We start from the raw sequence: 115,343 nt of genomic DNA on the forward strand, positions 1-115,343 counted from the left end.
AAATTCTTAAAGCAAGAGGAGTTCTAGTAACCATGAGGAAACGTAAAGTACAATGGCTGGCAGCGGCTTGTGTTTTTTGTTTAGCACAACCAGTATGGGCCGCTACGGAGTCAACCACGGTATATCAAGATCAATTGGATAGCGTTGATCAATCCTATCTTGGAGAAATCTCTAAAGCATCTACACCTGAAAATAGTAATATCCGTGTTGTACGTCGTGGTGAAAAGGTAAAGTCTGATCAACCTACAGAACAATTGCCGACTCGTATTGATGCAGATAAAATGTCCTATACTGGGTCCACTGGTGATGTATATGCACAAGGTGATGTAGTAGTGACTCAAGGTAATCAAACCTTGATGGCACCACGTATAGAAGGTAATACAAAAACTACAGAATACCGTACTGTTGGTGGGTATCGCTTTTTGGAAAATGGCGGTAAAACAAAGGATATTACAGGTCAAAATATGACATATCGGACTAGTGACCGTCATTTTACAGCTGACCAAGCGTTTGGTTGGAATGATCCTTACTATGTGAAGGGGCAAAATGCTACATTTGATGGTGAAACTGGTCATATGGATAAAGGCATGGTTACCACAAAACATGCGATGGCCTTTAAACATACACCAGATTATCGTGTAGAAGGTCAAGATATCAAGGTGTATCCTGGCGATAAAGTCATTATTAAAAAACCGTCTTTCTACATTAAAAACTTTAAGGTTTTATCTTTACCTTCTTATACAGCATCCTTGCGCCATGATAAAGAAGGAAAATTCAGTATATTCTCATTAGTTCCAAAGCCTACATATAGTAGTGATGATGGACTTGGCTTGCATGGTAGTACTGATTATCCAATTGGTAAGCATGGTGAAGCTTATATCGATTATCGCTGGTATTCAAAATCAGGCTTTAAACCAAAAGTTGGTTATAGACACTACTTGCCTTGGGCTACTGCGTCAATTGGGTACAGTAAAGAATCTAATGAATATAATGATGAAACGGTATGGGTTGAAAAGATTGGTGAGGCACGTTTAGATACTCATACGTATCATGTGGGTAAATCACCAGTAACTGTACGCGGTGGCGTTAATGCCGGTTATTGGAAAGAAGGTTCTGTAAAAGGTTCCCATAAGGAATACTATACAGAAATATCTCATGATCCAATTAAGCTTGGTAAAAATGCTGATTTACGCTTCTTGGGCGGTTACCAACGCGACTACTATGGTTACGATGGCACGATTCGTAGCATGCCTTACTGGGGCGCTAGATTCCGCTCTAAAGTGGGAAATCGTGCTAATGTATGGGTTAGCTATAATCAACGTAATATTTCTTATAATAACTCTCCATATCGATTTGATACTACAGAGCTTCCTAAAGAGCTCATCTATGGCGGTAACTATAAATTGACTCGCTTAGATGATGTGTCTGTAAGTGTTAAAACAAATATGATGAGTGGTCAGATAGACTCTGTATATTATACATGGCATCGTGATTTACATTCCTTTGACTTGTACTTAACTTATAAGGATGCACATAGAAGCAATAATGATCAATGGAAAATCAAATTTGTTGGCAAAGACTTTTAATTAGGAGATAACTATGCAACGTATTAGAAAAGCCGTTATTCCAGCAGCTGGCTTTGGTACACGCTTCTTACCAGCTACTAAAGCACAACCAAAGGAAATGCTTCCTATCGTGGATACACCTGCTATCCAATATATTGTAAAAGAAGCATTAGATTCTGGTATTGAAGAGATCCTAATCATTACAGGCCGTAATAAACGCGCTATTGAAGATCATTTTGATAGCAGTGTGGAACTAGAATTGCTTTTACAAAGCCAAGGTAAAAATAAACAATTGGCTATGATTAAAGACTTAGCAGATATTAAAGTTCACTTTATTCGTCAAAAAGCTCCTCGTGGTCTTGGCGATGCTGTACTATGTGCAAAAGCCTTTATTGGTGATGAACCATTTGCTGTGTTGCTTGGTGATGATATTGTATATAATCCTGAAAATCCATGCCTTAAACAGTTAATTGAGTGTTACGATGAACATCCTGGTATTATCTTAGGGGCTCAATTTGTACCTGAGGATAAAGTTAGCTCTTATGGCATTGTATCCGGTGAAGCATTAGCGGATAATTTATATCGCGTTCATAATTTGGTGGAAAAACCAAAAAAAGAAGATGCACCATCTAGACTTGCAGTATTAGGTCGTTATATTTTAACGCCAGATATTTTCAATATTTTGGAAAATACAAAGCCAGGCGTAGGTAATGAAGTTCAATTGACTGATGCTCTAGCTGCATCCAAAACTGATACGTATGCTTTAGCGTATGAAGGTATTCGTTATGATACAGGCGATAAATTAGGTTATTTGAAAGCTACTGTTGAGTATGCCCTTCGTAATGAAGAGTTAGGTGAAAATTTCAAAGCTTATTTGAAAGAACTAGATCTTAAATAGTAAATCTATATATTAAAAGAGCCTGTGGATGTTACCATAGGTTCTTTTAATTGGTAGCGATATTTTTGTATTATTGTTAACAAAACTAAGGTGATTTTGTTGACTAATAAAATAATGTTGATTATAATCAATTTATTGAATAAATAAAGGACTGTGATTATATGAGATCGCTCTTTACAACATTGTGTAATAATGATTTTGGATTACCAGGGCATAGTGTTATTAAGCATATGCATTATGATGCTTCGGGTAGTGATCAATCTATCTGTGGTATTTTATATCAAGTTGCTAAAACTACTACGGTTGGTATTCTAGATAAATCAGGCTTTTTAATAGTTGATTTACGACCGGTACCGAAACATTTTCGTATCCGTTCTACAATTCATCAAGAGAAAAACGACCGTACTATATCTTTTTCTAAGGACGATATCATACGATTTGTAAATGATATTAACGATACTAATGAGATTCATCGAGAAGCACCCTATGTGGTACCGGGTTGTATGATTCTAGAAAATTTATGGAATTATTGGAATATTAGTAAATCTGCGCAGCAGATGGCTATTTATTTTCATGCACCCGTTATTGCAGATGATCAGGTAACTTTGGTGGAAAATTCTGAAGATGCTCAAGTAGAAGGGTATATAGGTGATACATTAGCTTTTTCGGCTACTTTTTTTGGTGAAAATGAAGATTTAACATCTTTAAAACAAAGATGTATTAGTTAGAGGTAATTATGGAAGCAAGACGTTTAACAAAAATGGCTTTATTAACAGCCTTATTATGTATTTCAGCATATATTTCTTTCCCATTGCCATTTAGTCCGGCCATGGTAACTGCATTGACTTTGGTGGCTACATTAACAGGTCTATTATTGCAACCAAAGGATGCATTTATTGTATTTATCATTTACGTTTTACTTGGTGCTGTAGGTTTACCAGTATTCGTTGGTGGCACAGCAGGTCTTGGCAAATTATTAGGACCAACAGGGGGCTTTATCTTCTCTTGGCCAATAGCTTATACATTATTAAGCGTATTCAAAGGTTCTAAGAAGAGCTTTTTCTCTTATGCATGGCGTTCTCTTGTAATTACTATTCCTGTAGTATATCTATTTGGCGTTGCAGGCTTTATGATTGTAACAAAAACTGAACTTTGGGCGGCATTGCCTGTAGTAATGTTCCCATTCATTCCTGGGGATATTGTAAAATGTCTCGTTGCTTCTTGGTTAGCAACTAAAATTAAAATTTAGAATGTAATAATGAAAAGAGGCATTCCTTGGGATGCCTCTTTTCTGCATTTTCTTATAGGAGCTAATATGTCAGTATATATTCATGGTGGGCTTAGAATCCCTATAGGCGTATTACATGGACAATATAGAAATATGAGACCTGAAATGTTAGGAGCTCAACTCATTAATGAATTAATCAATCGTTATGATATTTCACAAGTGGATGGGATCTTTTGTGGTAATGCAGTTGGTACAGGTGGGAATATTGGTCGCCTTATGGGGCTCATGACTAATTTACCGAATTCTGTTCCTGGGATTACCGTAGATATGCAATGTGCATCAGCCTTGATGAGTATTGAGATGGCCTATACACATATTGCATCAGGTGTTATGGATTCGGCTATTGCTGGTGGTATTGAAAGTTCTTCATTACAGCCCGATAGGATGTATGCAGCTGGTGATAATCGTGAAGGCCTATATAAGGTTGCTCAGTTTAGCCCTAACGATTGTTCTCCTCTAGCTATGTTAGAAGGGGCAGAGAGGACGATTCAAAAGCATAATGTACTCAAGGAAGATTTATATCCATACATTATTGGCAGTCACCAACGGGCCATTGAGGCCTTAGATAATCCATATTTGCAATCTTATATTATGCCTATTACCATCGATGGAAAAGCATGTGTAGATGAATGTATTCGCCCTAAGATGAATGAGAAACTATTATCACGTATGAAGCCTTTATTAGGACCTAATTCCATTACAAATGCAGGCAATGCTTGTTTAACTCATGATGGCGCGGCTTTTGTATACGTATCTAATGAAAAAGGGCCCTTTAGAATTCATAGTATTATGCCTTGGGCGGGAAATCCTCAGTTTAGTCCAGAAGGAGCTTTAGAAAGCACAGAAGCGATTTTAAAACGCACTGGTCTAACGATGGATGATATTGATGTAGTAGAGTGGAACGAAGCCTTTGCTATCATTGATGTGCTCTTCAATAAGGCCTATCCCAAGTATTTAGAAAAATATAATAAATTGGGTGGTGCCTTAGCGTATGGACATCCTTATGGCTGTTCTGGTGCTATATTAGCTCTTCATTGTATGGCTGCTTTAGAATCTTGTAATGGTCGCTATGGTTTGTGTGCTATTGCCGGTGCAGGCGGTACAGGAACTGCTTTGATTATGGAACGTATGTAAAATGACAATTATTGAACGGTTACGACAATATAAAGAATTAGAGCCTCATAAGATTGCTCTCATTATAGATGATACAAAGTATACATATAGTGAACTATATGATGCTATTCTATCAATCGATATTGATGATACTAGTCATATAGTAAATCTCACTGAAGTTAAAGAATCAGCAAAAAATAAAGTTCTTTTAATTCAGAGTCAATCCTTTTTAGAACAACTTGTACAATGGTTAGGTGCATTGTATAGATGTTACATTCCTATGGTATGCCATAATGAAATGGATACTGAGTATATAGACGAATTAGCTCATATTATAGCTGATGAAGGCGTGTTACCATTAACTGATTTTGGTGTACTTACATCAGGTACTACGGGGCGTCCTAAACCGTTGTGGAGAAAAGAGGAATCGTGGCGAGAGTTTTTGGATATTCAAAATAATATCTTTCATATAAATGAAGATACAAAAATCTTTTTGCAAGGCAGCTTTAGTTTTACTGGTGTTAGTAATATGGTTGTTGCTGTCTTATGGGCAGGGGGGACTATTGTTACTACCAGTTCCTTGCGTCCTACTCGATGGATTGAGCTGCTTGAAAGATATGAAGTAGATCATATCTATGCTCTTCCTACAAAACTTAGATTGCTCGTAAGGCATTGTAAATGTAAATTATCTGCGATTAACTATATTATTGCTGGCTCACAAGTGCTTGATTGTCATTTGATGGAGCAGTTGCAACAGCTATGTCCTAATATGGAGTTTATTCTGTATTATGGTGCTTCTGAGCTTAACTATATAACCTATTGTACAGGTAAAGAGTGGCTAGACCGACAAGGCACTGTGGGCAGGCCATTCCCAACGGTCCGAATTAAAGCAGATGATGGGGTTATATATGTAACTACAAAATATCATATTGAAGGTATTTCCGATACATATACCGTTAATGATTGTGGTTATATAGATACAGAGGGGTATCTTATGTTTACTGGGCGACAAGGCGATGTGGTAAACAAGGGGGGCTATAAAATATCTATTCCCTCCATGGAAACTTATTTGCAATCTATAGATGGTGTCTCAGAAGTAGCTATTATCGATATCATAGATGATGTAAAAGGGGAAGATTTTGTAGCGTATATGGTGTTGGAGGATAATGTTCTAGTAGCCGATGTTATGGAAACAATTCGGCATCATAGACCTTCCATAGAATGGCCAAAATCTATCTACTCTATTCCTATGTTACCTCTTACAGAATGCTCAAAAGTTGATAAAAGAAAGCTAAAAGAGTGGTATAATAAAGGGTAATCGTTTTTACTGTTATAAGGAGGCATCATGCAGATTAATAAGGCGGCGCTAGAGATTTTCGATTTTACGTCTTCTTTAGCTGTATACTCTGAACATGAATTAAAGGTTGGCGATCAAGCTATTCATGATTATATTGCAAATCATGTAGTTAAGGCGTTCAAAGACCCCGGTGCTAGAACAGGTACCTTGCATGATGCAAGTCCATTTGGTAAACAATTAGTCGATTATAAAAATGGAGACCTCAAGTTTATAGAGTTATCTAAGAATTTAGGTGAAAGCTTGTTTACCTATATGAAACAAGCGACGGACTCCGTTGTTATCGATACGATTATTTGTGAAGCTGTTACGGATGCATCTTATATCTGCATTCTTCTGTGCCAAGCTCATGATGCTTTTACTCATCAACTATTTAGTGAAGATGATGGCAGTTTAGCTACAGAACTTGTTTCTCATAAGGCTGTGTTGCCTATGCCTTCACAAAAGTTACGCGCCTTTGCATCGATTAATTTGCATGATTTTAGCGTTCGAATTTTTGAACCAAAAGGTGAATTTGATGGTGAAGTATCCTATATCTTAGCAGATAAGGTATTGCAATTAGGCACTAACCAATCTTCTAGAGATACGGTGAAAAAGGTGAAAGCTATCGTAGATAAGGTGGCTCAAGCCCATGAGTCAGATGGTGTCGTTGAATTGACGATTGCAAAGTCTATGATTGCGAAAAATGCAGAAGTATCTGATACAGTAGATCCTGTTCGCATTGTGGAAGAGGTATTTAAAGCCAATCCTGTTCAACAAGAGGCGGCTAAGAAAGAATTAGCTGATGCGGATATGATGAGGCCTCTACCTGTTAATCGAGAGTTTGCTACGAAGGTTGGCGAACATCATAAGATTAAAACCGATACGGGCATTGAAATTTCTTTTCCTGTAGAGTATATGAAAAATCGCGAGTTCATTGAAATCAAAACTAATGATGATGGAACCTTGCGTATTGAACTAAAAAATATTAATAAAATCGTAAATAAATAGTAATGAAAAATATATTTATCGATAGAAATATATTATGGTATGATTAAATTTATTTGTTATGCTAGTATATGGAGGTTATAGTGGGTAAAGAGAAACATAAAAAAACAAATGCATTACGTATTTTAGATACTCATAAGATACCTTATAGTATTAGCGAATATGAGTGGTCTGAAGAGCGTGCTGCAGGCCTTCATGTAGTAGAAGCTTTAGGACTCGATGAAAAACAAGTCTTTAAAACACTAGTTGGTAAGGGCGATAAAACAGGGTTTGTAGTATTCTGTATTCCAGTGGCTGAAGAGCTAGATATGAAACAAGCGGCTCGTGTCAGTCATAATAAGTCTGTAGAACTGGTTCATGTTAAGGACTTACTAGGTATTACCGGATACTTACGGGGCGGATGTTCTCCAGTGGGGATGAAAAAATCGTTTCCTACCTATTTTGATGCCACAATGGAACCTCAAGAGTTTGTATATGTAAGCGCTGGTCTACGAGGCATGCAGATGAAGGTAAATCCAAAGGATTTGGCCTCTGTTGTAAATGCTGAATTTGTAGTACTTACAATGGATCATTAAGAGGTACGTATGGCAAAGAAGTTTTATGCAGTTCGTCAAGGCCGTGTACCAGGAGTTTATACTACCTGGGCTGACTGTGAGAAACAGGTAAAGGGTTTTGGCGGTGCTATCTACAAATCTTTCTCTACAGAAGCAGAAGCACGTGCCTTTGTAGATGATTCAGGATTATCCTTGAGTGATTTTATGAGTGCTAAACGGAGCGAACCTAAATCGCCACAAGCAGTTAAGTCTAAATCTATGAATTCTAGACCTATAGGATTTAGTTCTAAAGTTCAAAATAAGGTATCTCCAAATGTGGTGAAACCAGATTTTACTAAGGCCGACCATATTATTGCTTATATTGATGGTAGTTATAATAAAGGTACCAATACAGTTGGTGCTGGTGGCGTTATCTTCTTGAATGGGTCTAAGAAGACTTTTTCATTTCCTTCTAATGATGAACGATATACATCATTTTGGAATGTAGCTGGTGAGCTACTAGCTGCTATGTATGTTATGAAATATGCCGTTGATCATGGTATTCCAGAATGTTCCCTATATTATGATTATATGGGGATTGAAATGTGGGCTACTAAACGATGGAAACGCAATAATGCACTGACTCAATATTATGCTGCGTTTTATGACTCTATAAAAGACCGTGTGCGCGTACACTTTCACAAGGTGGCTGCTCATACGGGCGATACATATAATGAAATGGCTGATGTACTAGCCAAACAAGGTGCGGGAATTTAACTTTCTCAGAAAGGAGGGTGTTATGAATATATGTGTTACAGGCGGAGCCGGTTTCATTGGTTCCCATCTAGTTGATCGATTAATTGAATTGGGGCACAATGTGCTCGTTATAGATAATTTATCTACAGGTATGCGTTCTTTTGTACATGATTCTGCTCAATTTATTGAGATGGATGTACGAGATCCAAAATTATTATCTGTATTTGAAGAGTTTAAGCCTTCTATTGTATTTCATGAGGCTGCTCAGACTATGGTTCAATCCTCTATGGAGAATCCAAGTTATGACTGTGATGTTAATTTGTTAGGGCTTATTAATGTACTTGATGCCTGTCGTAAGGTGAAAGTTGAACAATTCTTAATGCCTTCTTCGGCTGCTGTGTATGGGGACTTAGCAGTATTGCCATTGACAGAAGAACTAAGTGGTATGCCATCATCCTTCTATGGTTTGACTAAGCTTACTGCAGAAGGGTATTTACGTATCTATCGTGAAGCTTTCGGGTTAAATACAGTATGCTTTAGATATGCCAATGTATATGGTCCACGTCAAGGTGATGGTGGTGAAGGTGGCGTTATTAGTATTTTCAATCGTTTAATCGTTGAAGGTAAGCCTTTAACCGTATATGGTGATGGCGAACAAACAAGAGACTTCATTTATGTAGAAGATGTGGTAGAAGCTAATATTAAGGCTATGGGCAATACTAGCTGTACAGGTATTTATAACGTGTCTACCAATACGGGAACATCTGTTAATGAGTTGATTACGCGATTTAGATCTATTAGTGGTGCTGATTTTATGGTTCATTATGAAGACGAACGCATAGGGGATATCAAACATTCACGTTTAAGTAATGCAAAGGCAGAACGTGATTTTGGATTTGTAGCTTCCACAACATTAGATGAGGGCTTACAAAAAACATTAGAATATTTTAAAGCTCATCATAAGTAAGGTATATAAGGTTTGGGGACATGAGTGATACACAATTCTGGGTTACTGTAGGGGTATGGAATCTAATTGTATTTAGCATGTATGGATATGATAAGCTATGTGCTATTAAGGGGTATAATCGGATTTCAGAGTTCACACTATTATTTTTAGCATTTGCCTTTGGCGGCCTTGGTGCGCTATTGGGCATGGTTATTTGGCGTCATAAGACTTTAAAGCTCAAGTTTAAACTAGCTATCCCTATTGCATTGTTATGGTCTGTTTATGCAGTGGGGTTTGGTTATGGTTTGTGGGTGAATTGATTGCATAAACTAATATTTTATTCATTGTTTTATGGTATAATGAGTAGAATATTGTACATAAAATGTCAGTGAAGGAGATATTTGATGTTGCGATTACAATCGGGGTTCGAGTTAGATTACGCTAACATATATAATGAAAGTTGCATACAAGAACGAGACGTAAAAAACTTTGAGCGTGCTATACAAAATGTTTGGCGCCACACCAATATTTTACGCTCTACAGGCTTTGAAGAAGGCCATGTTTCCAAGGACGGCTTGCCTGAACCGGTATTGTTTTACCAACTTCCTTATATTTCTGAAGATGGTATTAATACACCTGCAATGCTAAAACGTCTTTATGAATTGAGGGACTATGCTCGCCATAATATTGATACAGTTGTATCTGTAGGTATTGGTGGTTCTTATTTGGGTAGTAAGGTTATTTTTGATGTTCAATGTGGTGCATTTTGGAATAATCTTAGTACGGAAGAACGCAACGGATATCCACGGATGTATTTTGCTGGATTTAACGTAGATGGTGATTATTTATCAGGCCTTATTCGTACCTTAGAGTATCAAGCTCAGAAAAAAGGACCCAACTATAAGGTGATGCTCGTTATCACCTCTAAGTCTGGTTCTACTATCGAACCAATGGCTAATTTCATGATTTTGGAAAAAGCATTACAAGATCTGAATATAAATTATGAAGTAGTAGCTGTTACCGATACGTCTGATGATGAACATCCTACAGTTCTACGTTCTATGGCACTAGAAAATCATTGGAAAACCTATAGTATTCCTTATGGTGTAGGTGGCCGTTTCTCTGTGTTTACAGAGGTTGGTTTTGTAACAGCGGCTCTTGTGGGCTTTGATATTGAGGGGTTCTTAGCTGGTGCAGCTTCAATGGATGCTGCTTGCCAAGAAGAGGATATTTTCAAAAATCCTGCTTTATTAAGTGCATTGCTAAAATATATTGCGTCCGAACGTTATGGTCGTATTATTGAGGTGTTTATGCCTTATGGGGAAGCTCTTCATTCCTTATCTGATTGGTATGTACAGCTATTGTCCGAATCGTTAGGTAAGATGAGTAATACATGCTTACCTTATGGTCGTACACCAGTTGCGGCAGTAGGAACTATGGATATGCATGCTCAAGTACAAGAGCATCAAGAAGGTCGCCTTAATAAGGTCGTTCAATTTATTAAGGTTAAAGAGTGGCAACATAATCTCGTAGTGCCTAATACACATAGTCAATATGAACGATTGCAAGCACTTGGTAATGTAGGCATTTGTGATATTCTCAATATTGCATTAGATGCTAATAGAGAGGCTTTATCTAGTGACAATCGCTTTAATATGACGATAACTGTACCAACATTAAATGCATTCCATTTAGGGGAAATCATGTTTATGCATTGTTGGGCTGTTTACTTTGAATCTATTTTTGCTGGTGTAGACGCTTTCGATCAACCAGGTGTTGAAGTTTATAAACGTCTCATCGGTCCAAAATTGGCTCATGTAAAGGATGGAGAGAATTCATAAGGGGGAACTATGAATATTTTAGTAACAGGTGGGGCTGGTTATATTGGGAGCCACACAGTACGTGCCTTACAACAATCGGGTTATACACCTATTATTGTAGATAATTTATCGCGCGGTCATGTAGAATCAATTCCTGAAGGGGTACAGTTCTACAATATGGATATAGCAGATCTTAAGTTGATAGATATTATGAAAGACCATAATATCATTGGTGTTATGCATTTTGCAGCCCATTCTCAAGTTGGGGAATCCATGGTAAATCCAGCCATTTATTATGAAAATAATGTAGTTGGTTCTTATCACCTCATTGAGTCTGCTCGTACTGCAGGTGTGAAACATTTTGTATTTTCCAGTACGGCTGCTGTTTATGGGGAACCAGAGATAGTGCCAATTCGTGAAGATGCGCCATTGCATCCAACTAATGTATATGGTCGTACTAAACTGATGATTGAAGAAATGCTATCTGATTATAGTGCTATTTATGGTTCTACGTATGTTGCATTGCGTTATTTTAATGCGGCTGGCGCAGATCCGTCTGGTACAATTGGGGAAGATCATCATCCAGAAACTCATTTGATTCCGCTTGTGCTAGATGCAGCTCGTGGTAAAAGAGAGCACATAACTGTTTTTGGTACTGATTATAATACAGCTGATGGTACATGTGTACGCGATTATATTCATGTTAATGATTTGGCTACAGCTCATGTGTTAGCAATGGATTATTTGCGTAACGGTGGTGAATCTCAAGTGTTTAATCTTGGTAGTGGCAATGGCTTCTCCGTTAAGGAAATTATTGAAACTGCTAAAGAGGTAACTGGTATCGATATTCCAGTTCAATATGGTGACCGTCGTGCTGGCGACCCAGGTACATTGATTGCTTCCTCTGAAAAAATTAAAGAATTACTTGGTTGGGATCCTAAATTCAGTAATGTAGCTGATGTTATAAAAGATGCTTGGAAATGGCATACATCTCATCCTGATGGTTTTAAAAGCAAATAAAACAAGAACAAATCCTTTTGATTTGTCAATATAATGAATGACTCTATTAGTCACCTAGGTGACTGGTAGAGTCATTTTTTTGTAGGAATTTAAAAGGACCTCCTAGAATATGTCAGCAGGAGGTGGAATATGAACTTACAAGATTATATACAACGCATTAAATTATGGATTGATAAACAGTATTTTATTATTCGTCACTATAAAATTATTATTTCTATTTTTCTTGTAATTATAGTTGGCGTATTAATCGTTGGTGCTTTATATCCTCACGAAGAAGAACGTGTTCATGTACAACCTAAGCATGTTAATAGTGAGGAAAATAATCAGACCCGATTAAGTTCAAAAGAATCATCAGACGGAGTTTCACATAATAGACAGAAACATCATAACAGTGATGCTATAGAAACGAGAAAAGATGACGATCTAAAAACTAAAAGTGAGGGCCGTTTGTTATATGATGTGAGCAGCGTGGAACGCGGGCATCCTTGGAGAGAGGTTTTTAAAGATTTACCAGATAATGATGTACATGGTAGACATGAAGATACTAAGGATGTAGATGAAGTGGCTGATAGCATTAATGATATGCAAGGGTTTAATAATAGTAAGTACTCAGGCAGGGATACATATAAAGGACGGACTAATAGGTATAAAACCAGGAGAACACAGAATAAGAATAAACACACAGGGGATAAAACCATTAGTGATAGCAGTGATGATTTTACTAATAATCAAATTAATTCAAAGTCTCATAGTAGGTTAAATTCTTCGAGTATGGAACAGCCTGTTGAACTTGTTGGTATTGTTGAGGGCAATGAGATTATTGCTATTTTACGAAAAGGTACAGAGGAGCAAATGGTTACTGTTGGGATGGTTTGGCATGGCGTTACTGTCTCTAATATAAGTGCAAGTGGTGTAGAAATCGTTGAAGGAGGTTCATCACGGTGGTTAAAAATCAATTAGGTAAGGATTGCTTACGTAGTAGAGTGACCATAGTAAGAAAAAAACTATTCAAAGCTAGCATACTACTAAAAATAATTATAATAGTGGTTATGTTTCTATATGCATCATTAGGGGAATCTTCTATAGTATTAGCGAGTAATACAGGGCCAGCAGTAACTACTAATCTAGAAAGCGATAGGGACTCACTAGATAGAGAAATTAGTAATGGTAAATCAAATAATAATAATGACATAGAAAAGGATAACGTAATTAATGAAAAGGGCGAGCTGAGAAAATCAAAAGAATCAATTACGATATCCGTTCGTAATGCTTCTCTAAAAGAAACAGTATTAGGGATTTGTCGGAGTTATCGTATATCTGTTATGGGTGTAGAATCTTTAACAGGTAACATTACGGCTACTGTGCAAGGTGAAACACCAGAGGATCTTATAAAAGAATTAGGAAGGCTATATCATTTTTCCGTTTCAAAACAATATAATACGATTCTTATTGAGCCAGATGACAAAGCACTTGAAAATAGAGAATTATATGTTATAACACCGGAGCATTTGCCAGCAGAGTCTTTAAAAAATATAATGGGCACTGTTGTGAAACATGATAAAATGGCGGTACTTTCAGAACAAAATGAAGTGATTATGCATTTGACCAGTGGAGAGAAACGGCGTGTAGAAACACTGGTTAAAGCAATAGATAAGGAGCCTAAGCAAGTACAATTAGAAGCGACCGTCATTGCTATGGAACAATCTTATGCAAAGGAGCAAGGCATTCGGTGGTCGTGGCTTAGCTTGACAGGACATGGTGAAGATAAAACTAATTCTTACGGGGCCGTTACCTTTGGTAAAACACCCGGTGGTGAAGCCTATAAATTTTTTGTGAAACCCGAGTTGAGTCTTATGGAAAGTTCCGGTAAAGCCGCGCTAATTGCTAAGCCATCTATTATGGCCTTAAATGGTGAAACAGCACATATCTTGATCGGTGAACGTATCCCTGTTATAGAAGAGTCCGAAGTGAATGGCGAACGTAAGCGTTCTACACGTTATGAAGAGGTGGGGATTAAGTTAAACTACACGCCTATTATTACTGGGGATGGCGGTGTAGATGCAAAAATTCACGCTGAAGTAAGTACACCTATCATGGTATCCGAAATGAAAGCTTATAAAATTAGTACGCGGCAAGCACATACAAGAGTGCGGTTACAACCTGGAGAGGTACTCGTTATAGGTGGACTTATGGATAATCGCGATCAACATCAAATTCAAAAAGTACCTATTTTAGGAGATATTCCTTTACTAGGTAAATTATTCCGACATAGTAGAAAAACAAAAGATTCTATAGAGATGCTAATATTAGTTCGGGCAATTGTGGTATAATAAAGGGTAATGATTAGGAGGTTATGAATGGAACGCATTCGAATGATAGGCCTTGGAAAATCATTTGGGGTGCGCCAAGTATTTTCCAATGTGTCTTTTGAGATAAAAGAAGGTGAGCGACTAGCCTTGGTAGGACCTAATGGGGCTGGGAAATCCACCTTGTTAAAATGCATATTAGGCTATGAAGAATTAGATGAAGGCAATGTAGTTAAGTCTCCTGTAGCCAGTATTGGTTACTTACAACAAGATGTAAATCTAGGAGATGATAGTTTAGCTACAGAAATTGAAAAAGCTTGGGCCGATGTCCATGTATTAGAGGAGCAACTAAAAGAACTTACCACGCGTTTGGAGTCTGAAGAAGCTAGTGAATCGGATCTGCAGCGATTGGATTATTTGCAAAATCGTTTAGAATGGCTAGGTGGCTATGATTATGAGCAAAAGACTAAACGTATCATTTATGGACTTGGTTTTACCGATGAGGATTTAGATAAGCCAGCTAGTGCTTTTTCTGGTGGTCAAAAGACTCGCATTAATTTAGCTAAAGCCTTGGTACGCCGTCCAGACTTTTTGTTCTTAGACGAACCTACTAACCATTTAGATATGGACATGTTAGAGTGGCTAGAGGGTTATTTATCTGCCTATCCTGGCGGTATTCTCATTGTCAGCCATGACCGCTATTTCTTAGATCGTATTGTCACTGGTGTTGTAGAACTAGATAACCATAAGGCTACAACCTATCGTGGTAATTATAGCCGCTATATTCAACAACGGGATGAACGTTTGAAAGCAGATATGGTGGCTTATGAGAAACAACAGGAGTACATCAAGAAGACCGAGGCCTATATAGATAAATACCGTGCAGGTATAAAATCTAAAATGGCTCGTGGTCGGCAGTCTCAACTTAACCGTTTAGAACGACTTGATGCACCGGTAACCTCACATCATTTACAATTTTCTTTCCCTCCTGCAGCGATGAGTGCTGATAAGGTTCTTGTGTTAGATCATTTATCAGTAGGGTATGGTGAAAGTCCTATCATTGATGATATATCACTTGTAGTTCGACGAGGGGAATCAGTAGCTCTTATTGGTCCTAATGGAGCAGGCAAATCGACACTCGTAAAAACTATTGTAGGTGAATTATTTCCTGAGAATGGTCACGTAGATATCGGTAATCGCGTACAAGTGGGATACTTCTCACAAGAGCATGAAGAACTACATGATTCTTGGCAGGTAGTAGAAGAGGTTATGAATCACTTTAACTATACTGAAGAGAAGGCCCGTAATGTATTAGGTTCATTCCTATTTAAAGGGGATGATGTATTTAAGCTTGTAGGTGACTTATCTGGTGGTGAGAGAGCGCGTTTAGCATTATTAAAATTATTCCTTCAAGGTGATAATTTCCTTATCTTAGACGAACCGACGAACCATTTAGATATTCCAACGCGCGAAATTGTGGAACAAGCCTTGCAACAATTTGAAGGTACATGTTTTATTATTTCCCATGACAGATATTTCTTAGATCAAGTTTCTACAAAAACTATTGTTTTAGATGATGGAAAAATTACTGAATATCTTGGTAATTACTCGTACTATAAAGAAAAGCTGAAAGAACAAGAAGATTTATTAGCATTAGCTAATGAGCAGAACTCAGAGAGTGATAAAGTTGAAAATAAAGTTGTTTCACTTGATGAACCAGTACTTTCAACATCAGAACCGACAGAGGAACCTCAGAAGAAACCGAATGCATATATGGTGGAAAAACAATTAGCTGAGGTAGAATCTGAAATTGCTCGTTTAGAAGCAACTATGAAGATGTATGAAGTGCAATTGGCTAATCCTGTAGTACAGCAAGATTTAGATGAAATGTCCAAAATTTCCATACAAATTGAATCTACACAAAGTGAGTTAGATACATTGTATGAGAAATGGGAGCGATTATCTGAATAACTTATAATAGTATATATTATTATAGAGTTATTTTAATTGACAAAAAATTAAAAACTCTAATAATATAGATATAGATTTAAAGTTTTATGTTTCAAAGGAAGGGTGTAGCATGAATAAATCCATGTTAAAAAAAGCAGCCATTTTTGGTCTTGCTGGTGTAATGGCAGTTGCTGCTGGTTGTGGCAGTAATAAAGATGCAGGTAATGCAAATAGCAATGAGGCTAAAATTGCATTGTTAACAACAACAACTGGTGGTGCAGCAGCATATGGTGAGTCCATTAAAGCTGGTGCAGAATTGGCAGTAAGCGAAATTAACGCTGATGCAAATGCTGTAAAAATCAACTTATTAGTAGAAGATACTAAAGGTGATAAAAACGAAGCAATTAATGCAATGAATAAAGTAATTTCTAAGGATAAAGTTGTAGCTGTTATCGGCCCAATGTTATCTGGTGAAATGATGGCAGCTGGTCCTGTAGCAAACAAAAGCAAAATCGTAGCTCTTGGTACATCTACAACAGCTGAAGGTATTACAGATATCGGCGATTACATTTTCCGTAATGCTGTACCTGAATCCTTGGCAGTAGATACTGCAATTAAAGAAGCACATAAAACTTTAGGCTTCAAAACTGCAGCTATTATGTACTCCAACAACAATGATCAAATGGTATCTGTAAATAATACAGCTCGTAAAGCATTGGAATCTGAAGGCGTACAAATTGTTGATACTGAAACATTTGCAGATAAAGATACTGATTTCTCTGCACAATTAACTAAGATTCAACAAGCAAAACCTGATGTTATCGTAGTTGCTTCTCTTTACCAAGAAGGCGCATTGATCATGAAAAAAATGCGTGAAATGGGTATGAATCAACCTGTAATTGGTTCCAATGGCTTTAACAGCCCTGAATTCATTAAAATTGCAGGTGCTGCAGCTGATGGTGTTATCGTAGGTACACCTTGGTTCCCTAACAAAGACGATCAAAAGGTAAAAGACTTCCGTAAAGCTTACAAAGATAAATACGGTAAAGAACCAGACCAATTCGCAGCTCAAGCTTATGATGCAGTATACCTCTATGAAGCAGCTTTGAAAAAAGCAGGTTCTACTACAGATCGTGAAAAATTCCGCGAAGCTTTGAAAAATATTGCTGACTTCGTTGGTGTAACTGGTCAATTCAAGTTCAACGAAAAACGCGATCCTTCCATGGAAGTTCAAGTTTTACAAATTAAAAACGGTCAATTTGACGCATTAAAAAAATAAAAGTTGAGGTAATATAGTGTTTTTACAACAATTAGTTAACGGGTTAACCCTCGGTAGCTTATATGCTGTACTCGCTATTGGCTTAACACTTGTGTTTGGCGTTTTAAATATCATCAACATGGCACACGGAGGCATCTTTATGATAGGTGCCTTCGTTGGTCTTTTTATGGTAACTGTTTTTGACGTTAACATTTTTGTAGCCCTTATCGTAGCTATGGCTATCGGTGCTATCCTCGGTTATCTTTTAGAATTTGTGGCGCTTCGTCCACTCCGCAAGAAAAAGGTGTCTCACTTGGCACCACTTATTAGTACCATTGGTGTTTCTATTTTCCTTGAAAGTTTGGCATTATTGCTTTGGGGGCCTCAAACAAGATCTTTCCCACCAGATTATATTGGTGGCCTAATCGACTTTGGAGCTTTCAAAATTTCCATGGTACAAATTATTGGCTTAGGCGTTTCTGTTGTGTTAATGTTAATTCTTAATGTAGTTATTAAGAAAACTAAAATTGGTAAGGCTATCCGCGCTGTATCCATGAGCACTGAAACGGCAGCTTTGTTGGGTATTAATCCAACCATGATTATATCTGTTACTGTTATGATTGCATCTGCCTTAGGTGCTGCTGCAGGCGTATTAGTAGGTTTGTCCTTTAATGCTATTGAGCCTACAATGGGCGTTATCATCGGCTTTAAAGGCCTTGCAGTGCTTATCTTAGGTGGCCTTGGTAATATTACAGGCGCTATGGTTGGCGGCTTCATTTTAGGCGTAGCAGAAATCTTCTCTGTTGCCTATGGCGCATCTACATTCCGTGATGCTGTGGCCTTTGGCCTCATCATCCTATTATTATTCTGGCGCCCACAAGGCTTGTTTGGTTCTAAAGATAAAGGGGGGAGACCATAATGGATTTATTGAACCCGTATTATCTACAGATCGTGATGTTCTTCATCATCAATGCCATCATGGGTATCTCTATTTACTTTACACTTGCAAGTGGTCAGCTTTCTTTAGGGGCTGCTGGCTTTATGAGCGTTGGTGCATACGTAGGCGCTATCCTTTCTTTGAAGGCTGATTTGCCTATCGTTGTAGGCATTATCATTGGTGGCCTAGTTGCCAGTCTTGTAGCCGTTATTATCGGTTTACCAACAACACGTCTTCGCGGTTTATATCTTGCCATTGCTACTCTTGGTTTTGGCGAGGTGGTGCGTGTTATTTTCTTGAACTTGGATATTACTAATGGTGCATTAGGCCTTTCTGGTATTCCATCCATTCCTCAAGAATTAACAAACTTAGCCTATGAACTTGATATCGATGGTTTGATGGGTATTGATGCTGTTGCATGGGGCAACTTAATGGCTATCATTATCCTATTGGCAATCTTAGTATTGATTATTGCCTTCTGTGTACGCATTAATAATAGCCGCGTTGGTCGTGCCTTTGCAGCGATTAAGGCTGATGATCATGCAGCAGAATTAATGGGGATTAACGTTGTATACTACAAGATGATGGCCTTTATTATTGGTGCTTTCATCGCTGGTATTGGCGGTGGTTTGTATGCTCATATTACAAACTTTATCAATCCTACAGACTTTAGCTACCATAAGGTAGTACAAATCTTATTATTCCCTGTATTTGGTGGTTCTAATGTTGTATGGGGTTCCGTATTAGGCTCCTTTATTCTTACATTATTGCCAGAAGTATTGCGCTTCTTATCCGATTATCGGGACATCATCTACGGTGCATTGCTTGTTATCTTGATGGCAGTTCGCCCAGATGGTATTTTAACAGAATCTATGGTAGATAAAATTAGCCGTAAATTAGGCTTTAAAAAAGCTCCATATATTCCTGAATCACAAGTATTAACAGAACGTTTTGAAGCGTATAAACGTAAACAACAAGAAGAAAAACAAGGATAGGAGGGAACTGAATGCTATTAGAATTAAATGACGTAAGTAAAAGCTTTGGTGGCGTTGCAGCTCTCACCGGTATATCCTTTGGCGTAAAACAAGGCGAAGTATTTGGTGTTATTGGTCCAAACGGTGCTGGTAAGACTACACTCTTTAACTTGATTACAGGTGTATTCCCTGTAAGTTCTGGTGAAATCGTATTTGATGGTATGTCTGTTGTAGGCATTAAACCACATAGAACAGTTGAAATGGGTATAGCTCGTACATTCCAAAATATTCGTCTCTTTGGCAATATGACAGCTTTGGAAACCGTTTTAACAGGTATGCATTGCCGAACAGGTTCTGGTTTCATTGCTAGTTTCTTAAGAACTAAACGCCAACGCATTGAAGAAGAACGTTGTCGTGGCATTGCTTATGAGTTCTTAAAGCTAGTAGGTCTTGAAGAAGATGCTGAAGAGGTAGCTACATCTTTGCCATATGGTAAACAACGTCGCCTTGAAATTGCACGTGCTTTGGCAACGCATCCTCAATTAATTTTGCTCGATGAGCCAGCAGCAGGTATGAACGATAGTGAAACAGAAGCATTGCGCCAATTAATTGGTAAGATTCGCGATCTTGGTATTACTGTTGTCGTAATTGAACATGCTATGGAATTGATGATGAATATTTGTGACCGTTTGGTAGTATTCAACTTTGGTAAAAAGATTGCTGAAGGTACACCTCAAGAAATTCAAAACAATGAGGCTGTAATTGAAGCTTACTTAGGTAAAGAGGAGGCGTAATATGTTAAAGCTAGAAAACATCGTGGCTGGTTATGGACATATTACAGCCTTAAAAGATATTAGTTTAGAAGTGCCTCAAGGCTCTATTGTATCCTTGATTGGTGCCAATGGTGCCGGTAAATCTACAACTATGAAAACCATCATGGGGCTTGTAAAACCAACATCTGGTAAAGTATTATTTGAAGGCCAAGATATTACTGGCCAAAAAACACATCAAATTGTACATGGTGGTATTTCCTTAGTTCCTGAAGGTCGTCAAATTCTTCAAGATATGAGCGTTTATGAAAACCTAGAAATGGGTGCTTATATCCGTAACGATAATGAGATTGAAGCAGATATTAAAAAAGTATTTAAACGCTTCCCAATCCTTGACGAACGTAGTTACCAATTAGGTGGTACTCTATCTGGTGGTCAACAGCAAATGTTAGCTATTGGTCGTGCACTTATGGCACGTCCAAAGCTCTTACTATTGGATGAACCATCAATGGGTCTTGCACCATTAGTAGTAAATGAAATCTTTGAAACTATCAAAGAAATTAGTGCTGAAGGAACTACTGTTCTTTTGGTAGAACAAAATGTACGACAAGCATTGAAAATTGCTGATTACGCGTATGTATTGGAAACAGGTAAAATGGTATTATCTGGTCCAGCTGATGAAGTACGTCATGATCCTCGCGTTATGGAAGCATATTTAGGCGGTCGTGTTGAATAATTAATACCTTAAGTCAGTAGTACTTATCTAAAATTTTAAATAAGGTGTATATACTAGAAAGCTAGTATATACACCTTATTTTTTTGTTTCATCAATAAATTTGATGAGATTTTGATGATTTTGTGAAGCGATGGTGAATTGAGTTTATATATATTTAATTTATTTATCGAAAATAAATGAAAAAATCGGGTGAAATGTGAGTGAAGTGAGTAAAAAAATACCCATGAATAGATGGTGAAATCCTTATATTTACGGGATTCCTTCTTAAAGTTTTGATGAAGTTAGCTCAGAATGGTCTGCGTTTATGGAAGAAAATTTAAAATAATGATAAAATGACTTAACCGATTTTTTAGGATTAATAATCTTAGAAAATAAGTGATGTATTGAGTGGGTTGTATGTAAATCAAAGAGGTAAAGTATGAATAAAAAACAGTATATGATGATGGCAGCATTCTTATGTGCCACAACAACATCTATGGCTGCACCTGTTAATGTAACAACAGAACAGTCCTACAATGCTAAAGCATTACAAACAGAAGGTCATGTACCACTAGAAACGAGTGCATCTGTTGTGAGCTCAGATAAAGAGTATCGTCTACGTCAAGGGGATGAACTAACCATTCAAGTTGTACAACAAGCGGATCTTGGTACACGTAATGGGAACGACATTATGTACACTGTCCGTCCTGATGGATATGTATCATTCCCTATGGTGGGACCAGTAAAAGCAGATGGATTAACCGTCGATGAGTTTACGGCTCAATTACAGCAAGGTCTATCTCGTTACATTATTAATCCAGATATTACTGTAAATGTTACGAAACTTGGTGGTGTTCGTGTGTATGTATTCGGTGAGATTAATAAACCTGGTGCCTATACATTGACTAAGTCTAGTACCGTTATCGATGCTATTGGTGCTGCTGGTAGCTTTAACTGGGATACAGCTAAAAAGAAAATTTACTTGATTCATCAAGATAATCCTGAAAAACCAATTCCTATAAATTTAAATCGTATGTTACAAACTGGAGATATGTCCGAAAACTATATTATGCGTGAAGGGGATGTTCTTTACTTGACTAAAAATAGCCGCATCAACTTTGCTCGTGATATTGCTCCAATCTTGACCGGCGCATACATGGTATCTCGAATCGGCAAAAATTAAGGATAGGGTTTATCTCACATATAAGGGGGCGTTCTTTTGCGTTCATATTTATTACCAGCCATACTGTTTATTGCCGATATTGCGACGATTGTTGTTGTTGCATTTATCAGTTTATTTATTAGATTTGACGGTTATATAGAACCTCGATATATTGATCAAATGGTAGATGCATTGCCATTATTATTAGTTTCATATATGTTGATGTTCTTGGTTATGCACCTATATACGCGCATATGGCGTTATGCAGGGATGAGAGAGGTTTTAGCTGTTTTTGTAGCTACAACTATTGGTACAGCAATCTTTTATTCCTCCATGTTTGCTTTTGGCAAATCTTTACCACGTTCTATCTATTTTATTACATGGTTTTTAACTACCGGTACCGTTGGTATGGGACGTATGTTACTTCATTATGTGGCACTTCATTATAGTAATGGGGACGATGGTGAAAGTGGCCAAGTAAATACACTCATTATAGGTGCTGGTGATGCCGGTGCAACGATAGCTCGTGAAATCGAACGTTATCATAAGCGGTCTCGAAGAATCATTGGGTTTGTTGATGATGATATGTTTAAACATAACCGTCTTATGAATGGCTTTAGAATTTTAGGGAATCGTGAAGATATTCCAATGCTTGTAGCAAGATATAAGGTTGAAGAAATTATCATTGCCATGCCATCTGTAAAGCGCGATGTCATTCGTGAGATTATGGAAATCTGCTCTCCTCTTAAATGTAAGATTAATACATTGCCGGGGATGTACCAGTTACTAGATGACGAAGTCCTTGTATCCCATCTTCATCCTGTTTCTATCGAGGACTTATTAGAGCGTGATGAAATTCATCTCGATACATCTAAGGTGGAACCATATCTTAAGGATAAAGTAGTTCTTGTTACTGGTGCAGGTGGTTCTATTGGTTCTGAAATCTGTCGTCAAGTACTGCGGGTAAAACCTAAAAAACTATTGTTACTAGGACATGGTGAAAATAGTATTTATCTTATTCACCAAGAGTTGCGATCCATTGTACCTGAAGGGACTTTGGTTCCCATTATTGCTGATATTCGAGATAAAAATCAGTTAGACCAAATTTTTACTGACTATGAACCAGATGTAGTATTCCATGCTGCAGCTCATAAACATGTACCACTTATGGAAATCCAACCAATTGCAGCGGTGCTAAATAATATTTATGGTACTCGTAATGTAGCAGATGTAGCAGGGGCACATGGTGTTGAACGTTTTGTTATGATTTCCACAGACAAGGCGGTAAATCCAACAAGTGTCATGGGTGCTACGAAGCGAGTGGCAGAAAAGGTTGTACTTGGTATGAATCATAAGTACGATACAAAGTTTATTACCGTTCGCTTTGGTAATGTTCTTGGTAGTCGAGGTTCTGTTATTCCATTATTCCGTAAACAAATTGAAGCTGGCGGCCCTGTAACTGTTACAGATCCCGAAATGACTCGTTACTTTATGACTATTCCAGAAGCAAGCCAACTTGTTTTACAAGCTGGTGCTATGGGGAATGGTGGTGAAGTGTTCTTATTAGATATGGGTGAACCAGTGAAAATTGTTGATTTAGCAAAGAATATGATTCGTCTTTCTGGATATGAGCCTGATAAAGATATTCGTATTGAATTTACTGGCTTACGTCCAGGTGAAAAGCTATATGAAGAATTATTAACTGCTGAAGAAGGCACTAACACAACTACACATAAGAAGATTTTTGAAGCTGCATTAGAAGATGTAGACCAAGAATGGTTAAGTGGTGAAATCGAGCGCTTTGAAACGTGTAAATCTGATTTGGATGTAATCAATGTATTACAAGATATCGTCCCAACATATCATCCAAATCATAATGTATAACAATTTAATTATAATCATTTATTCAAAACTGTAATCTACGTGAGAGGGAGATATACAGTACATATTCCTAAAAGGGAGAGACCCTGTTGTTTGTAAACTTTCACAGAAAGGGGTATATGGGTGGAACAAATTATTGATTTAAAAGAGGTCGGTAGAGTCCTCGTTAAACGGCGCCGTAAAATTATCAATGTAACGGTTGCTTGTATTGTATTAGGTGGTGCATATAACCTGTTAGCACCATCTACCTATCAATCTACATCTATGTTGCGCATTAAACAATCTCAAGGTTTAAGTAACTCTGTATTATCAAGTGCTAATGGTTATTCTGATTCTATGGCACGTCAATTGATGAATACAGATGCAGAAATTTTAAAGAGTCGTAATGTTGTAGAACCTGTTATTTCCGCTATTGAAGATCCAGAGGGAACAGGTAAAGCACCTACATACGAAGAGTTTGTTAAAACGCGTATCGAAACAAAACCATATAAAGAAACTGAATTATTACAAGTTAGTGTAACTGGTAAAAGTCCAGAACAAGCACAAGAGGCTAATCAATTATTAATTGATACATTCTTAAAGCGCTTAGCAGACATTTCACATGTTGAGCAACGGACGACACGTGAGTTCTTGCAAAAACGCGTAGTAACTGCAAAAGAAGAATTGGAGCAAGCAGAAAAGAAATTGCAACAATTCCAAGTGGATAATAAGGTTTACTCCACCGCAGATCAAATGAAGGGATTAACGGATAAGATTACCCTTATCGATCGTGAGAAAGCTCAAAATCAACTTGATTTAGAAACAGCGCAAGCAGCGTTGGGCAGTATTAATGAGCAATTAGGTTCTGCTGGTAAAAGTATTGCTGATAGTGCTACTGTTCAGGCTTATAAAGGTCAACTAGCCGATTTAGAATCTCGTAGGGCTTCCTATGTTGGCAAATATACTGATGAGCATCCTGCGATGAAAGAACTTAACCAACAAATTGAAGAAGCAAAAAGCGGCTTAAATGCTGAGATTAATGCTATTGCAACCCAACAAGCACCATCTAGCAATTCTGCTCAACAAGGTTTGTTGGCCGATAAATTCAGAAATGAAGCGGCTTTAGCCGTAGCACAAGGTAAAGAGTCTACATTGGCTGAACTTGATAAAGAAAACGAAGAGGCTATGAAAAACCTACCAGAAAAAGAACGTGGTTATATTCAAGCCAAACGTGATGTAGATGTAGCACAAGATATTTACGAAATGCTATCAAAACGCTTAGAAGAAGCCAAGGTAGCAGAAGTAATGGTGCCAAATGAAGTGCAAATCGTAGATGCTCCTACATTGCCAGAAAAAGCTATTGCTCCTCGTAAAGTACTTATTTTATTAGGCTCTGCAATTTTAGGAATTATTCTTGGTTGCCTTTACACATTGGGTCAGTTCTTCTGTAATCGCAAGGTTCAATCCGTACAAGAAATCAATGAGATTCTTGGTATTGAAAACTTAGGTGTCATTCCAAATCATGAAGAAAAGGAATATGAAGAACCTAGTAATCGTATCGTAGCATTGTGGCGCAAAGTGAGAGGTTAATATGATAAGACTAATTTCTAATGAACGTGGTGATACACTGCTAGTAGAGGCATATCGTACATTGCGCAGCAATTTACAATACGTATGCAATCAACATAAAAGTAAGATAATTTGTATTACAGCTGCTACTAGTGGAGAAGGTACCTCTGAGGTGGCGGCCAATACGGCAATAGCTCTATCAAAGAATAATAATAAAGTTCTTTTAGTAGATGGTAATTTACGTAATCCAGTACAGCATGTAGCATTCAATGTACAAAATAAAGGTCTTACAAATGCAGTTATCATGGATGAAGATTTGACGATTCATCGTAATATAATTCCTCATTTGGATGTGCTTACTGCGGGCGAGATAGTTGAGCATCCTTCTGAAGTAGTAGATTCTAGTAAGTTATCTACAATTTGGGAATATATTCGCGATGAATACGATGTGGTTATCATTGATACACCGTCTGTATTAGATGTTACGGATGCTATTGTATTAGCGGAAAAATCCGATGGCGTTATGCTTGTTGTTAAAAATGAAGTAGCTAGTCCTAAAGATCTAATAGAAGCAAAAAAACGACTGACTCAGGTTGGTATTCCTCTACTAGGATCCATCGTAATTGATGCGTAATAGTAATTAATATAAATTTGATTTGATAAATCAAGCGTATCCATAAGGTACAGAAAGTCATGAGGTGATTGTATATGAAAATTAATTTTTCCCCTCCCGATATTACAGAGTTAGAAATCAATGAAGTTGTAGAAGCCTTAAAAAGTGGTTGGATTACAACTGGTCCGCGCACAAAAGAATTAGAGAAAAAGATTGCGGTACAGTTAGGTACACCTAAAGCTGTTTGTTTAAACTCTGCTACCGCGGCGCTTGAGATGTCTCTTCGTGTATTAGGTATTGGCCCCGGCGATGAAGTAATTACTAGTGCTTATTCCTATACAGCTAGTGCAAGTCCTGTTGTTCATGTGGGAGCTACACTAGTTCTTGTTGATACCCAAAAAGATTCATTTGAAATGGATTACGATGCAGTGGCTCGTGCTATTACGCCAAAAACAAAAGCTATTATCCCCGTAGATATTGCTGGTGTCCCTTGTGACTACGATCGTTTGCGTTCCATTGTAGAAGAAAAGAAATCTCTCTTTACACCATCTAATGATATTCAAAAAGCATTGGCACATATTCCTATTGTAGCGGACTGTGCACATTCCTTTGGGGCCTCATATAAAGGTACACCAACAGGTAATGTAGCTGATTTCAGCAGTTTTTCCTTCCATGCAGTAAAGAATTTTACAACTGCTGAAGGTGGCTGTGCTACATGGAGACACATAGATGGTATTGATGATGAAGCTATTTATAAGCAATTCCAATTGTTATCTTTGCATGGTCAAGATAAGGATGCTCTTGCTAAAACAAAAGCAGGCGCTTGGGAATATGATATTAAAGGTACCTATTATAAATGTAATATGACTGATATTATGGCAGCTATTGGGCTCGCTCAATTTGAACGGTACCCAAAACTGTTAGCACGTCGTAAAGAAATCATCGGTGCTTATGATGCGGCGTTTAAGGATTTACCGGTTACATTATTACATCACTATACGGATGATCATCAAAGCAGTGGACATTTATATTTAGTACGACTAGATGGTCGAGATGCTGAATATCGCAACAAGGTAATTGAAGCTATGGCTGAAGCTGGCATTGCAACGAATGTACATTACAAACCAATTCCGATGCATACGGCTTACAAGAATTTAGGATTCACTATTGATGATTATCCAAATGCTTATAATCAGTTTAAAAATGAAATCACATTACCTCTTCATACATTGCTAACAGATGAAGAAGTTAAATATATCATTGAAACATTTAAAAGGATTATTACCGAATGCTAGTAAAAAACTTTCACGATCTCCCAAAAGAGCTGCAGTGTGAAGCTGTACGTCCTTATTTTGAATTGTTAAATCAAAAGCGTGGGAGCCTTTTATGTAAAAGTATTTTTGACCGCCTTATGGCCGCAGGAATGCTCATTATATTGAGCCCTGTATTCCTTGTGTTAGCCATTATGATTAAACGGGATAGCGAAGGAGAGGTTTTCTTTCGTCAAACACGGGTTACACAGTATGGCCGTACCTTTGGCATCTATAAATTCCGCACAATGGTAAAAAATGCAGAATCATTAGGTGCTCAAGTGACATCACAAAATGATATGCGCGTTACTAAGGTCGGAAATATGCTTCGTAGTTGTCGTCTTGATGAATTGCCTCAGCTTATCAATATTCTTTTAGGCGATATGAGCTTTGTCGGCACAAGACCAGAAGTGCCTCGCTATGTGGCGGCTTATACCGATGAAATGAAGGCAACCCTATTATTGCCAGCTGGTGTAACTAGTGTGGCAAGCATTGCTTATAAAGATGAAGATCAACTTTTACAAAATGCTCAAAATGTTGATGAAGTCTATATTAATGAGGTATTACCAGGCAAGATGGCTTGGAATTTAAAGAGTATTAAAGAATTTTCTTTTCTACAAGATATTAAAACGATGGTTGATACAGTATTAGCTGTATTACGTTGAAAGAGGTCCCTATGAGTACATCTATGACAAAGGAAATACAAGAAAAAGAGCTTACTATGTTGCTGTACTTTAAAGAGTTTTGTGACAAACATAATTTGCGCTTTTATCTCTGTGGCGGTGGCCTCATTGGGGCGATACGTCATAATGGCTTTATCCCTTGGGATGACGATTTAGATTTATTTATGCCCCGTCCAGATTACGAAAAATTAGCTGAATTATGGCCTAAGTATGCAGATACAGAACGGTATACATATTGTCGAACTGATCGAAATCATATTTATCATGATGCAGGTGCTTCTATTCGAGATAACAACACGACATTTATTAATCGTCATAGTATGCACGAAGATATTTGTCACGGTTTAGCTCTTGAAATCATGCCTATTGATGGATGTGCACCAGGAAAAATTAGTCGTACACTGCAATTGATGTGGGCCATGACCTTTGCACTTTTTAATGCTCAACGATTGCCTGATAATAAAGGACCGATGTATCGTGCATTAGCAGGATGTATTTACAAGGTATTTTCTAGTCAGTCGTTACGTTATCATATTTGGCGTTTTGCGGAAAAGCAAATGACTAAATACGATTTCAATACGAGTAAGGAGTGTACTGAATTAATTGGTAGTTTGAAGGGTATGAAGCTGCGTCATCCTCGAGAAGACTTCGAATCTGTTGTATATAAGGATTTTGAAGGTCATCAAATACCAGTTATGAAAGGGTATGAAAGATATTTACGTCTCATTTGGGGCGATTATATGCAACTACCACCAGTAGAACAGCGCGTAGCTAAACATGATGCTGTATTTGCTGATTTGCATACACCTTACAAGGAGTATAGAGGCATACATTATGCCAAAAACGAAGCTTAACCTTAAGGAGGGCCTATGAAACGAATAGCAGTAATCTTTGCGGGTGGCGTAGGTGCTCGTATGAATAACAGCAAGACGCCAAAACAGTTTCTTGAATGGAACGGTAGACCTATTTTGATTCAAACTTTAGATGTATTTGAAGAAACGGACTTAATTGATGGCATTGTTCTAGCCTGCAAAGCAGAGTGGATTGATCACACCAAGAACCTCATCAAAGAGGCTGGGTTACAAAAGGTTCTATCCATTGTTCCAGGTGGAGAAAGTGCTTTAGATTCTCAATATAATGGATTGGCAGAAGCGAAGTGTTTATTTCCTAATGAAGATGTTACTGTATTGATTCACGATGGTGTTAGACCGCTTGTAGATAAGGAAACAATAGAGAGAAATATCGAATCTGTAGAAACAAAGGGGTCTGCTATCACTGTTACACCTGCTATTGAAACCGTTATGGTTACGGATAATGGTTCTATCAATCGTATTTTAAATCGCAGTGAATGTCTTATGGCAAAAGCACCTCAAAGCTTTAAACTAGACGATATTCTATCGGTTCATGATCGAGCAAAAGTAGAAGGTATCCATGATTTTATCGATTCTGCGTCCATGATGATGCATTATGGTTACACATTGTATCCAGTATTAGGGGAGACAGAAAATATAAAAATTACGACACCATCTGATTATTATATGTTCACAGGTATTATAAAGAACCGTGAATTAGGAGGATTACAAGATGAGTAATTCCGTTATTAAACGCGAGTTAGCAGCTTTACTACAAGATAAAGAGCACTTTGATTTCCTCCGCCATCAGCGTATTCTCGTGACAGGCGCGACGGGACTCATTGGCTCTATGTTTATAAAACTGCTTATACTTGCCAATGAGACATATAATCTGGATATAAAGGTAATAGGCCATGTTCGTAGTCATGACAAAGCACAGGCTATTCTAGGTGATTATTTAGATAATGATTCTATTACACTTATCGATGGTTCTTTAGAATCTATTGATGTGCCTTGTGACTATATTTTACATGGTGCAGCACCAACACAATCTAAGTTCTTTATGGAGCATCCTGTAGAAACGATTCGTACTTCGATTCATGGTACGGAAGCTATGCTTGAACTAGGCCGTCATAAAACGGTAAAGAAACTTGTATACCTATCGAGCATGGAACAGTATGGTGTTCCTTATGAATCGGGACAGGTGATGACTGAAGAGCGATTAGGATATTTAGATCACTTAAATGTGCGTAGCTCTTATTCTGAAAGTAAAAGATTATGTGAGTGTTATTGTAAATCGTATGCCGTAGAATTTGGCGTTCCAGCTGTTATAGCTAGATTGGCTCAAACTTTTGGACCTGGTGTTCCTGTTTCAGATAATCGCGTATTTATGCAATTCACTAAGAGTGCTCTAAAAAATGAAAATATTGTACTTCATACAAAGGGTGATTCTATGTCTAATTATTGCTATATTACTGATGCATTAACGGGCATTTTAACCCTTATGAAGGATGGAGAAGCTGGTGAAGCATACAATGTCTGTCATGATGAGGAAACTCGCTCCATAGCTAGCATTGCTCATTTAGTAGCGACCCATGTAAGTCATGATAAGAGTGAAGTCATTTTTGATATTCCAGAAGATGTACAAGGCTTAGGCTATGCGCCGACAGTGCACATGTTCTTAAGTTCAAAAAAATTAAAGTCCTTAGGATGGCAGCCTAAGGTAACAATGGCGCAGGCTTATGTAAGACTTGCAGAATATATCCAAGAGGAAAGCCTATGAAAAAGGAAATAATCATTGTTACTATCTCCCTTGGTAATGATGGAGCTGAACGAATTTTAACAGAGTTAGCTCGTCAATGGGTGCATGATGGTCATCATATTACGGTCATCCAAACTAGTCCCAATTGTTATGGTAATGAATATGCCTTAGAAAATGGGATAGAGCAAATTGAAATTCATACCACAAGTTCTAATAAAGTGATTCGCTTTATGCAGGAAATAAAAGAGCTAATTAAGATTTTAAAGACTAGACCGAATGCTACATGTTTATCATTCTTGTCTGCATCTAGCTTTATATTGGCTATTAGTTCCTGGTTTGTAAAGAATCGCATTGTCTTTTCAGAACGAAATAATCCGCGTAAGGTACCTATCGGTTGGCATCAACAAGCGCTGCGTAATTTTGCTTTTCGCTTTGCTGATGCCTTAGTATTCCAAACGGAAGATGCACGTTCATATTTTCCTGAATCTGTACAAAAGCGTGGTGTTATCATTCCGAATCCTATTAATGGTAAATTGCCACCACCAATTGAGGGAGAACGGGAAAAGACGATCGTTACAGCATGTCGCTTGCATCCGCAAAAGAATTTGCCTATGATGATCAATGCATTTAGTATGCTATCAGATGAGTTTCCAGAGTATAAACTCGTTATTTATGGGCAAGGCGTTTTAGAGGATGAACTACGAGCTCAAATAAAATCTCTTAATTTAGAGGATAGAATTTTATTGCCTGGCTTTGCTAGTAATATTTTAGAGAAGGTCGCACCTTGTTCTATGTATGTTTCATCATCTGATTTTGAAGGTATTTCAAACTCTATGCTTGAAGCGCTAGGCATGGGCTTGCCTACAGTTGTTACAGACTGTCCAGTAGGTGGGGCTCGTATGGTCATAACAAGTGGAGAGAATGGTATCTTGGTGCCTGTAGGAGATATACAGGCTATGTATGAAGCCATGCGTAGCGTTCTAAAAGATCCTGCACTAGCAGCTAAACTTTCACAAGAAGCCATTAAGGTGCGTGACAAATTCCCACTATGCAAAATTGCTAAACGTTGGTTAGATGTTTTATGAGTTGTAAGGAGGAGAACCATTGAAGTTAAATATTACGGCTATTGCTGACCGCATGATATGGTTCATAACTCTAATTTTTTTAGTGTTGTCGTTGACCATTTCCTTTGCCCTTGGCGATGCGAATTATGGTGCCTATGTATTATTTGTATGCCTATTTGGACTTATTATTTGTTATCTCATTCGAGAGCGGGGAGTTATTAAATTTAGGCTTACCTGGATGCATGGTTATATGCTCCTCTTCATTGGAGCCTGTTATCTGAGTACTATTAATGCTATAGAGCCATCTGTAGCACTCAGTCGAAGCTTTGATATCGTCAAAATATTCTTTATGCTTATCATTTTATACATGTGTTATCAAGATAAAACATCAGTGGACACATTATTAAAAATTGGTATGTGGACTGGTTATATAGTTTGTTTTTACACGGTATATTTCTATGGCTTAGATTACTTTATTATGGTTTTGTCATCTTCTGCACGAATTGCAAATGATGCATTAAATGCGAATACTGTAGGTTTATTAGGTGCCAATGCTATCGTTATGACATTGTATTACATGTTATACGATCGACCTCGTTGGTGGAATATTATAGCCTTACCTACATTGGGGATTCTAGCAGCTACTGGTAGTCGTAAAGCGTTAGTATTTGTTGTTGTTGGTACAGTATTACTATTTGTATTTAAAAGTTTACGTAGTGCCAATGTAGTAAATTCTATTGCTAAGATTATTGGCTCATTGTTAGCTCTTACTATCATTGGTATTGCAGTTCTACAATTACCTATGTTTTCAGAGGTTCTGGATCGTATGTCGAGTATGGTGGATGCTTTCTCCGGTACTGGTGGTGATTCATCTACCATTATTCGTTTAGCCTTGGTTGATATAGGGTGGGATTTATTTTATCAATCGCCCATCACTGGGGTGGGGGTAAATAATCCATCTGTACTTACCTATTTTTTATATGGTAAAGAGAATTATTATTTACATAATAATTATATTGAACTATTAGCAGGTACAGGGGTAATCGGCTTATTGGCGTATTACTCAATGTATATATACATTGCCTATAACTTAATTCGTTATCGGAACTTTCATAGTAATGAATATGTAATGGTACTGATTTTGTTCCTTTCTCAAATCGTTATGGATATGGGCATGGTTTCTTATGAAAGTAAGAGTACATATTTTTATATGATGATGTTTTATTTAGAGGTGCAATTGCTCCGGAAAGGACGTAAAAATGAAGCTCAGCAAGTTGTGTAAAGTTGGCATGTCCTTTTTAACAAAACCTTACTATCGCACGAGAGTATTGATCAAATTAGGTTATTATGACTCTTTAACTGATGAAGAGTTTTTAAAGAAGGTATTTCCTAAATACATGGGATATCCTTTAGATCTTGAGAACCCCAAAACTTTCAGCGAAAAGTTACAATGGCTAAAGGTTAATTACAGAGAGCCTATACAAACGGTCATGGTAGATAAGCATGAGGCTAAAGATTTTATAGCTCACCGTGTAGGTGATCAATATATAATTCCCACCCTTGCTGTTTGGGACTCCGTAGAGGATATTGACTTTGATGCGTTACCTAATCAATTTGTGTTGAAGTGTACACATGATAGTGGGGGCATCGTTATTTGTAAAGATAAGTCATCCCTTGATCGGGAAGCAGCCAAAGCTAAATTAAGAACATCCCTAAAACGGGACTATTCACGTATTGCTAGGGAGTGGCCTTATAAGGAGGTTCCTCGTCGGATTATCGCAGAGGAATACTTATCTGAATTAGGTAGCAATGAAATCTTAGATTATAAGATGTATTGTTTCCACGGTGAACCAAAGATGACTGTAGTTTGTTCCGAACGTTTTTCTAAAACTGGAACGCGCATGAACTTCTATGATATCGATTGGAAACCTATGGGAATTCATTTTGGTCATTATCCGCCATTGCCAACAGAGTTCCCGAGACCTGAAACATATGATGAGATGTTAAGACTTGCTACGGAACTTAGTAAAGACTGCCCGTTTTTACGTGTTGATTTCTATGAAATAAAGGGACGACTTTATATTGGAGAGTTAACGTTCTTCCCTGGTGCGGGATTAGAACAGTTTCGTCCTATATCAAAAGATTATGAATTGGGAGAGTGGTTACACCTTGAGACTGTACATCGGAGCTGATTTTGTCCCTACGGATATAAACAGAGAATTATTTGAAACTGGTAATGTAGAAGCTTTAGTTGGTAAAGAATTATTAGGACTCTTTAAGCAATCTGATTTAAATGTGTTTAATCTAGAGGTTCCCTTAACTGATGCATCTACACCGATTGATAAATTTGGTAATAATTTAAAGTCTCCTACGAAAACAATATACGGTTATAAGGCTTTAGAACCTATATTTTTAACATTGTCTAATAATCACTCCTTAGATCATGGTGTAGAAGGATTAACTACTACACTGGAGTTATTAAAAAAGCATGATATTAAAAATGCAGGTGCTGGTGCTAGTGTAAAAGCAGCTAAAAAGCCATTTATCTTTGAAAAAGAAGGTATACGTATAGGATTTTACCTATGTGCAGAACATGAGTTTACAGTTGCTTCTTGTCATACAATGGGGGCTAATCCATTTGATGTATTAGAGAGCTTCGATGATGTAGAAGCTTTAAAGAAAACTTGTGATTATGTTATCGTCCTATATCACGGTGGGAAGGAGTTTTATCGCTATCCATCGCCAATGTTACAAAGATATTGTAGAAAATTTGTTGATAAAGGGGCAGACCTTGTAATTTGCCAACATAGTCATTGTATAGGTTCTCGTGAGGACTATGGTAAGGGGACTATTATTTATGGCCAAGGTAACTTTATCTTTAACTCCGAATCCTATATACATCATAAGGAGTTTGTAAAAGATTCCTTATTGATCAGTGTGGAGGCTACAAAGGATACCTTTATTGTATCTGAAGTGCCAATTCGTGGTACCGAAAGAGGCACTCGTTTGGCTACTGAATCAGAAGCCCTTGAAACATTGACGGAATATAAAAAGCGAAGTGAAAATATTAGAGATGCTCATTTTGTAGCTCAAGCATATAAGGATTTTGCTGATACTCATGTAAAGCGATATTTGCGTGAATTTTTAGGTAGATCTTTTATTATCCGCGCAATAAATGGATTATTTGGACGAAAATTAATGCAACTTATTTTAGGAAAAACAAGTTATTTAGCAATTCAAAATTACTTGGAATGTGAAGCTCACCATGAATTATTCTTGCGGGGCATTAAGAATATCAATAAAAAATAATGGATACAAAAATAGTAGCTGCTGCTAAATGGTCTGTCATAACAGAGGTTTTAGCAAAGCTTATTACACCACTAACAAATATAATATTGGCCCATATGCTAGCACCTACGGCATTTGGGATATTGGCAACAATTATGATGGTTATATCCTTTGCAGAAATGCTAGCTGATGCGGGATTCCAAAAGTTTCTTGTACAGCATGAGTTTCAAAGTGATAAAGAGAAACAGGAGGCTACAGATGTAGCTTTTATTGCTAACTTAGTTCTTTCTCTACTCTTATGGGGAGCTATTATAGTCGGTCGTGATGAACTGGCTGTATTAGTTGGAAATGATGGATTAGGCATACCGTTGGCCATAATGGGGGCCATGATTCCGCTCTCTGCTTTCAGTAGTGTACAAATGGCCTTGTATAGACGGGACTTTAATTTTAAGTTTCTTCTTAACATTCGGCTCATCACAATTCTGACTCCTATATTGATATCCATACCTATGGCGCTCATGGGATATGACTATTGGTCTTTAATCGCTGGTATGTTAGGGGCTCAGTTATTTACGGCTTTGGCTTTATTGAAGAGTAGGAAAAATCAAATCCATCTCTTCTTTAGTTCTCGAGTCTTTATGAATATGTTTAGTTATAGTGCATGGTCATTGGCTGAAGCATTTTCTATTTGGCTTACCGCATGGGTGGATACCTTCATTATTAGTCGCTTTTTAGATGCCTATTATTTAGGGATATACAAAATGCCTATGGCTATTGTTACAACTGTTATGGCCATGGCTACTTCATCTTTAGCGCCTGTATTATTTGCCGCTTTAAGTCGAGTTCAACAGGATGAACAGGCATTCTCAAATACATTCTTTACCTTCCAACGCTATATGGCTCTTTTTTTAGTACCTATAGGGATAGGCTTGTTTGTATTCCAAGACTTTGTTGTTGATCTCTTATTGGGACCACAATGGAAGTTAGCAGGTATTGTATTGGGATCTTGGGCCTTGAGTTCCGCTATTATGACAGTAACAGCGAATTTGATTTCTGAAGTATTCCGTGCAAAAGGAGTTCCTAATTTATCATTCTGGACTCAAATATTACATTTAGTTGTATTAATACCAGTCATTTATATTTGTATTCAGTATGACTTTAGTACATTTGTCTATGCTCGCTCAATAGTACGCATGGAAATGTTAATGGTTGCCATGATTTTCTTAGCATTATTTATACATATGAGTGCTCTTCGGGTAATTACTAATATAGGTGTATATCTAATTACCGCATCTATTGTTGGTGCTCTTGCATATAGTATTTTACATTTATATGATGCGGTGTGGTGGACTATAGCTTGTATGATTTTATGCGTTGTATTGTATGTAGTTATCTTATATCTCATACCATCTGAGCGCACTATTATCACTTCTGGCGTTGATAAAGTATTAAGTAAAGTAAGACGCTCATAATTGACAGAACTATGAAAGGAGTACATATGCTTTCAAAAAATGTAGACTTAAACAATACGGTGATCCTTGTAACGGGAGCCGCTGGATTTGTAGGGGCTAATCTCGTTATGTCCCTGTTATCTGAAGCAGAAGGAACTCAAATTATCGGCATAGATTCTGTTAATGATTACTATGACGTGGCTTTAAAGGATTATCGTTTGCAACAAATTGACGAGATGAGCAAAGATAATAAAAATACGTGGATCTTTAAAAAAGGTAATATTGCAGATAAGGCCTTTGTTGAAGAAATCTTCTCTACCTATAAACCACGTGTTGTTGTTAACTTAGCAGCACAGGCGGGTGTACGTTATTCTATTACAAATCCCGATGCGTATATCGAGTCTAATATTATTGGTTTCTACAATATATTAGAGGCTTGTCGTCATTCTTATGATAATGGTGAAAGCGGAGTAGAGCATTTAGTTTACGCATCATCTTCTTCTGTATATGGTGCGAATAAACAAATTCCATACTCTACAGAGCATAAAGTAGATAACCCTGTTTCTCTGTATGCAGCTACTAAAAAATCGAATGAATTATTGGCTTATTCGTATGCCAAGTTATATAACATCCCTAGTACGGGGCTTCGTTTTTTCACTGTGTACGGTCCTGCAGGTCGTCCAGATATGGCATACTTTGGCTTTACTAATACGTTGCGGAGCGGTGGTACTATAAAAATCTTTAACTATGGTAACTGTAAACGTGACTTTACCTATATCGATGATATAGTAGAGGGCGTATCTAAGGTTATGTGTGCGGCTCCAGAACGTCGCAACGGTGCCGATGGTTTACCAGTTCCTCCGTATGCTATTTATAATATTGGCAATAGTCATCCTGAAAATCTTCTAGATTTTGTGCGTATTCTTTCAGAGGAATTAGTTGCTGCTGGCGTATTACCAGAGGATTATAATTTTGAAGACCATAAAGAATTAGTGGCGATGCAACCAGGCGATGTACCTGTTACCTATGCAGATACAAGTGCTCTAGAAGAAGATTTTGGATTCAAGCCAAATACATCTTTACGGGAAGGGTTACGGAAATTTGCTATATGGTATAAAGAGTTTTACATGACGGAGGGCAAATAAATGAAGATTGCAATTGCTGGTACAGGCTATGTAGGCCTTTCAAACGGTGTTTTATTAGCACAACATAATGAAGTGGTGGCCCTCGATATTATCCCTGAAAAGGTTGAAATGCTAAATCGCAAAGAGTCGCCTATTGTAGATGCGGAATTGCAGGAGTATTTAGCTACTAAGAAGTTAAACTTTAAAGCTACATTAGATCCTGTAGAAGCTTTTAAAGGTGCTGAGTATGTTATTATTTCAACGCCTACTAATTACGATCCTCAAAAGAACTTCTTTGATACCTCTTCTGTAGAACAAGTTATTAAAACCGTATTAGATATTAATCCAGATGCTATTATGATTATTAAGTCAACTGTGCCCGTTGGGTATACAGTTCAAATGCGTAAGGAATTTAACACAGAGAATTTGATTTTCTCTCCAGAGTTCTTACGTGAAGGTAAAGCTTTATATGATAATTTACATCCTTCCCGTATTGTGGTAGGGGAAGATTCTGAACGGGCCCGTTGTTTTGGTCAACTCTTAGCTGATGGTGCCATTAAAGAAAATGTGCCTCAATTGTATACAGATTCTACAGAAGCAGAAGCTATTAAATTGTTTGCCAATACCTATTTAGCATTACGTGTGGCCTACTTTAATGAGTTAGATTCTTATGCTGAGGTTCGTGGCCTTAATACAAGCCAAATTATTAATGGCGTTTGTTTAGATCCTCGCATTGGAGACTTCTATAATAATCCATCCTTTGGTTATGGTGGGTATTGCTTACCAAAAGATACTAAGCAGTTATTAGCTAACTATAATGATGTTCCACAAAATTTAATCTCTGCTATTGTAGATGCTAATAGAACTCGTAAAGACCATGTTGCAGATGTTATTATAGGGAAAAATCCAAAAATTGTTGGCATTTATCGCTTGACGATGAAAATGAATTCTGATAATTTTAGAGCATCTGCAATTCAAGGTGTAATGAAGCGTATCAAGGCAAAAGGGATTGCCGTCGTTGTTTATGAACCGACTCTTGATGCAGAAGATTTCTTTAATTCACCTGTTATCCGTAACTTTGAAGACTTTAAACGTGTTAGTGACGTTATAGTGGCTAATCGTTGGGATAAGAGTTTAGAAGATGTGAAGGATAAAGTTTATACAAGAGATATTTTTGACCGCGATTAAGATAGATATGTATTATGGCGTTTAGGAGTGTAATATGAAACGTTGGATACTATATATTCTATTAGGTCTAATTGTATTTTTTATATGGGATAATTCGATGCAAAATGGCGGATCTTCAGATGGATTTAGCTTGCTCTTTGCAGAGACCTTTGCTCCTATAGTAAATAAGTTAGGCTTTCATGGAAATATATGGACCTTGAATAGGATTGTTCGAAAGTTAGCCCATCTCACAGAGTTTACAATCCTTGGTGGTGTTTTATATACGATTCTACGTCGATATATTACATACGGTACCGTAATAAAGACCATAGGTTTAGGCATGTTGATAGCTGGTCTTGATGAATTTATACAATTGTTCTCACCAGGGCGTAGCTCTCAGATTTCTGATATTTTGATTGATACTGTTGGTGTTGTTATTGGTATTCTAGTAGTGAAGCTAGTCCATTACATCAGGTATAAACGAAGTACATTTAAAAATTAATTTGTTAATAATATACAAATATGTAAAAATACCTCATAATCTTAGCGATTATGAGGTATTTTTAATGAAGATAGCATGAAAATATAAAAAATATATTAAATGAACATATTATAATTTATCTATTTTTATATAAAAACCACTGTACAAGCCACTTTTCCCTTGATATAATCATGAATAGAAAATGAAAAATAAATGAGATAAACATGAACTTTATAAAGAGAACGATTTCTGTAAGGGATTATCGTAAGTAGAAGGGAAAGAATATGAATCGCGTGGTTGACTTACATGGTTGCATTTTGCCAGCTGTGTTAGGGCCTCAAGGGCCACAAACAATGGCAGAATCAGTAAAAATGATAAAATCCTTGGCTGAACAAGGTATTACAGATATTTTTAGTACACCTGATGTAACCGTATCTATAGATATGAATACATGGGATGAGATGGAAACAACATTGAATGATGTGAAGCTTGCTGTAGGGGAACAACAAGTGGATGTAACTATTCATGGTGGTGCTCGCGTTTTGCTTTGTGATGAAATGATTGAATATATTGCATCTCATCGCAATCAATATCTATTGGGGAATAGCCATTTTATGTTAGTGTCCATTCCTGAGAATAGCAAAGTTCATCACATTAATGCATGGTTGCTAGCTTTGCTTAATATGGGGATTATTCCTATCATTAGTGAAGTAGAGACACATCGTCAATTGTTTACGAAACCAGAGCAATTGTTGGAATGGGTAGATAAAGGGATACTAATTCAATGTAATATGGCTTCCTTTAATCATAGCAATGCTAATTATCATAGAGCTATTGAATTATATCGCAATGGTCTAATTCACTTCTTTGGTACTGGTTACTGTAATCAAAGTGATGTGCAAGCACATCAAGGATACGTAGAAGCTATTTCTCAATTAGATAGTACGTACAAAAAAGATTTGTTGCCGAATATTCATCTCAATGAGCGCGATCTTTTAGCTGATCGCACATTCTATCCATCAGTGCCTTCTAGTTGGGTAGGTCAAAAGTCCAATTTCTTGACACGTCTATTTGGTTTTACATTATAATTTATATAGGTTCTTTTATTCATGCTGTATTGGCATGGCTAAAAGAGCCTATTTTTACTTTATATTGTATTTGTTCTTGAAAACAACCACCATATATAGTATACTGAGTTAGCGGTAAAAAATAGAGAGTTTAGTCATAATTCTTTACATTTTTACATATAAATTTATAAAAAGTATGGTTTTCCATACTTTTTTCTATGTCTTAACATATATTTCAGCGGTAACAAAATGGGGAGGTTGCCAATATGTTGCAGGTCATTAAACGGGATGGTACAAAGGTACCATTTGATAAGAATAAGATTGCTTTGGCTATAGAAAAAGCTGAGCATAGTAGTACAGGGTTGTACGAAGAGGGGTTGGCACAGCGTATTGCTGATGAAATTGAAGAATATGCTACAAAGCTCCAAAAAGACATGACAATTTATGCTATTGAAGATCAAGTGTATTATAAGTTGATTGAGTATCATAATCCTGCAACGGCACGTGCCTATGAAGGTTACAAAGCTGTTCAAGCTTTTAAACGTCGTCAAAATACCACTGATGATGATGTAATCGGTTTATTAGATCGCAGTAATGTCAGCGTTCTCGATGAAAACTCTAATAAGGATGCTGCTATTGTATCTACACAACGTGATTTAATTGCTGGTGAAGTATCTAAGGATATCGCTCGCCGTAAATTAATTCCTACAGATATTTTAGAAGCCCATGATAGTGGTGCTATTCACTTCCATGATATGGATTACATTATCCAGCCTATGTTTAACTGTTGCTTGATCAATTTGGAAGATATGCTAACAAATGGTACGGTTATCAATGGTAAGAAAATTGATACACCTAAATCCTTCCAAGTTGCATGTACAGTAACAACGCAAATTATTGCCCAAGTTGCATCTGGTCAATACGGCGGTCAAAGTATCAATGGTATCGATCGCATTTTGGCGCCATTCGTACGTAAATCTTACGAAAAAATCCTCAACAATGTTATTGAAGAACAAGTTGAGATTTACGGGATGGAACCAAATATGGAAAAAGCCCGTGAAATTGCGTGGAAACGTACGCGTAAAGAGGTTAAGGATGGTATCCAAACTATCCAATATCAAATCAATACATTGATGACTACAAATGGTCAATCTCCATTTGTTACATTGTTCATGTATTTTAAACCTGATTATGAATACGCTAAAGAGGCTGCTCTTATTACAGAAGAGATTTTGCGCCAACGTATTAAGGGTGTAAAAAATGAAGCTGATGTATATATTACGCCAGCATTCCCTAAATTGATTTATGTTCTTGATGAACATAATGTAACGCCTGATAGTCCATATTACTATTTAACTGAACTTGCTGCACAATGTACTGCTAAACGCATGTATCCAGATTATATTTCCGCTAAGAAGATGAAGGAAAACTATGAGGGTAATGTATTTAGCCCAATGGGATGTCGTTCTTTCTTATCTCCTTGGAAGGATGAAAAGGGGAACTATAAGTTTGATGGGCGCTTTAATATGGGCGTTGTAAGTTTGAACTTACCTCAAATTGGTATCTTAGCTCGCGGTAGTGAAGAAAGATTCTTTGAAATTTTAGATAAACGTCTTGAATTAGCGGAAAAAGCATTACTGTTACGTTACAACTTATTAAAGGATGTAGTGAGTGATGTATCGCCAATTCATTGGCAACACGGTGCTATTGCGCGCCTAAAAAAAGGAGAGAAAATCGCTCGTTTCCTTACTGGTGGTTATGCAACAATTTCTCTTGGCTACATCGGTATTTATGAAGCAACTCGATTGATTACCGGTGAGTCTAATACAGGTGAAAAAGGTCGTGTATTCGCCATGAAAATTATGGATCGTTTAAATGATGCCATCAATCTATGGCATGATAAACATAATCTTGGCTTTGGTTTATATGGTACACCTGCTGAAAGCTTAACAAATCGATTCTCTTCTCTAGATCGTGCTCGCTTTGGTGTAATTGAAGATATTACTGATAAAGGATATTACACTAATAGTTATCACGTAAATGTTCGTGAAGAAATCAATGTATTTGATAAGTTTAATTTTGAATCTGAATTCCAAAAGAAATCGACCGGCGGTTGTATTTCCTATGCGGAAATTCCGAATATGACTAACAATATCCCAGCTGTTTTGACTATGATTCAATATATTTATGATCATATTTCTTATGCTGAGTTTAATACCAAGTCCGACTACTGTCACGAATGTGGTTTTGATGGTGAAATTAAGGTCAATGAACATAATGAATGGGAATGTCCTCGTTGCCACAACACAAACCGAGATAAATTAACTGTAATTCGTCGTACTTGTGGTTATTTAGGTGAAAACTTCTGGAATGAAGGTCGTACGAAAGAAATCAAAGATCGTGTAATGCACATTTAAAATTATTAGAATTATAGTTGCTATAAATACATGGTAAAAGCTGTGCTTAAGGCACAGCTTTTACTGCGTTTGTAAGAAATAGAAATATATCTATATAGTGTTAGTCAAAGTTGATTACCACTACTATGGAGGTAATTATGAGATATGGGCAAATAAGACAATATGATATTGCCAATGGGGAAGGTATTCGTACATCTATATTCGTAACCGGTTGTACACATTGTTGTTATAACTGTTTTAATGAAGAATACCAGGATTTTAATGCCGGTAAGGAGTGGACTCAATCTGAAACTGATTTAGTTGTATCCTATGTGAAAACTCCAACATGCTCAGGTTTAACCTTGTTAGGTGGGGAACCGTTCCAAAATGTACAAGGTTTATTGCCGGTGGTGCGGGCAGTCCGTGCGGCGGCGCCAGACAAGAAAATTTGGGCCTATTCAGGTTATACTATAGATGATATCTTAGAAGATAAGTTGAGAAGCGCTTTATTACATGAAATTGATATTCTCGTAGACGGTCGCTTTGTAGATGAACTAAAAGATCCAGCATTGCGATTTAGAGGGTCATCTAATCAACGTATTATAGATGTTAAGAAAACATTAGAAACAGGCGAAGTCGTATTAGCAATGGAGTAAGTATGGCATTTGATAAACGTTTAATAGGCCTCATAATTATCGTTGGATTTATAGCGGGATTAGTAGGGGCTTCTTATACACATTTATTACATGGGATTCAGCACTTTGTATATCATTATTCTTCTGCTGATCATATGAGTTTTGGTACTGCTGTAGCTCGTGTATCTCCCGTAGAGCGATTGATACCACTGATTATTTGCGGTCTTATAGGCGGTGTCGGTTGGGTACTTATTCATCGATATGGTAAAGGTGTTGTAGATATTAAAACGGCTGTATCTGGTAAGATGGATATGAATCCTATTACTACTGTTTTACATGCAACTTTACAAATTATTACCGTAGGTATTGGTTCACCATTAGGACGAGAAGTCGCACCACGTGAAGCCAGTGCAGGGATTACAACTTTTTTAGTTAAACATTTTGATATTAAACAAGAAGATCGCCAACTATTGATTGCTTGTGCAGCAGGTGCTGGCTTGGCAGCGGTTTATAATTCACCGTTATCGGCAGCGATTTTTACGTTGGAAACATTGCTTCTTACATGGAATATACGCGCTATGAGTGCTGCTCTTATATGCTGTGGATTAGCAACCTTTGTAACGAGACAGGCAGGTGTAGGGGATGTTATTCAATATACAATGGCTCAACCTAGCTTGGGTAGTCATTATGTTGAATTCTCCATTGCCTTGGGTGCTATTGTTGCCTTAGGTGTAGTTTTATTTAATATTACACAAAGTAAGTTACCGGCTATTCATCGTAGCAGTCCTGTTATGATTCCCATTTCTATCGTAGCATTTACACTTATCGGTGTATTAGCTATGTATTTCCCTGAAATTCTTGGGAATGGTAAGGCTGGCAATGAATTAACCTTTACCAATGAAATTACATGGACTTATGCATTAGGTTTATTTGGTTCTAAGTGGGTAGCTGTATTACTCGCATTAGCAGCAGGTGCGTATGGTGGCCGTATTACTCCATCTATGATGTTGGGAAGTACGCTAGCTATAGTATTTGGTACCATTTGGTCTATTGCTGTTGCCCCTATATCATTAGGTATGGCAGCATTCATCGGTGCCGTAGCATTCCTTGGCCTTGCTCAAAAGATGCCAATGACATCTTGTGTATTTATGCTTGAGCTTTCAAGATTTTCTGTAGAAATGTTGTTCCCTATAGCGTTAACTATGGGTACAGCGCTTATGGTAGAGCAGATTATTCAGTCAAAACTAAAGAGTGATAAATAGTAATCTAAACACATGGATGCTTCCCTGTATTTTACAGGGGGCATCCATTTTGTTATTGTCTTTAGACTGGTTCGCGACATAGTCGCGAATCATAAAACCACCCGCTATGCGGGTGCGGTAACCTTAAAGTATAAATTTAGAAATAGACACTTTTGGTCCGAGGGATATTATGTTAGTACAGTAGGTCTAAATGAGGCAACAGTAAGAAAATATATACGTGAGCAAGAGTTACATGACCAAATGAAGGATAAGTTAAGTGTAAAAGAGTATGAGGACCCTTTTAAGGGTAGCAAGTAATACATATCCCCTTTGAGGGGAAGGTTACGAGTCAATGGCTATGCGGCTTGAACGTAGTGAAAGCCAGCGCCTTTAGACGCTGGCCTAGTACTACGGGCTTATAGCCCGTGAGCAAACCACCCGTTTTACGGGTGGTTCTGATATATCGAAAAATTGATAATTTTAACGCATAATTATGTGAAAATAAAATGAAAAAAATTTACTTTTACAGTAAAATGTGGTATTTTAGTTATATGATTTTAAGAAAATCGATATAGTCTAAGTGATTATCGATTGGTTACTGTAATTTTTATGTAAGTGGATATAGTTAGTTTGATTTAAAGGGGTAAGATTGATGAATCGAGTGTTTAAAGTAATTTGGAATCGTACAAAGGGGTGTTACGTAGTCGTAGCGGAAACGGCAAAGAACATGACGAAACGGTCTTCTTTGTCGGTTGTATTTTCTAAAATGGTAGGTGCTACTGCGCTTGCCGTTATGTTGACGGGCGTTATGATGCCGACTGATGCTTTGGGGGCACCGATTAAAAATGGTATCGGAGCGCAGGCCTCAAATAATGGTGGTATCGCTATTGGTGATATAGCTAATGCACTTGGTGATTATAGTGTAGCCATCGGTAACGGTGCAAAAGCAGCCGGTGAAAGTACTGTAGGCACGAATATCCCGACAAGTACAGTGGCTATAGGTCAAGGGGCACAAGCTTTGGAAAACGGGGATATCGTTATCGGTCGTTCCGCAAAGAGTATTGTTTCTACGCACCATGGTAATCCTGGATCCGGCGCTGTAGTTATGGGGGCGGATGCTGCTTCCTACGGTGCTCGTGGTGATGTGGCTATCGGTGCATCTGCGGAAACAAATGTAAAAATTAAGAATGATGGCGGTACTGTTAACCCTAAATATGCGCAAGGTGTAGCTATCGGCAGCACTGCAAAAACTTATGGTACACAGTCTCTTGCTCTCGGTGCAGATACAAGAGCTATTGGTAATTCATCTGTTGCCATCGGCGGTGATGATATCGATATGGCTCGTACTGAATTGGAAACAGCTGTGCCTCAATTGGCTGCAGGAAACGGTATTAAAAAGAGCTTTAACAAGGAAATTGAAGATAAATTCGCCGGCACTCTTGGTTCGGCATCTATTAATGTAAAAGGTAAATATGCAAATACGGCGGCTATCGGTGATGCAACTACGGCTATCGGTACATTGAGCGAAGCCTATGGTACAGGCTCTACAGCAATCGGTATCAACTCTTTGACTAAAGGTGTAGCCAGCACCGGTATCGGTATCATGACACGTAGTTGGGGAACAAATTCTCTTGCTCTTGGTACGCAGGTTGGTGCTTACGGTGATCGTTCATCCTCTATCGGTGATACGAACCAGGTCGGTTTAGATATGAAAGACGGTTCTAAATCCGGGAAAGAGTCTGCTGCTGTTGGTTCCAAGAATACGATTTACGGTAATCAGGCGTATGCTATCGGTGCAGGAAATACCATCGGTTCCGCTACTGTTATGACCACGACGGAAGCAAATGGTAGTGGTGCAGGTGCCGATCAGGATACAATTACAACTGTTACAGACGGTACTGTTAAAGGTAATATGTCCGGTGCATTCGGCTATAAGAACAGTATTACGGCCGATAATTCTTATGTAGTGGGCAGTAACTCCAATGTTTCCGCTGATGGGGCTATGGTTCTCGGGAACAATGCTTCCGTGACGGCGAAAAATGCTGTGGCTCTCGGTAATAATACAAAGGTAGATAATGAAAGCGCTGTAGCTCTGGGGACCGGTTCTGAAACGGCAGCAGCTGTAGCGACACCTTCCGCAACCATTAACGGAGCTGTACATAACTTTGCTGGTATTAATCCGTCATCTACCGTAAGTGTTGGCAAGGCAGGCATGGAACGGACAGTTACTAATGTAGCGGCAGGTCGTATTTCCGCTATTTCTACGGATGCTATCAACGGCAGTCAATTGCATGCAGTTACTTCGGAGATGGATAAGGGCGTGGTATATGCCGGTGATGTGAAAGCTGCATCGGCTACAGCTAATCAATTTACTCGTAAATTTGGTGAACAGACAAATGTTGTTGGTGGCGTGACTGATCCGACAAAACTATCCGATAATAATATCGGCGTTGTATCCAACGGAATAGATACATTAAATGTAAAATTGGCGAAAACGTTAACCGGTCTAGAAAGCGTTACTGCCGGCAGTACGACTATCAACAATAACGGCTTGACTGTAGGCGGTAAGACTTATGTAACGCCGAACGGTATTGATGCGAACAATCAGAAGATTACCAACGTGGCGGATGGTAGTAATTCTAATGATGCAGTTAACTATGGTCAGTTACAAAAAGCTATCAACGGTACTGCGAAGGCATCCACTGTGAAAGCAAAGGATGCGAATATAACCGTAACGGAAGGTACGAATGCGAATGGCGGTAAGGAATTTACTGTCGGTTTAGGCAATAAAATCAATGTTGGTACTGCCCACCCTGTAACTGTAGATGGTGATACAGGTCATGTAACAGGTCTCACGAATACGGATTGGAATGTGGATAATCCAGTGGCTGTATCCGGTCGTGGTGCTACGGAAGATCAGTTGAAGAAGGTTAACGACAAAGTTAATACGAATAGATCCGACATCGACAAAAATAAACAGGATATTGCGAGTAACAAACAGAACATCACTAAAAATGCCGGAGATATCGTCAATAATACGCAGAATATCAATAAGAATAAACAGGATATCTCCGATATCAATAAAACTCTTGAAAAAGGCTTGAATTTTGCCGGTGATACCGGTGCCGTAAGCAACAGAAAATTAGGTGATACCGTAACTATCAAAGGCGGTGCTGATGCAGCTAAATTATCCGACAATAATATCGGTGTTGTATCCGACGGTAACGGTACATTAAATGTAAAATTGGCGAAAGAATTACAGGGGTTAACGTCTACAACTTTCACAAACGGTGGTAATAACACTGTTATTAACGGTGACGGTATGACAATCAATCCTGCCGGCGGTAATAAGGTGAGCCTCACAAAGGATGGCCTCGATAACGGAGGTAATAAGATTACGAATGTAGCCGATGGTACGGATCCTAAAGATGCGGTTAATAAATCCCAATTGGATAAGGCGATAACGGCTGCGAGTACAACGGTGACAGCCGGTAAAAATATTATCGTTACACCTAGCACCAATGCGGATGGGTCGAAAAACTATGAAGTGGGCCTTAAGGATCAGGTGACAATGGGCACAGATCTGACAAAACAAGTGGCTATAGACGGCAATGCCGGTACAATCAAAGCCGGCGATAAGGTTGAAATCGATGGTAATAAAGGTACTATTAAAGCGGGCAATGTAACGATTGACGGCGAAAACGGTACCATTAAGGCCGGCGACAAGGTAACGATCGACGGCAAAGACGGCAAGATTGCGGCAGGGAAAGTTGCTGTTGACGGTAAGGACGGCTATGTGACAGGTCTGGAAAACAAAGATTGGGACCCTGATAATATCTCAAGCGGTCGTGCTGCTACAGAAGACCAGTTGCAGAAATCTCACAAGACCTTGGATAATAAAATTACCAACTTGGGCGATGAAATCACGAAGAAAGGTATGGATTTTGCCGGTAATACAGGCGAATTCCATCGTGATTTAGGTCAAAAGGTTACCATTAAAGGTGAAGGTACAGAAAATGATGATAAATATTCCGGTGAGAATATTAAGACCGTAGCTGAAAATGGTAATGTTACGATCAAGATGGCGAAGGATCTAAAGACTGACAGCTTAACTACCGATAAGGTGAAAGTCGGTAAAAACGGCAAAGACGGCGTATCCATTACAGGACCTAACGGTGCTGACGGTACGGACGGCAAGGTAGGCATTGCTGGCAAAGACGGTAAAGATGCTGTATCCATGTCCGGTAAAGACGGTGTCGGTCACATCGGTTTAAGCGGTAAGGACGGCCGCAATGCGGATATTACCGTTGATAAAGGCGATCCTGACCTTAACGGAAACGAAATCACTCGTATTAAATACCGGGATGAAAACGGTAAGACACATCAGGTGGCAACCAAAGATGACGGTATGAAGTACGGTGGTGATACCGGTACGGTTATCAAGAAACAGCTTAACGAACAGGTGAATGTAGTCGGCGGCATTACCGATGCCAATAAGTTGACCTCAGAAGATAATTTGGGTGTCGTATCCGACGGCAACAATAACCTTAAGGTTCGTATGGCGAAGGACTTGAAAGGTCTAGAAACCGTAACGACTAAGGACGCTGACGGTAATACAACCGTTATGAACAGTGGCGGCGTGACAATCACTCCGGCCGGCGGCAATCAGGTGAGCCTCACAAAAGACGGTCTCGATAACGGCGGCAATACGATCAGTAATGTCGGTCCTGGCGTAAACGGTACCGATGCGGTTAATGTAAATCAATTGAAAAATGCTACTGGCGGCTTGTCAAATGCCATTAATGCGGTAGCGGGCGAAACGCAACGTGTGGGCGCTCATGCGGCGGCACTTTCAGCATTGAAACCTATTCAGTATGATCCGTTGGAACCGACTCAGGTGATGGCCGGCATCGGCAACTATCGTGGTGAAACGGCGGCGGCTCTAGGCATTGCACATTACACGGCGGAAGATACCATGTTCCATGTAGGGATGTCCGTAGGTAGCCACCATAACATGGTGAATGCCGGTGTAACTCGTAAATTCGGCACTTCCGATGCGAAGAAAGCTGTTCCTGAACGTTATAAGGGCGGTCCTATCAGCTCTATTTATGTGTTGCAAGATGAAGTAACAGCGTTGAAAGCTGAAAATGCACGCATGCAAGAAAGCCTCCATGAGTTGTCTTCTGTTAAGGATGATAATGCACGTATGCAAAAACGTATTGATGAATTATCCTCTGTGAAGGAAGATAATGAACAAATGAAGGCTCAAATTGCATTGTTGATGCAACAAGCAGGTCTTACAAAATAATCGAATCTGAATATTCGAGTTCTTCATGGCTCATGTAAGGATTGTGAAAGCCGCCCTTCGGAGGGCGGCTCATCATAAGGAGGATGTATGAAATTCAAAAAAATTATGCCTGTATTGGCGCTTGCTTGTGTATGTGCAGTTGGTCAGGCGGATGCGGCTCGGGATACTTTGATGATGCCAGAACAACCAGCTGAACCATTAAACGTGATTGAAGCAGAAGTGGCTATTCCTGTACCTAGCGAAGAAGTTCGTGAAGTAGTGAATGCTTTCACACAATTCCAATTGGATCAAAAAGATAAATATATCATGGACGACTCTCGTATTATGAAGGGCCAAGAACGGTACCGTAATAATGCATTGTATTATATGAACGTTCGTCGTAGCTGGTACATTGTGAGTCATCGTTATAAGAAAGACAGCTATGCACGCATGGCGTTAGATCGTTTGTACAATGATTATAAAGACTTCTTTATGAATCATGTGACTGTGTCTGACGATGAAAAGATGGACTATGCACAACAAATCATAGATATCTTGGAGCGCAATACGGCCAATGTACATGATGATGAATTACGTTTCTACATGAATGAAATGGTTATCTTTAGCTTGAAAGAAGCTATGAAAGACGGCAACAATCGCGTGAAACCAGCCGAATAAGAAGATATTCCTAAGATGATGGAAGAACATCGTAGGGTGGATCTTCGACAAGCGATTTATGCACCAACAATTCAATAAAATTTAGACCACATAAATTATGAAAGCCGAGGCAGTGATTGCCTCGGCTTTTGTTATTGTCTTTAGACTGGTTCGCGACGTAGTCGCGAATCATAAAACCACCCGTTTTACGGGTGGTTCTGATTATTTGTGCAAATTTTATTGTATATGTGATTATACGATTTTGGCGTTTTTATCGTATTCCTCGCCACCTGCATCAGGAAGCATACCGTACTCAATAGTCCACAAGTGTTTATATTTTAAAGCTTGATTGTGAATGCGTTCAATTTGAGTTTCATCTGTGCGAACAACACGAGCTGGAATACCGACCACTAATGAGTTAGGAGGGATTACAGTATTTTCTTTTACTACTGCACCAGCTGCAATAATAGATCCAGATCCGACATGACAACCACTGAGTACAATGGCACCCATGCCAACTAAAACATTATCTTCGATTGTACTGGCATGAACGATTGCACCGTGGCCGATTGTTACATAATCGCCGAGGATGCATGCTTTATCGTCATCTACATGTAACACAGAGTTATCTTGTACATTCGAGTAACGACCTACTACAATCTTGTTTACGTCACCACGAATGGCACAATTTTGCCAAATAGATGCATATTCTTTAAGCTCTACATCACCAGCAAGTTCAGCACCGGGCATGACGCAACTTTTAGGATCTAATTTTGGATATTTTCCATGAAATGGTAACATATGACACTCCTAATTGATTAAACAATTTCAAGAAGGCGTTGAGCCTTACGAATAGACATAATAGCTTCGTTCATTACTGTTTGAACAATTGTATGAGCTGGTTCGATAGCTACAAGACGATTCAAGGCTTGACCAACTTGTACGGCTCCGTTTACTACATCGCCATCAATAGCGGCGCGTTTATTAGTACCTTGAGACATTTTTGTACGCTCTTCAGGTGTAGTAACACCATCAGTTTCTGCAGCTAGGTAACGAGTCGTGAATTCGTTTTTTAAGCTACGGACACCACCGTGACCAGAGAGAAGACCAGTTACAACAGAATCGGTATCTGTTGCTTTGATAATTGCTTCTTTCATATTTTGATGTGCTTGGCATTCTTCTGCTAATAAGAAGCGAGAACCCATTTGTACACCTTGTGCACCCATTAATAAAGCTGCGGCAAGACCACGACCATCAACGATAGAGCCTGCTACAACAACTGGAATACTGATTTCTGGCAAAATATTTTCCATTAAAGACATTGTTGTTTGGCTACCAATATGACCACCAGCTTCCATACCTTCTACAATCATAGCATCAGCACCAGCTTCTTCAATACGTTTAGCCAATTTAAGGGAAGGTACTACAGGGATAACCTTGATACCAGCCTCTTGGAGCGGTTTGATATATGGTACAGGGTTACCAGCACCGAGAGTTACAAATGCAGGTTTTTCTTCGATAATCACATTTACTAACTCATCTTTATTAGGAGCCATTAACATAAGGTTAACACCGAAAGGTTTATCTGTTAATTCTTTACATGCACGAATTTCATTACGAGTCCATTCAGCATCGCGGCCACCAAGGGCGATAACACCTGTTGCACCAGCATTAGCAACGGCAGCAACTAATTTGTGTTCAGATACCCAAGCCATAGCACCTTGGATAATAGGGTATTCAATTTGTAAAAGTTCCGTTAAAGCTGTTCTCATAAATCCTCCTATGATAACAATATAAATGACAATTTCTCTAATCGATAGCTCATAGTAACATAGCAAAATTCTTGTTATGTGTTTATTTCATAGAGAAGTAAGTGTTCATAAGTACATACTTATATAATAAGCTATTAGTTTATTTGTTTTAGAATATAATATAACTATATTCTCTTATATATAATAGTATAATATATAAATTATGTACACCTTGGGGAGTTGATTTAGTTAATACACCAATAATAATTGGTATAATAATAACTGTTTTTAGTATTGAAATAGTGTAGTGATGGAGGAGCGTGTTAGTTTATATTTAGGTCTAAATTCATCTAAATGATAATACATTTCAAATTGATGTGTAACACAAATCCGCATACTATATATGCTTTTTAAATATTAGGAAAAATGAGAAATTAAGAAAATGAGTATTGAAAAGTTTCGATATCTTTGATATACTACATTACAGATAGAGTATCTGAATTATAAAAGATAAACATTAAACAATAATTTTCAAGTGAAGGAGGAAATACTCATGGAAAAATACGTATGCGTAGTATGTGGTTGGGTTTATGACGAAGCTGTTGAAGGCGTAAAATTCGAAGATCAACCAGCTGATTATGTTTGCCCAATTTGCGGTGTTGGTAAAGACCAATTCGAAAAAATGTAATTGACTTACCAAAAAGACTATCTTGAGTCCGCTTAAGATAGTCTTTTTTATTTGACAAAGCACTATGTCATGTTTATAATATTATGAGTCGAGGTAAGATTATGAAACTGCAAGTAGAGCAAGCAAAAGAACATATAGGAAAGAAATTTCCTTATAGCTATACGATACCAACCTCTGAGCTTGGTGACGTAACTGCTTTTCCTTGGAGCCGTCATGATATAACCATTAATGGTGAGTTTTGGTTTGATGGTCAAAATTACATCGTTCAAGGTTCGATAGAGTCTAAAGGTGATTACGAGTGTTCTCGTTGTTTAATTGCAACAGAGCATGATCGTAAGGATTCCTTTGAGGAAATCTTTAGTGATTCTAGAGACGCTGCTGAAGATGTGATTCCTTTCGATGGAGAGGAAATTGACTTAACCGAACTAATTAGGGATACATTAATCATCAATGAGCCCTCTCAAGTGTTATGTCAGGATGATTGCAAAGGATTGTGCGTTCATTGCGGAGCAAATTTAAATGTTTCACCTTGTTCTTGTGAATCCTTTGTGGTGGATCCTCGATTTGCAGAGTTACGTGCTTTGCTTGATGAGAAAGATGATAGATTGTCCTAATGATTGTACTAAGGAGGTGCAGATAATGGCAGTACCTAAGCGTAGATTGTCTAAATGCCGTCGCGATCGCCGTCGTGCTAATTGGAAATTAGAAGCTCCTGGTTATGTAGCATGCCCACAATGCCACGAACCTAAGATGCCTCATCGTGTTTGCCCTACATGTGGTCACTATAAAGGTGAGCAAGTAGTAGCTAATGCTTAATATGTGAGCGGAAAAAAGACGCCTACTGTAGTAGTAGGCGTCTTTTTTGTATGCTTTTGTATACTTTTAGTAATATATATAACTTAATATACTTCATATGCATTAGTCAGTGCCACTATTTTATAGTAATATAAAGCTGTAGAATAGTGGCATTTTTTATACTTTTATAAACAAAACGATACTTAAATATAAAATAATATCTATATTTAGTATATATGAGGAAAATCTGTTACTATATGTATGAAAAGCCTTGCCAATAGGGGAATTATTGTATATACTTAGGATGTAATATTAATACTAGGTCATAAAAGGTGGTCCCATGAGTCGGTTGAAGAAGCAAGAGCGCCAAAAGCAGTTACAAGAAAAACTGAATATTACGCCATTTCTTACTGATGAAGAATTGGCAACACACTTTAATGTAAGTGTGCCAACTATTCGTCTTGATCGACTAGAGTTGGGGATTCCTGAATTGCGTGAACGCATACGCGTCATGGCTACAGGTCAATCACAAGAAACGGTAGAACATGTACCGTACGAAGTGGTTGGTGAACTGATTGATGTCACGGAAGGGCAACAAGCATTATCAATGTTGCGTACTACTGCAGACATGGAAGATCGATTTGGATATGTAGAGCCACAGTATTTATATGCTCAAGCGAATTCCCTCGCAAAGGTAGTCATGGGGACTACTGTTTGTTCTGCGGAGGTTGGAAATATAAAATATAAAAACCCAGTTGGAGCTGGTACTAATCTGGTGGCAAAAGCAGAAATTGTGCGTCGCCGTGGTAATAAGTTCTTTATTTGGGTCATTATAAGAGATAAAATAAAAGAAGTATTTCGCGCAAAATTTATTATGGAATCCGTAGAGAATAGGGTGTAGATTATGAAAATTGCAATAGACGCCATGGGTGGCGACTTTGCTCCATTGGAGACTGTACTAGGATCCATTGAAGCCGTACGAGCAAATGAACACATTGAAGTGGTGCTCGTCGGCGATGAGCAGCAAATTTTTAATATATTAGAAGCTAATAATGAAGCTAAGAATCCACGCATTTCTGTACATCATGCCAGTCAAGTTATCGGTATGGATGAGCATCCAGGACAAGCATTGCGTAAGAAAAAGGACGCATCTGTTGTGGTAGCAACATCTTTAGTTCGTGATAATGTCTGCGATGCCGTGATTGCTCCTGGTAGCACAGGTGCTGCTGTAGCAGCTGCATTGTTTGGTCTCGGTCGTATTAAAGGGGTTGATCGTCCAGTTATTGCAACTCCGATGCCAACAGTTAGTGGTATTACTGTTATGTTAGATTCTGGTGCTAACTCAAATTGTAAACCAAAACATCTTGTACAAGGTGCATTGATGGGTTCTGAATATGCAAAACTTTTATTAGGTAAAGAAGAACCTACAGTAGGGTTATTAAATATTGGCGAAGAAGCCACTAAGGGGAACGATGTCGTTCTAGCCACATATCCAATTTTGGAACGTATGAAAACTATTAATTTCAAAGGTAATATTGAAGGCCGTGATATTCCAAAAGGGGTCGTAGATGTTGTTGTTTGCGATGGTTTTGTCGGTAATGTGGTACTTAAATTTGCAGAAGGCTTGGTAACAGGTCTTACACAATTAGTAAAGGATAGCATTATGGCAGGTAGTATTTTTGCTAAAATTGGTGCTATGCTTGTAAAGCCAGCTTTAAAAAAGATGGCAAAACGCTTAGATCACACGGAAAATGGTGGTGCTCCACTCTTAGGGGTTAACGGGGTGTTTATGATTGCCCATGGTAGCTCCAAAGCTAAAGAGATTAAAACTGCTATTGAAATTGCTAGTGATTTAGTAGAGCGTAAAATTATTCAACACATAAGAGAAACAATGGATATTGAAGGAGCCTTGAAGTATGACTATGATGAGTAAACCGGTAGGAATCATTGGTACTGGGAGCTTCCTTCCTGACAATGTAGTAACAAACTTTGATCTAGAAAAAATGGTTGATACTAATGACCAATGGATTAGAGAACGTACTGGTATCGAAGAACGACGCATTGCACCGGAAGGTATGAATACATCCTATATGGCGACTGAGGCAGCAAAAAAAGCCATGCAAATGGCTAAGGTTAGTGCCGAAGATATAGATATGATTATCTTTGCTACCTTAACACCGGATATGATTATTCCTTCAGCCGCTTGTGTATTACAAGCGAATTTAGGAGCTAAGAATGCAGCGGCCTATGATTTACAAGCCGCATGCTCTGGCTTTGTATATGGATTGATTACTGCAGCTAGCTATATTAGCTCCGGTTTATACAAAAAGGTACTCGTTGTGGGTGCTGAAATTCTCTCCCGTCGAGTAAATTGGAATGATCGTGGTACATGTATCCTCTTTGGTGATGGCGCTGGTGCCGCAGTAGTATCTGAGGTCCCTGAAGGCTATGGCATTAAAGGTGTTGATATGGGGGCCGATGGTACTGGTGGTCCATCTCTTTGCATTCCTGCAGGTGGTACAGCTGTAGTTGCCAATGACCAACGCGTTGAAGAAGGTTTAACATTTATTCATATGGATGGCCCTGAAGTATATAAATTTGCTGTTAAAACGATGGGACGTACTGTTTTAAAATCTTTAGAACGAGCTGGGATGGAACTTAATGAGTTGGATTTCTTTATTCCCCATCAAGCAAATATTCGTATTATTGATTCGGCTGCAAAACGCTTACATATGCCGATGGAAAAAGTATTTGTTAATTTACATAAGTATGGTAATACATCTGCCGCGTCTGTAGCGATAGCTTTGGACGAAGCTAATCGTGAAGGGCGTTTCAAACGTGGCGATAATGTTGCGTTTGCAGGATTTGGTGCAGGCCTTACATGGGCTAGCCTTGTCTTGAAATGGTATTAAGGAGGACACATCAAGATGATTAAGACTGACATTTGTGATTTATTGCAGATTGAGTACCCAATCTTACAAGGTGGTATGGCTTGGCTCGGTACTGCAGAATTAGCGGCAGCTGTTTCCGAAGCGGGTGGCCTTGGTATCATTGGGGCTGGTCATATGCCTCCTGATATTTTCCGTAATGAAATTCACAAATTAAAAGAGCGTACAAATAAACCATTTGGTTGTAATATCATGCTCATGTCTCCATTTGTTAAAGAAGTTATGGAAGTAGTTGTGGAAGAACGCGTTCCTGTAATTACAACAGGTGCTGGTAATCCTGGCGTGTACATTCCAGCTTTAAAAGAAATCGGTACTAAAGTAATCCCTGTAGTTGCTTCCGTATTACTTGCAAAACGCTTGTTACGTGGTGGTATTGATGCAATTATCGCAGAAGGTACAGAATCTGGTGGTCACGTAGGTGATATTACTACTATGGCATTGATTCCACAAGTAGTAGATGCTGTAGATGTTCCAGTTATTGCAGCTGGTGGTATTGCTGATGGTCGTGGTATGGCTGCAGCCTTTGCATTGGGCGCTCAAGCAGTACAAATGGGTACGCGCTTCGTATTATCTGAAGAATGTATTGCTCATGAAAACTACAAAAATGCAGTATTGAAAGCAAAAGATCGCGCTACAGTTATGACTGGTTTAACAACAGGTCACCCTGTACGTATCATTGATAATGCATTGGCACATAAATATAAATCCCTTGAATTTAGCGGTGGCTCTAAAGAAGAGTTAGAAAACTTAGGTGCAGGTACACTTCGCAAAGCTGCTATTGATGGTGATGTAAAAGAAGGTTCCGTAATGATCGGCCAAATCTCTGGTATGTTAACAGATGTTAAACCATGTGCAACTATTATCAAAGATATTATGACTGAAACTGAAACTGTAATTAAAAACCTTCAAGGTCTTGGTAAATAAGGAGGCCCTTATGAAAACGGCATTTGTTTTTCCCGGTCAAGGTTCCCAAAAAGTAGGCATGTTACAAGATTTGTACAATGCATATCCTATTGTGAAACAACGTTTTGAAGAAGCTGATGAAGCACTTGGTTACTCTATTACCAAATTGTGCTTTGAAGGTCCTGATACTGAACTTGTTAAAACAGCTAATACACAACCAGCTATTTTAACTGCATCTGTAGCTTGCTATGAAGTCCTTAAAGAGCAAGGCTTTACACCTGATATCGTAGGTGGTCATAGTCTTGGTGAATACAGCGCTCTTGTAGCAGCAGGTGTATTGAACTTTAAAGATGCTGTGTATGTTGTTCATAAACGCGGTGAATATATGCAAGAAGCTGTGCCATTGGGCAAAGGTGCTATGGCCGCAATTCTAGCTTTACCTCGTGAACAAGTTGTAGAAATTTGTAAAGAGGTTAACGATTCTGTTGGTTCTGTACAAGCAGTTAACTTCAACTGCCCAGGTCAAATCGTTATTGCTGGTGAAACAGCAGCGGTAGAAACTGCAGCAGAAAAGATGAAAGAAGCTGGTGCAAAACGTGCTGTTATGCTTCCTGTAAGTGCTCCATTCCACAGCCGTTTGATGGAACCTGCGGCTCTTCGTTTAAAAGAAGAGTTGGATAAAATCCAAGTGAGCGATGCTCAAATTCCTGTAGTAGCAAATGTTACAGGTAAAATTTTGACTAATGCAAACGAAATTAAAGAGTCCTTAGTTACACAAGCTGCTAACCCTGTATTGTGGGAAGACTGCGTAGCTGAAATGGTTAACTTTGGTGTAACTCGATTCGTTGAAGTAGGTCCTGGTAAAGTACTTACTGGCTTTACTAAAAAGATCAATAAAGATATGGAATTAGCCAATGTTGAAGACATTGCATCCTTAGAGAAAACGCTTGAATTTTTGAAAGGGGTTCGATAAAATGCATTTAGAGGGTAAAGTAGCCATTGTAACTGGCGCATCCCGTGGCATTGGTCGCGCTGTAGCTATCAATTTGGCAAAATCTGGTGCTGATGTGGTAGTTAACTATAGCGGTAGCGAAGGTGCAGCTCAAGAAACTGTTGAAGCTGTACAAGCTTTAGGCCGTAAAGCCATTAAAATTAAAGCCAATGTAGCTAATGCTGATGAAGTTGCAGCTATGGTGGAAGAAGCTCACAAAGAGTTTGGTCACATTGATATTCTCGTAAATAATGCGGGTATTACGCGTGACGGTTTGTTGATGCGTATGAAAGACGAAGATTTTGATGCTGTTATAGATATCAACCTTAAAGGTGTATATTTAGTAACTAAAGCAGTATCTAAAATCATGATGAAACAACGTTCTGGTCATATTATTAACATGACATCTGTTGTAGGCGTTATGGGTAATGCCGGTCAAACTAACTACGCAGCTTCTAAAGCTGGCGTAATTGGATTCACTAAATCCTGCGCTAAAGAATTAGCGAGCCGTGGCATTACTGTTAATGCTATTGCACCAGGATTTATCAATACTGATATGACTGACGTATTGCCAGAAAAAGTTAAAGAAGCTATGGTTGCTGAAATTCCATTGGGCCGTATGGCTGATGCTGAAGAAGTAGCAACAGTAGCAACATTCCTTGCTAGCGATTTTGCTAACTATATTACAGGCCAAGTCATCAATGTAGATGGCGGTATGGTGATGTAGTTTCAAAATTAGACTATATATAAATACACTTTGAAAGGAGGTGAACCACCAATGAACACTTTCGATAAAGTAAAAGCAATCGTTGTGGAACAATTAGGCGTTGATGAAGCTGAAGTTACCATTGATTCTACATTCATCGACGACTTAGGCGCTGACTCCTTAGATATCGTTGAATTGATCATGGCATTCGAAGAAGAATTCAATGTTGAAATCCCTGACGATGTTGCAGAAAAAATCAAAACCGTTAAGGATACAGTAGAATATATTGATTCTGCTAAATAAGCTGTAAAGCTGACAATTCAGCCGCACGGGAGGCCGAGTGGCCTCCCAACCGGTTTTATTTACAGGAGGATTTGATAGTGAAGCTCCCTGAACTTCGCATTGGGAATCTAGTGGCCAAAGTACCTATCATTCAAGGTGGTATGGCGATTAGATTGTCTACAGCTCGCTTGGCAGCAGCCGTTGCAAATGAAGGTGGTATCGGCCTTATTGCAGCATCCGGTTTGCCATTTGATGAATTACGATACGAAATACAATTAGCTAGAAAATTATCACCTACGGGTATTATTGGTATAAATGCGATGGTAGCAGCCACACAATTTGCTGGCTTAGTAAAAACTGCCATCGAAGAGGGCATTGATCTTGTAGTAGCAGGTGCTGGTTTTTCAAGAGATATGTTCGCAATGGGCAAAGAGTCTGGTACTCCAATTGTACCAATTGTTTCGTCCGCAAAATTAGCTCGCATTTCTGAAGGTCTAGGTGCAGCAGCAGTCATCGTAGAAGGTTGCGAGGCTGGTGGTCACTTGGGTACGGATCGTTCCGCTCGAGAAATCGTTCCAGAAGTTGTAGCTGCTGTTAAAAACATTCCAGTAATTGGTGCTGGTGGTGTTCTTGATGGTCGTGACATCGTAGAAATGTTGAAATTAGGTGCTAGTGGCGTTCAAATGGGTAGTCGTTTTGCGGCTTCTGATGAATGTAATGCATCTGACGAATTGAAAAAAATGTATGTACGGGCTACTAATCCTGAGGATATTGTATTAATTCAAAGTCCTGTAGGTTTGCCTGGACAAGCAATAAAAAATAAATTTGCTGAATCTGTATTAGACGGTACTGTAGCACCTCCAACGGTGTGTGATAACTGTTTGAAACATTGTTCCCATAAATTCTGTATCATCCGTGCTCTATCTCGTGCACAACAAGGTGATGTGGAAACAGGTTTGGTGTTCTCTGGCAATAATATGAGAAAAGTCGACAAGATTATGCCAGTTAAAGATATCTTTGCTCAACTCAAACAGCAAGTAGCAGAGATTGATTAATTTAAAAGGGCTGTATAGCTATAAGAGGTGGAATAATTGGAAAAACGTGTAGTAATTACTGGCTTAGGGGCAGTGACTCCTGTAGGTATCGGTAAAGAGAACTTCTACAATGCGTTATTGGCAGGTCAATCTGGTATTGGGCCAATTACACGCTTTGATGCATCTGAGTATGCAACACGCATTGCTGGTGAAGTAAAAGATTTTGATGTTACAAACTATGGTGTCGATAAAAAAGAAGCTCGTCGTATGGACCGTTCTGTTGAATTGGCTATCGGTGCTGCTGTTCTTGCTTGTGAAGATGCTGATCTTGATTTAGATAAAGAAGATTTAGATCGTTGTGGTACTGTAGTTGGTACTGGTATTGGTGGTATCGACTCTATCCATGAAGTATATGAAACATTATTCGAAAAAGGTCCTGGCCGTGTAAGCCCATTTGCAGTTCCTATGATGATTGCAAATATGACATCTGCACGTGTATCCATCCGTCTTGGCCTTAAAGGTCCTGTTATTACAGACGTAACAGCTTGTACTTCTGGTACAAATGCTATTGGCGATGCGTTCCGTATCATCCAACGTGGTGATGCTGATATCATGTTCGCTGGTGGTACTGAAGCAGCTGTATCTCCAGCAGCTGTAGCTGGTTTCGCAGCTATGAAAGCTATGTCTACACGCAATGACGAACCAACAAAAGCATCTCGTCCATTTGACCGCGATCGCGATGGTTTCGTAATGGGTGAAGGTTCTGGTATCGTTGTTCTTGAAGAATTAGAACACGCAAAAGCTCGTGGTGCTCATATCTACGCTGAAGTTGTAGGTTATGGTACTAATGGCGATGCTTACCATATTACTGCACCAGCTCCAGGTGGTGTACAAGCTCGTAAATGTATGGAATTGGCAATTAAAGATGCAGGTATCGATCCTAAAGACGTTAACTACATCAATGCTCATGGTACATCTACTGGCCTTAATGACAAAAATGAAACATTGGCTATTAAAGAATTGTTCGGCGATCATGCTAAAAACATCGCTGTTAACTCTACAAAATCCATGACAGGTCACTTGTTAGGTGCTGCTGGTGCTATCGAAACTATCGTTATGGCGATGGCTATCGAAACTGGTAAAGTTCATCCTACAATCAACTGTGACAATCCTGATGAAGGTTTGGATCTAGACTATGTTCGTGAAGGCGCACGTGACCTTCAAGTTAAATGTGCTCTTTCCAACTCTTTCGGTTTTGGTGGTCATAACGGTACACTTTGCGTACGCCGTTATGAAGACTAATGGTAGCTGTTGAAGCGCATAAGAGTAAGATGACACAAGCTCGTGAAGAATCTCTTCATGGGCTTGTTGCTCGTTTAGACATACCTGTGTCAGATATATCCATTTTAGATTGTGCTTTTACACATACATCTTATGCGAATGAACATAAATCAAAGCATATTAATCACAATCAGCGATTAGAGTTTTTAGGCGATGCCGTTTTAGATCTTATTATTGGGGAATACCTATTTAAGACCTATCCAGACATGGCCGAAGGTAATTTGACGAAAATTAAGGCCGCTACAGTGTGTGAGGATTCTTTAGCATCTGTAAGTCGTTCTTTGCAGCTAGGGCAATATTTATTGCTCGGTCATGGCGAACGAGCTTCTGGTGGTAATGATCGTAATTCTATTTTAGCGGATACCTTTGAGTCTCTCATCGGCGCTATCTATATTTCTACAGATTATCAAACGGCGATGAACTTCGTTTTAAAGCATCTTATTACGTATATCAAGCAAGCCTTAGAAGGTAAGCGTGGCAAAGATTATAAAACTTTGTTACAAGAATATGTACAACGGGATGGTGATAAACATATTGTCTATCGCTTACTCAGCGAAAGTGGCCCTGACCATGCAAAAACCTTCCATATGGTTGTAGAAATCGATGGTGTTACTTATGAGGCCGGCTCTGGTAAAAGTAAAAAAATTGCAGAACAACATGCGGCTCAATTAACCCTAGAACAGTTAATGGCCAAATAGAAAAGCGCCTAATGGCGCTTTTTTCTGTATAATGGTATATAGAATAATAAATATATTTATTTAACAATTTTCATATATAAAATCTTATATCTTAATATATTAATTACATATCACAATAATTAAATACGTGGATTTAATGTATTAATATATAAGATTTTTAACTAATTTAAATTTATAAGAAGGGAGGGTGACTATGAAACCATTTGGTATGATACCATTTTTTATTCCTCATGTAGGGTGTCCATATGTATGTACATTTTGTAACCAGTCTCGTATTACAGGCCAATCTGGTATTAGTCACCTAACACCGGATTATATTAAAGATACGATTGCAGATTATGTAGGTAGTAAACGGAACGACAAGTATTGGGAGGTCGCCTTTTATGGTGGATCATTTACAGCTATCCATACAGAGTTACAACATCAATTACTAGCTCCAGCTTCTGAGATGCTTAAGAGCGGCATAATTGATGGTATACGCTGCTCTACACGGCCTGATGCTGTTGGGGATGAGGCTATCTCATTGTTACTATCCTATGGCGTAAAAACAGTAGAGCTTGGCGTACAATCTATGAATGATGGTATTTTAGTCGATGCTAAACGCGGTCACACAGCTCAAGAGGTAGTAGATGCTGTTGCGCGATTAAAGCAACGTGGAATGACTGTAGGTGTTCAGCTTTTACCAGGATTAAAAGGTGAAACTTGGGAAACAATTCTAGAAACCGCTATTGCAGTAGTTAAACTAGAACCAGATTTTGTACGAATCTATCCTGTTCTTGTTATAGAAAATACGGAACTAGCAGATCAATATAGATCTGGTGAATATAAGCCGTTAAGTACTGAGCAAGCTATTACATATTGTGCATTCTTAAAAGAATGGTTTGAACAACATAACATTGAGGTTATACGCACTGGATTACAAAGTAGTGAAGAGCTCGACTCGGGTAATAGTTTGGTAGCTGGCCCTTATGAGCCAGCCATGGGTGAGCTTGTAATAAATGAACAGTATAAACAGCGTATTGAGAGATGTTTTGATGAACACTTTTCTGAGAGCTTTTCTGAGAGCTCTTTCGGAGACCAATATACTTATAATTTTTCAACATTAAGTAATCACTATAGTTATAAGGTTGAATGTAGAACTCATGTAAATAATATAGATAGATTAATGCAAAATAGGATAGTCATTTCGTATCCTAGAAACCTTACATCTAAGGTGCGAGGCCTTAAAAATCGAAATATTTTATACTTCCAAGAAAAATATCCTCAATTTAGCATAGATTGGTGTGAAGATAGTACGAGAAATACTGTTCGTTGCTGTATTGATGGCCTACAATATGTGTTATAATAAAAGATATGATTATTCGGGGTTGTTAGTAGAAAGGAGGCAGTCATGCAATTACTTCGGTTAGAATTAAAAGGCTTTAAATCGTTTGCAGATAAGACGGTTGTAAAATTCTCACCAGGAATGACTGCCGTTATTGGGCCTAACGGAAGTGGTAAAAGTAATATTACGGATGCTATGAGATGGGTTTTAGGGGAATCCAATGTCCGTAACTTACGTGGTCAAAAAGCAGAGGACATTATTTTCTCTGGTACGGAAAAACGTAAACCAATGAGTTCAGCTGAGGTTACACTTGTATTTGACAATAGTGACCATCAATTAGATGTAGATATGGCTGAGGTTGCTATTACACGCCGTATTTATCGTACTGGTGAAAGTGAGTTCCTTATCAATAAACGCTCTTGTCGCTTAAAGGACATTCATCTTTTACTAGCTGACACAGGTCTTGGTAAAGACTCGATGGCCATTATCGGTCAGAACCGAATTGATGCCATCTTGAATTCTAAGCCTGAAGAACGGAGATTGATCTTTGAAGATGTAGCAGGTATTTCTCGTTTTAAAATTAATAAAGAAGATGCATTGCGTCGTATTGCTAGCACAGACCGTAACATGGAACGCGTACGCGATGTTATGGCTACAATTGAAGAACAGCTTGGACCCTTATCTGAAAAGGCTGAAAAGACTAAGAAATATATGACCTTAAGTCGTACAAAGCGCGACTATGATGGGGCATTAGGCTTTCATAATTACAAGACATCAGATCGGCTCTTAACGCGTTTTGAAAACGATAATATTGCCTTTAAGGATGAAGAAATTGAGCTTCAAACGGAATTGTCCAAATTAGAGGCTCGTCGTCATACATTGCAATCATCCTCCACTAAAGAGCAAGAACAGCTTAAATTGTGGGAAGCTCAGTATACGGAAAAGCAACGTGATGAAGAGCGTTTAGCAGGTCATTTACGTCTGTTAGAAGAACAGTTAAAGACTGCTCAACGTGAGCTAGATGAAACATCTATGCGCATTAGCGAGCTCGAGGCTACTCAAAAGGGTGAAGAGCAGCAATTACGCATTTTAAATCAATTGATTCAAGATGAAAGTGCTCAACTGGTAGAGAAAAAATCTAAGCTAGAAGAGCTAGAAGCTAATTATAAAAAAGCTGTTGAAGATGTCGGTGCAGAACAAGCTAAGTTCCAATCCTTACAATCCAATCGAGAAGCATTTGAGCAACATCAATTAGAAATTGTGAGTGCTATTGAAACAGCAAAGGCTAGTATTCGTAGCTTAGAAGCTCGTAAGGTTGAATCTGCAAAGCAATGTGAAGTTTTAAAGGCTGAAATAGCGCAAGTAGATAGTGAACTACAAGCAGCACGTGCTGACTATGAAGAATTAGGTCAAAAATTTAATGCTATTTCTGCACAACGCCAAGCTCTCGTTGATGGTGGCAAAGAAGCAGTTATACAAGCTCGTGAGGAACGCAAAGAGTTACAAAAACTTCGTACTCAAGAACAACGTGCAAAAGGTCGTTTAGAGCTCTTAGCGCAATGGGAAGAACAGCATGAAGGTTACTTAGAAGGAACTAAGAATATTCTTAATGGTAAGGGCGCTTGGCGCGAACAGATTACGGGCGCCGTTGGTGATCTCTTTACAGTTGAGGACAAATATACGACAGCTATTGAAACGGCATTAGGCGGTAGTGTTAACCATGTTGTGACCACTACAGCTCGTGCTGCTGCAGAAGGTGTTAAGTATTTGAAATCTATCCAAGGTGGTCGCGTAACCTTCTTACCGATGGATTCTGTAAAAGGGAAACCCTATGATACGCCTGCTTTACATGAAAGTTGTGTCATAGGCACGGCTGTTGATTGTATTTCCTTTGATAATACATACGCTCATATTTTCCAATATCTATTAGGTCGTACGTTAGTAGTATCCTCTATGGATGATGCTATTGGATTACAGAAGAAATATAACCAACAATTGCGCATCGTTACCCTTACAGGGGAACAATTCCAACCCGGTGGTTCTTTAACGGGTGGTGCTACAAAGCGTAAGCGTGCCTCCGTATTGAGCCGTAAGGAAGAGGCTGCTAGTCTTGAACAAGAGCTTGTACAAATTGAAGAACAAATCCGCTCTTTAACAGCTAGCTTAGAAACTTTAGAAAAACGGGTTGAAGAGGCTGAAAAAGAACGAGCTACCCTTGATGAAAACTACCAACATACTAATTTACTCTATGTGGCTAGTGAAACAAAGGTACAAAATATACAAAATCAAATGGACCGTAAGAAACGTGTTCTTTCTGAAGAAGAGCAACGTTTAGTTCAAATTGATATTGATTTAGCCACTACAACAGCTAACTTAAAAGACCAAGAAACAGCATTGGCTTCCTTACAAGAAAATCATGGTGTAGAGGGCAATCAAGGGGCCTTGATGGAGCGTTTAACTGTATTGCAAAAGATACAGCAAGAGGCGTATGAAGCTTTCACTGAAGCTCGCCTTACTTGTGATACATTACGACAAACCATTAAGGAACGTGAAACTCAACGGGAACAACGCAATCAATCTATTGCTAGCATTGTAGATCGTCTAACGCCGTTGCGTAATTTGCTAATCAGCACTACACAGCGCTGTGAAGAGGAATTACCGAAGGCTAAAGCATTAGCAGAACAGGAGTTAGCTGCGGCTACAGCAGAGGTTGAACGTTTACGTACTCTTCGTGACGAAGCTTATGATAAGACATCTACAGGTCGTGAGGAATTAGAAGCTATCCTCAGTGAGCAAGACCGTTTGAACCAACGCTATAAAGTGGTGCAAGGGCGACTCATTGATATGGAAGGTAAAATTACCCGTCATCGCATGGATTGCGAACGCTTTGTAGAGGAGTTACAAGAGTTGGGCTTCACATTGGAAGATGCACAAGCCCTTCGCATTGAAGGATCCGTTAGTGATTGGAAGGATGAACAAGCACGTTTGATGGCTGAAATTGCTGAGCTTGGTCCAGTCAATCCAAACGCCGTTGAGGAATATGAAGAAACCAAAGAACGCTATGATTTCTTAACTACACAATTGGCGGATTTAGATACGGCGAAGGAGCAATTGCAAGCGGTTATTGCTGAAATGGATAAGGCTATGAGTACACAGCTATACGATGTATTAGATGTGGTAGGACGCAGATTCCAAGAGGTATTTAGCCAACTGTTTGGCGGTGGTACGGCCCAAATCGTATTGACTGATCCAGATAATATTTTAACTGGTGGTGTCGACTTCTATATTCAGCCACCAGGGAAGAAACGTCAACAATTGACCTTATTGTCCGGTGGTGAACGGGCCTTAACAGTTATTGCTTTATTATTCTCGTTCCTCGACTATCGTCCAGCTCCATTCTGTGTGCTTGACGAAGTTGACGCAGCCCTTGATGAAGCCAATGTAGAAAGATTTAGTTCTTACTTAAATCGAGTAAATAAAGAAACACAATTTATCGTAGTATCACACCGTAAAAAAACGATGGAAGCTGCCGAAGTATTACAAGGGGTAACCATGGTTGAACGAGGTGTGTCGCGATTATTAACAGTAGCATTTGAAGATGTGAAGGAGGATCTTGCATAATGGCATTCGGATTCTTTGATAAAATTAAAGACGGCTTAGAGAAAACTCGTAAGTCTTTTGTAAAAAACGTAGAAAGTATCGTTATCGGTTATGCACAAATTGATGATGATTTCTTAGATGATCTAGAAGCAGTTATGCTTACTAGTGACCTTGGTCCTAAAACGACAGAATATTTGATGAAAGAAATTCGTCGTGGTGTAACAGAAGGTATTATCAACAATACTGGTGATGTAATGCCATTCATGGAAGACCGCATTACAGAAATGCTCGTTGACCAAGAAGATGAAATTACACTTCACCATCCAGAGGTTATCCTTGTTGTGGGGGTAAACGGTGTTGGTAAAACTACGACTATCGCTAAATTGGCTAATTACTACACTAAAGAAGGTAAAAAGGTTATTATTGCTGCAGGCGATACATTCCGTGCCGCTGCAGCTGACCAATTATCTATTTGGGCCGATCGCGTAGGAGTGCCTATTGTTAAACATAAAGAGGGCGCTGATCCTGCAGCTGTTGTATACGATGCAATGGAAGCGGCTAAAGCTCGTAATGCAGACCTCGTTATTGTCGATACAGCAGGTCGTCTACACACTAAAGTTAACCTTATGGAAGAACTTAAGAAGATGGGCCGCGTAGCGAATAACCATGTAGAAGGGGCTCCGCATCAAACATTGCTTGTTTTAGACGGTACTACAGGTCAAAATGCAGTAAGTCAAGCTAAGCTATTTGGTCAAGCCGTACCAGTAAATGGTATTGTTGTGACTAAGCTAGATGGTACAGCAAAGGGTGGCGTAGTTATCTCAATTAAAGAGGAACTAGGCGTACCAGTTCGCTGGATTGGCGTTGGCGAAGGCATGGATGACTTGCGTCCATTTAATGCGAAAGAATTTGCTAATGCACTATTTAATAAAGGAATGATTCAAGGTGACAAATAAATATAACCGGGAATTCTTACTTGAATATGTAGAATCTGAAAATAAGAAAAATGAATGTAATGTTAGCCTAGAAAATATGGAAAAGATTGTTAGCTTAATCGAGTATTTCGGCATTGAATTATATCGTCCTATTACAAGATTGCTACTTTCAAACTGGGAAGAGATTACAGAACGTATTAATAACTATACTGAATCAGATTGGATGATGGCCGATGAAATCCAAAAGACTACGCCTACATTAGATCGATTCTCTATTGCTATGCTCATCGAAGTATTAGAAGGTGAAGATACGTTGAATCAAGCAGAAAATGCAGGTCGTCGTCTATCTGAGGAAGAGCTCAAAGCTATCCGTAAACATCAGGATGAACAGTAATGAAACATAATACATATAATTACGAAGGGGGCCAACCATTTAAAGTGGAGGCGCCCTTTACGCCTACTGGGGACCAACCTACTGCCATACAATCTCTAACAGAAGGTATAGAACGCGGTGAATGGGCTCAGGTCTTGCTCGGTGCTACTGGTACAGGTAAGACATTTACGATGGCAAAGGTGATCGAGGCGGTACAGAAACCGACCTTGATTATTGCACACAATAAAACATTGGCTGCTCAATTATGTAGTGAGTTTAAAAGTTTCTTCCCTAATAATGCGGTAGAATATTTTGTATCTTATTACGATTTCTATCAACCAGAAGCATATATTCCTTCAAGTGATACGTACATTGAGAAGGATGCGTCTATCAATGATGAAATCGATAAATTACGACATAGTGCCACTATGAGTCTTTTCGAGCGTCGCGACGTAATCATCGTTGCCTCTGTTAGTTGTATTTACGGCTTAGGTGACCCTGAGGATTACTCTGAGCTCGTATTGTCCTTGCGCTTGGGTCAGACGAAATCTCGCGATGAAATTCTGTCTAAACTCGTAGATATTCAGTATACGAGAAATGATATGAACTTTATTCGTGGTACCTTCCGTGTACAAGGTGATACCATCGAGATTTTCCCTGCTGCTTATAGTGAAAGAGCCATTCGGGTGGAACTCTTCGGTGATGAAATCGATCGCCTCGTTGAGGTAGATGCTTTGACGGGTGAAGTGATTGCTGAACGTAAGCATGTTGCTGTGTACCCAGCATCTCACTATGTAACAACGAAAGATAAGATGCGTATTGCTGTAGAGCGAATTGAAGCTGAATTAGACGAACAGTTAGCTAAGTTAAAGGCTGCTGATCGTTTACTTGAGGCGCAACGTCTTGAACAGCGTACCCGTTACGATATAGAAATGATGCAAGAAATGGGCTATTGTTCAGGTATCGAAAACTATTCCCGCCATATGTCTGAACGTAAGGCCGGGGAGGCTCCATATACATTGATAGACTATTTCCCAGATGATTTCCTCATCATGGTGGACGAATCTCATGTAACCATTCCTCAAGTACGAGCCATGTATAATGGTGACCGTGCTCGTAAGGAATCACTTATCGAATATGGCTTCCGTTTACCCTCTGCACTTGATAATAGACCACTTCAATTTGATGAATTCGTAGAGCGTATCAATCAAATCGTCTATGTATCAGCAACGCCTGGTCCATACGAAATGGAAGTACAAACGAATGTTGCAGAGCAAATTATTCGTCCTACAGGTCTACTCGATCCATCTATTGAGATTCGTCCTATTAAGGGCCAAATGGATGATTTACTTGGAGAAATTCATAAGCGTGCAGCTAAGAATGAGCGTGTTCTCGTTACGACCTTAACGAAGAAAATGGCTGAGGACTTAACAGAGTTCTTGAAGGAAATGGGCGTCCGCGTTCGATACCTCCATTCGGATATCGTTACCATCGAGCGTGCCGAAATTATTCGGGACTTACGAGCTGGTGTATTCGATGTACTAGTTGGTATCAATTTACTTCGTGAAGGTCTTGATATGCCAGAGGTTTCCTTGGTGGCTATCTTAGATGCGGATAAGGAAGGTTTCTTACGTTCTGATACAGCTATGATTCAAACTATTGGTCGCGCCGCTCGTAATGTGAATGGTCACGTTATCATGTACGCAGACCGTGTAACAGGTTCTATGCAGCGCGCCATCGATGAAACAGATCGTCGTCGTGCTGTGCAAGAGGCCTATAATATTGAACATAATATTACGCCTAAGTCTGTTTCTAAAGATGTAAAAGAACTTATTGAGTTGACGAAAATTGAAGAAGATATGGTCACCGATGGGAAGGACTTTTCACCGAAGAAAGGGAAGAAGAAATCCTCTACAACAGGTATGGACCATGGACACGAACCATATGAGCAAGATATATCGACGCCTAAGGTGGCAGATATAACACCAGAAGAGTTATTTAATAAAATTGAAGATCTAGACCGTCAAATGAAGGCTGCCGCTAAGCAACTTGAATTTGAAAAGGCCGCTAAGCTTCGTGACCAATTAGGGGAACTACGTCAACAATGGTCCGATATGCATAGTGCAGGTGAAAGCAAGTTGAAAAAACCTACATCTAGTAAGGGTAAAAAACGTACAAGTTCAAAGAGTAAATCTTAAGTAGTAGTAACATGCATTCATATATTGTAAAAATATTATATGAATGTAATAAATCGAATCTATATACCTTGTAAGAAAACACATAGATTATATAGACTATATGTGCGATAATATAGATATATTATTTCATGTTAGTAAACAGAGAGATGATGCCGATTGGTATCATCTCTTTAAATAGGGAACATAATGAAAGAGCAATTGATTGTAAAAGGTGCGCGTCAGCATAACCTTAAAAATATAGATATATCCTTACCACGGGACCAGTTTATCGTGTTGACAGGCCTCAGTGGCTCTGGTAAATCGTCTTTAGCATTCGATACAATTTACGCAGAAGGGCAACGACGCTATGTAGAGTCTTTATCTGCTTATGCACGTCAATTCTTGGGACAAATGGATAAACCCGATGTAGACTATATTGAAGGTTTATCTCCAGCAATTTCTATCGACCAAAAGACTACAAGCCGTAACCCTCGTTCTACAGTTGGTACTGTAACGGAGATTTACGATTACTTGCGTCTATTATTTGCTCGCGTAGGTCATGCTCATTGTCCTGAATGTGGTAAGCCTATTACACAGCAAACAATACAACAAATGACAGACGATGTAATGAACTTCCCAGAAGGTACTAAGATTTTAGTATTAGCCCCTATGATTCAAGGGAAAAAAGGAGAGCATAAATCCGTCTTTGATCAACTTCGAAAAGAAGGTTTTGTTCGTGCCCGTGTAGATGGCGCTGTACGTACATTAGATGAAGATATTGTATTAGAAAAAAATAAAAAACACTCTATCGATATCGTAGTAGACCGTCTCGTTGTAAAAGAAGGTATTGAATCTCGCTTAGCAGACTCTATGGAGACCGCATCAAAATGGGCAGAAGGCATTGTAGTTATCCAAGAGGTAGATGGACCTGAACACATGTATAGCCAACACTTTGCATGTCCAGATTGCCATATTTCCTTACCGAAAATTGAGCCACGTATGTTCTCCTTTAACAGTCCATTTGGTGCCTGCCCAGCTTGTTTGGGAATTGGCTCTACCATGGAAGTAGACGAAGAACGCGTTATTCCAGATGGATCTATTACCTTTGCCGATGGTTGTGTACAAGCGTTGAGCTCTAACCCTAATGCATGGTTTATGCGCCAAGTAGAAGGTCTATTAAAAGCTAATGGATACTCTTTAAATTCTACTTATGATGAATTGCCAAAAGCATTACAGAAAAAAGTAATGTACGGCACTACAGATAAGGTGGCTTTCACGTACGAAAATATGCGCGGCGAAGTGAAGGAATTCTTTACTGAGTACGAAGGTATTTTACCGATGGTAAAACGCCGTCATAGTGAAGCCTCTACAGATTCTATGCGTGAAGAGTTTGAAAAATTTATGTCCATTAAGCCTTGTACTACATGCCATGGAGCTCGTCTTAAACCTGAAGTATTAGCTATAACCGTAGGGGATAAGAACATCAATGAAGTAACCCAATTGACCATTAAAGAAGCACTTGATTTCTTTGGTAAGTTACAGTTAACAGAGCGGGAACAAGTGATTGGGGCTCAAATTTTGAAGGAAATCAATGCTCGTCTTGGATTCCTCAATAATGTAGGCCTTGATTATCTTACTATGAACCGTAGTGCAGGTACTTTGTCTGGTGGTGAAGCTCAACGTATTCGTCTAGCTACGCAAATCGGCTCTGGTTTGGTAGGTGTATTGTACATCTTAGACGAACCGTCCATAGGTCTACATCAACGAGATAATGATCGACTCATCGATACCTTAAAAGGCTTGCGTGATTTAGGAAATACCTTACTCGTTGTAGAACACGACGAAGATACGATGCGTGCAGCGGACTATCTCGTGGACATTGGTCCAGGTGCTGGCGAACATGGTGGTCAAATCATTGCAGCTGGTACAGTAGACGAAGTGATGAAGGTAAAAGACTCTATTACTGGTCAATATTTGAGTGGCCGTAAATTTATCGCTCTTCCGGAACAACGCCGTAAAGCAGGTAAGAACTGCATTGAAATTCGCGGTGCTAAGGAAAACAATTTACAAAATGTAAATGTAAAATTCCCTATTGGCTTATTCAATGTTGTTACTGGTGTCAGCGGTTCTGGTAAGTCTACCTTGATTAATGAAATTCTCTACAAAGGTTTAGCTAATCAATTATATCGCTCTAACCACAAAGTAGGGGCTCATAAAGAAATCCGTGGTCTTGAACATATCGATAAAATCATCAATATTGACCAAAGTCCTATCGGTCGTACGCCTCGCTCTAATCCAGCTACCTATACTGGTGTATTCGATGCTATACGCGAGCTCTATAGTCAAACACCAGAGGCTAAGATGCGAGGCTACAAACAAGGGCGCTTTAGCTTTAACGTAAAAGGTGGACGCTGTGAAGCTTGTCGTGGTGACGGTATCATCAAAATTGAAATGCACTTCTTGCCAGATGTGTACGTACCTTGTGAGGTTTGTAAGGGAGCCCGTTATAACCGAGAAACCTTAGAGGTTAAATACAAAGGCAAATCTATTGCAGATGTATTAGATATGACCGTAGACGATGCAGTAGAATTCTTTAGTGCCATCCCTAAAATTCATCGTAAGATGGTTACTTTACAAGAGGTAGGTTTAGGCTATATTCGTTTAGGTCAAGCCGCAACAACCTTATCTGGTGGTGAAGCACAACGGGTTAAATTAGCTACTGAATTAGCTCGTCGCAGCACAGGTAAAACATTGTATATCCTAGATGAACCGACTACAGGTCTTCATGCCGAAGATATTCGCAAGTTATTACACGTATTGCAACAACTCGTAGAGGGTGGCGATACCGTTGTGGTTATCGAGCATAATTTAGATGTCATTAAGATGGCAGATCACATTATAGACCTTGGCCCTGAAGGTGGTAATCGTGGTGGTACCATCGTAGCTACAGGAACACCTGAGGAAATCGTGAAGGTGAAAGAAAGCTATACAGGCAAATTCTTAGGTCCTGTATTAGAACAGACTAAGAAATTTATGAAAGCAGCTCAAAAGAAAAAATAGTAGTGAGTACAAAGCTTAAAAATCTACGAGGAAAGGAGGACGTATGCCATCTGAAGAATTACTAGAGAAGGTCAGTCATTTGCCGACCACACCAGGCGTGTATTTATGGCGCGATCAATATAACCGTATCATCTATGTAGGTAAAGCCATTAATTTGCGCAACCGCGTACGTTCCTATGTGCGTAATGATGCGAACCGAGCGCCGAAGGTTGCGGCTATGATGAAGAGAGCGGTCGATGTGGAGATTATCCAAACAAAGACAGAGATGGAAGCGCTTATCTTGGAGAATACGCTTATTAAGGAGCACGAGCCTAAATACAATATTAGGCTTCGTGATGATAAAACGTATCCGTACGTAAAAATCTCAGTACAAGAGGATTACCCACGTGTATATATGACGCGCCGACTAGAACGCGATGGAGCCAAGTACTTTGGCCCTTTCACAGATGTAACATCTGTACATGTAGTATTGAAATTAATACGCCAGTACTATCCACTCAGGACATGTAAGTCTATGAAGGTAGAGCGACCGTGTTTACAGTACCATATGCATTACTGTGAAGCGCCGTGCTTTAACAAGATTTCCGTATCGGATTATCGAAAGTATATCGATGAAATCATAGAACTCTTTGAAGGTAAGCCTATCCCTTTGCTGAAGGAAATTAAAGAGAAGATGGAGCTTGCTGCAGAAGACTTACGCTTTGAAGATGCAGCACGTTATCGAGATCAGCTAACTAGTATAGAAAAAATCCAAGAAAAACAGCGCATGGTTACACAGCGTGGCGACTTAGACGTGTTAGGTATTGCAGTGGATACCTCGATGGCTTGTGTACAGTTATTATTCATCCGTGGTGGCCGACTATTAGGCCGTGAGAACTACTTTGTACAACATGATGGAGATAGTCAAGAAACTATCATGACGGACTTTATCAAGCAATACTATGGAGATACAAACTTCATTCCAAAGGAATTATTATTACCTATGGATAGCACTGATAGAGACTTGTTAAAGGAATGGTTTACACAGCTTAAAGGTCAGAATGTAGACGTGTCTGTGCCTCAGCGTGGCTATAAGATGGACATGATCAAGATGGCCCATGAGAATGCAGAAACCTTCCTAGAAGAGCGTCGTCGTCAGTGGCAACACCAAATTGATAAGACTGGTGGGGCTGTTAAAAAACTAGCTGAAGTCCTAGACTTGCCGCGATTACCAGAGCGTATGGAATGTTTCGATATTTCCCATACGCAAGGGGCTGAAACTGTGGCGTCTATGGTTGTCTTTGAAGGTGGTAAGCCGGCGAAGAAGGAATATCGTCGTTTTAAATTGAAGACTACGCAAGGTAAACCAGATGACTTCAAATCCATGGCAGAAATCATGGAGCGTCGCTACGGTAATGAAACAGATTGGCCTATGCCTGACCTTATTATCATCGATGGTGGTAAAGGGCAGCTCAACGCAGCCTTACCGTTAATTCGTGTCGTAGGTGTTACTGATGTGCCTGTTATCTCCTTGGCTAAACGCATTGAAGAGGTTTTTGTAGAAGGACAATCTGAAAGTATCATCTTAAACCATCACACACCAGAGCTTCAATTGCTTCAACAAATACGTGATGAAGCCCATCGCTTTGCCATTACATACCATCGTAAGCTTCGTGGAAAACGTAATTTAGAATCTATTCTAGATCACATTGAAGGTATTGGTCCTAAGCGCCGAAAGGCATTATGGGCTCATTTCAATAGTTTAGAAGCCATGAAAGAGGCATCTATTGATGAGCTTTCAAAGGTGGAATCTATGAACTATAAAACGGCAGAAACACTATATAATTTCTTCCGCATGTCTAAGGTGGAAAAACAAGATATGTTGAAATAAAAAAGAGCATCTTATTTCAGATGCTCTTTTACTGTATAAGTATGTTATTTATTTTTGTTGACGCTGAATGTACCAAGTGCGCCAAGTGAACAATATACCTGCTACTAGTACGCTAGCGAGTAATCCAATCCATACGCCAAATGGTCCGTAATTAGGATTATTAGCGAGAATATAGGCGGTTGGGAAGCATACGCCCCAATAGGATATGAGGGAGATATAAAGAACTACTTTTACATCTTTATAGGCTCTCAATATACCTTGTAAAGGGGTTCCAATGGCATCGATAGCAGAGAAGAATACACCGTATCCAAGGAAGCTGTAGATAAGCTGGTATACTTCATCATCATTTGTAAAGAGATCTGCAATAGCGTCCATATTAGTAAACGTAAATGTACAAATCATGATAGCCAATACAATGGCTAAGATGCGAGAAATATAAGAGTACTGGATAGCCTCTTGCTTACGTCCTGCCCCAAGTTCATAAGCAACTGCAATGGTAGAGGCCATAGCAATACTTAGAGGCAAACAGTAGAATACATTGGTAAAGGAAATAACAGATTGATGAGCCGCTACGACGGCGGATCCAAAGTGAACCATCAAGAGGCCAGCAATACTAAAGATACTAGCTTCTAAGAAGATGGAAAAGCCAATAGGAATACCTATATGTAGCTGTTCGCGAATGTAGTGAAAACTTGGTTTACTGAAGTCTTTAAAGATACGATATCCCTTTAACTTCGGATGTAATAGTAATACTAAGCTAAAGAGAATAAAGTTGGTCCAACAAGCACCGGCTATACCATAGCCAGCACCGACACCACCGATCTCTGGAAATCCGAAATGCCCAAAGATGAGTGCGTAGTTCAAAAATACGTTCACAATAAAGCTAATAAATACGATGGCCATAGAATAATGTGTTAATCCATGACTGTCGACGGTATTGCGCAATGTATTAACCCAAAGTAGTGGGAATAGACCTATGGCATATGCTTTCAGGTAACTAATACATACCTCAGCTGCAGCAGGTTCCAGATTTAATGCTGTCAGAAGAGGACGTAGGCCTAAGAGACCAGTTATTAAAATGATACATGCTAGGCCTGTACCGATATAAAGACCTTGATAAAAGATTGTTGAAATATTATCAGTTTTCTTAGCTCCCAATAGCTGAGAAATAATTGGTGTGATACCTAACAATGTTCCTTGTGCAAAGATATAGAAGAGGAGCCATAAATTATACCCCGTAGCAACCCCAGCTAAATCTATTGTACTATATTGTCCCGTTAAAAAGATGGCTATAAATGTACCACCTATAAGGGAAAATTGAGTTATGCACATAGGAGTAAATAGCTTAATGAACAACCATAACTTTTGTAATATAGAATATGTTTGATACATACTTACCTCCCTTAGTAACGATAATTATACGATACCATAAAGTAGTTTAATTTAATAGATAAATTCCTTAAGAATTGGGAATTACATGTATAGTATTTAGCACATTATGACTAAGGTTTTCATGTATTATAAAAATTGTATTTGTAGAGTTATATTTCTCTATTTACGATGAATGGAGTATGCTAAAAATGAATATATATTTTGTAAATTGAATTTTACACTACTGAACTATATCGATTATAATATATATACTATAGTTATATTCTAAGGAGGATACATTGGACATCTTATCTATTCAAGGTTTATTGGCGATGCTTCAGATCATCATTATCGATATCTTACTCGCTGGCGACAATGCCATTGTAATTGGTATGGCGGCTCGTAATTTACCGGCTCATTTGCAAAAGAAAGCCATCTTCTGGGGCACCGCGGGGGCCATTATTTTACGCCTTGTTATGGCATTCCTATTTGTAGAGGCACTGAACAATATTCCTGCCCTTCGTTTAGTAGGTGGTATCCTTCTTTTATGGATCGGTTATAAACTCGTTGCCGATGATGAAAGCGAGCATAATATCGAAGCTAAGGATAACTTGCGTGCGGCTATTACAACAATTGTCATTGCAGATGGTATCATGGGCATCGATAATGTTATCGGTGTAGTTGGTGCTGCAGGCGGACATATGACAATGGTAGCCATTGGTATGTTGATTACTGTACCAATTATTATTTATGGTAGTACTTTGTTTGTGAAAGTTATCGAACGTTTCCCAATTATCCTATACGCTGGCGGTGGTATCCTTGGATGGGTAGGTGCTGGCATGGCAGTAGAGGATACATTGATTGCTCATAGTGTTGAACCATATGCACTGTTTATCAAAATAGCTGCAGTGATCCTCGTAGTAGGTGCATCTTTGTTAGCCAAAAAACTTAAGAAATAACACAATATATCTCTTCTCCTAATCACAGGAGGAGAGATTTTTTTATGTAATCTAATAGCTCTCTTATAGATGAGAAAATAGAAGATTTATGGTATAGTTAAGGGATAGTTATTGAATTAGTAGACTGAATTGAGGTACGTACAGAATGGAATTTTTAGAAGTTGCCACGTGGGTAACCATTGGTAAGATTATTTTGATTGATATTTTATTAGCTGGTGATAATGCTGTAGTAATTGGTATGGCAGCAGGTAAGCTAGCTCCAGAACTACAAAAGAAAGCTGTTATTTGGGGTACAGTAGGGGCCATTGTCATGCGCCTTGTATTTGCTACTCTTTTAGTAGAGGCTCTTACCTTAATTCCTCTTATTCATTTAGGTGGTGGTCTAGTACTCGTATGGATTGCCATCCAACTATTAAAAGGTGGCGATGAAGATGCCCATATTGAAGCTAAAAATTCCTTAATGGGTGCTATTTGGACGATTATTGTAGCCGATGCCATGATGAGTATCGATAATGTAATCGGTGTAGTAGGTGCTGCTAAAGGTCATTTAGAACTTGTTATTGCAGGTATGTTAATTACTGTTCCAATTATCGTATTCTGCTCCACATTATTTGCTCGTATCATCAATAAATTCCCTGCCATCCTTTGGGCCGGCGGTGCATTACTCGGTTGGGTTGCCGGTGAAATGATTGTGGAAGATCCACTTCTTATGCCATATATTCAAGGTGAGGAATTACTCGTGAAATTTGGTACTGTATTCTTCGTACTCATTGTGACTGGTATGATTAAAATTTGGAAGAAAAGAGACGCGTAATGAACGGTACAAATCGTACAGCTCGTAAGAAGAAATCTAAACAACAACATAGAAGTGGTAATCGTGCGAACCAAGGTCAATCAATTACTACTGCATTGTCTAAAAAACAACAGGCTATACTGAATGCACCTGTTAAACTAGGTGATGAAGTGCTAGTAACCATTCACGGTATTGGTAGTAGCGGTGAAGGGGTAGGTCGCGTAGATGATTTTACAGTCTTTGTTCCCTTTGCTCTACCAGGTGAAACGGTAAAAGTATCTATCAATATGGTTAAAAAGACATATGCTACAGGTAAACTCCTAGAAATTGTTACTATGGCTCCTAATCGTATCGATCCTAATTGTGACCTTTATGGATTCTGTGGAGGCTGCCAACTGCAACACATAACCTATGAAGGGCAGCTTTCACTAAAAACACAAAAGGTAAAGGATGTTATCGAGCGTATCGGTCATCAAAATCCAGACCTTGTTAAGCCAGCATTAGGACCTAAAGAGCCATGGGCATATCGCAATAAGATGCAAATGCCTGTAGGTGGTACTAAAGGCGATATTCAAATGGGCTTCTATGCGATGGGATCTCACGATATCGTGCAAGGTACAAACTGTCCTATACAAGATGAAGGCAATAATATCATTGCTCAAGCATGTTATCAAATTGCTAAAGAGTTTGATATTGAACCGTATAATGAACATACAGGAAAGGGTATATTGCGCCATGTAATCGGTCGTATTGGCCAATCTGGATGGATGATTATCCTTGTAACTGCTACTGACCATTTACCACACCAAGAAAAGTGGATAGAAAAATTAACAGAACGAATCCCTCAAGTAGAAACTATCGTTCATAACGTAAATGGTAAGCGAACTAATGTTATATTAGGACCTAAAAATAATATCCTCTATGGGGATGGGACGATTACAGATCATATTAAAGATTTACGGTTTACCTTATCTCCACACTCCTTCTTCCAAGTGAATCCGGAACAAACTACGGTGCTTTACGATCAAGCATTAGCTTATGCGGACCTAAAAGGGGATGAAACCGTTATTGATGCGTACTGTGGTACAGGTACCATCTCATTATTTCTAGCTCATAAAGCTAAACATGTTATCGGCATTGAAATTGTAGAGCCAGCCATTATCAATGCTCGTGAAAATGCGCGCCGCAATGGCTATGATAATACAGAATTTATCGTCGGTGATGCGGCTGTAGAAATGCCAAAACTCTACAAGGCTGGTGTACGACCAGACGTCATCGTATTCGATCCAATCCGTGCAGGCTGTAAAGAAGAAGTACTAACCTCTGCAGCAGGCATGGAACCAAAACGCATTGTTTACGTATCCTGTAACCCTGCAACCATGGCAAGAGACATTGAAATATTGACGCACTATGGCTATGAACTCAAAGAAGTACAACCCGTAGACATGTTCCCTATGACAGCACATGTCGAAGCGGTAGCTTTGCTTACTAGAAGTGAAGCGACGCAGTGAGTGATAGCACTGCCCATGTGATTGGAAAAGCCGAATCACTGATCAGATTATAGATGTCTAAAAATTTTTTTAGCTGATTTTTAAAAGTATATGTTTTGTAGGTGAGACTATGAATTTTAAGAAACAAATTATTTTATTTTCAATTTTAGCTATGTCTGTTATGGCTGTATCTGCAGAAGATATTAATACTTATAATCCTCAACTTATTGAGAAACACCAAATAACAAATGCAGATATTGCAGCAGCAACATCTTATGGACAGTCTTTAGTAGAAAAGAAAAATATTAAAATGATATCTACTGCTAAGAAGAAGTTTATTAAAAGACGTTATGGTGGAATTTTCCCAAGAAATGAATTGCAAGGTATCGTATATGTTCAAACTCCATTTGCAATTTATGCTAATACGGCATTGGAGGATGCTAGAGGTGTAGCAAGTACTTATTCAACGAGAAATGCTAATAATATATTACGGGTTAGATCTTTCCTTTATATGCCGGAAAGTAAGATTTATAATGATACTAATAATGTTGTTATATCTATAGTACAAAATGGAAATACATATTATCCAACAGAGACCGTACGTGGCGATGATCAATTTGAAGGTCCTGGTATGTGGGTAACAGTAGGTTATCAATCATTATTTGATTTATCTAATATCGATACTAATAGCTCTTTTGAAGTTCATATTAAGTCTGATGCAGTTAAAGTTGGAGATGCGGTAATTCAGTTTCCAGCATTAAATGAGTCTAATAAGTATGTTTTAGATGACTCATATTCACTTTATAGAGGTGATGCAGTCTTTATTGATAAGAAATAATGATTTACTAAGGCTATTTCTTTATTTTTTTATAAATCCAAAATTTAAAAGCTTATCTCGAATATAATAAGAAGATTGTAAAAGAATGCAGTGAAAACGTATTCTTTTACAATTTTTTTTACATTAAGCCTATTTCTAAAGGTTTATTTAGTAAATAATTTTCAGAATGTCTGATTTTTTATATAATAAAGTTATAAATATTAGTACAGTATGTAATGGGGATAATTCGTTTAGAGGTAAGGGGTTATACTGATGGATGTAAAAGTTTTTGATAATATTAATGACATTGTTCGTGATGATATGATATCTACAATAAGTAATGGGAGTAAGATATCAATTGCTGCTGCTTGCTTTTCAATCTATGCTTATAAAGAATTGAAGGATCAGCTAGAGCAAATAGATGAGTGTAGATTTATTTTTACAGCACCAACATTTATTAAAGAAAAAACAGAGAAGCAAAAGAGAGAGTTTTATATTCCTAGATTAAATCGTGAGAATAGCTTATATGGTACAGAGTTTGAACTGAAGCTACGTAATGAAATGAACCAGAAGGCTATAGCAAAAGAATGTGCAGAGTGGATTAAACAAAAAGCAACATTTAAGTCTAATATTACGGGAGAGAATATGACTGGATTTGTAAATGTAACGAATTCCAATTCTGCTACTACTTATATGCCTATTAATGGGTTTACCACAGTTGATATTGGTTGTGAACGTGGTAATAATACTTATAACATGGTTAATCGATTTGAATCACCGTTTGCTGATACGTACATCAATTTATTTGAAAGCCTGTGGAATGATAAAAATAAACTTCAAGATGTTACGGATATTGTTATAAACAATATGACTTCTGTTTATAATGAAAATTCACCAGAGTCTATTTATTTCTTGATTTTATATCATGTATTTAGTGAGTTTCTCAATGATATCTCCACTGATGAATTACCAAATGAAGCTACAGGGTTTAAACAAAGTAAAATCTGGAATATGTTATATGACTTTCAGCGAGATGCAGTACTTGCCATTATAAACAAGTTAGAACGATATAATGGATGTATTCTTGCTGATAGTGTTGGTTTAGGGAAAACTTTCACGGCACTAGCAGTTGTAAAATATTATGAGAATCGAAACAAAAGTGTTCTTGTTCTATGCCCTAAAAAGCTAGCAGAGAATTGGAATACCTATAAAGATAATTATGTAAATAATCCAATTGCCGCAGATCGACTTAATTATGATGTGTTATTCCATACAGATTTATCTAGAACTGGTGGATTTTCTAATGGTCTTGATTTAAATCGCTTAAACTGGGGAAACTATGATTTAGTTGTTATAGACGAATCACATAACTTCCGTAATGGTGTTGGTACGCATGCTAATACTGTGGAGAATCGTTACGTAAAGCTGATGGATAAGATTATTAAGGCTGGAGTAAAAACAAAAGTATTAATGCTTTCCGCGACACCGGTTAATAATAGATTTATTGATTTGAAAAACCAATTAGCTATAGCTTATGAAGGCGATACTTCGTTAATTGATAATAAATTAGGTACAAACAAGTCAATTGATGAAATATTTAGACAAGCACAACGAGCGTTTAATACTTGGAGTGAGTTAGATGCTGCTGATCGAACAACAGATGCTTTGTTAAAAACATTAGATTTTGATTTCTTTGAATTATTGGATAGTGTCACTATTGCACGTTCAAGAAAGCATATTGAAAAATATTATGATACTACTGATATTGGTAAGTTTCCTATAAGAAAGAAACCTATTTCGTTAAGACCAGTACTCACTAATTTAGAATCTGCTACTAACTATAATCAAATTTATGAAGCGTTAAGTAAGCTTTCCCTTTGTATCTATACACCATCTAACTATATATTTCCAAGTAAAATTCAAAAATATATTGATCTAACACATAATAAAGGAAATGAGTTAACCCAAACAGGTCGTGAACAAGGTATTCGCAAGTTAATGAGTGTTAATTTGTTGAAACGTTTAGAAAGCTCTGTTAATTCTTTTCAACTTACATTACAACGTATTTATAGTTTAATTAATGATACTATAGATAAGATAAACCGATATGAGCAATATGGTGCAAGTAGTATTGATATGTATGAATCTGCTGATACAGAGTGGGATATAGATGATAGTAATACCGAATATTTTACTGTTGGGAATAAGGTTCAAATTGATTTAGCTGATATGGATTATAAAACTTGGCGATCTGAACTTACTTCAGATATTGAGGTTTTAAATGAATTGATGCGTATGTTGAATGTAATAACACCTGAAAATGATGGTAAGTTACAATCTTTACTCAAGGTAATCTCTAACAAAATAGAAAACCCAATTAATAGTAATAATAAAAAGGTTCTGATTTTTTCTGCCTTTTCAGATACTGCTGAGTATTTATATAAACATGTTAGTGCTTATATAAAAGAAAAATATGGACTTAATACTGCTGTTATAACAGGTTCTATTGATGGTAAAACTACTATTAAGAATTTTAAGGCTACTCTTAATAATGTATTGACATGTTTTTCTCCTATTTCTAAAGATAAAGCAGTTCTATTGCCAGATAGTAATGATGAAATTGATATATTAATTGCCACAGATTGTATATCTGAAGGTCAAAATCTACAAGACTGCGACTGTGTTATAAACTATGATATCCATTGGAATCCAGTTCGTATCATTCAACGATTTGGTCGTGTAGACCGCATTGGTAGTAAAAATGAAAGTATCCAACTTGTTAACTTTTGGCCTGATATGGATTTAGATGAATACATCAACCTTAAATGTCGTGTAGAAACAAGGATGAAAATTTCTATTATGTCTTCAACAGGAGATGATGATCTTATTAATGCCGAGGAGAAAGGCGATTTAGAGTATAGAAAGCAACAGCTTAAACGTTTACAAGAAGAAGTAGTAGATATAGAAGATATGTCTACAGGTATTTCGATTATGGATTTAGGTTTAAATGAATTCAGGCTCGATCTTTTAGAGTATATTAAAACTCATGGTGATATGGATACAAAACCTAAAGGATTACATGCTGTTGTTCAATCATCTGAAGAACTTCCACAAGGTGTAATATTTGTATTGAAGAATGTTAATAACTCTGTAAATATTGATAATCAAAACCGGATTCATCCATTTTATATGGTTTATATTGGTATGGATGGAGAGATAATCTGTGATTATCTAAATCCAAAGCAATTGCTTGATGATATTAGATTATTATGTAGAGGCAAACAAGAACCAATAGTAGAATTGTGTCGAAAGTTTAATGAAGACACGAATGATGGGAAAGATATGCAGGAATTATCAAACCTTCTTCGTGAAACAATTCATTCTATTATCGATACGAAAGAAGAAAGTGAAGTTGATAGTCTATTTACAGCTGGTGGAACCTCTGCACTTATCTCAGTCGTATCTGGTTTAGATGATTTTGAGCTTATTTCTTTCTTGGTAGTTAAATAAGAAGGCGATATATGATGCTAGGTTTACCAAAAGCTACAGAATTTAATCGGCGCATTCCTAAAGCTAAGTTCTATGAAAATATAAATATTACGACTTCTTTAAAACGATTGTTTGTAAATCAGGTAAAGAATATTTATTGGAGAAATAAAATTGCGCCTACAACTACTAATTTGATTGATGGAAAATATGTAACTGAGATAGAGATATTTGAAGTCAATCTTAATTATTCACAAGTGGATATAGAGATATTAAAATTTATTGATAGTGTAATTCCGTATCATATTCTTTATATCTTAGAATACAATGGTAAGTATCAGGCATGGATTGGATATAAAGAACCTACGAATATAGAAAAGAAAATATCTAAAGTGGATAGATACTATCATACAAATTGGCTTGAAGAAACAGAGTTAATAGTAAAACTAGAAGGTCTAAACCTTGATGATGTATATGAAAACTTAGTACGTCAAATTGCTGGTGATAAGTTACAATCTGATAACTCTACCGAGACTTTAAAACAGTCTGTAGAGCGTGATAAAAAAATAGAAACTTTGCAAAAGCAAATTAGTATATTACAGAATAAAATACGAAAAGAAAAGCAGCTAAATAAACAAATAGAAATGAATACTGAGTTGAAGAAGTTAAAAATCGTATTGGAGAAAATATAATGGAAAAAATGAGAATGGAATCAGTAGATATGACTGAAAAAAATATAGAGAAAATTGAATCATTATTTCCTAATTGTATTACAGAAACTTTAGATGAAAATGGGACATTAAAAAAAGCTATAAATTTTGAAGCATTAAAACAGATGCTATCTAACGAAGTCATAGATGGTGATGAAGCTTATGAGTTTACATGGGTTGGTAAAAAAGCTGCTATTGTTGAAGCAAATAAGCCGATTCGAAAAACTTTACGTCCTTGTATAGAGAAAAGTGTAAATTGGGATAATACTGAAAATTTATATATAGAAGGTGATAACCTTGAAGTATTAAAACTTTTGCAAGAGAGTTATCTTGGGAAAGTTGATGTAATATATATTGATCCACCTTACAATACAGGGAATGATTTCATCTATAATGATGACTTTAAATTATCAAGTGAAGAATATATAGAAGCGAATAATGAATTCGATGAAAACGGGAATAGACTATTTAAGAATACAGATAGTAATGGTAGATTTCATTCTGATTGGTGTTCAATGATTTATTCTAGATTATTATTATCAAGAAATTTATTAAGTGATACTGGTGTCATTTTTATAAGTATTGATGATAATGAACAAGAAAATCTAAAAAAAATATGTGATGAAGTATTCGGTGAAGATAATTTCTTGGCACAAATAATTTGGGAAAGAGCTTATGCACCTATAAACTTAAAGAAACATTTCTCAAGGTCTCATGATTTTATACTTTGTTATGCTAAAAATGAGACTCTAGCTATTAATAATGGCATTAAACGAAGTGAAGAGGCCGATAATCGATATTCCAATCCTGATAATGATTCAAGAGGAGATTGGAAAGCAGATAATTTTTCTGTTGGACCTGCAGTTGAATCAAATATTTATCCTATAACAACACCTTCAGGACGTATTGTTGAGCCACCAGCTGGTAGAAGTTGGCTTGTTTCAGAGAAAGTTTTTTTAGAAAAATTAAGAGATAATAGAATTTGGTTTGGCACTGATGGTAACTCGGTCCCTAGTATGAAAAGATTTTTAAATGAACTAAAAAAAATTGGGATTACTCCGATGACCATATGGAAGTATAAAGAAGTAGGCCATTCACAAGATGCAAGTAAAGCTCTAAAGGAATTATTTGATGATAGAAAAATCTTTGACTATCCTAAGCCCGTAAATCTTATCAAAAGATGTATTGAACTTTATTCTAAAAAGGACTCTATTATTCTAGATTTCTTTTCTGGAAGTGCAACTACTGCTCATTCTGTAATGCAATTGAATGCAGAAGATGGTGGTCATAGAAAATATATAATGGTTCAATTAGCTGAGAAAACGGATGAGAATTCAGATTCATATAAGAATGGTTTTAAAAATATTTGTGAAATAGGACAAGAGCGAATTAGAAAAGCATCAAAAAAAATACTAGAAGATTATAAAGGGAATATTGATACTGAAAAGTTAGATACTGGTTTTCGTGTCTTTAAGTTAGATGATTCTAATATGACAGATGTATACTATTCAGCAGATGAATATTCTCAGAATCTATTGTCAAATTTAGAGTCAAATATTAAACAAGATCGCAATGATTTAGATTTGTTATTTTCTTGTTTACTTGAATGGGGGTTACCATTATCCTTACCATACAATTCAGAAGAAATAGAAGGTTGTGCTGTACATAATTATAATAATGGTGATTTAGTGGCATGTTTTGATGAACATATACCAGATTCAGTTATCAAATATATTGCAAAACATCAACCTCTTCAGGCAGTCTTTAGAGATAGCAGTTTTGAAAGTAGTCCAGCTAAAATTAATGTTGGTGAGATTTTTAAATCATTAGCTCCAGATACAAGAGTAAAAGTTATTTAGGGGGAAATTAATGGATAAGATGAGAATGGAAACAGCAGATATTACTACTAAAAACATAGAACGGATAGGAAACTTATTCCCCAATTGTATAACTGAATCAATTGATAACGATGGTACACTAAAAAAAGCTATAAATTTTGATGTTTTAAAGCAAATTCTTTCAAGCGATGTGATTGATGGTGATGAATCCTATGAGTTTACTTGGGTTGGTAAGAATAATGCTATTGTTGAGGCTAATAAACCAATTCGAAAGACTCTACGTCCTTGTAAGGAAAAAAGTGTAGATTGGGATAAAACTAAAAATATATATATTGAGGGAGATAATCTTGAAGTTCTAAAACTCTTACAAGAAAGTTATTTAGGATTAGTAAAGTTAATTTATATTGATCCACCATATAATACTGGTCATGACTTTATATATCCTGATTCTTTCGTTATGGACTCCGATGAATATAATGATGGAATTCAATATTATGATTCATCTGGTAACATTAATTATCGAAGAGAAAATAGTACAACAGCAGGTAGATACCATTCAGATTGGTGTTCAATGATATATTCTAGATTACTCTTAGCAAGAAATTTATTATCTGATGATGGAACTATTTTTATTTCAATTGATGTAAATGAATCCCATAATTTACGTAAGATTTGTGATGAAGTTTTTGGTGCTGACTCTTTTGTAACAGATATTATTTGGAATTCTAGAAAGTCTGTTTCAAATGATGCTATAGTATCTCTTAACCATAATTATACATTGGTATATGCAAAGAATATGGAAGTATTTTATGCAAATAAATCAAAATTTAAGTTACCAGATACAGGTGATGGATTTCATAACTGGGATAATGACCCAAGAGGACCATGGAAAGCAGATCCATTTGATAGTCCAGGCATAAGACCTAATCTAACCTACGGTATTATTAACCCTAATACAGGTGAAGAATTTTGGCCAGCAGAAGGACGTTGCTGGAGAACAGGGGAGGAAGAATATAAATCATTTTTAACGGACAATAGGATAATATTCGGGAAAAATGGAAATAGTAAACCTCAACTAAAAAGATTTTTAAGTGAAGCTCAAGAGAAAGGAATAACTCCAAAATCATTGTGGGATGATTGTGGAACTGCAACTGAAGGAACAAAAGAAATTAAAAAGTTATTTGGCGCAAAAGTTTTTGATACACCGAAGCCTGTCAGTTTTATTAATAAAATTATTAGATTGGCTACAAATAAAAATGATATAGTTTTGGACTTTTTTTCTGGATCTGCTACAACTGCTCATGCAGTATTACTGCATAATGCGTACACTAATGCAGAATGTAAATATATAATGGTTCAAATGAATGAACCTATTTCTGAGAGTACCATTGCATATAATGAAGGTTTTAGAACTATTGCAGAATTAGGTAGAAAAAGAATCATATTGGCCGCTAATTATATAAAGCATGATACCAATGCTGATATTGATTATGGATTTAGAGTTTTAAAATTAGATGACTCTAATATGAATGATATATATTACTCAGCAAATGAATATTCACAGAATTTACTTTCAAATTTAGAGTCAAATATTAAGTCTGATCGTAATGATCTTGATTTACTATTTGGCTGTTTGCTTGAATGGGGGTTACCATTATCATTACCATATAATTCAGAAGAGATAGAGGGCTGTACTATACATAATTATAATAATGGTGATTTAGTGGCATGTTTCAATGAAAATATACCAGATTCAGTCATTAAATATATTGCAAAACAACAGCCTCTTCGTGCGGTCTTTAGAGATACTGGTTTTGAAAGTAGTCCAGCTAAAATTAATGTTGGTGAGATTTTTAAATCGATAGCTCCAGATACAAGAGTAAAGGTTATTTAAGGAGGTCTAGACATGAAACTACAATTTAAGCATCAAAAATTTCAAGCTGATGCTGCGAAGGCCGTGGTGGATGTATTTGCAGGACAGCCTTATTTAACACCATCATATATGATGGATAGAGGAACTGGTTATATTCAACAATCCCTAACTGAGGATAATGATTTTACTGGCTTTAGTAACCAGATAATAGTGAAAGAATTAAGTGATGAGCTAATTCTTAGTCGAATAAAGAAAATACAACGAGATAATCAAATTCTACCATCTGATAAATTAGAAGGTAGATATAATTTGACTATTGAAATGGAGACTGGTGTTGGTAAGACTTATACATATATTAAAACTATGTATGAGCTTAATAAACATTATGGTTGGAGTAAATTTATTATTGTTGTACCTAGCATTGCTATACGTGAAGGTGTTTATAAAACTTTCCAAGTTACACAAGACCATTTTGCGGAAGAATATGGTAAAAAGATTCGATTCTTTATTTATAACTCTGCTCAATTAACTGAAATTGATCGCTTTGCATCTGATAGCTCCATTAATGTAATGATTATTAATTCTCAAGCATTTAATGCAAAAGGTAAGGATGCTAGACGTATTTATATGAAATTAGATGAGTTTAGATCTCGTCGTCCTATAGATATTATTGCCAAGACAAATCCTATCTTAATCATTGATGAGCCTCAATCTGTAGAAGGAAAACAGACAAAAGAAAGTTTAAAACAATTTAATCCATTAATGACTCTTCGTTACTCTGCAACTCATAAGAGTGACAGTATCTACAACATGGTTTATCGATTAGATGCATTAGAAGCTTACAATAAATATCTTGTAAAAAAAATTGCTGTTAAAGGTATTACTGAATCTGGAAGTACAGCTACTGAAAGTTATGTTTATCTCGAAGGTATTAATCTTTCAAAGTCAGCTCCTACAGCAACTATTCAGTTTGATTATAAAGGTGCTAAAGGCATTCGAAAGATAACAAGAGTTGTTTCGGAAGGCTATAACCTCTATGATAACTCAGGCCAAATGGAAGAGTATAAAGATGGTTTTGTTGTATCTAGAATTGATGGTCGTGATGACTCAGTTGAGTTTATTAACGGAGTAAAGGTCTATGCTGGTGATGTAATTGGCAAAGTAAATGAAGATCAACTTCGACGTATTCAAATAAGAGAAACAATTTTATCTCATATTGAAAGAGAACGTGACTTATTTTATAAAGGAATAAAAGTATTATCTTTATTCTTTATAGATGAGGTAGCAAAGTATAAGCATTATGATGCTTCTGGATTGCCTATTAATGGTATCTATGCAGATATGTTTGAAGAGGAGTATAAGGATATTATTGATAATCTTCAAATAAAATTTGGTGAAGATGAGTATATAAAGTATATTAATGCTATTTCTGAATCGTCTACACATGCAGGTTATTTCTCCATTGATAAAAAAGGAAAAATGGTTGACTCTAAGTTAAAAGATAAAAAAGAGAAAACATCAGATGATGTTGATGCTTTTGATTTAATTATGAAGAATAAAGAACTTCTTTTAGATAGAGACCCTAAGAAATCTCCTGTTAGATTCATCTTTTCTCATTCAGCATTACGTGAAGGCTGGGATAATCCAAATGTTTTTCAGATTTGTACATTAAAACAAAGTAGTAGTGATGTGCGCAAACGTCAAGAAGTAGGCCGTGGTCTTCGCCTTTGTGTAAACCAAGATGGGGAACGTATGGATACCAATGTACTTGGTAATGATGTACATAATGTAAATGTTCTTACTATAATAGCTAGTGAAAGCTACGATAGTTTTGCAAAGGGCTTACAAGCTGAAATTGCCGAGGCCGTTGCTGATAGACCTAAATCAATCACACCTGAATTATTCATTGGAAAAGTAATTAAAGATATACATAATAATGAACAGGTTATAGATGATCAAATAGGACGTGCTATTCATTATGATCTTATTGTAAATGGTTATATTGATAAAACAGGTGCTCTTACTGATAAATATTATGATGATAAGTCTAATGGTTTAATACAGGTTGCTGATGAAGTATCTGACTCCAAGGATGCAGTTATAGGAATCATTGATTCTATCTATGATTCTAAATCGATACAATTTGAAAATGCACGCAGTAATAATGTTGAGCTTCAGTTAGACGAAGATAAAGTTTCTATGCCTGAATTTAAAGCACTATGGAATAAGATAAATTCCAAATCAGTATATGTCGTTGATTTTGATACTGATGAGCTTGTTAGAAATGCAATTTCAGCTTTAGATAGCAAACTTCGAGTTTCAAAGATTTTCTATAAAGTTGAATCTGGTACTATGAAACAGATTAAATCAAAAGAGGCGTTAGAAACATCAGGTTCTTTTGTAAAAGAAGCTGCTTCAACATATGGAAGTAAAAATGCTGTAAGTTCTAATGTTAAATATGATTTGGTCGGTAAACTAGTAGATGAGACCGGGCTTACGCGTAAAGCAATTATACAGATTCTTCAAGGTATTGAATCTGCTGTCTTTAATCAATTCAAAGATAATCCAGAAGAGTTCATTATTAAAGCTGCATCACTTATAAATGATGAAAAAGCAACAGCAATTATTGAGCACATCACATATGATGTACTAGATGAAAAATATGATACTAATGTATTTACTGATCCAACAATTAAAGGTCGCTTAGGGACTAATGCGATGAAAGCTAATAAACATTTATATGACCATATTGTTTATGACTCAACAAATGAAAAAAACTTTGCATCTGAGTTGGATATAAACTCTGATGTGGCTGTATATGTTAAATTACCTGATGGATTTTATATATCAACACCTGTTGGTCGATATAACCCAGATTGGGCAATAGCTTTTTATGAAGGTAGTGTAAAACATATTTATTTTGTTGCTGAAACAAAGGGCTCTATGAATTCAATGCAACTCCGATTGATTGAAGAATCCAAACTACATTGTGCACGTGAACACTTTAAAGCTATCAGTAAAGGGGACGTTGTTTATGATGTTGTTGATAGCTATAAGTCACTACTAGATATTGTGACAAAGTAAATTTTTATACATTAATTTATGTGAGGGGATTGGGAGTATATAAAATGGGAACTGAATTATTTGATAATATTCCTAGTAGGGTATCAGACTTATTATCAGATGTAAGAAATGGTCGAATTGGATTACCAGACTTACAAAGACCTTTTGTATGGAAAGATAATAAAGTTAGAGAGTTATTAGATTCTATGATGAAAGGATATCCTATTGGGTATATTATGCTATGGGCTTCCCCGGAAGACTATGAGAATACGGGTCACATTGGTAAAAATGATAAGTTATATAGGCAACCTGATGATCTAGTGATTGATGGTCAACAGCGCTTAACAGCTTTATTAGGTGCGTTATATGGGGTAAGCATTAAAGACAAAAATTATAAAGAACGGAATATACGTATTTCTTATAATCCATTAACTCGAGAGTTTGCAGTGTGGACACAAGCTTATGAACGAAATCAAGAGTGGATTAGTTCGATAAGTAGTGTATTTAAGGATCATAAAGACTTTAATATTGCGAAATTTCGTAAATCATTTATTAAAAACTGCAATGAAAATCGAATAAAAAATGGTGTTGATATATTAACTGAAGATGAAGAGGACTTGATTGAAAGTAATATTAATGCTCTCTTGAATTTGGAAACGTATTCCTTACCAACATTAAAAATTAATTCTAAAGCAACAGAAGAAGATGTTGCCGATATATTTGTTAGAGTTAACTCAGGTGGACAAAATCTTACGGAAAAAAATTTTATAGAAACTCTTTTAGCAGTTTATGATAATGAGGTTCACGAACTTATTAACAAGTTCTGTGCCGAATCTAGAATTCCATCTGAAAAAACATCCTTTAATCAAATTATTCAAGTTAGTCCGGCACATCTAATTAGAGTCGCTGTAGGTGTTGGGTTTAAACGAGCACGTTTACGTTATGCTTATATGTTACTTAGAGGAAAGAATCTAAAAACAGGCGAAATAACACAAACTATACGTGATGAAAATTTAAAAGTATTTAAGGATTCGCTTGATCTTGTATGTAATCTTAATAATTGGCATGCATTCATGAACTTATTTTCCACTGCAGGATATTTGAAAAGTAGCTTAATTGCATCTTCAAATGCTGTAGTGTTTAGCTATGTTTTATATTTAATAGGAAAATATTCCTATAAGGTACCATCTGTTAAATTGAATAAAATTATCCGTAAATGGATTTTTATGTCTACAATTACTGGATTTTATACAGGATCAACAGAGAGTGCGGTAGAAAAACAATTTGCAGATTTACGGAAAATCAGTAAGGCAGAGGATTTTATTAGCTATTTGGATACTATTATATCTAATAGATTTACAGACGATTATTTTACTGTTTCATTACCATCAGAACTAAATAGCTCATCGGCGACATCTCCTGCTTGGTATGGATATGTAGCAGCACTTAATGTTTTAGGTACACCTATGTTATTTAGTACAGAACCTTTATCACAATATTTTATTATGGGAACAAATGGTGATAAAAGCGCCATTGATAAGCATCATATTTTCCCTAAACATTATCTTCAATCTATTGGTTATGATGATGATCGTGATAGAAATCAAATAGCTAATTTTACATATTTGGACTATGTTACAAATATTGATATTTCTGATACTTCTCCATTAGAATATGTACAAAAATATAGACAAAAACTAGGTCAGGAAGCTTTTAATCTTACTTGTGAACAAAATGCACTTCCTTTAAATTTTGAAACGTTATCATATTCAGAGTTTCTAAAACAACGTAGATTACTAATAGCTCAAATTATTAAAAAAGCTTATACCAAGTTAGATTCTTGAATTTTTTTATTTGATTATAGAGTTTGTATTATTAATAATAATTTGATTTAATCTCCTTAAAGGTATATTTTATGAGATCATATTTATTAAGTAGAAAAAATTTAACAAGGAAATTAAGTTTATTATGTGATGAGAATATTAAATCAAAGAATACGATTACATCTATAGTAAGAGGAAACGCAATAGAGATATGTAGTTTTTATGATTTAATTATGGAAATAGCTGAATTATCATATAGGAATCCTGATGTAATGTTATTTTATCGTGGTCAAAATAATAATTATACGAAGAATAATATTGCTACTTTGTATCCAACGATATATCGTGCTACTGATAAAAGTAATATAAATTTTGATTTTAAAGTATTAAATGAATCATCTGTAAAATTGATTGCTGCACTTAAAGCAGATGAAAGGATTGATTCAGAAGAACTTAAAGAGATAAGAAAAATCAAACTATTACAGTACTCAATTTTGCAACATTATGAGGTATGTAAAACCCCTTTATTAGATTTAACACAATCAATAAAAGTAGCTTGCTCATTTGCAATACTAAATAATGAAAAAAATATTGGATATATTTATGTACTTGGACTTCCATATATAAATGGTAGAATATCCGTTGATTCTGAGGAATATATTACTAATATAAGGCTGTTGAGTATAAGCTCAAGTGCTGCTAAAAGACCATTTTTTCAAGAGGGGTATTTAGTACAAACTGAATTTGCTTCAGATATTGAGAATAATATAAAAATGGATGAGTTAGACTTTAATAGAAGATTGTTGGCTATTTATAAGTTTAAAAATAATAAACAGTTCTGGGGCGATGAGAGTCCTATAAGCGAGACTGCATTATATCCTGATGATGATATAATGAAAGAAATATGTAATAGAATTAAAGATTCTAAATACTATTTGAGTAATAAAACCACCAAAAATACAAATACAAAATTATTAGGTGATTTTTTAACATTATGGTCAAATATAGAAAATAATTATAATAGTAAAAATACTAATAATCATTTACTCATAGATAAGTCTTATGTACATGATGAATCAGATTTAAGAACTTTGCTAGCTTTTCGAAATAAGGTTATTAACAAACCAGATCTTGTTAAAGATGATGAGTTAATAAAAAGTATTAATATGTTAAGGTCACTCTTAGATAATAAGAGAATATAATAGTATATTAATATTAGATTTTAATAAATATAATGGTAACCTATTTAGACTAAATTAGTGTTAAGTAGATATTAGAAGAATTATGATTAAGCCCTTCGCATAAGCGAAGGGCTTTTACTATACACGCATACTTATAAATGTAATATAATTAAATTAAATAGTGATGGTAGGATATTTATCTATGTAGTTAATACTATAAAAAAGTAGTTAATGTTAAAAACAGGATACAACTATGATTATAGAAAAAGCAACAATAGAACAATATGAAGCTGTTAGATCGTTTTACCATTCTCTTATAGATGGCTTACAAGATTCTATTTACGATATAGGTTGGAAGAAAGATGTTTATCCTGAGCCCGATTTCTTAATAAATTCAATTTCAAGAGGTGAATTATTCATAGGAACAACTGATGGAAAAATTATGGCAGCTATGGTTATTAACCATGAATCAAACGAAGGATATCAGAATGTTGATTGGCCCACAAAGGCTAGCGTTGATGAAGTATTAGGCATTCATGCTCTTGGTGTACATCCTGATTACGCCGGTAACGGCTATGCTAAAGAACTAGTTAGCTTTGTCATTACATATGCTAAGGAACATAAGCAAAAAGCAATACGCCTTGATGTCCTTAAAGGCAATGCTCCTGCTGAAAAGCTATATTCTAGTATGGGGTTCAAGTATCTCCGTACATTACCCATGTATTATGAGGATACAGGCTTAACAGATTATGAATTATATGAACTTTCATTGTAAAGGGTGTTAATTTTATAAGCTATGATATAAAGAGGTATATTATGTTTAAACCAATTCGTAAAAAGATAAATGAAATAGATCGCACTGCGACAGAAGCATTATTAACATCTAATCGTCGTGGTATCTTGGCCATGAATGGAGATAATGGATACCCGTATGCTATTCCCATTAATTATTTTTATGATAATGAAACACAGAAAATTTATTTTCATGGAGCTAAAGCTGGTCATAAAGTAGATGCATTAAAAGCTTCAGATAAGGTATGTTTTACAGTATATGGGGATGAGCATATTGATGAATCTGAACCATGGGCCCCATATGTACAAAGTGCAGTAGTATTTGGTAGATGCCGTTTATTAGAGGCCGGTCCAGAATCTATAGCTCGATTAAAAGAGTTTGCGATGAAATATTATCCTGATGAAGCGTTAGCTGATGATCAAATTGCTCGTAATGGACGAGCAACACAGATGTTTGAAATCACTATTGAACATATGAGTGGCAAACAAGTACAAGAGAAATAATAGATTGGCCCTTCGCTTATACGAAGGGCTTTTACTATACACTCATACTTATAAATGTAATATAATGTAATTAGTATATATCATTTTAAAAATATAGTTCATGGGAGAGAGACATGATAGATCTAAAGGATTTAGGTACCTTTGAATCTGTACCTGAAATAGTAATAGATATTGTAAAAGGAAATATTGAAGCTTTAGAAAATACATTAGCAGATGGTTGGGATATTCATAAACCTGTACAATTGGGTAAGTACAGTGAGTATTCCCCTCTAGAATTGGCATTAGTAATGAACTGTTTGCCAAGTGTTCAATGGTTAGTTGAACATGGAGCAGATCTAAATGATGTAGAAAATCCAAGCTTCCTATTAGCTGTACGGTATGCTGATCAAGAGATAATAGATTATGTTGTAGATCATGGTGCTAACATTCACGGATTGAATTCTGTGGAGGTAGATGCTTTTCAAGCTGCCTTATATGGCAAGAAATATGAGAACCTACAACTGATTCATGACTTAGGCCATACAGTACAGAAGTATGGCGGTAAAGCTTTTAGAAATGCTATTACAGATGAAAATTATGAGGTTCTAGATTTCTTTATTCATAATGGTGTAGATATTAATTACAATAAGCCTGATTCTGTATATCCTTTTAAGCCGACTCCATTATGTGTAGCTGCTCGGTACGTAGATTTACAGATGTGTAAATACTTGGTAGAACATGGTGCGGATGTGACTATCACGGAAAAGGATGGTATGCGTCCTTATAGCATTGCCATTGAAAAGGGCGATATGGAAATGGCGGAGTATTTTAAAACATTAGAGCCTGTAGAGTACCATGATAAACAAAATAAAATGGATCAATTAAAACCATTTAAACTCCCAAGAGCATTAGTATCGTTTTTAGAGGGTGATACACTTTACTTTGAATTGCCAGACTCTGATTTTATATCGGTTGAGTTTTTACCTTTACTTGATACGGTTCCATTTAAAGTGGGCCGTCGTAAACTATTACGACTATCTAAAGAGCTAGGCGAGTATAATGATTATCAAATTGTATGGGACCCTAAGTCTAAAAAAATCAGTTGTTATGATACCGAGCATCAAGAGCTACATGAACTTTGCAAGTTTGATGAGTTTATAGCAGATATGGTAGGTCAATTAGAAACCTTATTCTAATGTATATTGTAAAGTTGAGGAGATACATATGGCAGATGCAGTTGAGAAAACTTATACAGATTGGTCAATTGATGTAGGTAACTATAAGTATGAAGGAATTACATTGAATGAGGTTGAGCAAAATCTCTACGCTATTGAGGATCAAGAGCAGGATTTTGTAGTTATATCACCAGCAAAGGCAATTTCCATAGATAATAAAATGTATAACTTTGTACAAGTTTGTAGTGATCAAGATACGGATTTATTACATATAGAGCTTAGTGTAACTAATGATGGTGAGCAGGGTGCTATCATATACGGTAAAAATGAGCTAGGACATCAAGAAGCATTCCAGATCATAGAAGAATTTATTGCACATCATAAGGTACCATCATTAGATGATTGGGAAGTCGTACTAGATTTAAGACCAAAGATGGAAAGCTATGTAAAGGGTACAAACGATGACTAATCCTGTAATATATGATGAACAGTTAAGGCAATATACCACATTCTACGAAGGAATACAGTTTTGCTGGGATGAGAAACCAACAGATGCTAATTTAGATACGGCAAAGCTATTAGCTGTTAATTACCATAAAAATATAGATGCAATTGTAACTTTCATTTATAACGAAATACGAGATTTGTATGGTGATGTAACTATTGATGAAGTGAAATCACGCATTGGTATGCCTATTATTGAATTAGAACGTGATGCTGTGACCTATTGCGAGCAAACCTTTGATGATACCCATATCTTTTCTTTTACATTTTGGGATGATGAATTCAAAGATTTACATTATTTTGCCATAGATGGATGATATATTTTCCATGATTTTGCTAGTATGACTTATATGTGGAGTCTATTATGTTATATACACCTAATAACATTTTGTATAAGTATATTCGCTATCGATTTAGACGGATTCAGATTCAGTGCAATATGTTATATGATATAGCACCAGAGGAAGAAGATGAGATTTGTCGTAATCTATTAAAAAAGAGAGCGAAGATATTAATTCCCGTTGGCATATTATATTTTTTGCTTTTTGGGATTATCTTTGCTTGGCTAGTAGGAACAAGTGAGGAATTGAATCCATTAATGCAATGGGAATTAAGAGTTATAGATTATGTTATACCCATTTTAAATACCATAGATATTAAATGGTATGCATATTCCCTAGACTTATTGCGAGTAGCAGTTATTTTAGCACCTATAGCGATTATAAATGCATCTCCTTATATTATTGTTTCCTATATTGTAGATACTATTTTGATACGACGTGAGGTAAAAGCTTTAATCAAAACTTATTCTATGAATGAGTAATTAAAAATTTAGATTATATTGGTTTAAACTAGGAGAGAGTATTATGAGTAATCTAAAAGACTTTGATTGGACAGGATTTTGGAATGATGTTGACTATGCGTTTGAATCCTATATTGGTAAACCGGTTACTGATAAGGATATTAAAGCAGCTGAAGCAGATCTAGGTTATACATTGCCTGCTGCATATATTGAGCTACTTAAAAACCATAATGGTGGGGTAGTAAAGAAAAATTGTTTTATTAACGATGATGACGATTGTGTATATATAACAGGAATATATGGCATCGATAGAGATAAAAAATACTCTCTTTTAGGTGAGATGGGAAATGAGTTTTGGATTTCAAAAGTAAAATATCCCCCTATCGGTGTCGTTGTAGCCGATACGATTTCTGGTGGGCATGATATGATTTTCCTTGATTATCGTGAGTGCGGTCCAACCGGTGAACCTAAGGTTGTACGGGTCGATCAAGAATGTGATTACTCCATGACTCCCTTAGCAGATAACTTTGGTGACTTTATTAAGAACTTATATTTCAATATAGAAGAAATTACGGATGAAGAGTTTCAAGAATTAAGTGATGCGGAAAAGGTTAAGCTCCTTAATGAACAAGAGGGCATCGATATTAAGCGTGCGATGGAGCTATTGACGAACATAGGCATCGATAATTTGTCCCCTATACTATTAAGCACCTTAGGACGTATGTATAACAATAATGGCCGTGCGTCAGAGGCTATCGAGTTGTTTGAACGAATCGATGAGGCACATCGTGATTGGTCTTGGTACTATCGTTGTGGTTATGCTCATGGGATGTTAGCTATTGGTGAAAGCTACGAATCTGAACATGTGCAGAAAGCATTACAGTTAATAGAGACGGGCATAAAAGTGACGAAAGAAGCTCACTTAGATAAACAGCTTGTTTGGTGCTGTGAAGTGGTAAAATATCACCTATCTAAAATTAAGCCAAAAGAGTACAAGATGGATTATCCTTTGGTATATGAAACTATTAAGACTGTGTTTGATAAGAAAAATAGCAAAGATGCTACAGAAGGTAAAGATATTGAAGATGTTAATGAATGCGAAGAAGATAACTATCCTACATATGATGTAGTACATTGGGTATTTAATAAGCAAACATATAGCAAAGAAGAGTTTTCCAAAGAATACAATGAAAATGTAAAGAACTATGTAGATGATGATCAATCAGATGACGACGATAGATTAGAAGAACCAGAAATTCTAGTAACCTATGAAGCTTGGATTGAAAGTAAAGACCAACTCTTTGATAATGAACGTGTAACCGATGAGGAGTTACACGAAGAAGATAAAGAAGATGGTATGTGGCAAGTAGAAATTATGGCTCATCTTGTGGCGGATAATGGTACATATTTTACAAGAGAAGAATTGCTCTTTAAATTGCACAATTTGATGGCCAATAAAGAATTAGGCGATCATGTATTCTTTGAAGGCATCGAATACGAAGGCCATGAATGTGAAGGTTACGGACTTATAGATAATGAAGATGGCATACCTGTATTCTATATTTGCTGTGGTAGTTGATTAATAGAGAAATAATATATTAGCCCTTCGCTTATGCGAAGGGCTTTTACTATACACGGAAATTTATAACAGTAATAAATTAGATTAAATTATTATAATTTTGTGCTTTGGGCTACGTTATTTCATATGAGATTAGTTTACAATATTGAGGAATATATTATGAATAATGAAATCAAAGCATTGTTTAAATGACTACAAGGAGGATTATCTTATGATTTTTAATGCCATAAAAAACCTGTTTAACAAGGATGAGAATGCAGAGCAGATTGAATATCTTGGTACTGATAAAGATGGTAATAAAATATATGAAGGTTACTATCATGAGTTTAAGGGAATTCCTTGGGTTTTTAATAAAACTACTTATACTAGAGAAGAGTTTCTTAAGGCGTTTTATGAATGCTTAGAAGAGCATAACGTTAATCGTGATAATTTACCGCCATTAGTAGAGCCTGAAATTCTTGTGAGCTACGAAGCTTGGATTGAAAGTAAAAGTCAGCTTCACCCTAATGAATACTTATACGAAGACGATGAATTAGAAGAATACGATAAAGAAGACGGTATGTGGCAAGTTGAAATCTATGCTCGCCTTAAAGCAGATAATGGACAGTACTTTACTACTGAAGAGCTTCTTTTCAAGCTACATAATTTAATGGCCAATAAAGAGCTCGGTGATCATGTGTTCTTTGAAAATCTAGCCTATGATGACCACGAATTCGATGGTGACGATATCGATGAAATCGACGATGACGATGAAGGTACTCCTGTATTTGTCGTATGGCTTGGTAGCTAGTTAAATAGCTGTTTTTGTCATTAACTATTATTTTAAAATCTGTAACCCATAGTTTTGTGTTGTTTGTTATAATTATCTTAAGATGAGTTCATATACATATTGATGCTATGAGGGGAAGTGTATTGTATGTCTTTAAGTGTTGAACAGTTTTTATCTTTGTCTGATGCTGAACAGTTACAAACTATCAAAGACCTTAATGATAGTGGAAACGTAAAAACTATTATTGATGTGTTAACTAGTGTGGGCATAGAAAATTTATCTATACCTCTGTTAGGTGAGCTTGGTAGAGCTTATAACAATAATGGCAATGAAAAAGAGGCAATTAAGGTATTAGAGGCTATTGATGAAGAGCATCGTGATGCGGTGTGGTATTATCGCTGTGCCTATGCGTATGGATCTATTGTTTTAGATAATAATGAAGCGTACACATCTGATACTATGCAACAGATGCTAAGGTTAGTGGATCAGGGTGTACGGTTAGCTATGGAATCGGAACTAGATGATATAAAATCGTATTGTTTTGAAGTCATGGATATGTGCTATATGCAAATGGACTTTGAAAAATGTGAAGCTGATTATCCTGATTTATGTGCTGCTTATAATGAGTATGTAGCAGCGAAAAAGAAGAAACGGAAAGGTGTGCCTCGTCATCGCACTATCACTGTTGAAGAGATACAAGCTACAGACGATATGTGGACCATTAATGAGCCTATGTACTGGACTATCAATATATATGGCTCATACGATGATTATTTAGAATCTGCCAAATCTTTTACTGTAGAGCAACGATATCTCAATGCTATATCTTGGTACTTCGCAGAGGTTAATAATGGTGGACATCATCAGTTCTTTTATAACTCTACAGGCATTGTATGGGAAGATGCTCTTGCGGGGTTACGCCTCTTCAAGATGGATATACTAGCAGATAATTTACAATCCGTAATCGATTACTTTGGCGGTTCTGTTCCATTTGATAGAGAAGAACGATGGACCATTTTAAAAGATTGGGACGATGAAATATTTGATTTCCTCGATAAAAAAGATGATGTAGTCTATGAATATGAAGGCATCTTTGAAGATGTATTTGTACATGAACATCCAGAGTTATTTGTATTTGATGGGACCTATAAGGTTCCAGAATAAGCGTAGCAATGTAGTGTATAAGGGCTACTTTCACTAAGAATATACTATGTATTAGAGGTATTACATGTTAGATAAACAAGGCGTATATGATTGCCTACGTGACCATCATATCGATTTTGAAATTACGGATCACGCACCGCTATTTAGTATGGATGATAAGCCCAATGTAGAGTTGCCATATCCTGAGTGGGATGCGAAGAATCTATTCATCCGAGACCATAAGCGGGAGCACTACTATCTGATTACTGTGCGCGGCTCAAAGCGTGTGGATTTAAAACAGTTTCGTAAGGACCACAATCTTAAAAAGATTTCCTTTGGCTCAGAGGAGGAGCTATGGGATATATTAAAGATTAAACCAGGTCACGTATCTCCATTCTGTTTACTTCACGATGAAGCACGGAAAGTTCATTACTATATTGATGCGGATTATAAAGATAATCTAATCGGTATACATCCTAATCAAAATGATGCTACAGTATGGCTACAGGGAAAAGACTTAGTTAACTTAATTGAAGAACATGGTACAACTATTGAATATATAACAATATAAGCTCAACATCCTATTTGTGGGAAATAATATTAATTAATATTGTTTCCACAGATAGGATGTTTTTATATGCAAAAAGAATAATAATCTTTTATAATAATATAAGAGTATTTGTTATATAAGAGGTTGTACATGAAAGTTAAATTAATTCAGCCGCGTATGTTGAAGCGTCCTATGGATACAGATTTAAAAATACGTATGTCACCACATTTAGGTTTGTTAACGGTGGCTAATATTATTCGTTATGAGTGTGAGGTCACAATTGAAAATGAAAATATTAGAGCTATTGATTTTGATGATGTGCCTGACTTGGTAGGGATAGCAGTTACAGTAGATGTTTTACCTAGAGCTATTGAAATTGCATCTATATATAAAGAAAAAGGTGTTAAGGTGATTGCTGGTGGTATACATATTACGACAGCATCCAATACCATACCTAAGGAGGCATTTGATAGTCTTTGTATAGGTTTTGCAGAAAATACATGGCCTCAAATTATAGAAGATGCTAAACATGGTCGATTACAATCTCAATACGTATCTGCTCCTTTAGAGTCTGGAGACGATATTGCATCACCTGCATATGACTTAATAGATAAGACCGATTACTTATGGTACAATGTTGTTTCTACTAGTCGAAGTTGCCCTCATAGATGTGATTTTTGCTATAATAGTTCTGGAACACACCAATATATTAATCGCAATATAGAAGATGTGTTGGAAGATATCAAAAAATTAGGTACAAAACATATTATGTTTATAGATGATAACTTTATTGGCAATATTTCTTGGACTAAACAGTTTTTAGAACGTATTAAACCTTTGAAGTTAAACTGGAATGCAGCAGTTACTATGAAAATAGGGCAACACCCTGAATTAATGGATTTAATGAAAGAAACTGGTTGCCAGAGTTTATTTATTGGTTTTGAAAGTATTAGTTCTCAATCTTTATCTAGTGTTCATAAAATGCAAAATAATCGTGAAGAGTTTGAACGACTTATTAACGAATTACATAAGCGTGGTATTATGGTTAATGCTAGCTTTGTATTTGGATTAGATGGAGATACACCAGAGACTTTTAAAAATACGTTAAATTGGATTATTAGCCAGAAAATTGATACGATTACATCACATATTGTCACACCATATCCAGGTACTGAATTCTACAAGAGAATGGAAGAGCAAAATAGAATTTTTGATTATGATTTATCAAAATATAATACGTCTCATGTAGTTGTATCACCGTTAGGTATGTCTAAAGAAGAATTAGAAAAAGGGTATCTTTGGATCTATAAAGAGCTATATTCCATAAAAAATATATTTCGTCGCATGCCTAAAACTATGGGCACAATACCAGCATATTTAACATTTAATTTCTTTTATCGTAGATTTGGACACTTTACAGCAAAAGTATGTAATCTGTTAACTTATAAGCGTATTGGCTTGTTTGCTGAAAAGCTATCAAGATATATGTAAAGGAGTATTTATGACTAAAAAATTATTTAAACGTATTTTAGTAACCTCTACGATTGCTGTATTAGGTGTTAGTACATCCTTTGCGGCTCTTGTTATGGAACGAGATCAATCTGTAGATACAGCACCTAGTGTCAATATGTATCGATTCGAAGTACCAGCAGAGTTACAGGGCACATATAACAGTGCAGGTGTTGCCAATCTAACAGCATCTATGGAGAAAGAACCTAATACATTATCTATGAATGTAGCGCATGTAAAAGAAAATCCATCTGAGTCTTATGTAGTAGAGATTTATAAAGATTTAGCTGCCATTGAAACACATCGCAAATCTGATCATTATCAAGCCTTTGTTAATGAAGTAGGTTCTAAGTTAACAAATCGCAAAATGTACGATGTACAGTCTGTACTATTGTTTGAGAAAAAAGATGCTTTATCTATTGTCAATGATGGTAAAGCAGTAGTGACATTAACAGAGTTTACTGTTAATAGCAATGATATCGACACAGTACAACGTCAATACCAACTCGATATTGAACGGGCCGTACGCGATGATGCGGGTTATAAGGCCGGTTATGTGCTTCGTGAAAGAAATGTAAAAAATCATTGGTATGTTATCCAAATTTATAGTGATCAAGAGGCCTTAACAAAACATTTAAATAGTCCTGGTTATCGATTCATGATGAGCCAAATCCAAGGTAGTCTACAAAATGTTACCACAAAGGTTTTAGATGGGGATGTCCTCGTCAACCATGGGGGTCAAGCATTTGTAAGACCTTAAAACTGAATATAATATAGTATAATATAATCACAGTAAAGTTACTGCTAGCATATACATATGTGCTAGCAGTTTTTTGTTATATATTAGGTGAACGTATAGTCTATACAAAAAGGAGTTACATATGACACAGCAAGAACGGTTGCGCTATTTGGTTGAAGGCTTAGTAACAGAATACAATGAGAGACATAACGAATATATCGATATGCCTATAAATGAAGAAGAGCAATTTACTCTCTTTAGATCTTTATGTAATATTCGTCCTGCTGGTGGCATGTCTCTTGAATGGATGAAGATAGAGGCTGAATATTTAAATACATTGGCTCATGAAAAGGGGATCGTAACGATTCATGATATGGAAGAGCGAGAGCCTCAGATTTATTTGTGGCAAGGAGATATTACTCGATTATCTGTAGATGCTATTGTAAATGCAGCCAATAATAAATTGCTCGGATGTTTTGCTCCAAATCATAAGTGTATCGATAATGAAATCCATACCTTTGCTGGTATAGAGCTTCGCATGGAATGTGCTAGAATGACTGAGTATATGGAAATGCCTGAAAAAACGGGTGTGGCTCGTATGACCTATGGGTATAATTTGCCCGCAAAGCATGTACTTCATACGGTAGGTCCTATTATTTATGAAAGTGTAACAGATAAGGAAAGAATTGAATTAGCTTCTTGCTATCAATCCTGTTTAAAGTTAGCTAATGCTTATAAATTACGCTCCATTGCATTCTGTTGTATTTCTACTGGTGAATTTAGATTCCCTAATGAAGAAGCAGCACAGATTGCCATAGATACGGTACGAACATATTTAAAAGAAACAAATAGTAAAATACAAGTGGTATTTAATGTATTTAAGGATATAGATTATGACATCTACAACAAATTATTGGGATAAATAATATACTCCTTTTGAAATTCATAAAAATACTGTATCATTTAATAATGACATACAAAAGGTTATGAATGAATTGTTAGTTTAAGAAGGAGATAATGTACTATGAATTATAAATACACCTATGAAAGCCCATTAGGAACTATGATTATGCTTGGTACATTATCATACTTAACAGATTTGTTTTTTATCGATGAAGATTATGCACCAAGTTATGATGATGCGGAGTATATAGAGCAACTAACAGGTCCATTTGAAGTAACTATTATGTGGCTAGACCAATACTTTAATGGTAAAAAGCCTTTTATTACACCACCGATTCAGTTAGAGGGGACAGAGTTCCGTAAGTCTGTATGGTCCATATTACAAACTATAGCTTATGGTGAAACTACAACATATGGAGATATAGGTAAAGAGATTGCAAAACAGCAAGGAAAAGATAGGATGTCTGCCCAAGCAGTAGGAGGTGCTGTAGGTCATAATCCTATATCTATTATCATTCCATGTCATCGTGTGATTGGTAGTAATGGAAAATTAACTGGCTATGCTGGCGGTATTGAACGTAAGAAATACATGCTTGATCTTGAAGCGAAACATAAATAGTACATATTAGATTGTAAAATCATATTTAAATAGACTTATAGAAAAAGAAGAAAGAGATTACTCATGATGGATAGACACATCATAGGTAATCTCTTTTGGTATATATAGGTGGGACTAGTTAAATTGATTTACTAAGGTACCAATGCCACTAATCGATATAGATACGGTATCTCCTGATTTTAACCAACCATATTTGCTTTCATTTTTACCAAGTACAACACCACTAGGTGTACCGGTAAAGATAATGTCACCTTCCTGTAGTGTAATATACTGGGATACAAATTCGATAATCGCGTCCGGTTTAAACATCATTTGTTGTAATTTGGCTTGTTGACGTATTTCACCATTTACTGTTGTAGTAATAGTGGCATTGTCAAAATCAAAATCATCTGGAGAGACAATAGTAGGACCGATAGGGGCAAAGTTATCTAGTGATTTGCCGAGAATCCATTGGGAGCCTCTAAACTGCAAGCTACGAGCTGAAACATCATTTCCAATGGTATAGCCTAATATATGCTCTCTGGCCTGTTCACGAGATATATTTTTACCAGCCTTACCAATAACGATAACCAGTTCTCCTTCGTAATCATAATGAAGGTTTTCATCTTGAATGGGAACTATATCTTGATGTGACGCCAATGCATTAGATGTTTTCATAAAGATTTCTGGAAAATCATGTGTAGCAAGACTAGTTTCCTCTATATGGTCTGCATAGTTTAAACCGATACAGATAATGTTTTTGGGATTAGTAATTAGGGTACGGTTAGTAGATTCTTTCATGAGAGATACCTCCTTAAGAGATGAGATACATATATGGTAACTTAATTATAATATAAATCAGTATGTAAAGAATATTTTTGACGAAATAATTATATAGAGGCATTTTTGTCACATCCTGTTTATTATACTTAAACAAAGTAATAAAAGGAGGAGTTCCTATGTATATGCATAGAAATGTGACAGATAAATTTATAGGTACCCTAGCATCTTGTGACATTATAAGTACGGGTAGTTGGTATGGTGATTTACCAGATGGCGTACCAAAGGAAGTGAAATTAAATCGTAAAGATTACTATATTGAAGAGATACAACATATTTCTATTAAGGAAGCCATTAGTGTTACCTATGGCATTAAATGGGAGCATATCTCGAAACCTGTAGAGGGTAAAATAGAATCCTTAACTACTAAGGAGTACTCAATTGACGAATCTAAAAAACAATATCTATTAGAGCTTATGGGGCGTAGATTTTCCGATGATATTGACCTATATGATGAGGATGAGTGTGCTGTCCAAGTACAGCTCATCAACACTGAGGATCAGGAATTTATATATGAATTTCCTTTTGATAATACCCTGAGGGCCATGTCTATACTATTCAGACAAATCCTAGGTATGCCTACATTACTTTTATTTGATGGAAATCGAAAAAAAGATAGAATTCAAGAGATTCATATTGAAGTGCAAAAAAATATGTACCAAGAATATGGTGACGTAAATACATTGAATTTTAATTGGAATGAGCCGTCTATTGCCATTGATTGTAATAGTAAGCAATTTGGTCACTCTAGCCATAGTCATAGCGAGTATGTAGATAATCAAATGATTCATCAATTGAAGCAAGATATTGACTTTCACATTGGCGAAACGCTATATAGTCTAGATTCCTTTAGTCTTAGTGAAAGTCATGACCTTGATAGAGACCCTGCTCGTGGTGGTATAGTAACAGTACGTATTAAATGGGCGCATAAAGGAGATACATTGTTTATAGGGAATGTAACTGATCAGTATGTGCCCACTTGGTATAAAAATCTAATTAATTTTATACATGCTCATACAAGAGACAACTCTTTACAAGAGTTTTTACCATTAAATCATACATCTGATAGAAGGATTTATACGTATTGTTCAGTATATATTTTTAAGATAAACCAGGAATTTTATTATCGTACTGATAGAAATGATATATATGAAGGAGATATTGTAAAAGTTCCGTTTGGATCCGATAATGCGGTTCGTACTGGTCGTGTAGAATCTATTTCATATCATACGCGTTACGACGTACCTTATGATTTGAAACGAACTAAATTTATTATAGATAAAGACATAGAGATTATTTATGATACTAATCGTTATAGATATGATGATCCATATGATTTATAAGGCATCAAAATAAGTGGTATTCTATATTTTGTACTTAAGTATACTTAACTTATTACATGTCTAATTTCTGTTCTCTATAGAATATGTTGAAATAACTTGCTCATAGTGTTAAGATTATAAGTATATTAATAAGCATGGAGGTTATTGTTATGAGTAAGAATATCGATTGGGATAATCTCGGTTTTGGTTATGTAGAAACCGACTACCGTTATTTAACTACATATAAAGATGGTAAATGGGACGAAGGCGGATTAATTACTGATGCTAACGTTGTTCTTAATGAATGTGCTGGTGTATTCCAATATGCTCAAACTGTCTTTGAAGGTTTGAAAGCATACTACACTAAAGATGGTCACATCGTATGCTTCCGTCCAGATTTGAATGCAGTTCGTTTGAATCAATCTTGTGAACGCCTTGTAATGCCTACATTACCTGAAGGTCGTTTCCTTGAAGCTGTAAAAGAAGTTGTAAAAGCAAACAAAGACTTTGTTCCTCCTTATGGTCATGGTGCAAGCCTTTATATTCGTCCATACATGATGGGTACAAACTCCGTTATCGGTGTAAAACCTGCAGATGAATATCAATTCCGTGTATTTACTACACCAGTAGGACCTTATTTCAAAGGTGGTGCTAAACCAATCAAAATTCGCATTACTGATTTTGACCGTGCAGCTCCTCATGGTACTGGCCATATTAAAGCTGGTCTAAACTATGCTATGAGCTTGTACGCTATTACTGATGCACATGAAAAAGGTTATGCAGAAAACATGTACCTTGATGCGGCTACTCGTACACATGTAGAAGAAACTGGTGGTGCAAACTTTATCTTCATCACTAAAGATGGTAAATTAGTTACACCTAAATCCGATAGTATTTTGCCATCCATTACACGTCGTTCTTTGATGTATGTAGCAGAACACTACCTTGGTATGACTGTAGAAAATCGCCCTGTTCATAAAGATGAATTAAAAGACTTTGCTGAAATTGGTCTTTGTGGTACAGCAGCTGTTATTTCTCCAGTAGGTCAAATCGATACTCCAGAAGGTACTATTAATGTACCAGCTGGTATGGATGATATGGGGCCTATCACTAAAAAATTATATGACACATTACTTGGCATTCAACATGGTGAAATTGAAGCTCCTGAAGGCTGGGTAGTTAAAATTTGCTAATCTTTTAATAGATTAATGTAGTAGATTATATAATTTAACACGTAAATAGAAATGGCATCTATCGTTGGATAGATGCCATTTTGTATTATTTTGTTATGTTAAATTCGCACTTAGGCTATTGTACAATTAGTTATAGACTATTAGTAAAACTAGTTATTAGTTAGATTTTGCACGACTTGTAACTTTAGCCATGAATTTTTCGTTATTAATAACAAATCGTTCATGAGTTCCTCGACCAATGATACCAACGCCGTCAGATGCTTCAATATCAAAGGTTATTTTACGTCCTTCTACAGCACTAACTGTAGCTTTAGCAGTTACTGTTGCACCAAGTGGAGTAGGGGCCTCGTGAGTAATGGATAGAGTGATACCTACAGTGCCTTCGCCATCTTCTAAATATGGTTGTACTGCTGCTTGTGCTGCTTCTTCCATTAATGCACACATAGCTGGTGTGGCAAAGACTTCTAAAGAACCGGATTTCATTGTTTTAGCAATATTAGATTCTGTAACTGTTACAGTCGCCGTAGCTGTTTGACCTGCTGATACCATAATATACCTTCTTTCATTAAGAATATTCTCGTTATAATAGTATTATACATCTTTCGATAATTTTTATGCTAATGCTATTATACATATTTTATAGATACTACCAGTTAAAAGTAATTATTTTTAACTGGTAGTAATTAGATAAATAGAATGTTTAAGTTCTTACATATAACAGTTCTATAGAATCCGTGATATAATAGAACTAGTTTTTTATAAAACGAGGTATATATGAGTACAAAAAAATTAAAGCCTTCTGGTGAAGGTTGGGTACAGTTAATAGCAGGCATTGGTTTTGTCATTCTATTAATTGCCATCAATATAGTAGATCCTACATTCTATCCTACCATGTGGCATTTAGCGACGAGTGGATCTATGGATGAGATAGCAGAGTATATTCAAGGCTTTGGTCCTATGGCTATGGTCGTTAGTATGCTTCTCGATATTTTTGTTAATGCTGTTGGTTTCTTACCATCCATATTTATCTCTACCGCAAACGGTTTAGTGTTTGGTATGTGGCCAGGCATCATTATTTCTTGGCTTGCAGAAACAATTGGCGTAGTCATTAGCTTTTACATTATGCGTTACTTCTTGCGTGATACGGCGGATAAGCTTATTGCTAAAAGTACAGTATTGATGAAAGTAGATGATTTTTCCGGTAAAAATGGTTTTGTGGTCATGTTATTTGCACGATCCTTACCATACTTTCCATCTGGTGTTATCACAGCACTTGGTGCCATTAGTAAAATCAAACCGAGAGACTATATATTAGCGAATTTAATCGGGAAATTTCCATCTACAGCTCTTGAAGTAGCTATCGGTACAGATATCGTAAATTTCCAAGAGAATATGGGGCGATTAGGAATCATCGTAGTTGTTGCAGGTATTGTATACTTCATTCTTTGGAAAGTATATAAGAACTACATCAATAAGAAAAATGCTGAACAAGAGCACGATCCTAATGCTTAACAATCTCTAATTAATTAAATGTTATTCAATTTAGTATATATGAAAGAGGCGATAGTATGAGTTTTTCTCTTCCTGAACGGGTGACCTTAAAAGGTCCTAATTTTATTCGTGAAGTATTTGAACGTGGTGTAGGGGTAGAAGGTTTTATTAGCTTTGGTATTGGCAATCCTGCACCAGAAGCCATTCCTGTTGAGGTTATTGAAAAGGCTTTTGATGAAGTGGTTCACTCTAATCCCATGAGTCTTTTACAATATGGACCAATGCAAGGGGATGCACGTTTAGCAGAATTGACATTAGAGCGTCTTGTAAAAACACATAAGATGAATCCAGAAGGACAAGGTCTTATAATCTCCAATGGTGCTGGTCAGCTATTAGGCCTTGTACCAATTACCGTATTGGAACCTGGCGATGAAGTATACATGGATGAATTTACTTTTACTAGTGCTATCAATTCTGTACGCAATATGGGTGGTAAAGCATTAGGTATTAAGACTGATGAGTATGGCATGATTCCTAGTGAATTAGAAAAAGCTGCTCAATCTGGTAAAGGTAAATATATTTATCTCATTCCTAACTTCCAAAATCCAACAGGTATTACGATGCCGTTGGAACGCCGTAAAGAAATTTACGCTATTGCCTCTAAATATGATTTGTTTATCTATGAAGATGATCCATACGGTGAGATTCGCTTTGCTGGTGAGTATATTCCAACATTTAAATCCTTTGATACAGAAAATCGTGTTCTCTATGCAGGTTCATATTCCAAGACATTATCTGCAGGTTTGCGCGTAGGTTTCCTATTTGGCCCAGCGAAGGTAGTAGAAACTATTCAAGCATTAAAAAATAATACAGCAGGGCAAATGCCACTAGTTACACAAAAGGTTGTAGCTAACGTATTGGATTCAATCGATTACGATGAGCATTTAGATAATGTGCGCAAAGTATATAAAATGAAATGCGATGCTTTACTTAACGCTTTTGACAAGTATGCGAGTTCTAAAGTTCATTTAACTAAGCCTACAGGAGGTATGTTTGCATGGATGACTATGCCAGCTGAAGTTAACTGTGATGACTTCTTCGAAGCATGTATGGACAGAAATGTAGGGATTATTAAGTGTGGCGCCTTTGCGGCTGATGGAGCAGGGGAAGGACATGCATTCCGTTTGAGCTATACTGTACCAACAGTAGAAGAAATTACAAAGGGCATGGAAATTCTTGGAGCTTTAACTAAAGAATTCTGTGGTGAGTAATATATTGATAAAGTTTGATATGACATGATACAATGTAACAGTAGATACATTGTATCTACCATATAGAAAAAAAGTTTTACATATAGATGTGAGGTAGTTCCTCAAAGAAAGTAGGTGTTTACTATGGGTTGCGGTAGCAGCAGTGATTGTGGCGGATGCCCATCTCAATCTTCTGGTTGCGGTGGCGGCGCTCCTCAACAACCTCAAGATTTTACAGCTCCATTACACGAGCTTAGTTCTGTTAAACATGTAATCGGCGTAGTATCTGGTAAAGGTGGCGTAGGTAAATCCTCCGTTACAAGCTTGATGGCCATTACTATGGCGCGTAAAGGTTACAAAGTAGGTATCCTCGATGCGGATATTACCGGTCCTTCCATTCCTAAAATATTCGGCATCAAGGAAAAAGCATATGCTGACGAAATTGGTATGTATCCGGTAAAATCCAAAGGTGGTATTGACGTTATGTCTGTTAATCTCCTTTTGGAAAACGATACAGATCCTGTTTTATGGCGTGGTCCTATTTTAGGCAATGTTGTAAAACAATTCTATAGTGATGTTATTTGGAAAGACATCGATTATTTATTCGTTGATATGCCACCAGGAACAGGTGACGTAGCGATTACAGTTTACCAATCCTTGAAATTGGATGGTATCATCATTGTTACATCTCCTCAAGACTTGGTATCCATGATTGTTGAAAAAGCAGTTAAAATGGCTGATTTAATGCAAGTGCCTATTATTGGTGTAGTGGAAAACTACTCTTACTTCCATTGCCCAGATAACGGTAAGGATTACCAAATCTTTGGTGAAAGCCACATTGAAGAAATCCTTCAAAAATACGGTCTATTATTGTTGAATCGTTTGCCAATTGATCCAACTATTGCAAATCTTTGCGATAAAGGTGACATTGAAGCTATTGAGAAAACAAATTTAGAGAACGTATCTCTACCTGAATAGGATTTATATGATAATGAAAGCTGTGCATACCTCGGGATGCACAGCTTTTTTTCACATCTTTTTATCTTGAAATATATTATATTTATGATAAGAGGATATAAATATATTTTAGTTTTTCCTATGTAGGAGGTATGTGTATGAAAAAACTGTTAAACTGGATTATTCCAGCGGTCTTTGGTATAGGCCTATGGTTTATTCCGACACCAGAGGGGTTAACACCTCAATCTTGGCATTTATTCGCCATCTTTGTGGCTACAATCGTAGGCTTTATTACTCAGCCATTACCGATTGGTGGCGTATCCATCGTTGTGATTACTGTGGCAGCTTTGACTGGTACTTTGAAAATCGGTGAAGCTATCTCGGGTTTTGCTAACTCTGCTATTTGGCTAATCGTAGGTGCGTTCTTATTCTCTCGTGGCTTTATTAAAACTGGTTTGGGGAAACGTATTGCATATAATTTGATTGCTGCTTTTGGTAGTAGCTCCTTACGTTTAGCTTATGCATTAGCTTTATCTGATCTAATTTTGGCTCCAGCAACTCCATCCAACACAGCTCGTGTAGGTGGTGTTATTATGCCGATTACTACTAGCTTGGCAAAAGCGTTCGGTTCTGAACCTCAAGATGGCCCTCGTAAAATTGGTTCCTTCTTGATGCAATCTATTTATCAAGTTAATACAATTACATCTGCTATGTTCCAAACATCCATGGCTGGTAACACATTGGTTGCAGCATTGGCGCTTCAATCTTTTGGTATTGGTATCACATGGGGTGATTGGGCTATGGCTGCCATCGTGCCAGGTATTATTGCATTGATCATTATGCCGTACTTTATTTACAAAGTATATCCACCTGAAATTACAGATGCCCGCGAAGCACAACAAATGATTAAAGAAGAGTTAAAAGGCCTTGGTAAAATGTCTTTCCAAGAATGGGTTATGCTAGGCGTATTTGTTTTGGCTTTAGTTTTATGGGCTACTTCTCAATT

99 protein-coding genes and 2 pseudogenes (1 of these 101 only partly in view) are annotated in these 115,343 nt (G+C 37.0%); 96 read left to right on the forward strand and 5 right to left on the reverse strand.

Annotation, left to right across the window (positions count from 1 at the left end):
• Nucleotides 1-32 precede the first annotated feature (32 nt).
• The 45 genes and pseudogenes from VRHSUH10_RS00250 (at nt 33) to VRHSUH10_RS00470 (ending at nt 50,957) form a co-directional block, all read left to right on the forward strand.
• Nucleotides 33-1,586 (forward strand): LptA/OstA family protein, encoded by a 1,554-nt coding sequence (locus VRHSUH10_RS00250; protein WP_105088989.1) that lies wholly within the window; start codon nt 33-35, stop codon nt 1,584-1,586.
• 13 nt (nt 1,587-1,599) lie between these two features.
• Entirely contained in the window at nt 1,600-2,463 is an 864-nt protein-coding gene (galU, locus tag VRHSUH10_RS00255) for a UTP--glucose-1-phosphate uridylyltransferase GalU (RefSeq protein WP_005387062.1), read from the forward strand.
• A gap of 161 nt (nt 2,464-2,624) precedes the next feature.
• A complete protein-coding gene (locus VRHSUH10_RS00260) occupies nt 2,625-3,191 on the forward strand; it encodes a hypothetical protein (RefSeq protein ID WP_105088990.1) in 567 nt (188 codons plus the stop codon).
• A gap of 8 nt (nt 3,192-3,199) precedes the next feature.
• On the forward strand, nt 3,200-3,712 hold the full coding sequence (locus VRHSUH10_RS00265; RefSeq protein WP_005387058.1) for a biotin transporter BioY: 513 nt from the start codon (nt 3,200-3,202) through the stop codon (nt 3,710-3,712).
• 66 nt (nt 3,713-3,778) lie between these two features.
• The gene (locus tag VRHSUH10_RS00270; protein WP_105088991.1) at nt 3,779-4,885 is read left to right on the forward strand and encodes a thiolase family protein; all 1,107 of its coding nucleotides are present in this window, start codon (nt 3,779-3,781) and stop codon (nt 4,883-4,885) included.
• A gap of 1 nt (nt 4,886) precedes the next feature.
• Entirely contained in the window at nt 4,887-6,182 is a 1,296-nt protein-coding gene (locus VRHSUH10_RS00275; RefSeq protein WP_105088992.1) for an AMP-binding protein, read from the forward strand.
• A 27-nt stretch (nt 6,183-6,209) separates the two neighbouring features.
• The gene (locus VRHSUH10_RS00280; RefSeq protein WP_105088993.1) at nt 6,210-7,208 is read left to right on the forward strand and encodes a nucleoid-associated protein; all 999 of its coding nucleotides are present in this window, start codon (nt 6,210-6,212) and stop codon (nt 7,206-7,208) included.
• Nucleotides 7,209-7,288: 80 nt separating this feature from the next.
• Complete coding sequence (gene ybaK / locus VRHSUH10_RS00285) at nt 7,289-7,780, forward strand: Cys-tRNA(Pro) deacylase (protein WP_105088994.1); 492 nt, start codon at nt 7,289-7,291, stop codon at nt 7,778-7,780.
• Between the two features lie 9 nt (nt 7,781-7,789).
• Complete coding sequence (locus VRHSUH10_RS00290) at nt 7,790-8,515, forward strand: viroplasmin family protein (protein ID WP_105088995.1); 726 nt, start codon at nt 7,790-7,792, stop codon at nt 8,513-8,515.
• A gap of 22 nt (nt 8,516-8,537) precedes the next feature.
• A complete protein-coding gene (locus VRHSUH10_RS00295) occupies nt 8,538-9,461 on the forward strand; it encodes an NAD-dependent epimerase/dehydratase family protein (protein WP_105088996.1) in 924 nt (307 codons plus the stop codon).
• 20 nt (nt 9,462-9,481) lie between these two features.
• Nucleotides 9,482-9,760, forward strand: coding sequence for a DUF1294 domain-containing protein (locus tag VRHSUH10_RS00300; protein ID WP_105088997.1), 279 nt, complete (start codon nt 9,482-9,484; stop codon nt 9,758-9,760).
• 84 nt (nt 9,761-9,844) lie between these two features.
• Nucleotides 9,845-11,281: a glucose-6-phosphate isomerase gene (locus VRHSUH10_RS00305; RefSeq protein ID WP_105088998.1), complete on the forward strand. Its 1,437-nt coding sequence runs from the start codon at nt 9,845-9,847 to the stop codon at nt 11,279-11,281.
• 9 nt (nt 11,282-11,290) lie between these two features.
• On the forward strand, nt 11,291-12,280 hold the full coding sequence (gene galE, locus VRHSUH10_RS00310) for a UDP-glucose 4-epimerase GalE (protein ID WP_105088999.1): 990 nt from the start codon (nt 11,291-11,293) through the stop codon (nt 12,278-12,280).
• A 129-nt stretch (nt 12,281-12,409) separates the two neighbouring features.
• Nucleotides 12,410-13,240 (forward strand): hypothetical protein, encoded by an 831-nt coding sequence (locus tag VRHSUH10_RS00315; protein ID WP_105089000.1) that lies wholly within the window; start codon nt 12,410-12,412, stop codon nt 13,238-13,240.
• 230 nt (nt 13,241-13,470) lie between these two features.
• Nucleotides 13,471-14,610, forward strand: a complete 1,140-nt coding sequence (locus VRHSUH10_RS00320; RefSeq protein WP_369819989.1) for a type II secretion system protein GspD — start codon at nt 13,471-13,473, stop codon at nt 14,608-14,610.
• A gap of 27 nt (nt 14,611-14,637) precedes the next feature.
• Nucleotides 14,638-16,557 (forward strand): ABC-F family ATP-binding cassette domain-containing protein, encoded by a 1,920-nt coding sequence (locus VRHSUH10_RS00325; protein WP_105089001.1) that lies wholly within the window; start codon nt 14,638-14,640, stop codon nt 16,555-16,557.
• A 109-nt stretch (nt 16,558-16,666) separates the two neighbouring features.
• The gene (locus VRHSUH10_RS00330) at nt 16,667-17,815 is read left to right on the forward strand and encodes an ABC transporter substrate-binding protein (protein ID WP_005387036.1); all 1,149 of its coding nucleotides are present in this window, start codon (nt 16,667-16,669) and stop codon (nt 17,813-17,815) included.
• Nucleotides 17,816-17,831: 16 nt separating this feature from the next.
• Nucleotides 17,832-18,713, forward strand: a complete 882-nt coding sequence (locus VRHSUH10_RS00335) for a branched-chain amino acid ABC transporter permease (protein ID WP_105089002.1) — start codon at nt 17,832-17,834, stop codon at nt 18,711-18,713.
• Complete coding sequence (locus VRHSUH10_RS00340; RefSeq protein ID WP_005387032.1) at nt 18,713-19,726, forward strand: branched-chain amino acid ABC transporter permease; 1,014 nt, start codon at nt 18,713-18,715, stop codon at nt 19,724-19,726. The genes VRHSUH10_RS00335 and VRHSUH10_RS00340 overlap by 1 nt, the downstream gene beginning before the upstream one ends.
• 11 nt (nt 19,727-19,737) lie before the next feature.
• Nucleotides 19,738-20,499 (forward strand): ABC transporter ATP-binding protein, encoded by a 762-nt coding sequence (locus tag VRHSUH10_RS00345; protein WP_105089003.1) that lies wholly within the window; start codon nt 19,738-19,740, stop codon nt 20,497-20,499.
• Between the two features lies 1 nt (nt 20,500).
• A complete protein-coding gene (locus tag VRHSUH10_RS00350) occupies nt 20,501-21,211 on the forward strand; it encodes an ABC transporter ATP-binding protein (protein ID WP_105089004.1) in 711 nt (236 codons plus the stop codon).
• 418 nt (nt 21,212-21,629) lie between these two features.
• Entirely contained in the window at nt 21,630-22,373 is a 744-nt protein-coding gene (locus VRHSUH10_RS00355) for a polysaccharide biosynthesis/export family protein (RefSeq protein ID WP_105089005.1), read from the forward strand.
• A gap of 36 nt (nt 22,374-22,409) precedes the next feature.
• A complete protein-coding gene (locus VRHSUH10_RS00360) occupies nt 22,410-24,236 on the forward strand; it encodes a nucleoside-diphosphate sugar epimerase/dehydratase (RefSeq protein ID WP_105089006.1) in 1,827 nt (608 codons plus the stop codon).
• A 120-nt stretch (nt 24,237-24,356) separates the two neighbouring features.
• Nucleotides 24,357-25,802 carry a GumC family protein gene (locus tag VRHSUH10_RS00365; RefSeq protein WP_105089007.1) on the forward strand — a complete coding sequence of 482 codons (1,446 nt, stop codon included), beginning with the start codon at nt 24,357-24,359 and terminating at the stop codon, nt 25,800-25,802.
• A 1-nt stretch (nt 25,803) separates the two neighbouring features.
• Complete coding sequence (locus tag VRHSUH10_RS00370; protein ID WP_105089008.1) at nt 25,804-26,415, forward strand: CpsD/CapB family tyrosine-protein kinase; 612 nt, start codon at nt 25,804-25,806, stop codon at nt 26,413-26,415.
• Between the two features lie 74 nt (nt 26,416-26,489).
• Entirely contained in the window at nt 26,490-27,689 is a 1,200-nt protein-coding gene (locus tag VRHSUH10_RS00375; protein ID WP_105089009.1) for a DegT/DnrJ/EryC1/StrS aminotransferase family protein, read from the forward strand.
• Nucleotides 27,683-28,369, forward strand: a complete 687-nt coding sequence (locus VRHSUH10_RS00380; protein ID WP_105089010.1) for a sugar transferase — start codon at nt 27,683-27,685, stop codon at nt 28,367-28,369. The genes VRHSUH10_RS00375 and VRHSUH10_RS00380 overlap by 7 nt, the downstream gene beginning before the upstream one ends.
• An 11-nt stretch (nt 28,370-28,380) precedes the next feature.
• Nucleotides 28,381-29,241: a phosphorylcholine transferase LicD gene (locus VRHSUH10_RS00385; protein WP_105089011.1), complete on the forward strand. Its 861-nt coding sequence runs from the start codon at nt 28,381-28,383 to the stop codon at nt 29,239-29,241.
• Nucleotides 29,242-29,256: 15 nt separating this feature from the next.
• On the forward strand, nt 29,257-29,979 hold the full coding sequence (locus VRHSUH10_RS00390) for a 2-C-methyl-D-erythritol 4-phosphate cytidylyltransferase (protein WP_105089012.1): 723 nt from the start codon (nt 29,257-29,259) through the stop codon (nt 29,977-29,979).
• Nucleotides 29,972-31,021, forward strand: coding sequence for an NAD(P)-dependent oxidoreductase (locus tag VRHSUH10_RS00395; RefSeq protein WP_105089013.1), 1,050 nt, complete (start codon nt 29,972-29,974; stop codon nt 31,019-31,021). Before VRHSUH10_RS00390 ends, VRHSUH10_RS00395 begins: the two co-directional genes overlap by 8 nt.
• Nucleotides 31,018-32,085: a glycosyltransferase gene (locus VRHSUH10_RS00400; protein ID WP_105089014.1), complete on the forward strand. Its 1,068-nt coding sequence runs from the start codon at nt 31,018-31,020 to the stop codon at nt 32,083-32,085. The genes VRHSUH10_RS00395 and VRHSUH10_RS00400 overlap by 4 nt, the downstream gene beginning before the upstream one ends.
• Nucleotides 32,086-32,104: 19 nt before the next feature.
• Nucleotides 32,105-33,346 carry an O-antigen ligase gene (locus tag VRHSUH10_RS00405; RefSeq protein ID WP_105089015.1) on the forward strand — a complete coding sequence of 414 codons (1,242 nt, stop codon included), beginning with the start codon at nt 32,105-32,107 and terminating at the stop codon, nt 33,344-33,346.
• Entirely contained in the window at nt 33,324-34,256 is a 933-nt protein-coding gene (locus tag VRHSUH10_RS00410; protein ID WP_105089016.1) for an ATP-grasp fold amidoligase family protein, read from the forward strand. Before VRHSUH10_RS00405 ends, VRHSUH10_RS00410 begins: the two co-directional genes overlap by 23 nt.
• Complete coding sequence (locus tag VRHSUH10_RS00415; protein WP_105089017.1) at nt 34,234-35,373, forward strand: CapA family protein; 1,140 nt, start codon at nt 34,234-34,236, stop codon at nt 35,371-35,373. The genes VRHSUH10_RS00410 and VRHSUH10_RS00415 overlap by 23 nt, the downstream gene beginning before the upstream one ends.
• Nucleotides 35,373-36,824, forward strand: coding sequence for a lipopolysaccharide biosynthesis protein (locus VRHSUH10_RS00420; RefSeq protein WP_105089018.1), 1,452 nt, complete (start codon nt 35,373-35,375; stop codon nt 36,822-36,824). The genes VRHSUH10_RS00415 and VRHSUH10_RS00420 overlap by 1 nt, the downstream gene beginning before the upstream one ends.
• A gap of 26 nt (nt 36,825-36,850) precedes the next feature.
• The gene (locus tag VRHSUH10_RS00425) at nt 36,851-37,948 is read left to right on the forward strand and encodes an NAD-dependent epimerase/dehydratase family protein (RefSeq protein ID WP_105089019.1); all 1,098 of its coding nucleotides are present in this window, start codon (nt 36,851-36,853) and stop codon (nt 37,946-37,948) included.
• Nucleotides 37,949-39,115, forward strand: a complete 1,167-nt coding sequence (locus VRHSUH10_RS00430; RefSeq protein ID WP_105089020.1) for a nucleotide sugar dehydrogenase — start codon at nt 37,949-37,951, stop codon at nt 39,113-39,115.
• 34 nt (nt 39,116-39,149) lie between these two features.
• A complete protein-coding gene (locus VRHSUH10_RS00435; protein WP_105089021.1) occupies nt 39,150-39,596 on the forward strand; it encodes a VanZ family protein in 447 nt (148 codons plus the stop codon).
• A 263-nt stretch (nt 39,597-39,859) separates the two neighbouring features.
• A complete protein-coding gene (locus VRHSUH10_RS00440) occupies nt 39,860-40,663 on the forward strand; it encodes a CpsB/CapC family capsule biosynthesis tyrosine phosphatase (RefSeq protein ID WP_105089022.1) in 804 nt (267 codons plus the stop codon).
• Between the two features lie 245 nt (nt 40,664-40,908).
• The gene (nrdD, locus tag VRHSUH10_RS00445) at nt 40,909-43,059 is read left to right on the forward strand and encodes an anaerobic ribonucleoside-triphosphate reductase (RefSeq protein ID WP_060924760.1); all 2,151 of its coding nucleotides are present in this window, start codon (nt 40,909-40,911) and stop codon (nt 43,057-43,059) included.
• A gap of 137 nt (nt 43,060-43,196) precedes the next feature.
• Nucleotides 43,197-43,694 carry an anaerobic ribonucleoside-triphosphate reductase activating protein gene (gene nrdG, locus VRHSUH10_RS00450; RefSeq protein ID WP_105089023.1) on the forward strand — a complete coding sequence of 166 codons (498 nt, stop codon included), beginning with the start codon at nt 43,197-43,199 and terminating at the stop codon, nt 43,692-43,694.
• Between the two features lie 2 nt (nt 43,695-43,696).
• A complete protein-coding gene (locus VRHSUH10_RS00455) occupies nt 43,697-44,935 on the forward strand; it encodes a chloride channel protein (protein ID WP_105089024.1) in 1,239 nt (412 codons plus the stop codon).
• Between the two features lie 123 nt (nt 44,936-45,058).
• Nucleotides 45,059-45,232: pseudogene (locus tag VRHSUH10_RS00460) on the forward strand (transposase); the annotation flags it as partial.
• Between the two features lie 334 nt (nt 45,233-45,566).
• Nucleotides 45,567-50,222: an ESPR-type extended signal peptide-containing protein gene (locus tag VRHSUH10_RS00465; protein ID WP_105089025.1), complete on the forward strand. Its 4,656-nt coding sequence runs from the start codon at nt 45,567-45,569 to the stop codon at nt 50,220-50,222.
• 87 nt (nt 50,223-50,309) lie between these two features.
• Nucleotides 50,310-50,957, forward strand: a pseudogene (locus tag VRHSUH10_RS00470) (hypothetical protein).
• 153 nt (nt 50,958-51,110) lie between these two features.
• Here the strand turns inward: VRHSUH10_RS00470 and VRHSUH10_RS00475 are convergent.
• Both VRHSUH10_RS00475 and VRHSUH10_RS00480 read right to left on the reverse strand, forming a co-directional pair.
• Nucleotides 51,111-51,659 carry a gamma carbonic anhydrase family protein gene (locus tag VRHSUH10_RS00475; protein WP_105089026.1) on the reverse strand — a complete coding sequence of 183 codons (549 nt, stop codon included), beginning with the start codon at nt 51,657-51,659 and terminating at the stop codon, nt 51,111-51,113.
• Between the two features lie 17 nt (nt 51,660-51,676).
• Nucleotides 51,677-52,630, reverse strand: coding sequence for a nitronate monooxygenase (locus tag VRHSUH10_RS00480; RefSeq protein WP_060924756.1), 954 nt, complete (start codon nt 52,628-52,630; stop codon nt 51,677-51,679).
• Nucleotides 52,631-53,162: 532 nt separating this feature from the next.
• On the opposite strand from VRHSUH10_RS00480, the gene VRHSUH10_RS00485 reads away from it, so the two are divergent.
• The 20 genes from VRHSUH10_RS00485 to uvrC all read left to right on the forward strand — a co-directional run bounded on the left by VRHSUH10_RS00485 (nt 53,163) and on the right by uvrC (nt 76,334).
• Entirely contained in the window at nt 53,163-53,297 is a 135-nt protein-coding gene (locus VRHSUH10_RS00485; protein ID WP_004693422.1) for a rubredoxin, read from the forward strand.
• A gap of 101 nt (nt 53,298-53,398) precedes the next feature.
• On the forward strand, nt 53,399-53,911 hold the full coding sequence (locus VRHSUH10_RS00490; RefSeq protein ID WP_105089027.1) for a DUF177 domain-containing protein: 513 nt from the start codon (nt 53,399-53,401) through the stop codon (nt 53,909-53,911).
• A gap of 25 nt (nt 53,912-53,936) precedes the next feature.
• Nucleotides 53,937-54,113, forward strand: a complete 177-nt coding sequence (gene rpmF / locus VRHSUH10_RS00495) for a 50S ribosomal protein L32 (protein WP_004693428.1) — start codon at nt 53,937-53,939, stop codon at nt 54,111-54,113.
• Nucleotides 54,114-54,432: 319 nt separating this feature from the next.
• Entirely contained in the window at nt 54,433-54,993 is a 561-nt protein-coding gene (gene fapR, locus VRHSUH10_RS00500) for a transcription factor FapR (protein WP_005386980.1), read from the forward strand.
• Between the two features lie 3 nt (nt 54,994-54,996).
• On the forward strand, nt 54,997-56,025 hold the full coding sequence (plsX, locus tag VRHSUH10_RS00505; protein WP_105089028.1) for a phosphate acyltransferase PlsX: 1,029 nt from the start codon (nt 54,997-54,999) through the stop codon (nt 56,023-56,025).
• Nucleotides 56,009-57,004, forward strand: coding sequence for a beta-ketoacyl-ACP synthase III (locus tag VRHSUH10_RS00510; protein WP_105089029.1), 996 nt, complete (start codon nt 56,009-56,011; stop codon nt 57,002-57,004). The genes plsX and VRHSUH10_RS00510 overlap by 17 nt, the downstream gene beginning before the upstream one ends.
• 15 nt (nt 57,005-57,019) lie before the next feature.
• Nucleotides 57,020-57,964: an enoyl-[acyl-carrier-protein] reductase FabK gene (gene fabK / locus VRHSUH10_RS00515; protein WP_105089030.1), complete on the forward strand. Its 945-nt coding sequence runs from the start codon at nt 57,020-57,022 to the stop codon at nt 57,962-57,964.
• Nucleotides 57,965-57,974: 10 nt separating this feature from the next.
• Nucleotides 57,975-58,916, forward strand: coding sequence for an ACP S-malonyltransferase (fabD, locus tag VRHSUH10_RS00520; RefSeq protein WP_105089031.1), 942 nt, complete (start codon nt 57,975-57,977; stop codon nt 58,914-58,916).
• A 1-nt stretch (nt 58,917) separates the two neighbouring features.
• Nucleotides 58,918-59,661: a 3-oxoacyl-[acyl-carrier-protein] reductase gene (gene fabG / locus VRHSUH10_RS00525; protein ID WP_105089032.1), complete on the forward strand. Its 744-nt coding sequence runs from the start codon at nt 58,918-58,920 to the stop codon at nt 59,659-59,661.
• A gap of 51 nt (nt 59,662-59,712) precedes the next feature.
• Nucleotides 59,713-59,943: an acyl carrier protein gene (locus VRHSUH10_RS00530; protein ID WP_004693441.1), complete on the forward strand. Its 231-nt coding sequence runs from the start codon at nt 59,713-59,715 to the stop codon at nt 59,941-59,943.
• 77 nt (nt 59,944-60,020) lie between these two features.
• Nucleotides 60,021-60,977, forward strand: a complete 957-nt coding sequence (locus VRHSUH10_RS00535; protein WP_005386972.1) for a nitronate monooxygenase family protein — start codon at nt 60,021-60,023, stop codon at nt 60,975-60,977.
• A gap of 36 nt (nt 60,978-61,013) precedes the next feature.
• On the forward strand, nt 61,014-62,258 hold the full coding sequence (gene fabF / locus VRHSUH10_RS00540) for a beta-ketoacyl-ACP synthase II (RefSeq protein ID WP_105089033.1): 1,245 nt from the start codon (nt 61,014-61,016) through the stop codon (nt 62,256-62,258).
• Nucleotides 62,258-62,995 (forward strand): ribonuclease III, encoded by a 738-nt coding sequence (rnc, locus tag VRHSUH10_RS00545; RefSeq protein WP_105089034.1) that lies wholly within the window; start codon nt 62,258-62,260, stop codon nt 62,993-62,995. Before fabF ends, rnc begins: the two co-directional genes overlap by 1 nt.
• A 193-nt stretch (nt 62,996-63,188) precedes the next feature.
• On the forward strand, nt 63,189-64,340 hold the full coding sequence (locus tag VRHSUH10_RS00550) for an elongator complex protein 3 (RefSeq protein ID WP_105089035.1): 1,152 nt from the start codon (nt 63,189-63,191) through the stop codon (nt 64,338-64,340).
• A 45-nt stretch (nt 64,341-64,385) separates the two neighbouring features.
• Nucleotides 64,386-67,940 (forward strand): chromosome segregation protein SMC, encoded by a 3,555-nt coding sequence (gene smc, locus VRHSUH10_RS00555; RefSeq protein ID WP_105089036.1) that lies wholly within the window; start codon nt 64,386-64,388, stop codon nt 67,938-67,940.
• Entirely contained in the window at nt 67,940-68,875 is a 936-nt protein-coding gene (gene ftsY / locus VRHSUH10_RS00560) for a signal recognition particle-docking protein FtsY (RefSeq protein ID WP_105089037.1), read from the forward strand. The genes smc and ftsY overlap by 1 nt, the downstream gene beginning before the upstream one ends.
• Before the next feature lie 76 nt (nt 68,876-68,951).
• Nucleotides 68,952-69,248, forward strand: a complete 297-nt coding sequence (locus VRHSUH10_RS00565; RefSeq protein WP_233187049.1) for a hypothetical protein — start codon at nt 68,952-68,954, stop codon at nt 69,246-69,248.
• Complete coding sequence (gene uvrB, locus VRHSUH10_RS00570) at nt 69,248-71,425, forward strand: excinuclease ABC subunit UvrB (RefSeq protein ID WP_105089038.1); 2,178 nt, start codon at nt 69,248-69,250, stop codon at nt 71,423-71,425. Before VRHSUH10_RS00565 ends, uvrB begins: the two co-directional genes overlap by 1 nt.
• 186 nt (nt 71,426-71,611) lie before the next feature.
• Nucleotides 71,612-74,464, forward strand: a complete 2,853-nt coding sequence (uvrA, locus tag VRHSUH10_RS00575) for an excinuclease ABC subunit UvrA (protein WP_105089039.1) — start codon at nt 71,612-71,614, stop codon at nt 74,462-74,464.
• A 43-nt stretch (nt 74,465-74,507) separates the two neighbouring features.
• Complete coding sequence (gene uvrC / locus VRHSUH10_RS00580; protein ID WP_105089040.1) at nt 74,508-76,334, forward strand: excinuclease ABC subunit UvrC; 1,827 nt, start codon at nt 74,508-74,510, stop codon at nt 76,332-76,334.
• A gap of 48 nt (nt 76,335-76,382) precedes the next feature.
• Here the strand turns inward: uvrC and VRHSUH10_RS00585 are convergent, their stop codons facing one another.
• The gene (locus tag VRHSUH10_RS00585) at nt 76,383-77,726 is read right to left on the reverse strand and encodes an MATE family efflux transporter (RefSeq protein WP_105089041.1); all 1,344 of its coding nucleotides are present in this window, start codon (nt 77,724-77,726) and stop codon (nt 76,383-76,385) included.
• Between the two features lie 278 nt (nt 77,727-78,004).
• Between VRHSUH10_RS00585 and VRHSUH10_RS00590 the strand changes: the two genes are divergently transcribed.
• The 25 genes from VRHSUH10_RS00590 (at nt 78,005) to VRHSUH10_RS00710 (ending at nt 107,305) form a co-directional block, all read left to right on the forward strand.
• Nucleotides 78,005-78,664, forward strand: a complete 660-nt coding sequence (locus tag VRHSUH10_RS00590) for a TerC family protein (protein ID WP_105089042.1) — start codon at nt 78,005-78,007, stop codon at nt 78,662-78,664.
• Nucleotides 78,665-78,809: 145 nt separating this feature from the next.
• Nucleotides 78,810-79,478, forward strand: a complete 669-nt coding sequence (locus VRHSUH10_RS00595; RefSeq protein WP_105089043.1) for a TerC family protein — start codon at nt 78,810-78,812, stop codon at nt 79,476-79,478.
• Entirely contained in the window at nt 79,478-80,968 is a 1,491-nt protein-coding gene (rlmD, locus tag VRHSUH10_RS00600; protein ID WP_105089044.1) for a 23S rRNA (uracil(1939)-C(5))-methyltransferase RlmD, read from the forward strand. The genes VRHSUH10_RS00595 and rlmD overlap by 1 nt, the downstream gene beginning before the upstream one ends.
• A 109-nt stretch (nt 80,969-81,077) precedes the next feature.
• Nucleotides 81,078-81,785, forward strand: a complete 708-nt coding sequence (locus VRHSUH10_RS00605; RefSeq protein WP_105089045.1) for a hypothetical protein — start codon at nt 81,078-81,080, stop codon at nt 81,783-81,785.
• A gap of 252 nt (nt 81,786-82,037) precedes the next feature.
• Complete coding sequence (locus VRHSUH10_RS00610; protein ID WP_105089046.1) at nt 82,038-85,274, forward strand: helicase-related protein; 3,237 nt, start codon at nt 82,038-82,040, stop codon at nt 85,272-85,274.
• Between the two features lie 11 nt (nt 85,275-85,285).
• Entirely contained in the window at nt 85,286-85,942 is a 657-nt protein-coding gene (locus tag VRHSUH10_RS00615) for a DUF4391 domain-containing protein (RefSeq protein ID WP_233187050.1), read from the forward strand.
• Between the two features lie 14 nt (nt 85,943-85,956).
• Entirely contained in the window at nt 85,957-87,819 is a 1,863-nt protein-coding gene (locus VRHSUH10_RS00620; RefSeq protein ID WP_233187051.1) for a site-specific DNA-methyltransferase, read from the forward strand.
• A 10-nt stretch (nt 87,820-87,829) separates the two neighbouring features.
• Nucleotides 87,830-89,692, forward strand: coding sequence for a site-specific DNA-methyltransferase (locus VRHSUH10_RS00625; RefSeq protein WP_105089048.1), 1,863 nt, complete (start codon nt 87,830-87,832; stop codon nt 89,690-89,692).
• A 12-nt stretch (nt 89,693-89,704) separates the two neighbouring features.
• Nucleotides 89,705-92,755: a type III restriction-modification system endonuclease gene (locus VRHSUH10_RS00630; RefSeq protein WP_105089049.1), complete on the forward strand. Its 3,051-nt coding sequence runs from the start codon at nt 89,705-89,707 to the stop codon at nt 92,753-92,755.
• Between the two features lie 44 nt (nt 92,756-92,799).
• Nucleotides 92,800-94,578 (forward strand): DUF262 domain-containing protein, encoded by a 1,779-nt coding sequence (locus tag VRHSUH10_RS00635; RefSeq protein ID WP_105089050.1) that lies wholly within the window; start codon nt 92,800-92,802, stop codon nt 94,576-94,578.
• A 71-nt stretch (nt 94,579-94,649) separates the two neighbouring features.
• Nucleotides 94,650-95,759, forward strand: coding sequence for an FRG domain-containing protein (locus VRHSUH10_RS00640; RefSeq protein WP_105089051.1), 1,110 nt, complete (start codon nt 94,650-94,652; stop codon nt 95,757-95,759).
• Between the two features lie 232 nt (nt 95,760-95,991).
• On the forward strand, nt 95,992-96,513 hold the full coding sequence (locus VRHSUH10_RS00645) for a GNAT family N-acetyltransferase (RefSeq protein WP_105089052.1): 522 nt from the start codon (nt 95,992-95,994) through the stop codon (nt 96,511-96,513).
• A gap of 41 nt (nt 96,514-96,554) precedes the next feature.
• Nucleotides 96,555-97,034: a pyridoxamine 5'-phosphate oxidase family protein gene (locus tag VRHSUH10_RS00650; protein ID WP_105089053.1), complete on the forward strand. Its 480-nt coding sequence runs from the start codon at nt 96,555-96,557 to the stop codon at nt 97,032-97,034.
• A 113-nt stretch (nt 97,035-97,147) separates the two neighbouring features.
• Nucleotides 97,148-98,209: an ankyrin repeat domain-containing protein gene (locus tag VRHSUH10_RS00655; protein ID WP_105089054.1), complete on the forward strand. Its 1,062-nt coding sequence runs from the start codon at nt 97,148-97,150 to the stop codon at nt 98,207-98,209.
• 28 nt (nt 98,210-98,237) lie between these two features.
• Nucleotides 98,238-98,657 carry a bacteriocin gene (locus VRHSUH10_RS00660; RefSeq protein WP_105089055.1) on the forward strand — a complete coding sequence of 140 codons (420 nt, stop codon included), beginning with the start codon at nt 98,238-98,240 and terminating at the stop codon, nt 98,655-98,657.
• Complete coding sequence (locus VRHSUH10_RS00665; RefSeq protein ID WP_105089056.1) at nt 98,650-99,009, forward strand: hypothetical protein; 360 nt, start codon at nt 98,650-98,652, stop codon at nt 99,007-99,009. Before VRHSUH10_RS00660 ends, VRHSUH10_RS00665 begins: the two co-directional genes overlap by 8 nt.
• Nucleotides 99,010-99,056: 47 nt before the next feature.
• Entirely contained in the window at nt 99,057-99,515 is a 459-nt protein-coding gene (locus VRHSUH10_RS00670; RefSeq protein ID WP_105089057.1) for a glycosyl transferase family 4, read from the forward strand.
• 43 nt (nt 99,516-99,558) lie between these two features.
• The gene (locus VRHSUH10_RS00675; protein WP_105089058.1) at nt 99,559-101,073 is read left to right on the forward strand and encodes an SMI1/KNR4 family protein; all 1,515 of its coding nucleotides are present in this window, start codon (nt 99,559-99,561) and stop codon (nt 101,071-101,073) included.
• Between the two features lie 211 nt (nt 101,074-101,284).
• Nucleotides 101,285-101,863, forward strand: coding sequence for a hypothetical protein (locus VRHSUH10_RS00680; RefSeq protein ID WP_105089059.1), 579 nt, complete (start codon nt 101,285-101,287; stop codon nt 101,861-101,863).
• 126 nt (nt 101,864-101,989) lie between these two features.
• Nucleotides 101,990-103,006, forward strand: a complete 1,017-nt coding sequence (locus VRHSUH10_RS00685; RefSeq protein WP_105089060.1) for a DMP19 family protein — start codon at nt 101,990-101,992, stop codon at nt 103,004-103,006.
• Between the two features lie 64 nt (nt 103,007-103,070).
• A complete protein-coding gene (locus VRHSUH10_RS00690) occupies nt 103,071-103,556 on the forward strand; it encodes a prolyl-tRNA synthetase associated domain-containing protein (RefSeq protein ID WP_105089061.1) in 486 nt (161 codons plus the stop codon).
• Between the two features lie 129 nt (nt 103,557-103,685).
• The gene (locus VRHSUH10_RS00695) at nt 103,686-105,026 is read left to right on the forward strand and encodes a radical SAM protein (protein ID WP_105089062.1); all 1,341 of its coding nucleotides are present in this window, start codon (nt 103,686-103,688) and stop codon (nt 105,024-105,026) included.
• 10 nt (nt 105,027-105,036) lie between these two features.
• Nucleotides 105,037-105,804 carry an antibiotic biosynthesis monooxygenase gene (locus tag VRHSUH10_RS00700; RefSeq protein WP_105089063.1) on the forward strand — a complete coding sequence of 256 codons (768 nt, stop codon included), beginning with the start codon at nt 105,037-105,039 and terminating at the stop codon, nt 105,802-105,804.
• Nucleotides 105,805-105,925: 121 nt separating this feature from the next.
• Nucleotides 105,926-106,705 (forward strand): protein-ADP-ribose hydrolase, encoded by a 780-nt coding sequence (locus VRHSUH10_RS00705; protein WP_105089064.1) that lies wholly within the window; start codon nt 105,926-105,928, stop codon nt 106,703-106,705.
• A 102-nt stretch (nt 106,706-106,807) separates the two neighbouring features.
• The gene (locus VRHSUH10_RS00710; protein WP_105089065.1) at nt 106,808-107,305 is read left to right on the forward strand and encodes a methylated-DNA--[protein]-cysteine S-methyltransferase; all 498 of its coding nucleotides are present in this window, start codon (nt 106,808-106,810) and stop codon (nt 107,303-107,305) included.
• Between the two features lie 114 nt (nt 107,306-107,419).
• Here the strand turns inward: VRHSUH10_RS00710 and VRHSUH10_RS00715 are convergent, their stop codons facing one another.
• Nucleotides 107,420-108,085 (reverse strand): fumarylacetoacetate hydrolase family protein, encoded by a 666-nt coding sequence (locus VRHSUH10_RS00715; protein ID WP_105089066.1) that lies wholly within the window; start codon nt 108,083-108,085, stop codon nt 107,420-107,422.
• A gap of 158 nt (nt 108,086-108,243) precedes the next feature.
• Between VRHSUH10_RS00715 and VRHSUH10_RS00720 the strand changes: the two genes are divergently transcribed.
• Entirely contained in the window at nt 108,244-109,467 is a 1,224-nt protein-coding gene (locus VRHSUH10_RS00720; protein WP_105089067.1) for a hypothetical protein, read from the forward strand.
• A 149-nt stretch (nt 109,468-109,616) separates the two neighbouring features.
• Nucleotides 109,617-110,639: a branched-chain amino acid aminotransferase gene (locus tag VRHSUH10_RS00725; protein ID WP_105089068.1), complete on the forward strand. Its 1,023-nt coding sequence runs from the start codon at nt 109,617-109,619 to the stop codon at nt 110,637-110,639.
• Between the two features lie 156 nt (nt 110,640-110,795).
• On the opposite strand, the gene VRHSUH10_RS00730 is transcribed toward VRHSUH10_RS00725, so the two are convergent.
• On the reverse strand, nt 110,796-111,188 hold the full coding sequence (locus VRHSUH10_RS00730) for a thioesterase family protein (protein WP_105089069.1): 393 nt from the start codon (nt 111,186-111,188) through the stop codon (nt 110,796-110,798).
• A 225-nt stretch (nt 111,189-111,413) separates the two neighbouring features.
• On the opposite strand from VRHSUH10_RS00730, the gene VRHSUH10_RS00735 reads away from it, so the two are divergent.
• The 4 genes from VRHSUH10_RS00735 to VRHSUH10_RS00750 form a co-directional block, all read left to right on the forward strand.
• Nucleotides 111,414-112,151 (forward strand): TVP38/TMEM64 family protein, encoded by a 738-nt coding sequence (locus VRHSUH10_RS00735; protein WP_005386912.1) that lies wholly within the window; start codon nt 111,414-111,416, stop codon nt 112,149-112,151.
• A 56-nt stretch (nt 112,152-112,207) separates the two neighbouring features.
• Nucleotides 112,208-113,401 carry a PLP-dependent aminotransferase family protein gene (locus tag VRHSUH10_RS00740; RefSeq protein WP_105089070.1) on the forward strand — a complete coding sequence of 398 codons (1,194 nt, stop codon included), beginning with the start codon at nt 112,208-112,210 and terminating at the stop codon, nt 113,399-113,401.
• Between the two features lie 123 nt (nt 113,402-113,524).
• Nucleotides 113,525-114,358, forward strand: a complete 834-nt coding sequence (locus VRHSUH10_RS00745) for an Mrp/NBP35 family ATP-binding protein (RefSeq protein ID WP_060924709.1) — start codon at nt 113,525-113,527, stop codon at nt 114,356-114,358.
• A 137-nt stretch (nt 114,359-114,495) separates the two neighbouring features.
• Nucleotides 114,496-115,343, forward strand: the 5' portion of a protein-coding gene (locus tag VRHSUH10_RS00750) for an anion permease (RefSeq protein ID WP_105089071.1). Its footprint extends 553 nt past the window's final position; the window shows 848 of its 1,401 coding nt (coding positions 1-848); its start codon is at nt 114,496-114,498; its stop codon lies off the right edge, out of view.

This window comes from Veillonella sp. T11011-6, assembly GCF_002959755.1.
Lineage (GTDB): Bacteria > Bacillota > Negativicutes > Veillonellales > Veillonellaceae > Veillonella.

Excerpts from the sequence above, each read along its gene's own strand:
- VRHSUH10_RS00250 (WP_105088989.1), top strand. The coding sequence starts at position 33 with ATGAGGAAACGTAAAGTACAATGGCTGGCAGCGGCTTGTGTTTTTTGT.
- galU (WP_005387062.1), top strand. The coding sequence starts at position 1,600 with ATGCAACGTATTAGAAAAGCCGTTATTCCAGCAGCTGGCTTTGGTACA.
- VRHSUH10_RS00260 (WP_105088990.1), top strand. The coding sequence starts at position 2,625 with ATGAGATCGCTCTTTACAACATTGTGTAATAATGATTTTGGATTACCA.
- VRHSUH10_RS00265 (WP_005387058.1), top strand. The coding sequence starts at position 3,200 with ATGGAAGCAAGACGTTTAACAAAAATGGCTTTATTAACAGCCTTATTA.
- VRHSUH10_RS00270 (WP_105088991.1), top strand. The coding sequence starts at position 3,779 with ATGTCAGTATATATTCATGGTGGGCTTAGAATCCCTATAGGCGTATTA.
- VRHSUH10_RS00275 (WP_105088992.1), top strand. The coding sequence starts at position 4,887 with ATGACAATTATTGAACGGTTACGACAATATAAAGAATTAGAGCCTCAT.
- VRHSUH10_RS00280 (WP_105088993.1), top strand. The coding sequence starts at position 6,210 with ATGCAGATTAATAAGGCGGCGCTAGAGATTTTCGATTTTACGTCTTCT.
- VRHSUH10_RS00290 (WP_105088995.1), top strand. The coding sequence starts at position 7,790 with ATGGCAAAGAAGTTTTATGCAGTTCGTCAAGGCCGTGTACCAGGAGTT.
- VRHSUH10_RS00295 (WP_105088996.1), top strand. The coding sequence starts at position 8,538 with ATGAATATATGTGTTACAGGCGGAGCCGGTTTCATTGGTTCCCATCTA.
- VRHSUH10_RS00300 (WP_105088997.1), top strand. The coding sequence starts at position 9,482 with ATGAGTGATACACAATTCTGGGTTACTGTAGGGGTATGGAATCTAATT.
- VRHSUH10_RS00305 (WP_105088998.1), top strand. The coding sequence starts at position 9,845 with ATGTTGCGATTACAATCGGGGTTCGAGTTAGATTACGCTAACATATAT.
- galE (WP_105088999.1), top strand. The coding sequence starts at position 11,291 with ATGAATATTTTAGTAACAGGTGGGGCTGGTTATATTGGGAGCCACACA.
- VRHSUH10_RS00315 (WP_105089000.1), top strand. The coding sequence starts at position 12,410 with ATGAACTTACAAGATTATATACAACGCATTAAATTATGGATTGATAAA.
- VRHSUH10_RS00325 (WP_105089001.1), top strand. The coding sequence starts at position 14,638 with ATGGAACGCATTCGAATGATAGGCCTTGGAAAATCATTTGGGGTGCGC.
- VRHSUH10_RS00330 (WP_005387036.1), top strand. The coding sequence starts at position 16,667 with ATGAATAAATCCATGTTAAAAAAAGCAGCCATTTTTGGTCTTGCTGGT.
- VRHSUH10_RS00340 (WP_005387032.1), top strand. The coding sequence starts at position 18,713 with ATGGATTTATTGAACCCGTATTATCTACAGATCGTGATGTTCTTCATC.
- VRHSUH10_RS00345 (WP_105089003.1), top strand. The coding sequence starts at position 19,738 with ATGCTATTAGAATTAAATGACGTAAGTAAAAGCTTTGGTGGCGTTGCA.
- VRHSUH10_RS00350 (WP_105089004.1), top strand. The coding sequence starts at position 20,501 with ATGTTAAAGCTAGAAAACATCGTGGCTGGTTATGGACATATTACAGCC.
- VRHSUH10_RS00355 (WP_105089005.1), top strand. The coding sequence starts at position 21,630 with ATGAATAAAAAACAGTATATGATGATGGCAGCATTCTTATGTGCCACA.
- VRHSUH10_RS00370 (WP_105089008.1), top strand. The coding sequence starts at position 25,804 with ATGATAAGACTAATTTCTAATGAACGTGGTGATACACTGCTAGTAGAG.
- VRHSUH10_RS00375 (WP_105089009.1), top strand. The coding sequence starts at position 26,490 with ATGAAAATTAATTTTTCCCCTCCCGATATTACAGAGTTAGAAATCAAT.
- VRHSUH10_RS00380 (WP_105089010.1), top strand. The coding sequence starts at position 27,683 with ATGCTAGTAAAAAACTTTCACGATCTCCCAAAAGAGCTGCAGTGTGAA.
- VRHSUH10_RS00385 (WP_105089011.1), top strand. The coding sequence starts at position 28,381 with ATGAGTACATCTATGACAAAGGAAATACAAGAAAAAGAGCTTACTATG.
- VRHSUH10_RS00390 (WP_105089012.1), top strand. The coding sequence starts at position 29,257 with ATGAAACGAATAGCAGTAATCTTTGCGGGTGGCGTAGGTGCTCGTATG.
- VRHSUH10_RS00395 (WP_105089013.1), top strand. The coding sequence starts at position 29,972 with ATGAGTAATTCCGTTATTAAACGCGAGTTAGCAGCTTTACTACAAGAT.
- VRHSUH10_RS00400 (WP_105089014.1), top strand. The coding sequence starts at position 31,018 with ATGAAAAAGGAAATAATCATTGTTACTATCTCCCTTGGTAATGATGGA.
- VRHSUH10_RS00410 (WP_105089016.1), top strand. The coding sequence starts at position 33,324 with ATGAAGCTCAGCAAGTTGTGTAAAGTTGGCATGTCCTTTTTAACAAAA.
- VRHSUH10_RS00420 (WP_105089018.1), top strand. The coding sequence starts at position 35,373 with ATGGATACAAAAATAGTAGCTGCTGCTAAATGGTCTGTCATAACAGAG.
- VRHSUH10_RS00425 (WP_105089019.1), top strand. The coding sequence starts at position 36,851 with ATGCTTTCAAAAAATGTAGACTTAAACAATACGGTGATCCTTGTAACG.
- VRHSUH10_RS00430 (WP_105089020.1), top strand. The coding sequence starts at position 37,949 with ATGAAGATTGCAATTGCTGGTACAGGCTATGTAGGCCTTTCAAACGGT.
- VRHSUH10_RS00435 (WP_105089021.1), top strand. The coding sequence starts at position 39,150 with ATGAAACGTTGGATACTATATATTCTATTAGGTCTAATTGTATTTTTT.
- VRHSUH10_RS00440 (WP_105089022.1), top strand. The coding sequence starts at position 39,860 with ATGAATCGCGTGGTTGACTTACATGGTTGCATTTTGCCAGCTGTGTTA.
- nrdD (WP_060924760.1), top strand. The coding sequence starts at position 40,909 with ATGTTGCAGGTCATTAAACGGGATGGTACAAAGGTACCATTTGATAAG.
- nrdG (WP_105089023.1), top strand. The coding sequence starts at position 43,197 with ATGAGATATGGGCAAATAAGACAATATGATATTGCCAATGGGGAAGGT.
- VRHSUH10_RS00455 (WP_105089024.1), top strand. The coding sequence starts at position 43,697 with ATGGCATTTGATAAACGTTTAATAGGCCTCATAATTATCGTTGGATTT.
- VRHSUH10_RS00465 (WP_105089025.1), top strand. The coding sequence starts at position 45,567 with ATGAATCGAGTGTTTAAAGTAATTTGGAATCGTACAAAGGGGTGTTAC.
- VRHSUH10_RS00475 (WP_105089026.1), bottom strand. The coding sequence starts at position 51,659 with ATGTTACCATTTCATGGAAAATATCCAAAATTAGATCCTAAAAGTTGC.
- VRHSUH10_RS00480 (WP_060924756.1), bottom strand. The coding sequence starts at position 52,630 with ATGAGAACAGCTTTAACGGAACTTTTACAAATTGAATACCCTATTATC.
- VRHSUH10_RS00485 (WP_004693422.1), top strand. The coding sequence starts at position 53,163 with ATGGAAAAATACGTATGCGTAGTATGTGGTTGGGTTTATGACGAAGCT.
- VRHSUH10_RS00490 (WP_105089027.1), top strand. The coding sequence starts at position 53,399 with ATGAAACTGCAAGTAGAGCAAGCAAAAGAACATATAGGAAAGAAATTT.
- rpmF (WP_004693428.1), top strand. The coding sequence starts at position 53,937 with ATGGCAGTACCTAAGCGTAGATTGTCTAAATGCCGTCGCGATCGCCGT.
- fapR (WP_005386980.1), top strand. The coding sequence starts at position 54,433 with ATGAGTCGGTTGAAGAAGCAAGAGCGCCAAAAGCAGTTACAAGAAAAA.
- plsX (WP_105089028.1), top strand. The coding sequence starts at position 54,997 with ATGAAAATTGCAATAGACGCCATGGGTGGCGACTTTGCTCCATTGGAG.
- VRHSUH10_RS00510 (WP_105089029.1), top strand. The coding sequence starts at position 56,009 with ATGACTATGATGAGTAAACCGGTAGGAATCATTGGTACTGGGAGCTTC.
- fabK (WP_105089030.1), top strand. The coding sequence starts at position 57,020 with ATGATTAAGACTGACATTTGTGATTTATTGCAGATTGAGTACCCAATC.
- fabD (WP_105089031.1), top strand. The coding sequence starts at position 57,975 with ATGAAAACGGCATTTGTTTTTCCCGGTCAAGGTTCCCAAAAAGTAGGC.
- fabG (WP_105089032.1), top strand. The coding sequence starts at position 58,918 with ATGCATTTAGAGGGTAAAGTAGCCATTGTAACTGGCGCATCCCGTGGC.
- VRHSUH10_RS00530 (WP_004693441.1), top strand. The coding sequence starts at position 59,713 with ATGAACACTTTCGATAAAGTAAAAGCAATCGTTGTGGAACAATTAGGC.
- rnc (WP_105089034.1), top strand. The coding sequence starts at position 62,258 with ATGGTAGCTGTTGAAGCGCATAAGAGTAAGATGACACAAGCTCGTGAA.
- VRHSUH10_RS00550 (WP_105089035.1), top strand. The coding sequence starts at position 63,189 with ATGAAACCATTTGGTATGATACCATTTTTTATTCCTCATGTAGGGTGT.
- smc (WP_105089036.1), top strand. The coding sequence starts at position 64,386 with ATGCAATTACTTCGGTTAGAATTAAAAGGCTTTAAATCGTTTGCAGAT.
- ftsY (WP_105089037.1), top strand. The coding sequence starts at position 67,940 with ATGGCATTCGGATTCTTTGATAAAATTAAAGACGGCTTAGAGAAAACT.
- VRHSUH10_RS00565 (WP_233187049.1), top strand. The coding sequence starts at position 68,952 with ATGGAAAAGATTGTTAGCTTAATCGAGTATTTCGGCATTGAATTATAT.
- uvrB (WP_105089038.1), top strand. The coding sequence starts at position 69,248 with ATGAAACATAATACATATAATTACGAAGGGGGCCAACCATTTAAAGTG.
- uvrA (WP_105089039.1), top strand. The coding sequence starts at position 71,612 with ATGAAAGAGCAATTGATTGTAAAAGGTGCGCGTCAGCATAACCTTAAA.
- uvrC (WP_105089040.1), top strand. The coding sequence starts at position 74,508 with ATGCCATCTGAAGAATTACTAGAGAAGGTCAGTCATTTGCCGACCACA.
- VRHSUH10_RS00585 (WP_105089041.1), bottom strand. The coding sequence starts at position 77,726 with ATGTATCAAACATATTCTATATTACAAAAGTTATGGTTGTTCATTAAG.
- VRHSUH10_RS00595 (WP_105089043.1), top strand. The coding sequence starts at position 78,810 with ATGGAATTTTTAGAAGTTGCCACGTGGGTAACCATTGGTAAGATTATT.
- rlmD (WP_105089044.1), top strand. The coding sequence starts at position 79,478 with ATGAACGGTACAAATCGTACAGCTCGTAAGAAGAAATCTAAACAACAA.
- VRHSUH10_RS00605 (WP_105089045.1), top strand. The coding sequence starts at position 81,078 with ATGAATTTTAAGAAACAAATTATTTTATTTTCAATTTTAGCTATGTCT.
- VRHSUH10_RS00610 (WP_105089046.1), top strand. The coding sequence starts at position 82,038 with ATGGATGTAAAAGTTTTTGATAATATTAATGACATTGTTCGTGATGAT.
- VRHSUH10_RS00615 (WP_233187050.1), top strand. The coding sequence starts at position 85,286 with ATGATGCTAGGTTTACCAAAAGCTACAGAATTTAATCGGCGCATTCCT.
- VRHSUH10_RS00620 (WP_233187051.1), top strand. The coding sequence starts at position 85,957 with ATGGAATCAGTAGATATGACTGAAAAAAATATAGAGAAAATTGAATCA.
- VRHSUH10_RS00625 (WP_105089048.1), top strand. The coding sequence starts at position 87,830 with ATGGATAAGATGAGAATGGAAACAGCAGATATTACTACTAAAAACATA.
- VRHSUH10_RS00630 (WP_105089049.1), top strand. The coding sequence starts at position 89,705 with ATGAAACTACAATTTAAGCATCAAAAATTTCAAGCTGATGCTGCGAAG.
- VRHSUH10_RS00635 (WP_105089050.1), top strand. The coding sequence starts at position 92,800 with ATGGGAACTGAATTATTTGATAATATTCCTAGTAGGGTATCAGACTTA.
- VRHSUH10_RS00640 (WP_105089051.1), top strand. The coding sequence starts at position 94,650 with ATGAGATCATATTTATTAAGTAGAAAAAATTTAACAAGGAAATTAAGT.
- VRHSUH10_RS00645 (WP_105089052.1), top strand. The coding sequence starts at position 95,992 with ATGATTATAGAAAAAGCAACAATAGAACAATATGAAGCTGTTAGATCG.
- VRHSUH10_RS00650 (WP_105089053.1), top strand. The coding sequence starts at position 96,555 with ATGTTTAAACCAATTCGTAAAAAGATAAATGAAATAGATCGCACTGCG.
- VRHSUH10_RS00655 (WP_105089054.1), top strand. The coding sequence starts at position 97,148 with ATGATAGATCTAAAGGATTTAGGTACCTTTGAATCTGTACCTGAAATA.
- VRHSUH10_RS00660 (WP_105089055.1), top strand. The coding sequence starts at position 98,238 with ATGGCAGATGCAGTTGAGAAAACTTATACAGATTGGTCAATTGATGTA.
- VRHSUH10_RS00665 (WP_105089056.1), top strand. The coding sequence starts at position 98,650 with ATGACTAATCCTGTAATATATGATGAACAGTTAAGGCAATATACCACA.
- VRHSUH10_RS00670 (WP_105089057.1), top strand. The coding sequence starts at position 99,057 with ATGTTATATACACCTAATAACATTTTGTATAAGTATATTCGCTATCGA.
- VRHSUH10_RS00675 (WP_105089058.1), top strand. The coding sequence starts at position 99,559 with ATGAGTAATCTAAAAGACTTTGATTGGACAGGATTTTGGAATGATGTT.
- VRHSUH10_RS00680 (WP_105089059.1), top strand. The coding sequence starts at position 101,285 with ATGATTTTTAATGCCATAAAAAACCTGTTTAACAAGGATGAGAATGCA.
- VRHSUH10_RS00685 (WP_105089060.1), top strand. The coding sequence starts at position 101,990 with ATGTCTTTAAGTGTTGAACAGTTTTTATCTTTGTCTGATGCTGAACAG.
- VRHSUH10_RS00690 (WP_105089061.1), top strand. The coding sequence starts at position 103,071 with ATGTTAGATAAACAAGGCGTATATGATTGCCTACGTGACCATCATATC.
- VRHSUH10_RS00695 (WP_105089062.1), top strand. The coding sequence starts at position 103,686 with ATGAAAGTTAAATTAATTCAGCCGCGTATGTTGAAGCGTCCTATGGAT.
- VRHSUH10_RS00700 (WP_105089063.1), top strand. The coding sequence starts at position 105,037 with ATGACTAAAAAATTATTTAAACGTATTTTAGTAACCTCTACGATTGCT.
- VRHSUH10_RS00705 (WP_105089064.1), top strand. The coding sequence starts at position 105,926 with ATGACACAGCAAGAACGGTTGCGCTATTTGGTTGAAGGCTTAGTAACA.
- VRHSUH10_RS00710 (WP_105089065.1), top strand. The coding sequence starts at position 106,808 with ATGAATTATAAATACACCTATGAAAGCCCATTAGGAACTATGATTATG.
- VRHSUH10_RS00715 (WP_105089066.1), bottom strand. The coding sequence starts at position 108,085 with ATGAAAGAATCTACTAACCGTACCCTAATTACTAATCCCAAAAACATT.
- VRHSUH10_RS00720 (WP_105089067.1), top strand. The coding sequence starts at position 108,244 with ATGTATATGCATAGAAATGTGACAGATAAATTTATAGGTACCCTAGCA.
- VRHSUH10_RS00725 (WP_105089068.1), top strand. The coding sequence starts at position 109,617 with ATGAGTAAGAATATCGATTGGGATAATCTCGGTTTTGGTTATGTAGAA.
- VRHSUH10_RS00730 (WP_105089069.1), bottom strand. The coding sequence starts at position 111,188 with ATGGTATCAGCAGGTCAAACAGCTACGGCGACTGTAACAGTTACAGAA.
- VRHSUH10_RS00735 (WP_005386912.1), top strand. The coding sequence starts at position 111,414 with ATGAGTACAAAAAAATTAAAGCCTTCTGGTGAAGGTTGGGTACAGTTA.
- VRHSUH10_RS00740 (WP_105089070.1), top strand. The coding sequence starts at position 112,208 with ATGAGTTTTTCTCTTCCTGAACGGGTGACCTTAAAAGGTCCTAATTTT.
- VRHSUH10_RS00745 (WP_060924709.1), top strand. The coding sequence starts at position 113,525 with ATGGGTTGCGGTAGCAGCAGTGATTGTGGCGGATGCCCATCTCAATCT.